The sequence below is a fragment of the Agromyces sp. Y182 genome, assembly GCF_059445385.1.
Map to the genome: position 1 here is coordinate 1,757,568 of NZ_JCAIUF010000001.1, position 114,020 is coordinate 1,871,587.

Annotated in this window: 110 protein-coding genes, 3 tRNA genes and 3 pseudogenes (1 of these 116 only partly in view); 58 read left to right on the top strand and 58 right to left on the bottom strand. The window is 65.2% G+C overall.

All coding sequences use genetic code 11. The features are described 5' to 3' along the window. The 3 genes and pseudogenes from AC1C2R_RS08005 to AC1C2R_RS08015 all read left to right on the top strand — a co-directional run. Positions 1 to 1,114, top strand: partial view of an MMPL family transporter gene (locus AC1C2R_RS08005; RefSeq protein ID WP_495379596.1) — the final stretch only. Its footprint begins 1,286 nt before the window's first position; 1,114 of the gene's 2,400 nt are visible here — the last part of the coding sequence; its start codon lies off the left edge, out of view; it ends in the stop codon at positions 1,112 to 1,114. 41 nt (positions 1,115 to 1,155) lie between these two features. Next, a pseudogene (locus AC1C2R_RS08010) lies at positions 1,156 to 1,622 on the top strand (aldo/keto reductase); the annotation flags it as partial. 21 nt (positions 1,623 to 1,643) lie between these two features. After that, a complete protein-coding gene (locus AC1C2R_RS08015; protein WP_495380387.1) occupies positions 1,644 to 2,669 on the top strand; it encodes a zinc-dependent alcohol dehydrogenase family protein in 1,026 nt (341 codons plus the stop codon). Positions 2,670 to 2,715: 46 nt separating this feature from the next. Here the strand turns inward: AC1C2R_RS08015 and AC1C2R_RS08020 are convergent, their stop codons facing one another. Continuing rightward, complete coding sequence (locus AC1C2R_RS08020) at positions 2,716 to 3,081, bottom strand: nucleoside triphosphate pyrophosphohydrolase family protein (RefSeq protein WP_495351988.1); 366 nt, start codon at positions 3,079 to 3,081, stop codon at positions 2,716 to 2,718. Between the two features lie 49 nt (positions 3,082 to 3,130). Beyond that, complete coding sequence (locus tag AC1C2R_RS08025; protein ID WP_495351989.1) at positions 3,131 to 3,904, bottom strand: alpha/beta fold hydrolase; 774 nt, start codon at positions 3,902 to 3,904, stop codon at positions 3,131 to 3,133. 211 nt (positions 3,905 to 4,115) lie between these two features. Between AC1C2R_RS08025 and AC1C2R_RS08030 the strand changes: the two genes are divergently transcribed. The 6 genes from AC1C2R_RS08030 to AC1C2R_RS08055 all read left to right on the top strand — a co-directional run bounded on the left by AC1C2R_RS08030 (position 4,116) and on the right by AC1C2R_RS08055 (position 8,744). Further along, complete coding sequence (locus tag AC1C2R_RS08030) at positions 4,116 to 4,715, top strand: acyl-CoA-like ligand-binding transcription factor (RefSeq protein ID WP_495351990.1); 600 nt, start codon at positions 4,116 to 4,118, stop codon at positions 4,713 to 4,715. Further along, the gene (locus AC1C2R_RS08035) at positions 4,712 to 5,092 is read left to right on the top strand and encodes a nuclear transport factor 2 family protein (protein WP_495351991.1); all 381 of its coding nucleotides are present in this window, start codon (positions 4,712 to 4,714) and stop codon (positions 5,090 to 5,092) included. The genes AC1C2R_RS08030 and AC1C2R_RS08035 overlap by 4 nt, the downstream gene beginning before the upstream one ends. A gap of 281 nt (positions 5,093 to 5,373) precedes the next feature. Beyond that, entirely contained in the window at positions 5,374 to 5,784 is a 411-nt protein-coding gene (locus tag AC1C2R_RS08040) for a group I truncated hemoglobin (protein ID WP_495351992.1), read from the top strand. A 4-nt stretch (positions 5,785 to 5,788) separates the two neighbouring features. Next, complete coding sequence (locus tag AC1C2R_RS08045; RefSeq protein ID WP_495379597.1) at positions 5,789 to 6,991, top strand: globin domain-containing protein; 1,203 nt, start codon at positions 5,789 to 5,791, stop codon at positions 6,989 to 6,991. Next, entirely contained in the window at positions 6,991 to 7,812 is an 822-nt protein-coding gene (locus AC1C2R_RS08050) for a hypothetical protein (protein WP_495351994.1), read from the top strand. The genes AC1C2R_RS08045 and AC1C2R_RS08050 overlap by 1 nt, the downstream gene beginning before the upstream one ends. A 218-nt stretch (positions 7,813 to 8,030) precedes the next feature. After that, entirely contained in the window at positions 8,031 to 8,744 is a 714-nt protein-coding gene (locus tag AC1C2R_RS08055) for a hypothetical protein (RefSeq protein WP_495379598.1), read from the top strand. A 153-nt stretch (positions 8,745 to 8,897) separates the two neighbouring features. Here the strand turns inward: AC1C2R_RS08055 and AC1C2R_RS08060 are convergent, their stop codons facing one another. After that, entirely contained in the window at positions 8,898 to 9,191 is a 294-nt protein-coding gene (locus AC1C2R_RS08060; RefSeq protein ID WP_495351996.1) for a hypothetical protein, read from the bottom strand. Positions 9,192 to 10,016: 825 nt separating this feature from the next. Here AC1C2R_RS08060 and AC1C2R_RS08065 point away from each other — a divergent pair. The 3 genes from AC1C2R_RS08065 (at position 10,017) to AC1C2R_RS08075 (ending at position 11,423) form a co-directional block, all read left to right on the top strand. After that, positions 10,017 to 10,259 carry a helix-turn-helix domain-containing protein gene (locus AC1C2R_RS08065; RefSeq protein WP_495379599.1) on the top strand — a complete coding sequence of 81 codons (243 nt, stop codon included), beginning with the start codon at positions 10,017 to 10,019 and terminating at the stop codon, positions 10,257 to 10,259. 36 nt (positions 10,260 to 10,295) lie between these two features. Beyond that, positions 10,296 to 10,826 (top strand): HAD domain-containing protein, encoded by a 531-nt coding sequence (locus tag AC1C2R_RS08070; RefSeq protein ID WP_495379600.1) that lies wholly within the window; start codon positions 10,296 to 10,298, stop codon positions 10,824 to 10,826. Between the two features lie 159 nt (positions 10,827 to 10,985). After that, positions 10,986 to 11,423, top strand: a complete 438-nt coding sequence (locus AC1C2R_RS08075) for a hypothetical protein (RefSeq protein WP_495379601.1) — start codon at positions 10,986 to 10,988, stop codon at positions 11,421 to 11,423. A 32-nt stretch (positions 11,424 to 11,455) separates the two neighbouring features. On the opposite strand, the gene AC1C2R_RS08080 is transcribed toward AC1C2R_RS08075, so the two are convergent. From AC1C2R_RS08080 to AC1C2R_RS08105, 6 genes are all read right to left on the bottom strand, one after another. After that, entirely contained in the window at positions 11,456 to 11,950 is a 495-nt protein-coding gene (locus AC1C2R_RS08080; RefSeq protein ID WP_495379602.1) for a hypothetical protein, read from the bottom strand. A gap of 100 nt (positions 11,951 to 12,050) precedes the next feature. Continuing rightward, a complete protein-coding gene (locus AC1C2R_RS08085) occupies positions 12,051 to 13,037 on the bottom strand; it encodes a hypothetical protein (protein WP_495379603.1) in 987 nt (328 codons plus the stop codon). Positions 13,038 to 13,085: 48 nt separating this feature from the next. Next, complete coding sequence (locus AC1C2R_RS08090; RefSeq protein ID WP_495379604.1) at positions 13,086 to 13,646, bottom strand: hypothetical protein; 561 nt, start codon at positions 13,644 to 13,646, stop codon at positions 13,086 to 13,088. Positions 13,647 to 14,328: 682 nt separating this feature from the next. Further along, on the bottom strand, positions 14,329 to 14,862 hold the full coding sequence (locus AC1C2R_RS08095) for a hypothetical protein (protein ID WP_495379605.1): 534 nt from the start codon (positions 14,860 to 14,862) through the stop codon (positions 14,329 to 14,331). Continuing rightward, positions 14,859 to 15,878, bottom strand: a complete 1,020-nt coding sequence (locus tag AC1C2R_RS08100; protein WP_495379606.1) for a hypothetical protein — start codon at positions 15,876 to 15,878, stop codon at positions 14,859 to 14,861. The genes AC1C2R_RS08095 and AC1C2R_RS08100 overlap by 4 nt, the downstream gene beginning before the upstream one ends. A gap of 4 nt (positions 15,879 to 15,882) precedes the next feature. Beyond that, complete coding sequence (locus AC1C2R_RS08105; RefSeq protein WP_495379607.1) at positions 15,883 to 16,557, bottom strand: MarR family transcriptional regulator; 675 nt, start codon at positions 16,555 to 16,557, stop codon at positions 15,883 to 15,885. Between the two features lie 927 nt (positions 16,558 to 17,484). On the opposite strand from AC1C2R_RS08105, the gene AC1C2R_RS08110 reads away from it, so the two are divergent. From AC1C2R_RS08110 to istB, 3 genes are all read left to right on the top strand, one after another. Then, positions 17,485 to 18,387 (top strand): site-specific integrase, encoded by a 903-nt coding sequence (locus tag AC1C2R_RS08110; RefSeq protein WP_495379608.1) that lies wholly within the window; start codon positions 17,485 to 17,487, stop codon positions 18,385 to 18,387. Between the two features lie 584 nt (positions 18,388 to 18,971). Further along, positions 18,972 to 20,645 carry an IS21 family transposase gene (gene istA, locus AC1C2R_RS08115; RefSeq protein ID WP_495354362.1) on the top strand — a complete coding sequence of 558 codons (1,674 nt, stop codon included), beginning with the start codon at positions 18,972 to 18,974 and terminating at the stop codon, positions 20,643 to 20,645. Then, positions 20,642 to 21,454 carry an IS21-like element helper ATPase IstB gene (istB, locus tag AC1C2R_RS08120; protein WP_495354363.1) on the top strand — a complete coding sequence of 271 codons (813 nt, stop codon included), beginning with the start codon at positions 20,642 to 20,644 and terminating at the stop codon, positions 21,452 to 21,454. The genes istA and istB overlap by 4 nt, the downstream gene beginning before the upstream one ends. A 127-nt stretch (positions 21,455 to 21,581) precedes the next feature. Here istB and AC1C2R_RS08125 read toward each other — a convergent pair whose 3' ends face one another. The 10 genes from AC1C2R_RS08125 to AC1C2R_RS08170 all read right to left on the bottom strand — a co-directional run bounded on the left by AC1C2R_RS08125 (position 21,582) and on the right by AC1C2R_RS08170 (position 31,332). Next, the gene (locus tag AC1C2R_RS08125) at positions 21,582 to 22,571 is read right to left on the bottom strand and encodes a hypothetical protein (RefSeq protein ID WP_495354364.1); all 990 of its coding nucleotides are present in this window, start codon (positions 22,569 to 22,571) and stop codon (positions 21,582 to 21,584) included. A gap of 74 nt (positions 22,572 to 22,645) precedes the next feature. Continuing rightward, positions 22,646 to 23,248 (bottom strand): ATP-binding cassette domain-containing protein, encoded by a 603-nt coding sequence (locus AC1C2R_RS08130; protein WP_495354365.1) that lies wholly within the window; start codon positions 23,246 to 23,248, stop codon positions 22,646 to 22,648. Further along, positions 23,239 to 24,138 (bottom strand): peptidoglycan-binding domain-containing protein, encoded by a 900-nt coding sequence (locus tag AC1C2R_RS08135; protein ID WP_495354366.1) that lies wholly within the window; start codon positions 24,136 to 24,138, stop codon positions 23,239 to 23,241. The genes AC1C2R_RS08130 and AC1C2R_RS08135 overlap by 10 nt, the downstream gene beginning before the upstream one ends. A gap of 118 nt (positions 24,139 to 24,256) precedes the next feature. Then, positions 24,257 to 24,811, bottom strand: a complete 555-nt coding sequence (locus AC1C2R_RS08140; protein WP_495354367.1) for a hypothetical protein — start codon at positions 24,809 to 24,811, stop codon at positions 24,257 to 24,259. Between the two features lie 3 nt (positions 24,812 to 24,814). Then, complete coding sequence (locus AC1C2R_RS08145) at positions 24,815 to 25,126, bottom strand: hypothetical protein (RefSeq protein ID WP_495354368.1); 312 nt, start codon at positions 25,124 to 25,126, stop codon at positions 24,815 to 24,817. Between the two features lie 877 nt (positions 25,127 to 26,003). Continuing rightward, complete coding sequence (locus AC1C2R_RS08150; RefSeq protein ID WP_495379609.1) at positions 26,004 to 27,419, bottom strand: Shedu immune nuclease family protein; 1,416 nt, start codon at positions 27,417 to 27,419, stop codon at positions 26,004 to 26,006. Between the two features lie 172 nt (positions 27,420 to 27,591). Then, entirely contained in the window at positions 27,592 to 28,809 is a 1,218-nt protein-coding gene (locus tag AC1C2R_RS08155; RefSeq protein ID WP_495379610.1) for a helix-turn-helix domain-containing protein, read from the bottom strand. Between the two features lie 3 nt (positions 28,810 to 28,812). Continuing rightward, the gene (locus AC1C2R_RS08160; protein ID WP_495379611.1) at positions 28,813 to 29,412 is read right to left on the bottom strand and encodes a hypothetical protein; all 600 of its coding nucleotides are present in this window, start codon (positions 29,410 to 29,412) and stop codon (positions 28,813 to 28,815) included. A 243-nt stretch (positions 29,413 to 29,655) separates the two neighbouring features. Further along, positions 29,656 to 31,140 carry a deoxyguanosinetriphosphate triphosphohydrolase family protein gene (locus tag AC1C2R_RS08165; protein WP_495379612.1) on the bottom strand — a complete coding sequence of 495 codons (1,485 nt, stop codon included), beginning with the start codon at positions 31,138 to 31,140 and terminating at the stop codon, positions 29,656 to 29,658. Between the two features lie 3 nt (positions 31,141 to 31,143). Further along, entirely contained in the window at positions 31,144 to 31,332 is a 189-nt protein-coding gene (locus AC1C2R_RS08170; RefSeq protein ID WP_495379613.1) for a hypothetical protein, read from the bottom strand. 183 nt (positions 31,333 to 31,515) lie between these two features. On the opposite strand from AC1C2R_RS08170, the gene AC1C2R_RS08175 reads away from it, so the two are divergent. Both AC1C2R_RS08175 and AC1C2R_RS08180 read left to right on the top strand, forming a co-directional pair. Next, positions 31,516 to 32,592 carry a protein kinase domain-containing protein gene (locus AC1C2R_RS08175; RefSeq protein WP_495379614.1) on the top strand — a complete coding sequence of 359 codons (1,077 nt, stop codon included), beginning with the start codon at positions 31,516 to 31,518 and terminating at the stop codon, positions 32,590 to 32,592. Positions 32,593 to 32,729: 137 nt separating this feature from the next. After that, complete coding sequence (locus AC1C2R_RS08180; protein WP_495379615.1) at positions 32,730 to 34,094, top strand: tetratricopeptide repeat protein; 1,365 nt, start codon at positions 32,730 to 32,732, stop codon at positions 34,092 to 34,094. Positions 34,095 to 34,542: 448 nt separating this feature from the next. On the opposite strand, the gene AC1C2R_RS08185 is transcribed toward AC1C2R_RS08180, so the two are convergent. After that, the gene (locus AC1C2R_RS08185) at positions 34,543 to 34,806 is read right to left on the bottom strand and encodes a hypothetical protein (RefSeq protein WP_495379616.1); all 264 of its coding nucleotides are present in this window, start codon (positions 34,804 to 34,806) and stop codon (positions 34,543 to 34,545) included. 47 nt (positions 34,807 to 34,853) lie between these two features. Here AC1C2R_RS08185 and AC1C2R_RS08190 point away from each other — a divergent pair, with 47 nt between their 5' ends. Then, a complete protein-coding gene (locus tag AC1C2R_RS08190) occupies positions 34,854 to 35,843 on the top strand; it encodes an HNH endonuclease (RefSeq protein ID WP_495379617.1) in 990 nt (329 codons plus the stop codon). A 1,100-nt stretch (positions 35,844 to 36,943) separates the two neighbouring features. Here AC1C2R_RS08190 and AC1C2R_RS08195 read toward each other — a convergent pair. Next, positions 36,944 to 37,219: a helix-turn-helix domain-containing protein gene (locus AC1C2R_RS08195; RefSeq protein WP_495379618.1), complete on the bottom strand. Its 276-nt coding sequence runs from the start codon at positions 37,217 to 37,219 to the stop codon at positions 36,944 to 36,946. A 376-nt stretch (positions 37,220 to 37,595) separates the two neighbouring features. Further along, on the bottom strand, positions 37,596 to 38,012 hold the full coding sequence (locus AC1C2R_RS08200) for a hypothetical protein (protein ID WP_495379619.1): 417 nt from the start codon (positions 38,010 to 38,012) through the stop codon (positions 37,596 to 37,598). Positions 38,013 to 38,785: 773 nt separating this feature from the next. On the opposite strand from AC1C2R_RS08200, the gene AC1C2R_RS08205 reads away from it, so the two are divergent. Next, positions 38,786 to 39,694, top strand: coding sequence for a tyrosine-type recombinase/integrase (locus AC1C2R_RS08205; protein ID WP_495379620.1), 909 nt, complete (start codon positions 38,786 to 38,788; stop codon positions 39,692 to 39,694). Between the two features lie 17 nt (positions 39,695 to 39,711). Continuing rightward, the gene (locus AC1C2R_RS08210) at positions 39,712 to 41,508 is read left to right on the top strand and encodes a hypothetical protein (protein ID WP_495379621.1); all 1,797 of its coding nucleotides are present in this window, start codon (positions 39,712 to 39,714) and stop codon (positions 41,506 to 41,508) included. 256 nt (positions 41,509 to 41,764) lie between these two features. Here the strand turns inward: AC1C2R_RS08210 and AC1C2R_RS08215 are convergent. Next, positions 41,765 to 41,851: transfer RNA gene (locus tag AC1C2R_RS08215), tRNA-Leu, on the bottom strand. 298 nt (positions 41,852 to 42,149) lie between these two features. Between AC1C2R_RS08215 and AC1C2R_RS08220 the strand changes: the two genes are divergently transcribed. The 9 genes from AC1C2R_RS08220 (at position 42,150) to pknB (ending at position 54,306) form a co-directional block, all read left to right on the top strand. Beyond that, positions 42,150 to 42,884 carry a beta-phosphoglucomutase family hydrolase gene (locus tag AC1C2R_RS08220; protein WP_495380388.1) on the top strand — a complete coding sequence of 245 codons (735 nt, stop codon included), beginning with the start codon at positions 42,150 to 42,152 and terminating at the stop codon, positions 42,882 to 42,884. Then, a complete protein-coding gene (locus tag AC1C2R_RS08225; protein WP_495351997.1) occupies positions 42,881 to 45,391 on the top strand; it encodes a glycoside hydrolase family 65 protein in 2,511 nt (836 codons plus the stop codon). Before AC1C2R_RS08220 ends, AC1C2R_RS08225 begins: the two co-directional genes overlap by 4 nt. A gap of 77 nt (positions 45,392 to 45,468) precedes the next feature. Next, positions 45,469 to 46,212, top strand: a complete 744-nt coding sequence (locus AC1C2R_RS08230; RefSeq protein ID WP_495351998.1) for an FHA domain-containing protein — start codon at positions 45,469 to 45,471, stop codon at positions 46,210 to 46,212. Then, the gene (locus AC1C2R_RS08235) at positions 46,209 to 46,769 is read left to right on the top strand and encodes an FHA domain-containing protein FhaB/FipA (protein ID WP_495379622.1); all 561 of its coding nucleotides are present in this window, start codon (positions 46,209 to 46,211) and stop codon (positions 46,767 to 46,769) included. The genes AC1C2R_RS08230 and AC1C2R_RS08235 overlap by 4 nt, the downstream gene beginning before the upstream one ends. A 3-nt stretch (positions 46,770 to 46,772) precedes the next feature. Further along, entirely contained in the window at positions 46,773 to 48,002 is a 1,230-nt protein-coding gene (locus tag AC1C2R_RS08240; protein WP_495352000.1) for a PP2C family protein-serine/threonine phosphatase, read from the top strand. A 70-nt stretch (positions 48,003 to 48,072) separates the two neighbouring features. After that, complete coding sequence (locus AC1C2R_RS08245) at positions 48,073 to 49,422, top strand: FtsW/RodA/SpoVE family cell cycle protein (RefSeq protein WP_495353218.1); 1,350 nt, start codon at positions 48,073 to 48,075, stop codon at positions 49,420 to 49,422. Continuing rightward, a complete protein-coding gene (locus AC1C2R_RS08250) occupies positions 49,419 to 50,873 on the top strand; it encodes a peptidoglycan D,D-transpeptidase FtsI family protein (RefSeq protein WP_495352001.1) in 1,455 nt (484 codons plus the stop codon). Before AC1C2R_RS08245 ends, AC1C2R_RS08250 begins: the two co-directional genes overlap by 4 nt. Further along, complete coding sequence (locus tag AC1C2R_RS08255; RefSeq protein ID WP_495379623.1) at positions 50,870 to 52,564, top strand: protein kinase domain-containing protein; 1,695 nt, start codon at positions 50,870 to 50,872, stop codon at positions 52,562 to 52,564. The genes AC1C2R_RS08250 and AC1C2R_RS08255 overlap by 4 nt, the downstream gene beginning before the upstream one ends. 47 nt (positions 52,565 to 52,611) lie before the next feature. Beyond that, on the top strand, positions 52,612 to 54,306 hold the full coding sequence (pknB, locus tag AC1C2R_RS08260) for a Stk1 family PASTA domain-containing Ser/Thr kinase (RefSeq protein WP_495379624.1): 1,695 nt from the start codon (positions 52,612 to 52,614) through the stop codon (positions 54,304 to 54,306). A 71-nt stretch (positions 54,307 to 54,377) separates the two neighbouring features. Here pknB and AC1C2R_RS08265 read toward each other — a convergent pair whose 3' ends face one another. Genes AC1C2R_RS08265 through AC1C2R_RS08275 form a run of 3 tightly spaced genes read right to left on the bottom strand, consistent with a single transcriptional unit; the run spans position 54,378 to position 55,973 of the window. Continuing rightward, positions 54,378 to 55,022: an anthranilate synthase component II gene (locus AC1C2R_RS08265; RefSeq protein ID WP_495352004.1), complete on the bottom strand. Its 645-nt coding sequence runs from the start codon at positions 55,020 to 55,022 to the stop codon at positions 54,378 to 54,380. Beyond that, positions 55,023 to 55,178: a hypothetical protein gene (locus tag AC1C2R_RS08270; protein WP_495352005.1), complete on the bottom strand. Its 156-nt coding sequence runs from the start codon at positions 55,176 to 55,178 to the stop codon at positions 55,023 to 55,025. It lies immediately after the preceding gene. A 3-nt stretch (positions 55,179 to 55,181) separates the two neighbouring features. Beyond that, positions 55,182 to 55,973, bottom strand: coding sequence for a class E sortase (locus tag AC1C2R_RS08275; protein ID WP_495379625.1), 792 nt, complete (start codon positions 55,971 to 55,973; stop codon positions 55,182 to 55,184). A gap of 70 nt (positions 55,974 to 56,043) precedes the next feature. On the opposite strand from AC1C2R_RS08275, the gene AC1C2R_RS08280 reads away from it, so the two are divergent. Then, positions 56,044 to 56,283, top strand: a complete 240-nt coding sequence (locus AC1C2R_RS08280) for a cell division protein CrgA (protein WP_495352007.1) — start codon at positions 56,044 to 56,046, stop codon at positions 56,281 to 56,283. A gap of 215 nt (positions 56,284 to 56,498) precedes the next feature. On the opposite strand, the gene AC1C2R_RS08285 is transcribed toward AC1C2R_RS08280, so the two are convergent. Both AC1C2R_RS08285 and AC1C2R_RS08290 read right to left on the bottom strand, forming a co-directional pair. After that, positions 56,499 to 57,356 (bottom strand): rhomboid family intramembrane serine protease, encoded by an 858-nt coding sequence (locus tag AC1C2R_RS08285; protein WP_495352008.1) that lies wholly within the window; start codon positions 57,354 to 57,356, stop codon positions 56,499 to 56,501. A 7-nt stretch (positions 57,357 to 57,363) separates the two neighbouring features. After that, positions 57,364 to 57,903, bottom strand: coding sequence for a peptidylprolyl isomerase (locus tag AC1C2R_RS08290; RefSeq protein ID WP_495352009.1), 540 nt, complete (start codon positions 57,901 to 57,903; stop codon positions 57,364 to 57,366). A 119-nt stretch (positions 57,904 to 58,022) separates the two neighbouring features. Between AC1C2R_RS08290 and AC1C2R_RS08295 the strand changes: the two genes are divergently transcribed. Next, on the top strand, positions 58,023 to 58,541 hold the full coding sequence (locus AC1C2R_RS08295) for a hypothetical protein (RefSeq protein WP_495352010.1): 519 nt from the start codon (positions 58,023 to 58,025) through the stop codon (positions 58,539 to 58,541). Positions 58,542 to 59,187: 646 nt separating this feature from the next. Further along, entirely contained in the window at positions 59,188 to 59,439 is a 252-nt protein-coding gene (locus tag AC1C2R_RS08300) for a hypothetical protein (RefSeq protein ID WP_495352011.1), read from the top strand. A 173-nt stretch (positions 59,440 to 59,612) separates the two neighbouring features. Here the strand turns inward: AC1C2R_RS08300 and AC1C2R_RS08305 are convergent, their stop codons facing one another. Next, entirely contained in the window at positions 59,613 to 60,062 is a 450-nt protein-coding gene (locus AC1C2R_RS08305; protein WP_495352012.1) for an NUDIX hydrolase, read from the bottom strand. Between the two features lie 82 nt (positions 60,063 to 60,144). On the opposite strand from AC1C2R_RS08305, the gene AC1C2R_RS08310 reads away from it, so the two are divergent. Further along, positions 60,145 to 60,543 carry a hypothetical protein gene (locus tag AC1C2R_RS08310; RefSeq protein WP_495379626.1) on the top strand — a complete coding sequence of 133 codons (399 nt, stop codon included), beginning with the start codon at positions 60,145 to 60,147 and terminating at the stop codon, positions 60,541 to 60,543. A 54-nt stretch (positions 60,544 to 60,597) separates the two neighbouring features. On the opposite strand, the gene AC1C2R_RS08315 is transcribed toward AC1C2R_RS08310, so the two are convergent. From AC1C2R_RS08315 to dnaA, 9 genes are all read right to left on the bottom strand, one after another. After that, positions 60,598 to 60,670, bottom strand: a tRNA-Ala gene (locus AC1C2R_RS08315). A gap of 97 nt (positions 60,671 to 60,767) precedes the next feature. Continuing rightward, a tRNA-Ile gene (locus tag AC1C2R_RS08320) sits at positions 60,768 to 60,841 on the bottom strand. 143 nt (positions 60,842 to 60,984) lie between these two features. After that, complete coding sequence (locus tag AC1C2R_RS08325; RefSeq protein ID WP_495352014.1) at positions 60,985 to 61,389, bottom strand: DUF3566 domain-containing protein; 405 nt, start codon at positions 61,387 to 61,389, stop codon at positions 60,985 to 60,987. Between the two features lie 6 nt (positions 61,390 to 61,395). After that, positions 61,396 to 64,008 (bottom strand): DNA gyrase subunit A, encoded by a 2,613-nt coding sequence (gyrA, locus tag AC1C2R_RS08330; RefSeq protein ID WP_495352015.1) that lies wholly within the window; start codon positions 64,006 to 64,008, stop codon positions 61,396 to 61,398. A gap of 93 nt (positions 64,009 to 64,101) precedes the next feature. Further along, complete coding sequence (gyrB, locus tag AC1C2R_RS08335; protein ID WP_495352016.1) at positions 64,102 to 66,120, bottom strand: DNA topoisomerase (ATP-hydrolyzing) subunit B; 2,019 nt, start codon at positions 66,118 to 66,120, stop codon at positions 64,102 to 64,104. A gap of 123 nt (positions 66,121 to 66,243) precedes the next feature. Further along, positions 66,244 to 66,723, bottom strand: coding sequence for a DciA family protein (locus AC1C2R_RS08340; protein WP_495352017.1), 480 nt, complete (start codon positions 66,721 to 66,723; stop codon positions 66,244 to 66,246). Further along, positions 66,716 to 67,900 (bottom strand): DNA replication/repair protein RecF, encoded by a 1,185-nt coding sequence (gene recF, locus AC1C2R_RS08345; protein ID WP_495379627.1) that lies wholly within the window; start codon positions 67,898 to 67,900, stop codon positions 66,716 to 66,718. Before recF ends, AC1C2R_RS08340 begins: the two co-directional genes overlap by 8 nt. A 162-nt stretch (positions 67,901 to 68,062) precedes the next feature. After that, positions 68,063 to 69,211, bottom strand: coding sequence for a DNA polymerase III subunit beta (gene dnaN / locus AC1C2R_RS08350; RefSeq protein ID WP_495379628.1), 1,149 nt, complete (start codon positions 69,209 to 69,211; stop codon positions 68,063 to 68,065). Between the two features lie 587 nt (positions 69,212 to 69,798). Next, complete coding sequence (gene dnaA, locus AC1C2R_RS08355) at positions 69,799 to 71,217, bottom strand: chromosomal replication initiator protein DnaA (RefSeq protein WP_495352020.1); 1,419 nt, start codon at positions 71,215 to 71,217, stop codon at positions 69,799 to 69,801. Between the two features lie 427 nt (positions 71,218 to 71,644). Here dnaA and rpmH point away from each other — a divergent pair, with 427 nt between their 5' ends. The 8 genes and pseudogenes from rpmH to AC1C2R_RS08395 form a co-directional block, all read left to right on the top strand. Further along, the gene (gene rpmH / locus AC1C2R_RS08360; RefSeq protein ID WP_022892375.1) at positions 71,645 to 71,782 is read left to right on the top strand and encodes a 50S ribosomal protein L34; all 138 of its coding nucleotides are present in this window, start codon (positions 71,645 to 71,647) and stop codon (positions 71,780 to 71,782) included. A 7-nt stretch (positions 71,783 to 71,789) separates the two neighbouring features. Next, positions 71,790 to 72,161, top strand: a complete 372-nt coding sequence (gene rnpA, locus AC1C2R_RS08365) for a ribonuclease P protein component (protein WP_495352021.1) — start codon at positions 71,790 to 71,792, stop codon at positions 72,159 to 72,161. A gap of 1 nt (position 72,162) precedes the next feature. Then, the gene (yidD, locus tag AC1C2R_RS08370; RefSeq protein ID WP_495379629.1) at positions 72,163 to 72,606 is read left to right on the top strand and encodes a membrane protein insertion efficiency factor YidD; all 444 of its coding nucleotides are present in this window, start codon (positions 72,163 to 72,165) and stop codon (positions 72,604 to 72,606) included. Positions 72,607 to 72,614: 8 nt separating this feature from the next. Continuing rightward, complete coding sequence (gene yidC / locus AC1C2R_RS08375) at positions 72,615 to 73,565, top strand: membrane protein insertase YidC (RefSeq protein WP_495352023.1); 951 nt, start codon at positions 72,615 to 72,617, stop codon at positions 73,563 to 73,565. 4 nt (positions 73,566 to 73,569) lie between these two features. After that, the gene (locus tag AC1C2R_RS08380; protein WP_495352024.1) at positions 73,570 to 74,067 is read left to right on the top strand and encodes a Jag family protein; all 498 of its coding nucleotides are present in this window, start codon (positions 73,570 to 73,572) and stop codon (positions 74,065 to 74,067) included. 16 nt (positions 74,068 to 74,083) lie between these two features. Further along, positions 74,084 to 74,713 carry a 16S rRNA (guanine(527)-N(7))-methyltransferase RsmG gene (gene rsmG, locus AC1C2R_RS08385; RefSeq protein ID WP_495379630.1) on the top strand — a complete coding sequence of 210 codons (630 nt, stop codon included), beginning with the start codon at positions 74,084 to 74,086 and terminating at the stop codon, positions 74,711 to 74,713. 38 nt (positions 74,714 to 74,751) lie between these two features. Next, positions 74,752 to 74,945: pseudogene (locus AC1C2R_RS08390) on the top strand (IS481 family transposase); the annotation flags it as partial. Between the two features lie 62 nt (positions 74,946 to 75,007). Further along, positions 75,008 to 75,437, top strand: a pseudogene (locus AC1C2R_RS08395) (integrase core domain-containing protein); the annotation flags it as partial. Between the two features lie 1,114 nt (positions 75,438 to 76,551). Here the strand turns inward: AC1C2R_RS08395 and AC1C2R_RS08400 are convergent. Next, positions 76,552 to 76,716, bottom strand: a complete 165-nt coding sequence (locus AC1C2R_RS08400; protein WP_495352026.1) for a hypothetical protein — start codon at positions 76,714 to 76,716, stop codon at positions 76,552 to 76,554. Positions 76,717 to 78,939: 2,223 nt separating this feature from the next. Here AC1C2R_RS08400 and AC1C2R_RS08405 point away from each other — a divergent pair. Next, complete coding sequence (locus tag AC1C2R_RS08405) at positions 78,940 to 79,926, top strand: ParA family protein (protein ID WP_495380389.1); 987 nt, start codon at positions 78,940 to 78,942, stop codon at positions 79,924 to 79,926. Further along, positions 79,926 to 80,906 (top strand): ParB/RepB/Spo0J family partition protein, encoded by a 981-nt coding sequence (locus AC1C2R_RS08410; protein WP_495379631.1) that lies wholly within the window; start codon positions 79,926 to 79,928, stop codon positions 80,904 to 80,906. Before AC1C2R_RS08405 ends, AC1C2R_RS08410 begins: the two co-directional genes overlap by 1 nt. Positions 80,907 to 81,007: 101 nt before the next feature. Here the strand turns inward: AC1C2R_RS08410 and AC1C2R_RS08415 are convergent, their stop codons facing one another. The 6 genes from AC1C2R_RS08415 to AC1C2R_RS08440 all read right to left on the bottom strand — a co-directional run bounded on the left by AC1C2R_RS08415 (position 81,008) and on the right by AC1C2R_RS08440 (position 89,137). Beyond that, on the bottom strand, positions 81,008 to 81,967 hold the full coding sequence (locus tag AC1C2R_RS08415; protein ID WP_495352028.1) for a D-alanine--D-alanine ligase family protein: 960 nt from the start codon (positions 81,965 to 81,967) through the stop codon (positions 81,008 to 81,010). 17 nt (positions 81,968 to 81,984) lie between these two features. After that, on the bottom strand, positions 81,985 to 83,307 hold the full coding sequence (locus AC1C2R_RS08420; protein WP_495379632.1) for an aminotransferase-like domain-containing protein: 1,323 nt from the start codon (positions 83,305 to 83,307) through the stop codon (positions 81,985 to 81,987). A gap of 170 nt (positions 83,308 to 83,477) precedes the next feature. After that, a complete protein-coding gene (gene trxA / locus AC1C2R_RS08425) occupies positions 83,478 to 83,801 on the bottom strand; it encodes a thioredoxin (protein WP_056007113.1) in 324 nt (107 codons plus the stop codon). Between the two features lie 87 nt (positions 83,802 to 83,888). After that, entirely contained in the window at positions 83,889 to 84,863 is a 975-nt protein-coding gene (gene trxB / locus AC1C2R_RS08430; protein ID WP_495352030.1) for a thioredoxin-disulfide reductase, read from the bottom strand. A gap of 187 nt (positions 84,864 to 85,050) precedes the next feature. Then, entirely contained in the window at positions 85,051 to 86,673 is a 1,623-nt protein-coding gene (murJ, locus tag AC1C2R_RS08435; protein ID WP_495379633.1) for a murein biosynthesis integral membrane protein MurJ, read from the bottom strand. Next, positions 86,666 to 89,137, bottom strand: coding sequence for a DUF6049 family protein (locus AC1C2R_RS08440; RefSeq protein ID WP_495379634.1), 2,472 nt, complete (start codon positions 89,135 to 89,137; stop codon positions 86,666 to 86,668). Before AC1C2R_RS08440 ends, murJ begins: the two co-directional genes overlap by 8 nt. A 106-nt stretch (positions 89,138 to 89,243) precedes the next feature. Between AC1C2R_RS08440 and AC1C2R_RS08445 the strand changes: the two genes are divergently transcribed. The 7 genes from AC1C2R_RS08445 (at position 89,244) to dnaB (ending at position 96,383) form a co-directional block, all read left to right on the top strand. Beyond that, complete coding sequence (locus AC1C2R_RS08445) at positions 89,244 to 90,680, top strand: CCA tRNA nucleotidyltransferase (protein ID WP_495379635.1); 1,437 nt, start codon at positions 89,244 to 89,246, stop codon at positions 90,678 to 90,680. A gap of 510 nt (positions 90,681 to 91,190) precedes the next feature. Continuing rightward, on the top strand, positions 91,191 to 92,177 hold the full coding sequence (locus AC1C2R_RS08450; RefSeq protein WP_495379636.1) for a hypothetical protein: 987 nt from the start codon (positions 91,191 to 91,193) through the stop codon (positions 92,175 to 92,177). A 573-nt stretch (positions 92,178 to 92,750) separates the two neighbouring features. After that, positions 92,751 to 93,191, top strand: a complete 441-nt coding sequence (rpsF, locus tag AC1C2R_RS08455; protein WP_495352035.1) for a 30S ribosomal protein S6 — start codon at positions 92,751 to 92,753, stop codon at positions 93,189 to 93,191. A 5-nt stretch (positions 93,192 to 93,196) separates the two neighbouring features. Continuing rightward, complete coding sequence (locus tag AC1C2R_RS08460) at positions 93,197 to 93,727, top strand: single-stranded DNA-binding protein (protein WP_495352036.1); 531 nt, start codon at positions 93,197 to 93,199, stop codon at positions 93,725 to 93,727. A 91-nt stretch (positions 93,728 to 93,818) separates the two neighbouring features. Next, positions 93,819 to 94,079: a 30S ribosomal protein S18 gene (gene rpsR, locus AC1C2R_RS08465; protein WP_022892391.1), complete on the top strand. Its 261-nt coding sequence runs from the start codon at positions 93,819 to 93,821 to the stop codon at positions 94,077 to 94,079. A gap of 11 nt (positions 94,080 to 94,090) precedes the next feature. Continuing rightward, positions 94,091 to 94,543 (top strand): 50S ribosomal protein L9, encoded by a 453-nt coding sequence (gene rplI / locus AC1C2R_RS08470; protein WP_495352037.1) that lies wholly within the window; start codon positions 94,091 to 94,093, stop codon positions 94,541 to 94,543. Positions 94,544 to 95,009: 466 nt separating this feature from the next. Continuing rightward, positions 95,010 to 96,383 carry a replicative DNA helicase gene (dnaB, locus tag AC1C2R_RS08475; protein ID WP_495353220.1) on the top strand — a complete coding sequence of 458 codons (1,374 nt, stop codon included), beginning with the start codon at positions 95,010 to 95,012 and terminating at the stop codon, positions 96,381 to 96,383. 432 nt (positions 96,384 to 96,815) lie between these two features. Here the strand turns inward: dnaB and AC1C2R_RS08480 are convergent, their stop codons facing one another. The 6 genes from AC1C2R_RS08480 to AC1C2R_RS08505 form a co-directional block, all read right to left on the bottom strand. Then, the gene (locus tag AC1C2R_RS08480; protein WP_495352038.1) at positions 96,816 to 98,057 is read right to left on the bottom strand and encodes an RNA polymerase sigma factor; all 1,242 of its coding nucleotides are present in this window, start codon (positions 98,055 to 98,057) and stop codon (positions 96,816 to 96,818) included. After that, positions 98,054 to 98,377 carry a YciI family protein gene (locus AC1C2R_RS08485; RefSeq protein ID WP_495379637.1) on the bottom strand — a complete coding sequence of 108 codons (324 nt, stop codon included), beginning with the start codon at positions 98,375 to 98,377 and terminating at the stop codon, positions 98,054 to 98,056. The genes AC1C2R_RS08480 and AC1C2R_RS08485 overlap by 4 nt, the downstream gene beginning before the upstream one ends. 281 nt (positions 98,378 to 98,658) lie before the next feature. Next, positions 98,659 to 99,018 (bottom strand): MmcQ/YjbR family DNA-binding protein, encoded by a 360-nt coding sequence (locus AC1C2R_RS08490; protein WP_495352040.1) that lies wholly within the window; start codon positions 99,016 to 99,018, stop codon positions 98,659 to 98,661. 490 nt (positions 99,019 to 99,508) lie between these two features. Continuing rightward, positions 99,509 to 100,165 carry an FMN-dependent NADH-azoreductase gene (locus tag AC1C2R_RS08495; protein ID WP_495379638.1) on the bottom strand — a complete coding sequence of 219 codons (657 nt, stop codon included), beginning with the start codon at positions 100,163 to 100,165 and terminating at the stop codon, positions 99,509 to 99,511. Between the two features lie 89 nt (positions 100,166 to 100,254). Continuing rightward, entirely contained in the window at positions 100,255 to 100,989 is a 735-nt protein-coding gene (locus tag AC1C2R_RS08500; RefSeq protein ID WP_495352042.1) for an SDR family NAD(P)-dependent oxidoreductase, read from the bottom strand. Between the two features lie 2 nt (positions 100,990 to 100,991). Further along, on the bottom strand, positions 100,992 to 101,618 hold the full coding sequence (locus tag AC1C2R_RS08505) for an NADPH-dependent F420 reductase (RefSeq protein ID WP_495352043.1): 627 nt from the start codon (positions 101,616 to 101,618) through the stop codon (positions 100,992 to 100,994). 231 nt (positions 101,619 to 101,849) lie between these two features. Here AC1C2R_RS08505 and AC1C2R_RS08510 point away from each other — a divergent pair, with 231 nt between their 5' ends. Next, complete coding sequence (locus AC1C2R_RS08510; RefSeq protein WP_495379639.1) at positions 101,850 to 102,512, top strand: TetR/AcrR family transcriptional regulator; 663 nt, start codon at positions 101,850 to 101,852, stop codon at positions 102,510 to 102,512. A gap of 126 nt (positions 102,513 to 102,638) precedes the next feature. On the opposite strand, the gene AC1C2R_RS08515 is transcribed toward AC1C2R_RS08510, so the two are convergent. After that, positions 102,639 to 103,262 (bottom strand): hypothetical protein, encoded by a 624-nt coding sequence (locus tag AC1C2R_RS08515; protein WP_495379640.1) that lies wholly within the window; start codon positions 103,260 to 103,262, stop codon positions 102,639 to 102,641. 70 nt (positions 103,263 to 103,332) lie between these two features. Then, positions 103,333 to 103,917: a small multidrug efflux protein gene (locus AC1C2R_RS08520; RefSeq protein WP_495379641.1), complete on the bottom strand. Its 585-nt coding sequence runs from the start codon at positions 103,915 to 103,917 to the stop codon at positions 103,333 to 103,335. Positions 103,918 to 104,170: 253 nt separating this feature from the next. Between AC1C2R_RS08520 and AC1C2R_RS08525 the strand changes: the two genes are divergently transcribed. After that, complete coding sequence (locus tag AC1C2R_RS08525; protein WP_495379642.1) at positions 104,171 to 105,124, top strand: CPBP family intramembrane glutamic endopeptidase; 954 nt, start codon at positions 104,171 to 104,173, stop codon at positions 105,122 to 105,124. Then, positions 105,105 to 105,428, top strand: a complete 324-nt coding sequence (locus tag AC1C2R_RS08530; RefSeq protein ID WP_495379643.1) for a helix-turn-helix domain-containing protein — start codon at positions 105,105 to 105,107, stop codon at positions 105,426 to 105,428. Before AC1C2R_RS08525 ends, AC1C2R_RS08530 begins: the two co-directional genes overlap by 20 nt. A 2-nt stretch (positions 105,429 to 105,430) precedes the next feature. On the opposite strand, the gene AC1C2R_RS08535 is transcribed toward AC1C2R_RS08530, so the two are convergent. Continuing rightward, positions 105,431 to 106,237, bottom strand: coding sequence for a MerR family transcriptional regulator (locus tag AC1C2R_RS08535; protein WP_495379644.1), 807 nt, complete (start codon positions 106,235 to 106,237; stop codon positions 105,431 to 105,433). A 340-nt stretch (positions 106,238 to 106,577) separates the two neighbouring features. Here AC1C2R_RS08535 and AC1C2R_RS08540 point away from each other — a divergent pair, with 340 nt between their 5' ends. Further along, on the top strand, positions 106,578 to 107,297 hold the full coding sequence (locus tag AC1C2R_RS08540) for an alpha/beta fold hydrolase (protein ID WP_495352050.1): 720 nt from the start codon (positions 106,578 to 106,580) through the stop codon (positions 107,295 to 107,297). A 328-nt stretch (positions 107,298 to 107,625) separates the two neighbouring features. Here the strand turns inward: AC1C2R_RS08540 and AC1C2R_RS08545 are convergent, their stop codons facing one another. Further along, positions 107,626 to 108,651 carry a LysR family transcriptional regulator gene (locus AC1C2R_RS08545; protein ID WP_495379645.1) on the bottom strand — a complete coding sequence of 342 codons (1,026 nt, stop codon included), beginning with the start codon at positions 108,649 to 108,651 and terminating at the stop codon, positions 107,626 to 107,628. A gap of 220 nt (positions 108,652 to 108,871) precedes the next feature. On the opposite strand from AC1C2R_RS08545, the gene AC1C2R_RS08550 reads away from it, so the two are divergent. The 4 genes from AC1C2R_RS08550 to AC1C2R_RS08565 are packed head-to-tail and all read left to right on the top strand — an operon-like array spanning position 108,872 to position 111,205. Continuing rightward, positions 108,872 to 109,237: a PadR family transcriptional regulator gene (locus AC1C2R_RS08550; RefSeq protein WP_495352052.1), complete on the top strand. Its 366-nt coding sequence runs from the start codon at positions 108,872 to 108,874 to the stop codon at positions 109,235 to 109,237. A 2-nt stretch (positions 109,238 to 109,239) separates the two neighbouring features. After that, the gene (locus AC1C2R_RS08555; RefSeq protein WP_495352053.1) at positions 109,240 to 109,614 is read left to right on the top strand and encodes a DUF1048 domain-containing protein; all 375 of its coding nucleotides are present in this window, start codon (positions 109,240 to 109,242) and stop codon (positions 109,612 to 109,614) included. Further along, positions 109,611 to 110,444: an ABC transporter ATP-binding protein gene (locus AC1C2R_RS08560; protein WP_495352054.1), complete on the top strand. Its 834-nt coding sequence runs from the start codon at positions 109,611 to 109,613 to the stop codon at positions 110,442 to 110,444. The genes AC1C2R_RS08555 and AC1C2R_RS08560 overlap by 4 nt, the downstream gene beginning before the upstream one ends. After that, positions 110,441 to 111,205 (top strand): ABC transporter permease, encoded by a 765-nt coding sequence (locus AC1C2R_RS08565; RefSeq protein ID WP_495352055.1) that lies wholly within the window; start codon positions 110,441 to 110,443, stop codon positions 111,203 to 111,205. The genes AC1C2R_RS08560 and AC1C2R_RS08565 overlap by 4 nt, the downstream gene beginning before the upstream one ends. A gap of 140 nt (positions 111,206 to 111,345) precedes the next feature. Here AC1C2R_RS08565 and AC1C2R_RS08570 read toward each other — a convergent pair whose 3' ends face one another. From AC1C2R_RS08570 to AC1C2R_RS08580, 3 genes are all read right to left on the bottom strand, one after another. Beyond that, a complete protein-coding gene (locus AC1C2R_RS08570) occupies positions 111,346 to 112,218 on the bottom strand; it encodes an alpha/beta hydrolase (RefSeq protein ID WP_495379646.1) in 873 nt (290 codons plus the stop codon). 96 nt (positions 112,219 to 112,314) lie between these two features. Continuing rightward, positions 112,315 to 113,109: an oxidoreductase gene (locus AC1C2R_RS08575; protein WP_495379647.1), complete on the bottom strand. Its 795-nt coding sequence runs from the start codon at positions 113,107 to 113,109 to the stop codon at positions 112,315 to 112,317. A gap of 46 nt (positions 113,110 to 113,155) precedes the next feature. Beyond that, entirely contained in the window at positions 113,156 to 113,968 is an 813-nt protein-coding gene (locus AC1C2R_RS08580) for a helix-turn-helix domain-containing protein (protein ID WP_495379648.1), read from the bottom strand. Positions 113,969 to 114,020: the final 52 nt, after the last annotated feature.

A 114,020-nucleotide genomic window follows, 5' to 3' on the forward strand; every position in this document is an offset into this window, starting at 1 on the left:
GCACCACGAGGACACGAAGGCGAAGCCCATGTCGACTTGGCGGGCCATCGTGACCGTCATCGCGACCGCCGCCGCCCTCCTCACGATCGCGATCCCGGCTCTCTCCATGCGCGTGGGCCTGCCCGACGGGTCATCCGAAGCCGCCGACTCCGCGTCGTACCGCGCGTTCATGACGACCGAAGCCGCGTTCGGCGCCGGCGCGAACGGCCCGCTCCTCGTGACCGCCGCCCTTCCCGCGGGCCTCGACGATGACGAGGTGCTCGGCGCCCAGCTCGAAGTCGCCCGTACCCTGGCCGATCAAGACGATGTCGTGGCCGTTGCCCCGATCGCGGTCTCCGACGACAGCCGGCTCGCCGCGTTCCAGGTCGTTCCCACCGAGGGGCCCAACAGCGCCTCCACCGAGCAGCTCGTGCGCGAGCTGCGTGAGCTGCCGCCGATCGACGGCGACATCACGCTCGGCGTGGCCGGCCAGGCGGCGATCAACATCGACATCTCCGAGAACCTCGCCGACGTGCTGCCGACCTACCTCGCGGTCGTCGTCGGGCTCTCGCTGCTCATCATGATCCTCGTGTTCCGCTCGATCCTCGTGCCGCTCATCGCGACCGGCGGGTTCATCCTGTCGCTGTTCGCCACCTACGGCGCGACCGTCGCGGTGTTCCAGTGGGGGTGGCTCGCCGAGCCGCTCGGCATCCACACCGGTCCGATCCTGAGCTTCCTGCCGGTGATCCTCGTGGGCATCCTGTTCGGGCTCGCGATGGACTACCAGCTCTTCCTGGCATCTGGCATGCGCGAGGCGTACGTGCACGGGGCATCCGCTCGCCTGGCCGTCGCCCGTGGATTCCGGGCCGGTCGGTCGGTCGTCATCGCCGCCGGCCTCATCATGGTGTCGGTCTTCGGCGGGTTCGTGTTCTCGGAATCGACCATGATCAGGTCGATCGGCTTCGGCCTCGCCTTCGGCGTGCTCGTCGACGCATTCGCGGTCCGGATGCTCCTCATGCCGGCGCTCATGCACCTGCTCGGCCGCTCGGCGTGGTGGATCCCGCGCTGGCTCGACCGCATCATGCCGAACGTCGACGTCGAGGGGGCGGCGCTCGAGCGCAGGCATCACGCCTGAGCACTCCGCGTTCGAACCGACACCGGCGTAACGTCGGGGTCATGACCGTTCCCACTTTCACGCTCAACAACGGCATCGAGATGCCCGTGCTCGGGTTCGGCGTCTTCCAGACCTCGCCCGAAGAGACCACGGCCGCGGTGGGCGAAGCGCTCGCGGTCGGGTACCGGCACGTCGACACCGCCGCTGCGTACGGCAACGAACGCGAGGTCGGGCGGGCTATCGCCGACTCCGGCATCCCTCGCGACGAGCTGTTCATCGAGACGAAGGTCTGGATCAGCGACTACGGGTTCGATGAGACGCTGCACGCCTTCGAGAAGTCCGCCGGCAAGCTCGGCGTCGACCAGATCGACCTGCTCATCCTGCACCAGCCGTTGCCGTCGGCCTGGCAGGAGACGCTCGGCGCCTACCGCGCCCTCGAGCAGCTCCACGCCGACGGCAGGGTGCGCGCCATCGGGGTGAGCACCTGACCGAGCTGATGATCGCGACCGAGATCGTGCCGGCCGTGAACCACGAAACGAAGGAGCACATTGTGCGCGGAGTGATGATGTACGGGCCGGGAGACGTTCGGCTCGAAGAGCGCGACGCCCCGACGATCATCGAACCCACTGATGCCATTATCCGCTTGTCCGCGACGTGTATTTGCGGGTCTGATCTGTGGCCGTACCGCGGGGCGGAGCCTCTCTACTCGACGCCGCAGGCGATGGGTCATGAGTACATCGGCGTGGTCGAAAAGATCGGCGCAGATGTGAGGAATGTGGAGATCGGCGATTTCGTAGTGGGATCGTTCGTCGCCTCGGACAATACCTGCGAGATCTGCCAGGCCGGCTACCAATCCCGTTGCATCCACAACGTGATGATGGGCGCGATCGGCACGCAGGCTGAGCTCGCACGTATTCCGCTGGCCGACGGCACTCTTGTCGCCACCCCTGGTCACCCGGATGCGGACCTGATCCCGTCGCTGATGGCGGCATCCGATGTGCTCGGCACCGGATGGTACGGGGCCGTCGCCGCCGAAGCAGGACCCGGGAAGACCATCGCTGTCGTCGGCGATGGTGCTGTGGGGCTTTCGGCGGTGCTCGCTGCCGAGCAGCTCGGTGCCGAACGGATCATCCTGTTCAGCCGCCACCCGGAACGGCAGAAGCTGGGGCGCGCGTTCGGCGCAACGGACATCATCGAAGAGCGCGGCGATGAGGGTGCAGCAAAGGTCAAGGAGCTCACGGGCGGCTACGGTACCCACGGCACCGTCGAGGCCGTCGGTACGCAGGAGTCGATGTGGCAGGCGATCAACTGCACTCGTCCCGGCGGTTACGTCGGATACGTCGGGGTCTCTCATGGCGTCGAATTGAGCGGCTTGAACCTCTTCTTCGCCAGCGTGCACCTGCACGGCGGGCCGGCCCCGGTGCGCCAGTACCTCCCCGACCTCATTCAGCTCATCTGGGACCGCAAGATCGACCCCGGAAAGGTGTTCGACCTGACTTTGCCGGTCGAGGAGGCCGCCGAAGGCTACAAGGCGATGGATGAGCGCCGCGCCACGAAGGTTCTGCTCACCTTCTGACTCCGCGCCCACGGGCGGCCTGTTTCGGCCGCCCACGAGATTGAACTCAAGACCTCCCCTCCGACGTCCTCGCCTCGTGCGGCCGGAGACCCGCTTCGATCCGGTCCATGGTGCCGGCGTAGGCGTCGGTGATGTCGATGCCGAGTCGTTCGGCGATGACGATCACCCACCACAGGGATTCCGAGAGCTTGTGCCGCAGCTGCGCATCGACGTCGCCGCCGATCTCCCACGTGCCGTCGTGGGCGAGAATCAGTCGCCCGACCGTGCCGACGTCATTGCTGAAGCCGAGCATGAGCTCGTGCAGTGTCCACACCCTTCCGTTGAGCCGCTGCTCGATCGTTTCGTATAACGCCCGCACCTCCATCGCGCGCTCGCGCGCGGCTTCGAGGCTGACCTGCTGTTCGGTGTTCACGGAGTCCTCCTTGAGTGTTGTCTTGCGATCGATCGGTCGGATGCCGCGGCTACTGCCCTGCGACCGCCTCCACTGTGATTGCCTCCGCTGTGATTGCCTCCGCGGTGCTCGCCGCCGCCGCTTCGATGACCGCCGCGACCTCGCGCGGGTGGCTCACCATCGACAGGTGTCCGGCTTCGAGTTCGGTCACGGTCGCGCCGGCCCGGTTCGCCATACGCAACTGCAGCGCGAGCGGGATGCTGCCATCGAGGGTGCCGGCCACGTACCACGACGGCAGGGTCTCCCACGCCTGGCCACCGGCCGCCGGTGCACCGACGGCGCCGAACGTGATGGGTCGCTGGCGTGCGAAGAACTCCGTCTGCAACTCCTCCGAGAGGCCGGTGGCGAACGCAGGCTCGAACGGGCCGCGCTTGATGTAGAGATCGACGTCACCCTCCGCGGCGCCCGGGTAGGGGACCATGTCGAACAGCTGGCTCGGGTCGACCGGTCCGGCGCTGTTGAGCAGATCGAGGAGACTCTCCCCCTCGATGGGCACGAACGCATCGACGTACACGATGCCGCGAACATCGGGCGCGCGGAGCGCCGCGGTGCCCACGAGTGCCCCGCCGTAGGAGTGCCCGACGAGGATGACGGGTCCGTTGGTGCGCGTCTGCAGGAACGTGGCGAGGTAGTCGGCGTCACCGCTGAGCGAACGCAGCGGGTTCGCGAACTCCAGTACGTCGAATCCGTCTGCCGACAGGATCCTCTGGACTTCCGCGAACGAGCTGGCGTCGGTCCACGCTCCGTGGACGATGACGATGGTGGGCTTGATCGAACCGGACATGTGAATACTTCCCTTTTCTCGAGGGCTCCTGGTCGGAGCCGCTTCCGCTTCTGATCGGCTGTCACCCGATCGCGGCGTACTGGCTACAACACGAAGGCTGGCAGATTATGCCCGATCTGCCAGATTGATCCGCAACTTGGCATAAACTGCCAATTGTGGACGGGCGACATATCGAAGCGTGCGCCACGGAAGGCAAAGGAGGATGAAGAGCATGAACACGGATGCATCCGACCGGGGCGATCTTCGTGAAATCGGCAAACAGGCGGTTCGCGCGGAAATCGCCCAACGCGCGCTCGCCCTTCTCGACGAACGCGGATTCGACGAGACGACCGTCGAGGAGATCTCCGCAGCGGTCGGAATCTCCCCGCGGAGCTTCTTCCGCTACTTCGCGACGAAAGAGGACCTCGTCATCGGCGACCTCATGCCGATGGGGCGTGTGATCGAGGAGGCACTTCTGTCGCGCCCAGACGAGGAGCCGCCGTGGGCGGCACTTCGGGCAGCGCTTGCGCCACTCGAACGCATCTCCGAGGGCGACCTCGAGAGCGTGCGACGAACCACGCGTGTGGCACTGAGCACCCCGGGCCTGAGAGCGAAGACGATCGAACGGCACACCGCATGGGCGGCCGTGCTCGCTCCGATCGTCGCCCGTCGCCTCACAGGGAAGAAGGAGCACCCGATCATCACAGCCGACGCCATCACGCAGTCCGCTCTCGCGTGCCTCTACGTCGCCACGGCGGCGTGGGCCACCGACGGTGGTCGATCGTATTCCAGCCTCCTCGACGAGGCCTTCGACGCGGTCGCGCAATTGTGAGCGCCGCCACCGAGTCCGCGCCCACCGCCGAGTCCGTCGCTCGCTGGGTCGACGGGTACCTGAAAGCGTGGGAGTCCAACGCCTCGCCCGATATCGCCGCGCTCTTCACGGAAGACGCCGAGTATCACGAGTCGCCGTACGAGACGGAATGGATCGGACGCGACGAGATCGTCGAAGGCTGGCGCGGCCGCTGGGACTGGCAGCAGGGCGGCTGGCAATTCGAATGGTCGCTCTCGTCGATCGACGGCCCGACCGTCGTGATCACCGGAATCGGGCACTACACGAAGCTCGGCGACTTCGACAACGTGTGGACCGTGACCTTCGACGAATCGGGCCGAGCCAGCCGCTTCGAGATGCTGAACACCGAACGGAACTGAACCTTCATTCCGTTTCGCTGCGGCATCGCTGACCCGTGAATGACGCAAGCGAGATGGTTTGCCAAGTCGGTGGGAAGATGGCTCGGACCCGTCGAATAGGATGGGTTCCTACCCGGAACTGGCGAGAGCTTCCCCCCGAGCTTGGCGCACGATCGATTCAGTCTCCTCGACGAGGAGACTCACGTTCACCGAGCACGCGGACCTTCGCGCTGAAGTGGCCCCTTGGGGTCGCGTTCTGCTAGGAAGAGAACCCAGGTGTTCCCCGAACGAACGGATGAAACGTGACAAGTCCCAGCGGCGACCAGCAGTCCGATGTACTCGAGCAGAGCGACTACGCGGCCGTGGGGGGCGCGCCGGCGATCACCGCGGTGGTCGGCAGGTTCTACGAACTGGTAGTGGCCGACGACCGGCTCGCCCCGTATTTCGAGGGGGTCGAGATGGTCCGGCTCAAGCGCCACCAGGTCGCGCTGGTCTCGCAGGTCATGGGCGGTCCGGTCGAGTACTCGGGGCGCGACCTGCGCGCGGCGCACCAGGGCATGGGCATCTCGACCGACGACTTCGCCGTCGTCGTCGACCACCTGGTGACGGCGCTGACCGAAGCCGGCGTCGAGCCCGCGATCATCGGCCGGGTGGGGGCTGCGCTCGGCGGTACGGAATCGGACATCGTCGAGGTGGCCTCGACGCGAGGCTGACTCGGTGAACACTGCCGCTCTGAAAGAGACGTGGGCGCTGGCCGAGGCTCTCGGCGACGAAGTCCCGCTCCACTTCTATTCCCACCTGTTCCTCTCCCATCCCGAGTTGCGGAGCATGTTCCCGGTCTCGATGGCGACCCAGCGCGACCGGTTGGTCGGAGCGCTGGGCCGCATCGTGTCGGGAGTCGATCAGCTCGACGAGGTCACCGGGCTGATCCAGCAGCTCGGCCGCGACCACCGGCGCTTCCAGGTCGTGGCGCAGCACTACGACGCGGTCGGTGCTTCCCTGCTCGCCACGCTGAAGCACTTCCTCGGAGATTTGTGGACCGAGGAGCTCGCCGCAGACTGGGCGGCGGCCTATGGACTCATCGCCACGGTGATGATCCAGGCGGCTGAGGAGTCCGAGCGCACGAGTCCAGCCTCATGGGCTGGGCAGGTGCTCTCAGTCGATCGGCGAAGCCTCGACATCGCGGTGGTCCAAGTGCTGCCCGAGCCCGCGTTGTCCTTCGAACCGGGCCAGTCGATGGCGATGGAGATCCCGGCCCGCCCTCGGCTCTGGCGCTATTTCAGTCCCGCCAACGCTCCGCGTGCCGACGGCACCCTCGAGTTCCACATCCAGTTGGTTCCCGGAGGTCAGGTGAGCGGCACGCTGATCAGCTCGCTCGCGGTCGGAGAGACCGTGCGCCTCGGTGCCCCGGTCGGTGAGGAGCTGACGCTCGGCGAGAACGATCGCGGACGCGACCTGCTGATGATCGCCGGCGGTGTCGGCCTGGCGCCGCTCCGCGCTCACCTGGAGCGCATCGACCAGCACTGGCAGAAGACCGGCGAGGCTCCTCAGGTGCACGTGTTCCATGGGGCGCGCGTGCCGTGGAACCTCTACGAGAACAAGCTGCTCCAAGATCTGCGCGTTCGCCCGTGGTTCACCTATACGCCGGTGGTCTCGGGCGACCCGAGCTACCCGGGCGCCAAGGGTCTGGTGGGGGATGTCGCTGCTGACGCCGCCCGGCCCGGTGACCTCGCACTCGTGTGCGGGTCGCCCAACATGGTGCGGCACGCGGTGTTGCGCGTGCGCGACGCCGGCCTGCCCTCGAGCGACATTCGCTTCGAGCAGTTCGCTACCCTCGACGAAGACAGCCACGCATTGCATCACCACACCCAGAACCCGCAGCCGGCGCAGGCTGCCGTAGAGCAAGTGGGAACCCGCTGATGACGCCCATGACGACCGACGACCCCGACTTTCCCGACGCTCCTCCCGCCGTGGAGCACGAGGGAACCCTGGCGAGCGCGGTGGGCCGCCTGCCCGAGGCGAGTGAGGTGCGCTTCGGCATCAAGCACATCGGCGGCGGGTACGACCGGGTTGAGGTCGACGCATTCGTACGCAAGACGTCGGAAGCCGTTGGCGCCGTCCGGGCCGCCGCGGACAGCGACCGCGAGGAGTTGACGAACCTGCGCACTGAGAACGCCAAGCTCCGTGCGGAGGCCGGCACCGATCTCCATCAGGAGATCGCTGCAGGGGCCGTCGGGTTGCTCTCTCAGGCGCAGCTGATCGCAGACCGCGCGGTGGCCGACGCTGAGCAGTACGCCCGCGATCTGGTGGTAACGGCCCGCGACCAGTATCGCGAGGTTCTGGAGCGCGCAGAACGCAGCGCGGTGCATGTGGTCGCGGGGCTGACCACATCAGAGAAGCCGGCCCTTCCCGAGATCGAGTACGTGCGTACCTACGCCAAGGTCGCGCAGATCCAGTTGCGCTCCGTGCTCGACGCCCTCACCGAACAGGTCGACCGTCTCGGAACCCTGCCTCTGGCCGAACACGAACCGGTCGCCGGTGCCTCGATCGGTGCCGACGCGCCGCCGGTCGATGACCCGGTCGTCGAGCCCGATTGGACACGACCGACCGTTCAGCGGGAATCGTTCGTCGAGCCGGAATCGTTCTCGATGCCGGGATCGTTCTCCGTGTCGGCATTCTCCGAGGATTCGCCCTCCGAGTCGCCGGCGCTGGCCGAGCCCCGAGCTCCTGTTCGAAACTGACGGTCGGCTGTCCTGTGGCGCAGGCGCGTCGCTGTTGACGTCGCCTGAATGAGCGGGTCCGCCGTGACGGCGGCCCCCGCGGTCTTCTCCGTTCTCAACAGCAGTGGAAAGCCGTCGCACAGGCGGCTGCGACCCCCTCCGTGCCCCCGAGGCCGTGAGGGGCAAGAGTTCCGAAAGTGTTCGCTTTCGTCGATCATCGCGTCCTTTAGCGTGAGCACATGACGACCGATCAGAAGCTCTCCCGTCTCGCCGGGTCGGTCCGTCCGGCGAGTTGGCGCCTGGTCGGAGGGGCGCTCGTCCTGGCGTCAGCGGCCCTCCAGTCCTTCGCTTCACTGCAGCGGTGGGTGTGGGCAGCCGGCAATTGGTCGCGGGAGGACCGGCTGGTCGAGGACAGCCGCTTCGACTACTCCTACCCCGCGGACCCCTGGGAGAATCTGGGCGCCGCGGCGCAGACGTTCGGCGCGGCCTACCTGCTCCTCGCGCTCGGGGTCCTCGCCATCGGTCGCGCGACGTTCGAACCCCGGCACCTGCAGATCGTGGCGGGGTACGTCGCTGCGGCGTGCTTCGGCATCACCGGATTGCACGCCCTCGTCTCGGGCCTGCTGGGGGTGCCGACCTTTCTGCAGAACCTGCCGTTCCAGATGGTGCACGGGCTGGCCGAAGTGCTCGCGCTGCTGTTCCTCGCCGCGAGCTGGGTGCGGACGTCGATCGCGACCTCGGTGGCCTGGCTCCTGCTGATCGGCGCGACGTTCTTCGGGTATTCGATCGCTGCGCTCGTCATCGCCCCCGCGATCCTCGGCTACCAATCGTTCGACATGACGCCCCACACCGAGACGGTCGTCGCTGCGTTCACCGGCGCCGCAGGCATCGCGCTGCTCGTCCCGCTCGTCCCGCTCCTGCCGCGCCCGAAGCGCCTGAAGCCGCGCAACTGACAGAACCCGGCTCCCGCACAACACGAGATTGCGGTTCGAACCGATTCGATATCGCGAACTGTCGCGGAAACTTGAACGACTCCGGCATCGTCACCACAACACGGCGGGACCGGTGTCGACCGGGAGCGAGCCGAGCTGCGACATCAGACCGGCTCAGCGCCTGCGGCGGGTGGAGATCTTGATGAGGACGGCGACGGATGCCGCGACGATGAGACCCAGGAACACCGGGTTCATGTCTTTGCTCAGGCTCGGCGCACGGTCCTGTGAGAGCGCCCAGATGAGGAAGGGCGTGAGGTAGAACGCGGTGAGCAGGCCCACCCACCAGCTGAGCGCCCGCGTTCGGGCGTCGACGAGGGTGACGACCATGGCGATGACGACGGGCACGACGGCCAGGAACGCGAACTGGCCGATGACGAGCACGGGGATCAACCATGCAGAGATCGTCACGGCAAGGTGTGCGCGACGTGGTCTCCGTGTTCCCGCCTGAAGTGTTGCGACTGCGATGTTGTCGGACATGTGAGCTCCATTTCCATGTGAGTTGTTAGTGAGTGACTCTACACTCACCCCACTCGCTCCGTCGCTCGAGCTCATTCGTGCTCTGATCGCGGCCCGGAATCGGCCATCGGCGCAAAAGAAAACGGCCCGAAACCTCAATAAGGCCCGGGCCGGTTCGATATCGCCGACTGATTCTTGGGAACTCGCTAATTCCCCGTGGTGGGGAGTTAGCGATATCGGTCATGCCCAGTAAGTGGGCGGCGGCGCAACAAGTCCTAACATCACGAATCCATAACGGCCAAGCATCGATTCCGCCCCATAGAGAAGAGCCGATCAGCAGCACATTCCCACGGACGTCCCGAATGGTCGCAACGGAACGGGATCGGAGGGGACCGACACCGTGAGCTGGACACCAGGTCGGCACGATCGACGTCGCGATCCCGAAGCTGCGGCGCTCGAGGAGCCATTCCGGGAAGTACGTGCCCTGCCGCACGGATGACCGCTGAGCTCAACGAGCACGTCGACAAGCCACGCGGCCACCGTCTTCGGGTTGCTGCTCGCCGATTGCTGAGGCGCATCCGTCGATCATGGTCGGCGTCGGATGTACATGAGGCACCGAACGAGCGTTGTGCTTGAGGATCTTCGCGAGCGACTAATAGAATAACCAAATGTATTGTCGTCTAGTGCGACGAGCGCGTACCAACGGTCACGCAGCATTTCGCCCTCTACGCTTGACCCATGCCCAGGACTTCACGGCCAAGGCCTCACGAGCTGACCGTGTCCTGGCCTGATGAAGCAGCGAGCGAACCCACCGGTGAGGTTGCCCGCCGCTTCGCCAACAACCTCCGCGAAGCGATCGGTGACCGAAGTATTCGCTCGGTGGCAAGCGCGTGTGAGATCAACCACGCCACACTCCTCGGAATCCTCGCCGGGAAAGTCTGGCCGGACCTCTACACGATCTCGAAACTGGAAACCGGGCTCGATGCCGACTTGTGGCCGGGACGGATCCGCAGAAGCTGACCGATGGTCATCGCAGGCGCGTCGTGACGAGGGCGGATGATGTTCACCCATGTTTTCCTCGACATCGACGGAGTTCTCAACAGCCCGGGCGCCGCTGACGTGTGGGGCGGCACACTCGAGAGAGCAACCGTCCCTGTGTTCCCGTACGTCGGGGCGAATGAGATAGAAGTCGAAGTTGAGTGGTCGCCGAACGCGGTCGACGCGGTCCGACGGATCGTGGAGATGCCGAACGTGGCTGCATCATGGTTCTCGACGTGGGGTGCCCAGGCGCACTCGGTCTTCGCCCCACTCGTCGGCCTCACCGAGATCCGATCCGCGGTTCTACCGCCGGACGGCCCTCTCGCGATGACGGGTGCCTGGAGATACTTGGAGTTGGCCGGAGAGATTTACCGAGGATCGCCTCCGTTGATCGTTGTAGACGATCGGCTCGAAGATTCGAAGCTCGCCGGCGTCCGAGCTCGAGCGCGCGAATACGGATCCCGATTCCACGTCTTGAAGCCAGACCCTGCGGTGGGCATCAGCCCGGACGGTCTGGAACGGGTGCGAGGGTGGATCGACAGAACCTGAACGTGCAATCTCTGATCCACCGTGCAACCGTGCAAGCGAGCGAGCGAGGGACGCCGGCGTCCACCACGGCACGCTGCGCGATTCGTGAGACAGAGATGCGGCACCCGCCACTTCGCACGGGTTAGTCTCGACCGCCCTCAGCAGGCCTCGCCGTTCCTGTTGTCGCTCAGCGATCCCAAGCATTTCACGCTCCTCCCGGGCATGGCGGCCGAGCTTGAGGGATTCGAGACTGCACGTCAGATCGAGCGCGGCCGGTTCATTCACCCAGGCGACCCATTTGGCACGATCATTTCGGCGGCGTGGCGAGTCGATCCTTTCCAGGCATCCATGGTGATGGCCGCATACATGCATGCTCTGCGTGAGGAGTGCGATCGCCTCGAGATCGAGCCGCCCTCATTCGCTGCCGTGCTCGCGTCGCTGCCCCTCGCAATCAACACGGCCCGCTATCCCGACATCGACCCGCAGAGGGTCATGGGTCATCTACGGCACGACATCCCCAAGATGTTCAGTGACCCGATCTATGCCGGCACCGCATCGGACGCGGCGGCCCACCCTGCCTTACGAATTACGTCTCAGGTCCCCGGCCGCATCCGATGACGATCGTGCCGACGCTTAGGAAGCGTCAGAAACTACCCGCGCTCGAAGCCGAAGGAGAGTTCGGCGCCTTCGAACTCGGCCAGCCTGAGCTGATCATGGAAGGGTTGGGGGATCACATTCCTTGGGTCGACAGTTGTCCCGTCATCCATCAGGATCGGGTAGCCCATGGCAACAGCACCCGAGTTGATCGACGCGAACGCAGCCTCCCGCGACAGAGGATAGATCGTCTTCAGTGCCGTCTCCCGCGGCACGATCCAGTAGAACGAATCTGGGAACCAGATCTGCGGCCGCTTCAGCAGCTTCAGAGCAAGCTTCTTGCTCCAGGCTGACCCTCCAGACAGAGCAACCTGGAAGAGCATTCCGCCAAGACCGAAGCTGACGTGAGCGACGTAGTCAGCGTCCGAATCCGTCGCGGTCGGTCCGTGATGAACGCCCGCCGCCCCCACGTAATACTGAGAGTAGCCCCAGTGCGCGAAGCATCCCTGCGGTGGCTGCATCGACTTAAAAGCGGTCTGGAATAGCGCCACTGGCGCTCGTCCCTCGGGCGAAATGTGAGTGCGGAGAAGAGCTCGAACCATTGCCCAGAATCCAAGTCGCTGCATCGCTTCGGGGCTGGTGTGCAGGCTGTCACCATCTCGACCTGCCGTGAGAAGCAACGGGAGAACTTCGTTCTCGAGGTCGTTCAGGCACCCCTGGTTGCATTCGCGGCAGACGGCGTTCAGTCGCATATGGGCGGAACTCCACGGGGTTCTTTAACGCCCGGAGCCGGGCACCGTCGGCCGTGGCGGCCTGCCGCGAGCCGGGTACGGCTCTCAGCAGGGTTTCGTGCCGCCCCATGCCGTTGTCAGTCAAGCAGTTCCCGTCCGGGTTGCCGCCGGGGCCGACCTGGCCGCCGCCGGTCGGTCCGCCACTGCCGTCGGTCGGTCCGCCGTCACCTCCGCCGGCGGGGAAGTCGGAGTCGTCCTCGTAGCTGTCTTCGGCGGCAGCCTGCTCGGCTGCGATCCGGGCAGCCTCGGCTGCAGCCACCTCAGCGGCGCGACGGACAGCTTCTGACTCAGCGGCGAGACGGGCGGCTTCGACCTCGGCTGCGATCCGGACGGTTTCATCGGTCTGGAACACGGTGAAATCATCGAGCAGCGCTTTTGTGGCGGTGTCAAGCTTCTTGGTATCGGCCCCGGTCTCTGCAGTGAGCGCGTCGATCACGTCTGCCGCGGCTCGATCGACGCACTCGGCGGGGATCATGGTCTTCGCGAGCTCAGTGCGAGCCTCGGTGACGTCGCCGGTGAGCTCGGCGCTGCTGGCCCGCCTGTCGGACTCAGGGCGGGATGCGTAGTCGGTGCTCGTTCCGGCGTCGCCCGGCAGGATGTTGCTCTTGACCGCCTCGAGCGCGGCGCCGGCCTTCTCGGTCGACAACTCCGCACTCTTCGCCGCGGTGTCCCCGTCTGCGAGAGCGACAGCACAGAGCTGTGCAGTCTCCTCAGCGTCGGCGCTGGCTGCGCTCACGAAGACGGAGGTGAGGCCGGCGGCAACCAAGAGGCCCGCCGCGATCGACGCAATCAGCGTCTTGCGTGACCAGAGAGTCTTCGTGGTCGGCGTTGGGATCTCGTCGGTCATGGTCGCCCTTCGGGTGGTAGGTCCGGATCGGTCGGATTGATGATGCTTCTATACGCCGAAGCCAGGGCAACTGGCCCAGAGGCCAGCCTGGCTGCCCTGAGCATCTTCCTGGGCGATGACGAGGCGGCCCTCGATGTTGGGGATGAAGGCGAATCCGGCCCGGATGATCGCCTCGTAGTACCCGTCGCTCGCGAAGTCTCCTTCGTGGACGAAGGCGTCCTCGGGGTTCCCGGCGAAGTACTGCGTCGCGAATGCGGACGTCTCGTCGAATCCGCATTCACCCTCGGCGGGGGTGACGAGTTCGGACTCCGCGCTGATCTGCGCGGTGATCTCTCCCGAGAGATCGTTCTGCTCCTGCTCGAACGTGTTGGGGCCGACGACGAAGGTTCTGGGGTCGATGACCTCGATGACGGTGACACCGATCTCGGACTTGGCCACCTTCTCGAAGGCTTCCTGTCCGCTGTCGGGTTCCGGCTGCTCGGTGGTCGAGCTCGACGCCGCTGGAACGTCAGGGGTGCCGTTCGTAGCAGGCCCGGCTGTGCAGCCGGCGAGCAGGACGGCGGTGATAGCTGCGACGGTTGCGACGCGAGCTGTCTGTGCGATGTTCATTCGATCTCCGGTGGTCGTGGATGTGCAGGGCGGGGTCGCCTAGGCAGGAGGTTCTCTCCCGCGTGCCATGCGCGGCACCGGCCGAAGGGGGAGAGGTGCTGGTGAAAGTGTCATGGCCGTTACCCTGTTACCCAGCCGATTCCGTCAACCCCAGTTGACAGCCCTTGTCAACTGGGGTTGCTTATTGTCTCGACGAGTGGTTCGGTGTCTCGACGAATCCTCAATACAGGTGGCAGTCGATTCGTGGTGTGGGCGTCTTGGGCAGCGCGCGCGCCGTGCCACCCGAACCCTCGGTGGGGCAGGTCGCAGCGATGGCTGATGGCGAGGTCAGCGAGTCGGAGTACCACGCGCCGTTCGACCGCTACTGAGAGTGCATGACCGCCGCTGGATACGCCGTACGCGGCGTCGACAAGTCCGGCACCATCATCACGTACCTCAACACGAACGCTGCTGTGGCCAAATGTCATCAGTTTGAGCGCTCGGATTCCGAGGAAGATGGCATCTTCCTACACACCCCGCGTCGCACCGAACGACGCCGCCTCGCCGGACGTCGCAGACGCGTAGCGCCCCAGATCCGTCGAAGTGGTGCCATTCTCGGAGCGCCAGGTTGACGCGGGCAGCCCACCGTCCGGCGTCGCGTAGGACTCCCACTGTGATGTACCGCACGCTGGACACAGCCGGGTCAGTCATGTCGTGGCCGCTTCGTCTGTGGTTTCGAGAGCCGGAGTATCAGCTTCTTCCGGCGGCGCTCGACGAACTTCGACTGGGTCCGTCCCAGCCACGCGCGCACTCGACCGCGCACCGTGTCGTCGTCGTATCCGTAATCCCAGTGCTCTGCTGCTTTCGACCAGGACGGTTGGACCATGCACATCGGACACACACGGCGAACCAGTTCTTCATGGTGACAGCGCGAGCAGCACTGGGCGTCAAGTGTGATCGACACGATCCTGGCCGAAAGACGCCACGTGTTCCCGTACAGGTAGCTGCCGTCACTCAGTTCCAGGTAGCCGCGGTTCCCAACCGTCCAGTTCTCGTCGAGCAGACGGATCGGGGCGGCAGCTGACGGAGCGCTTCCTGCCGGGAACCGTTGCCACGTGGGTCGCCAGGTCGACGTCACGAACCGGTGAACCGTCCCGGACAACGTCGTGACGAGATAGATGCCGTGGTTCAGTTTCGGCAACCGGTCGAACGAGCGTGCGTCGCCTGACCAATTCATACCGCCGCTCCCTCCTCCGGTTGGTTGTGGATTCCATCCGGAGACCAGAGGATCCGCGTAACGCGCGTGCTCGTGCGGATCGTGGCGACGTAGTCGGGTTGGTCGTCTCGGTCGCCGCGAAGGAAGACCATCACCGTAGGTTGGTCGAGGCGGACACGGCCGAGTTCGCAGGGGATGAGGAACTCGTCTCGGTACAGCGTGCGCTCGTCGCCGGTGGAATCTCTACTGCAGGATGGCGGACCATGCGGACACCAGACCCGGTGATCAGCAGTTCGTAGATGCTTCCCGAGGCTGTAGATACGAGCCACGTGCCGTGCCGTGCCGGATCGAGTTCCTTGTAGGGGATGGCGGCCGTCATTTTCGCCTCGCGGCACGACAAAGTGATGTCTTCTGACGCCGGCGCTCATCGTCGGAGTCCGTCGTCTCGTGGCGACCCGATTTCTGCCGTCGGCCGGGGTTGCCGCGCGGGTGATGGGTTGGCCGGCGATCTGAGTGCCTCGCTCGTAGATCTCGGTCTCCATGGGCGCGCCGTAGCTGAGCCCGTACCAGAACTCACTCTCCTTCCGGAGGCTCACCGTCATGTGCGGCCCGATGCGCGCTCGGACGGGTGCCTCGACGTCGCTGCGAATGACAACGAGCACGCGGTCCGCGAAGTTGTTCGGGGCGACGAGGAGGATGGTGCTGTTGCCGCCAAACGGCTCCCAGACGGCTGCGGCGCCCGCTCCGGGGTAGCAGTCGTCGATCACCAGTTTCATCTTGTGGATCGGGTCCTGCACGAGTTGGGCGACGTATTCGTACCGTGTGTGGTCCCGGTTCACCCGGAATCGTTGCTCGTCGGCCTTCCCTTCGGTTTGAACGAGGCCTGCCGATTCGAGAGGCTTGGTCTTCGTCCGGAGCCGGTCGATTAATATCGTCGCCCGCTTCGCGAGCTCGTGTGCTGGCAGGCCGTCGGGTGCGTCGATCAGCGCCCGGAGGATACGGGCGGCGGACGGTTTCAGCAGCGTCGGCTGCGACATGCGCTCACTCCGAACCGGCGGCCGGCGGGCGGCGGGCTTCATTGGCGTGCATTGTGCGGCGAGCCGCGAACGTCAACGTCGTCCGCAGCTGGCTTTGGAAAGCGTCGCGGGTGATCGGTTCGATGCCCACCAGCTGTGTGCCTTCAAGCCAGATCCGGTGGAGCGGTTGCCGTCGTCGACGGACCTCACTCAGGTACGTCGTCCATCGCAGTGCGTCGACGTTCGCGCTGTTTCCCAGTGTGCGCCGGATCGCGAGCTGGATGTCATCAGTCAAGGAGAGGCTGACGGCTTCGCTGGTGTCGTCGGGGAGCACGGCGACGACTTCGAGTTCGAGGGTGTCGTTGTCCCAGACGACGGCGACCGAGATGTCTTGGTCCTTGGGGAGTGCCGACTGGATGCTGATCGCGGCTCGTGGTCCACCGAGGAGGATCTCGGAGACGGTCTGAATGTACGGATGATCCCAGACGACTTGCACTGTCGGGCCGCCCGTTGTCTCGAAGACCGTGACCAGCCCCGACGCGCGCACACGTTCGATCAATTGGTGCACTCGCGCCTGTTTCAAGCCGGTCGTCGCGCACAACTGCGACACGGTGACCTGGGACGGTGCGGTGAGGAGTGCGGCGAGGAGGCGGGCGAACTTCGTGCCGAACAGCTCAGCGCCGGGCGTCTCGAGGTTCATGGCCGACCTCGAGGTTCGACGTCATCTTGCTGGGGTGGGTCGGCATCGCCGTTCGCAAGCTTCTCGAGGATGGAGCGGCCGCCAGGCGTCAAGTCCTGAGGGAACAACAGACGGATAGTTCCTCTGAGTCGTTCCGTCAGGTCGACGCAAGCCGCGACGAGTGGGCGTAGTTCTTCGATCGTGGCCTCGGCTGTCGCCGCATGCTGGTCGTATCGCTGGAGCACATGATTCACGCGATCGAGGCGATTCACCGGAGCCTCCCGAATCGAGGTGCTGTCTGGTTAAAGAAATAACCCTTTTGCCGCGTCTTGTCAAGGCGTTTTGGGGGGACGCGGGGCGTCGACTGACTTTGCTTAGCGCCGACGGACATTTGCTGCTCATGCGAAGTAGGCATCTGGCGCATCCGGGTGCATCGCTAATGCTGCTCCGTGGGGCTGACCGCATCCGCGGGCCTCTCCGGGGCGCTTGCATTTTGTTAGACCCGGCTCCGGGAATGGTGAAGGTCGCTTCGCGAGGGGCGGATTGCTGCACGGCTTTGGGCACCCCGCGCTGCTCCCGATCATGATCGTGAAGTTGATTCACCTCGAAGAACGAGATCAGGGGTCGGTAAAACCGAAGTCTTTGTCCTCCAGAGGAGGACGTTCGCGCCGGACGGTTGCTGGATGTTTTCCATGTCGCCGTCACCAATGTTCTCGATCGGAGGACGTTTTGAGCGTCCAAAAGAGCCAAAAAGCCCGAAACGCTCTTGAAGTTACCCGGGTTACCCAGGGTTACCAGCTCTGGGTAACCGCCAGACCCCAGTAAATACAAGGGCTCCCTCGACTTGACAGCCCGGCCCGGCGGCCCACACGACCAGCATCGTGACGTGGCGAACAGAAATTCCCAAGAATTCGCCCGAGACTCCGAATCCGCCGCACACACAAGGAGGTGACCTTTCAACCCCTCACGGATTGGGCCACCTCCTTGTCGATCACACTCCCCGCACCCGCGTCCGCAGCCACGGAATCGCCTTCGACGTTCGTCGCGGCATCCGTCGCTCAAGCACTCCGTCACGTCCCGTATCGGGAGGTGGATCTGCTGCGTGTGATGGAGAAGTTCGCGTTCTGGTGCGTGCAGAACGAACTTCTGCTCGAGAACGGAACCGTGTTCACCGACGCTGTGATCGCGGGCTTCGTGCGCGATGGGCTGGGCCGCCTCGCCGATGCTTCCCGCGCGAACGCGCGTGCACAGTTGCGAAGGATGGCTGAGGTTATCAACGGCCCTGCGCCACAGGCGGAGAAGCTGGCGCCGGCAGACCCGCAGCGCCCGTACCAAAAGGGTGAGATCAGCGGCCTTCGTGCGTGGGCGACGAGCCAGAAAGTGCACCATCGGCGCGACGCGCGGTTGATCCTCGCACTCGGGTTCGGTGCCGGGCTGTCCGCGGCGGAGATCGGCGACGTCCGCGAATCGGATGTCACAGCCGACGAAGACGGCGCTACGGTCGAGGTTCGGGCCGGCCGAATCCGCACCGTGCCCGTGCGCCGGGTATGGGCAGCGCACTTGCTGAAATCGGCGGCCTCGAGCAGCGACGAATACCTCATCAGGCCCGGGCGGGATGGCACGCCCAAGAACTTCATCAGCAACATCGTCGCCCGCGGGAAGCTCGAGCACTCCGGCCCCAACACCCAACGGATGCGCGCCACCTGGCTGCTGCACCACATGAACCAGGGCACCCCGCTGCTCTCACTGCTCGAAGCCTCCGGGCTCGACTCGCTCGAAGCACTCACTCGGTATGTGCGATTCCTTGATCCCGTCGACCGTGAGTTGAGCGAGCGGATGCTGCGGGGCTGACCTCGTCGTGCGAAGCCGTCAGCCGACGGCACGAACAACTGCCAACCTGCACCGCAGCGTTGTTATACATCGCCGATGTATAACAACGTGAAGCATCGAAGTTCATATCCTCGTGGCGGAGACGTATACATCCACCGATTTATAAAACTCGGCCACACTGCCCACGCGGTGTCCCTCGTCAGAGCTCCTGGGGGTGGTCTGAAAACTCGGAGCTGGGTGTCATCTCAGGACTCGCTCGGAGTCCCCGCCCAGACAATCCTCCGTCGGGGGCGAAATAATCCTCTGGCTGCCTGGTGAGCCGCCGTGAGCGGCCGCAACGCGCGGCCTCGACTGTGGGGCCCCCGGTTGGGGAATGTCATTTCGGCGCCACAGATCGACTGAGACGGGTATGGAAGCGCCCAACGCCACGTGCCACGCTGCGCCCGCTAACTGGATAATTGACTATGGCAGCGTAAGTCGGACCCACCGGGGCAATCTAGGCGGGACCCACTTGGTCGTTGCCGGGGTGCCTGCGGCAATCTAAGCCGGACCCACCTCCACCGTTATCGGAACTGTGATTTCCGATTGCTGAGGGTGGAGGACGGATGGAGTCTCGGGTGGATGTGTTTGCTCGGATCCGACGTGATGCGCGCGTTGAGGGGTTGGGGATTCGGGCGCTGGCCCGCCGGCACGCGGTCGGCCGGCAGACGGTTCGACAGGCGCTCGAGTCGCCTGAACCGCCGCCGAAGAAGACGCGGGTGCGGTCGGCACCACGGCTGGACAGGTTCAAGCCCCTCATCGACGAAATGCTCCGTCAGGACTTGGACGCACCGCGGAAGCAGAAGCACACCGCGACGCGCGTGTTCGACCGGCTGATTGCCGAGCACGGGGCGACGGAGCTTTCCTACTCGACGGTCCGGAACTATGTTCGGGCCAGGCGCCCGCAGATCGATGCGGCGGCAGGCAGACGGGCTGATGTGTTCGTCCCACAGGAGCACATGCCGGGTGCCGAGGCCGAGGTCGACTTCGGTGAGGTGTGGGTGGTTCTGGCCGGGGTGAAGACGAAGTGTCACATGTTCGTGTTCCGCCTCTCGCACTCGGGCAAGGCAGTCCACCGGGTATACTCGACGCAATCACAGGAGGCGTTCCTCGAGGGGCACATCGACTCGTTCGATGAGATCGGCGGAATCCCGACCCGGCACATCAAGTACGACAACCTCACCGCCGCCGTTCAATCGGTGCTCTACGGCCGCGGCCGGGACCGGATCGAGAACGAACGGTGGGTGCTGTTCCGCTCGCACTACGGGTTCGACTCGTTTTACTGCCAACCCGGGATCAAGGGTGCGCACGAGAAAGGCGGCGTCGAGGGTGAAGTCGGACGATTCCGCCGGAAACGACTCACGCCGATGCCGGTCGTGGGCTCGCTGGCCGAGCTCAACACGCGGATCCGGCAATGGGATGTGGAGGATGATGAACGCCGCATCGCGTCGCGGATCCGCACCGTCGGACAAGACTTCAGCGCTGAGCAAACGAAGCTGGCGCCGTTGCCGTTCGAGCGGTTCGACCCAGGGCTGACGTTGCACCCGAGGGTTGACCGGTCGGCGCTGATCACGGTGCGGATGGCGAAGTACTCAGTCCCCGCGCACCTGATCGGCCGCAACGTCCGAGTGTCGCTGCGGGCATCCGAGGTCGTTGTCTTCGACGGGCACGCCGAGATCGCCCGCCATGAACGCGTCGTCGCTCGCGGCGGCCACGCCGTGAATCTGGATCACTACCTCGAGGTGCTGCGGCACAAGCCCGGCGCGTTTCCCGGGTCCACGGCCCTTGCCCGTGCCCGCGAGTCGGGCGCGTTCACGGCCACGCACGATGCGTTCTGGCAAGCGGCCCGCAAGGTCGACGGCGACACCGCCGGCACCCGCGCCCTCATCGACGTGCTGCTCCTGCACCGGACCATGCACGCCGCCGACGTGATCGCGGGCATCCGTGCCGCTCTGACCGTCGGTGCTGTGTCCGCTGACGTGGTCGCGGTCGAAGCTCGCCTGCACGCGGCTGGGTCCGGCTTGGGCCGGCATCTCGTTGAACAGTCACCACCCGTCGAGCAGCGTGTTGTCAGTCTGACTCAACGCCGGCTTGCCGACCCCGCGGCGGTGATCGCCGGACTCCCGCCGGACACACGTCCGCTGCCGTCGGTCGCCGGCTACGACGAACTCCTACCGCGACGAGCACGACCCAACATCACTGGACCATCCGCCGATCGAGAAGGAAGCACCAGAACATGACCTCACGAGCTACTGCTGTCACCACTACCTTGCGCCGGCGGCGCGGGCTGACCGAGGAAGCTGCGTCCGCTGCCGTCGATCAAGCTTGCAGGCGGCTGCGGCTGCCGACCGTTCGTGCGGTGGTCGATGAAGCGCTCGAGACTGCCAATCGGGAGCAGCTGTCCTACCAGGGCTTCCTCGCTGAGTTACTCATGGCCGAATGTGACGACCGGGACCGGCGCTCCTCTATCCGTCGTGTCAGCGCGGCAGGCTTCCCTAGGAACAAGTGGCTCGGGGACTTCGATTTCGATGCGAACCAGAACATCAACGCTGCGACGATCCACCAACTCGCAGCTGGTGACTGGATTCGGAAGGGCGAGCCACTCTGCCTGATCGGTGACTCCGGCACAGGCAAGAGCCACCTTCTGATCGGGCTTGGCACTGCGGCCGCGGAGAAGGGATACCGAGTCAAGTACACGCTCGCGACGAAGCTGGTCAATGAGCTCGTCGAAGCCGCCGACGAGAGCCAGCTCGCCCGCACCATCGCGCGGTACGGACGCGTCGATCTTCTCTGCATTGACGAGCTCGGCTACATGGAGCTCGACCGTCGCGGCGCCGAACTACTGTTCCAGGTCCTCACCGAACGAGAGGAGAAGAACTCCGTCGCGATCGCATCAAACGAATCCTTCTCAGGTTGGACGAAGACGTTCACCGAACCGCGCCTATGTGCCGCAATCGTCGACCGGCTCACCTTCGGCGGCAGCATCATCGAGACCGGCACCGACTCCTACCGGCTCGCGCACACACGACGACTCACCGACGCCAGTTAACAAGCCCGACCTGTCGTATCAAGGCGAAGCCGATCTGCCGGCGGTTTGCGAAAGCAATCGGCCACGAGCAGCTGAGAAAGGCCTTTACCTGCATCAACAGTTCTTCCAATGCCAAATTGGTCCACTGCTAGCGGTCCTTGAAGTACCGAAAGAGGTTGCGGCGACGAATGAGCATGCCAGCAATGAGGCTGCCCAGGATCGCGCCGACGATCGTTGCCAACACGATCGGAATCGACGCCATCCTAATCACTTCCGCGTCCGATGGCGCTTGTTCAGCGGACGTTGCCAGTGCGACGGAGCCTGCCAAGAGGGCAACAGGCAGGGCGAGCCAAAGAGCCTCGACGGTGAGCATCAACAGAAGCGAAGCGCGTCTTACGCCCGAGTGCAAAGCCGACGCCAGTTCCACTCGTCGGCTGTAGACGACGCTGAGGAGCAGGAGCGCCGCGCCGATAAGTCCGACCAGGGGTCCGTAGCGAGTCAGCCGGCCCGCGAAAGCCTCCGGACCATTGAATGTTCGGCCCAGCGATGAGTTGAGCTGGGTCAGCTGTACTTCGGTCTCACGGGGCGCGTTCACAGAGACGACTGGTGCGGTGAATGAACTGGGGTCGGAAAGCGATGGCCAGATATCAACCCAGCATTCGTCAAAGGGACCGCTCGCCGTGACGGGCACTATGACTGCGTACTCTAGATCGCTGCGTCGACCGTCCGGCGGCCAGTCGTAGATGGCTGCCACGCGGGCTTCGCCAGTCGTTGTAGAAACTGAGTCACCGGGTGACAGCGCCAATTCGTCCGCTACCGCACGTGAGAGCACAAGCCCGTCGTTGGCTGGCCTGGCGTGGATCAGCCTGAGCAGGCCAGGAGAACCTTCAAAGCTGAGGATGCTGTTCGAGGGGAGTGCGTCGAACCGGATGCGCTGCTCGCTTTCTCGGAGGGCTCCGGCTTCGGCCACTGCTCTCGTACGTGGCATTCCATCGCAGGCGCGGGCGTCGATCTCCGCGGCCGCGTTGACGATATAGACCGATGCACCAGTCGTCCGAAAATTCTCGGCTTCGTCAACGAGCTGACCAATTGCACGAGTTTCTAAGACGACCAATCCAATGGTGATGAGAGAGAGCACGCACAAGACCGCGAAAGAGCGTAAGGGGCTCGCGAATGCATTTCGCCACGCCTCGGAGAATATTGAAGACGCTCTCATCCGAGACCGCCAAGCTCAATGCGACGGGAGCACTCATCGCGGACTCGCGGATCGTGCGTGGCAATCATTACAATATGGCCGGCTTCTGCGAGACCGTCCAAGATTGAAATAACTGCCTCGGCGCTGATGGCGTCCAACTGCGCCGTGGGCTCGTCCATAAGGATCAGATCAGGGTCGCAGGCGATCGCTCGTGCCATCATCAAGCGTTGTGCCTCGCCTCCGGATAGTTGTCCGAATGTGTGATCGCTGACGGCCTCAAGGCGCACACGCGACAGCAGTTCACGCGCACGCGTTTCAGCGTCCCGACGGCGTGCACCCTTCGCGAGCAAAGGAAGCACCACGTGGTCAACTGCCGTGCGACCAGGGACACCGTGCGGATTCTGGAAGACCCACTGGGTCGTGTTGATCCCGAGCGCCTCCAACGTCCCCGCGCGCGGATCGGCGAACCCACCGAGAATGCTCAATAGTGTGCTCTTTCCGCTCCCAGATGGCCCCGTGATCGCGACTAGGTCACCACCCTGAGCTTTGAAACTCAGCCCACTAAAGAGAGGGCGGTCGACGTCGAACCAGTGAGAGAGCCCACGCGCCGTCAGTTGCACGTCATCCTCGACGAGGAATCTACGATCGCTACGTTCGGGGGTAATGTATCGGCCAACGTACGAATGAGCACCCGACCCAATGTTGACGCCACAACCTCGACCGCGTACTTCCGGTCACCGTCAGACACGCATGAAGCGTCGGTGCCTGCGCCAATCAGGGCGCTAGCCGGGACTGCGCTGACCGCGATGGGGGCGGCAAGCTCGAATGCGGCCGTTAGTTTCACGTCTCCACCGCTTGAGACAACTGCCTCATATTCAGGTGTGGCGAGGATTCGGGCAATAGCGTCTGGAGCCGTCACCGTGGTACTGCCACTCGGAACAGAGACTTCAACATCGCCGACTCTCAAGACCCGCTCACCATCAATGGTGATCGCGTTGGCCCCTTTGATAGCAAAGCCACTGACGGTACCGCCGAGCTGAGCAACCGGAGCCCCCGGTGACACAGCCACACCAAGCTGCGATGGGCAGGCGTCGACCGTGACCGAACTCGTCGGTAGCCAGATGACATCAGCCAAAGGCAGAGTGCCTTCTGACTCGAGTCCATTCGCGATGCGAAGTGCACGCATTTGGGTCGAAGTGCTGGTGCCGAAATATTGGTCAACATCGACCGGGTAGCCGAGCCTGGTCAGCTCATTCTCAAGCGCCTGCACATCGGCGCCTTCATCTCCCGGCTGGAGGTCGCGCCACAGCGGAATACTGGTATGCAAGAGCATCACCGGCACTCCGTCTATGGCTATCGGTGCGGTGCCAGAGTTCCAAGACGCTCCAGGTGCGCAATCGACGGCAGTCAGAACGCCCGAGCGGTAGGGGGCAAGGCCACGACTGGGGGTCTGCTCGGCGACGAGCTCCACACTGATCGGGTCGCCATAATCAGAGGATTCGACCGGCACGATTACGGGCCCCGTGTGCGCTTCCAGCGTCGAGGGCGACGCGGCGGGGACAGCAACCACACCTATGCCGATACCGCAGGAAAGGGCTACGAGGCCGACAAGGATCGCGGTCCCGGCCTTATCCGTGCGGGTTGGTGAGGCACTCGAAGGCTTCGGGCTGGTCTGGGCGGAATTCTGGCGACTCACTGAGCTCTTTCTCGAGATCGTCTACATCGTAGTCGTCTTCCACAATGCCGTTCCGAATGAGGCAATCGACTGCGGGCGCTAGTGGATCGCCATTTGACGGATTCTGCAGCATGTTCACGTAGAGCGGCTCAATGAGGTTCTTGGTACCGAACAAGCATGTCTCCTCTGCCGATGAGACACTGGTGCCGTTCCCCGCTGGATACGAAATCGCGTACTGGTAGCTCCCCGAGGCCTGAAGCTCTGCCGACGCCTGTAAGCCGGATTCATTGAGGCAATCGACATAGCGCTGCGCGGCTTCGTCGTACTCCTGCCGAGATATCTTGCCGTCAGCAAGGACATCACGCTCGAAATCTGATGTCGCCTCTTCGCGCGCCTGTTGGATTTCCGCAGAGTACGGAGCGTCCGACTTTTCAGTGGCTTGAGCCGCGCAACCTGTGACGCTCAGAATGAACGCCACAGGCAGCACGAGCTGAATTGCTCTGGGCATGCTCTAGAACGATACCCAGCTACTACCGTCGCGGCGGAAGTCGTGGCCTGAATCCGAGCCGTTCGAGTTCGTGACGGACGACGACGAGGCCTGCGCGCCGGTGTAGTGCGTGGGCGCAGAAGAGATGTAGCGCCAGATGCCTGCCTGGACCCAGGCACATTGACCGCCACGATCGAAGACGTACGTCGATGTCGACGTCTTCGACGGAGTCGGCAAGCATCCGGCTTGTTGCCCTGCCTGTGCCGGTGCCGCGAGCCCCAACGTGGCCGCGAGAATCAACGCCCCGGTGAAACCAATGGAAAGTGCCTTGCGCATACAACCCCCCAAAATTATGCCTAGCGGCGTCGCTAGGCACTGAAAGGCTGACCAGTCCCGGCACGTTTGGCAAGTCCTCTCAAGAGCCGACTCGAACCAGCTCGGCTAGCACCACTATGCTGTCGCGGCATTTGCCAAGGGCTATGCCTCCCACCGTCTAGAAATTCACCACGAGGGCAACATGCTGCAGCGGCCTGACGGTCAAGCTTCAATGTGAACCAACTGTTCGGCAAGACAAAGGACGTCGCCGAACCCGGCGCCGCCGGTGCGGTGAACAACGACACCATCTAGGTGTACCCGGCCATCAGGTCTAAACGGTGGCCTCATCGAAGATGTCAGGCCCAACCCTGGCCGCGATGAGCGTCTGGGTGGTCTCCCCTTAGATTGCCAACCTGGTCCTGAACTCGGTTGACATTCTCAGATAATGCGCGTCCGGAGATTCGCCCCCTTGTAACAGCTTTCACAGTGCTCCCGCAGCCCACATTCGCACGCCATGTGCGTACTCGGCGCATAGCGCGCCCACCAGTGCCCGCGGATTAGTTCGCCGATGTGGAGTGCCGCGTGTCTACGAACAAGCCAACCGGTGGCCCTGTGCTGGGAAGATCATGCTCGACCAGCCGGCCTCCGATGTTCTCCCGTTCGCGAGCCATGGCATCGTCGAAGATCTTGGGCCCGGCCGGTGCAGTCTCGAAGGCGGGTCCTGGTCCTGGATCGCTCTCGCCCCTTCCTTGAACCGTTTCTACACCGACATCGAAGTCGTACGCCCGCCGGAACTCACTGAAGCGCTCGCACGACTCGCGACCCGCAACGCTGCGACAGCGGCCGCAGCTGATCGCATCCACGGCCCACCACACGGGACAGTTGGGGAGCGCGCCGACTAGTCGGCTCGGTGTGTGTTCGGTGTCTCGTCTGCGTTTGCTGCAGCGTCTGCGCGCGGTTCGTGAAGGAACGATTCGAGCTGCTTCAGCTTGCTGAGCAGTTCGTCGTAGGTGACGACGTCGACGTCACGCTGGTTGTGCCGAAAAAGTTCGAACGACTTGATCCGTTCAGGTTCCGAGGGTGAGGTCCCGACGATCAAGCAGCACCTCAGCGAGTATTGTTCGAGATCCCAGTCTCGGGATGAATCCTTGAGGCTGATCATGGACTTCTGGAGCTGATATCGCTGGTCGAGGAGTTGGTTCACGGCTCCGGCTAGTTCTGCTGAGGGGCCGAAAACCCCCTCGCGGTAGGACTTCCTCCGCAGCAGCTGGGTGCTGGGCTTCTTTATCTCGAAGATTCCCACGTTGTTCGTCAGCGGGTTCTTCACGAGGAAGTCTGCGATCTTGTCCCCACCCCCGGTAAGTTTTCTGCCGCCGATCGAAGCCTGATCCTGAACCTGCACGATGCTGTAGCCGAATACGAGGTGCAATGCGAACGGGTTCGTGTTGAAGAAGTCCTGCCAGTACGGCTCTGGCTTGGAACCCTTCATCGCCGTCTCATAGATCTCAATCAGCGCTTCGAGCGAGACGAGATCAATTTCGGACCGCAGTTGCGAGAGCACCTCCGGTCGAGAATCAGCGATTCGCCGGGATTCAGCCACGGTCGCGTTGAGAAGGGCGTCTTGTTCGGCGCTCTCAAGTTGGTGTGCCCCGTTCGCCTCACCGGTTAGAAACTGTGACAGAGGGTGTCGTCCCCTGCTGGGTGATACCGGCGCGAGTCCAAGGCGAGCTGCGAGGACGTTATGCACGTGAGCTGTCTTCACTCGCCGAATTGCGTCGCGGCCACGCCGTACTATCCGATCGAGCTCGGATCGTAGCTGCTCGAATTCATGAGCGGAGAGGGCGAACGCACTCGGCGGGTACTCCCACTCCTGCTCTTGGTCGATCACGAGGGTATCGAACGCGGTGTTGTCTTCGATCACGCGAACGATTGCCCGGTAGTCACTTACGAGACCCAGCCCGAACTGGAAGTCCTTTGTAAAGCCTCGAGGCAAGTCTTGGAGGAGGTCCTCCACTGCAATTTGATCTGACGGCAGTTCCCAGAACTCTACTGGGAGCTCAAGGCAATGCAATGATTCGTACTTGGGTCGCAGGAAGCTCGGTGTACCAACGAGGGTGTTGACGGGATAGACCCGAACCCTATGGCCCCCGCCAAAGAACTCCGCGATCTTCACACGTTCTGGCAGGTCGACGTGTCGGACATCGTCCCTCGCGTCCTGGGTGGGAACCAGATAGACCATTGCCACGTTTTCGGACGCGTCCACCACGACCTCGAGAGTCCCGGCGTTCGGTCGTTCGGCTCCGAAGTCTGCCAAATCCAAGCCTTCCTATTTCTGCTTCCGTCGGCCGGTCTCCCAGCGCACCGGCCCAACATCGGGCCCAGGCACTCCTCCAGACCCAGTCTCGTACGGCGAGGAATGGTGAATCCGGTGCATCGGAAGCTCGGGACGTCGTCGGACTATCGATCCGTGCGTTGCACGGCTGGCGTCAAGGCCGCCGCGGAAGTGCGTTCACCCTTCCCATGCTCGCACCGCGGGAGTGTGGGCTCGACTTGGCGGGACGTAGTTCAACCACTGGGGCGATGTCTCTAGGAGGACTGGAGGGCTCCCAGTTCATCCACCGAACGAAATATCGTTCGCTCAGCCCCGTGCTTTTCGCTGCGAGGTGTGGAGCGTCGGGGCCGGGGAAGCGCTCACCGAGTGCGCGGGCGAACCACATGGCCGATTCGGTGCCCACCCGGTACGGCTCTTCCGTGTTCCATCGGCGTGCTGAGATCTGCTTGTAGAGACTGCGTGCTTGCGCGTCATCGATGACACCGAGCTGCCGGAAGCGCATCACGAACGCTTTGATCGAGTATCCCCACTTGTTTTTCAGAGTTCCAAGCGTGCTCAGGGTCACTCGCCCGCCTGCGGCGTTCAGGTCTTCAAGGACCGCGTCGCCAGGGACAAGGAACGCGGCCGCGAACCGGTGTGCTTCGTTCTCCATCCGTGCTGCCGCCCCGGGAGACGCCGGTTGCTGGTCTCTTGTGTGCAAGACGAGGTGGCCGATTTCGTGCGCCGCGGTAAATCGCTGCCGGTCACCTGGAATGTCGAGCTCGGAGTCGTGCGATGACCGTGCGACTCGGATCACGGGGACGTTGTTGACACGGAAAGACAAACCCCAGTGCCGTCCGAGTTCCCCGTCCATCGGCAGCACCACGCATCCGAGACGTTCGGCAGCTCGGATCACGTTTGGTACTACCTCGGTGGCGTTGAGGCTGGCAGCCGTTCGGACGTCGGCTGCGATCTCGTCGATCGCGACCTCATCGTTGAGGTCCCCGTCAAACGCCGGAAGCGTGTCGGGGATCTGACGCAGCCCGTTCCGCTGGATCGTGTCGATCGCGGTGATGCTGTCGTTCGTCGTCCTGTCGACGGACCGTTGCGATGCATCCGCGTAGGCGCGCAGCTTTGGCCGCTCGGCCCACGGTTCAGCGACTGCTTTGGCCCCACTCAGGTACTCAGGATCACAGTCGAGGACGTCCGCGAGAGCCCTGATCGTCGCAACGTCGGGTTCCTGATGATTGTTCTCAATCATGGAGACTGCGCCGGCCGCTACCCTCGCGGCGGCCCCCAGCTCGCTCTGGCTGAGCCCAAGCCCGAGTCGCAGCCGCCGGATTCGAGCACCGCAGCCCGATGATGTTTGGTCAAGAATGTCGTGTACGGCCACTGACTATCCTTGCTTGTCGAGCCCGAAGAGGCTTGCGTCCCAGACCCCCAGATCGTCATCGGAACTGGGCTGGAATCCGGTGGCCGGAGGGGCAGGGGGGAACGCCAACTCGTGCACCCAGCCGAAGATGTAGTAGCCCGGGTTTCCGTCTTCGACGTCAACGATCTCGGCGGCAAACAACTCGAGCGGCTTGTCATCTTCGAGGATCCAGCCGAGCACGTAGTGCCGTTCTCGGAAGAAACCGTCCTCGGAGATTCCGTTGAGCGAGGTGGCCCTGTTCGCCTTCACACGAATCTCGTCGCCCACACGTTCTGCTCTCCTGAGCCGGATGATTGCTGCATCCTGATGGCCCAAGTACTCATAGAGCTCGACCGCGCCACCCTTCCCGGGCCGATCGTTCAGGCCAAGTCGCTGAGCAGTGCGTTGGAAGGCACCACCCATGATTCCTCCGGTGAGTGCCGACTTGGGTCGGTTGTTGCGGCGGAAGTCACGGTGTTTCGACAGCGCCTCGTCGATCGCGTACCCGTCTGCGTCGAGCGCCTCCCGGATGTCGATGGCGAGGTCACCGAGCTTGTCGACGAGATCAGGCGGCAACGAAGTCATGCTCTGAGGATATTCTTCGAAATGTCACATTGCAAGTTTATGCGCCGCGTGGCCCTGATCCGAGCAGTCTGCGTCGAACCTCGACAGACAGGCCGGAGGAGGCCCTTGCAGTGCGGCATGTTTGCTCCTGAGGCTTGTAGGTGGCGGCCGGGCCCTCCCGATCAGGAGTCGCGTCACAGAGCGAGTCCGGCGAGGCCGCAGCGGCAGCGGCAGCGGCAGCGAGTACCATCAGCCGGCGACCGACTATTCGACCAAACCGAGGTTGGCCATTCCGGGGATTTCCGTACCCGTGACCCATTGAGCCCTTAGGAATGCTTCGGAGTCAGACATGGTGCAGATGTAGTCGACGATCGCCCGATAGTGCGCCTCTTCAAGTTCCCCCACCGGTAGGCCGACGTTCTGGACCTCCATGAACACTCTGAGCGTCTCCGGGAGTGAGCGGTACTCCGTGGCTGTCTTGACCCACTCTTCCATACCAGTGAACAGTCGTTCGATCGTTTTCCGTTGGGCCCGCTGGATCTGCCCCATACGCGCGGTCGAGACGAGATAGTGCTTCGTCACCTGCTTGAGTATCTGCATGTCATGCCATTGCGGTCGCAGCAGCGAGACTGTGGGTGCGCCGTTCTCGGTGGAGATTGTGATGTTCTCGAAGAACTCAGCGACTTTGCCGCTCATCTCGGCACGAAGCTGCTCATCCTTCATGCTCTGCGAGTCATAGGCATTACTTACGAGCTCGAGAATCACTGATGCGCGCATTGCAGCTGCCCGGTAGTCCTCCGCGTCGTAGAGATCCGGATGGAACTCTTTGAGCTTCGCCCTGCCCGCGGCGAAAGGGTTCCCGGCCGATTCCGGATTGGCCATGTACTGCTCTAGATGCTCCACCGCTGACGACAAGTTGATGAAGCCTTGGGAGCAGAAGTCTTCCAGGTCGTGGATGGAGTACGCGATGTCATCAGCAAGGTCCATGACCGAAGCTTCAAGAGATTGCGGCGGGGGCCCGTTCTTCTTGCGCAGAAGCTTCTGATCGTTGAACTCCGGCAGGATCGCTTTGCGGGCTTTCTTGACGTCGACGGCCTCGGAGCGATAGGCCCCGAACTTCTGCTGCGCGGTGTCATGGGCGGGGTCCTTCTTCTCGATCCGGCACCACGGGTACTTCAGGATCGCCGCCCGCACCACGTTCGTGAGATCAAGTCCGTTTTCGTAGTTGTGGCGGTCCAGCACTGTGACGATTCGGAAGGACTGCGCGTTTCCTTCGAAGCCTTCGGTCACCTTTCGATTGCGCAAGAGCCGGTTCAGTTCGGATTCACCTGCGTGGCCGAACGGCGGATGCCCGAGGTCATGCGCAAGCCCCGCGGCTTCGCAAGCGGTGATGTCCAGCCCGCCGGCGGCGATGATCGCTGTCGCGATTTGCTCGTCGTCCTCTGCTCGGCGGGTCAGGTTCTCCGCGATCTCCCGCGAAATCATCGCAACCTTGTAGGTGTGCGACGCGCGGCTGTGAAGCTTCGCGCTTGTCAACTCGGGCGACACGATCTGAGTCACGCCAGCTAGCCGCCGCAGGTATGGCGAGTACTGCAGGCGACCGCGATCCTTCTCGGTCTCGGTTCGCAGGTCATTCGCTTGCGCGCGAGACAGCCCACTGCGCCGACTGTAGCGGCGCTCGTAGGCTCCGTCGACGCATAGAGACCCGTCGGCCAGAGGAAGAAGTTTCTGGCCGTCGTACTCGATCAAGCGTTAGTCCGTGGTCGCAGAAACGGTGGCGGTGTCGTAATCGATCGTCACGAGTTTCTTTACGCCCGCGAAACTCAGGGCGTACTTCATCTGTGCAGACGTGGTTCCGTACCGCTTGCCCGCAAGGCGTAACAATTCGCTGATGTCGGTGTTTGGCTGCTCGATGGCGACCTGCTTGAGGCACTCAGCCATCTCGCGAAGCTTCTGCGTGTGATCAAGACGAGTTGTGTTCGTTGCCGTAGCCGCCACTTTTCCCACGCTTTCCAGATCATCAGACTTTTCGACTTCGATGGGTACGCTAATAATAACGCGACACCGAGATGATTAATTCCATCCATGTCGATTCCCGTACCACTTCACTGTAGAGGAATCCGATTGAGTCCCATTGGCACTGCCGCTGATGACTTTGATCTCGACCGTGTTAACGCGGCTCTAAATCTCGAAGGCCACACTCTCCCTAACGGTTGGGTTGTCGGCCCGCTTCGCAGTCGTGGCGATGGTGAGTTCAGCGTGTCCTATCTTGTGACGAACGCATCCGGCCGACGCGGTTTCATGAAGGTTCTAGATCTGACCGCGGTGTTCGGGGAGCTTGAAGAACTCAACGCCGCCATCGGTGACTACTTGGCGGAACGAAACCTGCTGCTGTTGTGCGGCCAGCAACGATTGTCCCGGGTGGTAATGGCACTCGACCATGGTCAGCTCAAGCTCGACGACTTTTACCCGGGTCTATCGACCGTCTATTTCATCATTTTCGAGCGCGCTGATCGCGACATGAACGGCGTGCTGAACAATGCTCGCGCCATGGACGTCGAGGCTCGCCTCCAACTGATCCATCACGTTGCAGTCGGGCTCCACCAGCTCCATCGACGAAAGGTCGCACACCAAGATCTGAAGCCTGCAAACCTGCTGATCTTCGACGAGGAGCAAGCACATCAGGGGAAGGTAGCGGACCTCGGTCGCGCGTTCCAGGCCGCGATGTCCACACCGCATGACGAGGCTCTCGTACCCGGTGATCGCAGCTACGCACCGGTTGAGCTCCTGTACGGGCACGCCCACCCAGACATCACGGTTCGACGTTTCGGTGCCGACCTGTATCAGTTAGGCAGTCTGATCTGCTATGCCTTCGGCGGGGTGACCATGAACGGGCTTCTCGCCGCCCAGCTCGCCGAGGAACACCACTGGGCGAAGTTCACCGATGGGTACCATGCGGTGCTCCCCTACTTGGAGGATGCGTACTCGCATGTGATCGCCCGGTTGAACGCGAGCCTTCCTCCGTCGGTCGCCGACGAACTCACCGCTATCGTGCAGTATCTCTGCCAGCCCGACTGCAAACGACGAGGGCACCCTCGCTCCCGTGTCGGACACGGCTCCGTGTTCTCCCTCGAACGTGTGGTGTCGGAGCTGAACCTTGCCGCCATCCGGGCACGAAACGCGTCGGGAGTTGCGGCATGACAGCCCAGTCCGGCCGGCCGAGTGAGCGACAGGTGATCCCCCGTTGGCGCACGTTCGCACAGACGAACGCGCTCGGCGAGCTGAGTTCACTCGGGAAGAGCAGCACGGCTCACAGGTACTCCGAGATCGTTCGACTCATGGAGAGGTCGACCCGGAAGCGTGACGTCTACGCTCGTGCCGAGTTGGCGAGTGCGCTCCTTGCCTCGGGAGCGCGTGACGAAGCACGGGATGTGCTTGCGGGCTTCGCATCAACCGATGATCTTCCGCCATTGCTGCGCGGCGTGATCCGCCAGCTGGAAGACGACGACAGGTCGGGCGAGCGCGCATCTGACAGAGACGAGCTGAGCGCCCGGGTCCGGATGCAGGCCGCTGATGCGAGGCGCCGGCTTCGCACCAACCCGAACAACGCCATTGCATGGGTAGATCTGGCTCTGGCGCATGCAACGAACGGTGGGAACGCTCAAGCGCAACAGGAAATCCAGGTCGCTCTGTTCTTAGCGCCCGACAATCGGTTCGTGTTGCGTTCCGCCGCCCGTTTCCTTGTCCACATTGAGAAGCCTGACGAAGCCAACGCGATCCTCAACCGGAGTGATCGTGTGCAGCTCGACCCGTGGCTGCTCGCTGCCGAGATCTCCACAGCACAACTCGCCGACCTCGGCACCCGAGGCGTCCGACGCGCGCGCGAGTTGGTAGCTCGCTCTGGCTACAGTCCACGCGCTCTCAGCGAGCTCGCGAGTGAGCTGGCAACGACCGAACTTGGTTCAGGCAGAGACCGTACCGCACGCGAACTCTTCCGTGTGTCCTTTATCGACCCAACGGAGAACGCCCTTGCGCAAGGGGCATCTTTCTCTGAACGCGGGAATCTAAACATCGACCCGAAGTTGCTGATGTTGGAGCGCGGATACGAGGCCCGCGCTCTCGATTCGGCACGGACCGGAGAATGGGAAAAGGCAACTGATGAGGCGATCGGATGGCATCGCGACCAACCGTTCTCCTTGGAACCGTTCCATTTCGCCACCTACACGGCCTCGTTCGGGACGGGTGACTTCGCGGTGGCCGCGAAGCTCGCCGAGTTCGGGCTGAAGATCCACCCCCACGACAAAATGCTGCGAAACAATGCAGCCTATGCGCTCGCGAATCTTGGCCAGACCGATCAAGCCCGTCAGTACCTGTCGGAGCCCCGGTTCATGGCGACCGCTGAGGATTTCGTTGAAGTTGCGACGGCGGGGCTGATCCATTTCCGAGAGGGCGACGCAGAGGGCGGACGCACCAAGTACGAACTGGCGGCGAAAGGGCTGCATGAAGTTGGCCGTCACGACCTGCGCGCATTGGCTGTCGGCCACTGGGCGCTTGAGGAAGCCCGAGCCGCGACGCCGGCTGCCGCCCGAATGCTTCAGCTTGCATTGCGACTCCTTGCCGACCTCCCTCCCGCCGAACAACGGACCCTTGCGCGAAGGCTGGATGGGGCACAGCGACTGAGCGCGAACCCAGGGAGTGAGTGAACGCAACCTGAAAGTTGTTAGGTCATCAGCAGGTCGGTACGCCAGCACCCCACCGCATCGGTACGCGGTCAAGGCGTCGCCGTACGGAATATGCGCCTATCGGCTCGGTGCTCGCCCGCTGGGAACGCGCCTGCCACAACTGCTACCCACGGGCCTGGACGCGTGCGGCAAGACGAGGAGACGGCGACAAAGCTGCCCGTGTCGTAGATCCGGCTTCGAGCCCCGTCCTTGGCGAAGGGCGGCTTGCTTCTTAGTTCGCCGACTGAGTCTTCGTGACTACTTCGACGGTGGAGTCTACTTGTTTACTTTGCCCCGCAAGGTTTGCAGTGGCGCTGCTCCGTGAGTTCGCCAGGCGGAGCTATCGCCGTTCGCCAGAAGTACGTCGCGGAATATGGCTGCGACGCGCTGCCGCTGAGATCGAGCACACGGCCTCGGCATTCGACGCGCCCTAGCCCGAGCGCGCCGCACGGTTCGTCGCCGCGCGCGGGATATATCGGGCAGCCGGGGGCCTGGGCCCCGGCGAGCGCCGGGGACTGTTAAAGGCACCGTCGCGCCCGATCATGAAAGCTCGCACGATCTGGACCTTCGATGGTGAACTGCTCGCGTGCACGAGCGCGACCACGCCCTCGACGATCCAGGCGATCCAGGCGATCCAGGCGATCCAGGCGATCCAGGCGATCCAGGCGAAGATACCGAGGAGGACGCCGAGCACAACGGCGTCTCCGACGAATTCGTCAGCACGAGTGCGAGAATCTACCCATGCCTGACCAGGATTCGTACTTCCGGATCATGGAAGAGGCTCTGAAGCATCCCGATGGTCGCGCCAAGGGCGGTGAGCCTTGCGTGATCTGCGATGGTCCGATTCCTGCTTCGGCTCACTGGTCGCAGCGCGACAGACATGTTTGCTCCTCCCACTGCAACAGCCTGCTGAGGCGTCGCTACGGAAAGGGCAGCGGGACCATCCCAGCTAGCCGCATCGAGGCTGCAGTTGCTGCGGTGGGACCGAGACCAAACCCGCGTGCGAGCGGCGCTCGGCTGTTCCGAACGGTGCAGGGCCAGCCGCTCCCCATTGAATGGGAAGGCTACGGACCGCTTCCGGGCGACGTGGTGGAACGGTACGGCATACTCACCCAGTATTTTCTGCATAGTGCCCCTGCTGACTACTTCGCCTCGAAGGTCATCGTTGCCGTCGCTGAATCGGGCGACATGTTCGTGGCGGGTGCAACCCCAGAGGGCTACTACGGCTCGGTGATCATCGGACCGCACACGTCTGCTGGGGTACGGCTGGAAGGAGAGTTGTTCACAGCAACGTTCGAGGTCGGCGATGTTCTCTGCGAATGGCGACGCGAGCGCATCACAGACCTGCAGCCAGAGGGCATCGACCACTTCTCTTGGGACTGCTACGCCGCTGTTCCAGTCGGTGCCCCGACGTACCCGGATCCGATGCATTCATCGCGGTACAGAGTCGAGATGGACAGGCGCCGACGCGTATCGAGCAACACCGCAAGGAACGAGCGCAGAGCACGTAAGGAAGCCCGCATCGAGCGGTTTGACCCGCTAGAGATCTTCAACCGTGACGGTTGGATGTGTCAGCTGTGCGGATCAGAGGTGGACCGGACCGTTCTTTACCCCGAACCGATGAGCGCAAGCCTGGACCATGTGGTCCCGCTTTCAAAAGGCGGAGACCACACATCCCAGAACACCGTGCTCGCCCACCTTCGGTGCAACCTCATTAAGTCCGCCGGCTGATGCATGAGCGCCAGCTGGGGAGACGCTGGACACGGTTGATGAAGTCGTGCCTGAGTCAGACGAGCGGCGTGTCACACGCACGCCAAGAGCGTGAGGACCGCGCCGGCGACACCGACCGGCCCGCGCGCGGGCAACGTGACGCGGACGACGCTCGCGGCCAGCGCAGTCAACCCAACGATCAGGCCCAGACGGCGGCTGTGCCCGGTCGAAGTGAGAGCGGCGGGCACACCTGCACTCCGTTGCAGGCCTGTGGCCACTGTCCGATGAAGAGGATGAATAGGCACAGGGCAACCCCGACCAATAGGGGCAGCGTGGCTCTGCGGAGTGCGAGCGTTGGCGGAGTGGGCTCGAGGTCATAACGGGTCATGGCTGATCGTTGTCCAACAGCGCTGCACGCTTCTACGGCTGCGCGACGGTCGTTGTCCTGGACCGTCACCGTGATCGGGCGTCCATCCACCGAAGACGGGAGCTCGAATACGTGCGTCGTCGGGGAGATATCGGCTGTGCACGGATCGTGCGGGGACTGAGTGAACTCGATCGCGATGGCATCATCGGCGAGCACCTGCAGCTCGCCGGCGGCCGCAGGGCAGCTGCTGCTACCGAACGTGATCACGCCGACTCGTTGTCGCCCCCCCAGCCGACGATAGGGCGAAAGTCGGCAGGATCTGGGTCCGGGCCCTCCCAACTCTCCGGCGCGCCCTTGACCACCCGGACGGCCAGGGACCCGTCCCATCGAAGCCACCTGGAACGCCGGAGCAGCCAACCATCGCCAGCAGTCCGATGAGCCCCACCCCAGTCGCTGCGAGCCGCGTGCCCTCCCGGGCGACGACGGTCCAACCCTGAGGCCCTCATGACCTGAGTGTGTCTCCATGAGGCTCTCCCTCGACTGCGCGTTCCGGTTCGTTACTGACTCGATGCCGAACGCCACCAGAGTGGGCTGCGCGGAAGGGCAGGCTCGCCCTATGGGGTGGAGGCGACGATCGCGACAACCGCGCTACCGATGCCGCATACCAGCATCGCGATCACCCCCGTCGTGGCCACGCGCGCCGAGCGTTCGGGGCGGCGACTCTGTGTCTAGCTCCGACAGTTCCTCCGGCACGTCAGGCCTCGTCCGCGGCCGACCACTCATCCGTCTGAACTGCACAGGCCCCGCTCGGACGAGGCCACAGGGGGACGCCAAGCGCCTGCTCGAGCCGCGTCAATACAAAGAGATCGCCATTGATAGCGCCGTCGAGGAGGTCGGTCACCTCGTCAACTTCGATACCGGCTCGAAGCGCGACCTCCTGGGGGGAGACCTCGCCCATCGCGGCTCGGAGGTTCTCCCGCAGTCGCGCGAGAACCCAATCCGGTGAGTGGTCATATCTAATGCCATTCATGATGCCACTGTACCTGCAGCACGACGCGCGCGGGGGACCTAGTTGCCCGGTCTGACCCAGAGTGGTCGCCCAAGCGCCGCTTCCAGGCGGGCGATGGCATAGAGGTCCGGCCACGACGAGCCCTCCAGGTACTTCAGCAGCGAGCCGTGACTGAGCCCTGCGTCCCTAGCGGCTGCACGAATGCTTCGATCCCCGATAGCAGTTCGCAGTTCGATTGCGAATCGACGAGCCGCCTCGCCAGCGGTGTCTCCGGAGGGCACATCCGGCCATCCTGGCGCGAGTTCCGCCGGGTCTGGGCGCGATGTGCGAGACATGTGCCAAGGCTAACGCCATCGTTCCGGGATAACTCAGCATGCGGCCGCTGCCGCTATCGCCGCTACGACATAAGAGGTGCGGCTCCTTCAGGGCCGGGAGCGAGCTCGCTGACGCCGTCGGAGAGAATGCGGGCAATGGCCTTCGACAGCTCCGGGGACACCGACGCCCAATACGCCATGTCGGCAAGGGTCAGCATCGATTCACCGCGGAGGATCCGCTGATACCTGTCGGCGCTCCGGCCTTCCGAGTCGGGGAACTCGGGAACGTGGTCATGAACAGTCTCACCGCGATGCACCAGTTCCTCCCGCACGGCATGAGCGATCCGATGCTGCAGCTGAGTCGCCCTGAATCGCGGACCGTCCGGTCGTACACCGTCTGCAGGTGGAAGCGGTTGGTCGGTCTTGCCGAACTGGTGCTTCCGAGTCGTGAGATCGCGCGGAACGAACGAGAATCCTCCGTGTTTCGGCTGGCGTGGCACTGCTCGAGGCTACCGGCGGAACGGGGGCCAGAGTTCACCGTATGCTGCCTCGAGGCGGGCGACGGTCAGCATGTCGGGCCACGCGTCGCCCGCACTCAGGGTTGCCAACGTTGATCGATCCACGCCGCTTCGCTCTGCTGCTGCACGGAGTGACTCGCCACCGCGTGCCTCATTCAGTGCCAGCACGAATTCCCGGAGCCGCTCGGCCTGCGGGTCCGTGCACGGTGCCGTCGGCCAGGCCGCAGACGTCGCCCTCGGAGCGTCGCGACTCGTTCGCGGAGACATACGGGCAGGCTATCCCAACCCGACTCGCTGCCTGATTTTGCACCACTTAGTCCCGTTCGAAGTTTCTGCCGCACACTTACTCCTGCATGCCCCCCGTCTGCCGAGATTCACGCGCCCATTTCCGCTTTGCCCCAACGATCGTCGAACCCGCCTCTCTCGTGATCCGCGCAGCGCGAGACGCGTCACCGCGCCGAACGCCCGCACTGCAGGATGCGCGAGCCCGACGACGACAGCACCCACTCAGGCGCACGTACATCCCATGCGAGGTCGGCGAAGCGGTCGCCGGCGCGCTCGGGAATCTGGCTTGGGAACGCTCCGGTGGGAAATGCGAATCAGTCCTCTGCTTCGGCGACGGCAGTTGGGCGCAGGGTCATGCCGCACGGATCGGCGCGCTCTTGGGCACTATGCGGACCCTGCGCGCGGGCGGTACTCTCCTTGATGAGGCTGTCCGTATTTACGGACAGATTCCGCTTGAGTGTTTCCGCGTCATGGACTCGTACCAACCGTCGATTCCGGCGGCCCAATGGGAACGCATCCGCGAATTCGTCACGGACGCGGCGGCGACCGCTGCGCCGCAGTGTGCGTATACCGAACGGCGCCTCCTGTCGGTGCTCTCGCAATATGTCGATTGGGTCCACAACCAAGCCGGGTTCCCACTGACCGCCGCCGTAGTGTTTCGGCGGGAGCTGATCAACCGCTACTTCGATGACCGCAAGAACGAACGGGCCGCGGGAACGCTACGAAACTACCGCTCGATGGCTCTTCGGGTGGCGGAGATTCTGACTCCTGAGCTCAGTCCGAAGGCGATGCGCCCTCTCAACACGCGGGCGAGCTATCCACCGTATTCTTCGAGCGAACTCGACCGGCTGAAGGTCTGGGCAAGCGCACAGCCGACGGTGCTCTCCGAGCGCAAAGCGTTCCTCGTGTTGTCTCTCGCGGCCGGCGCTGGACTCAAGGCAACCGAGATCGGTGCACTCAGGTTTCGGGACATCACCACCGACGATGACGGGATCCTTATCCGGGTGAACGGACGGGCCGCCCGAGAAGTACCGCTACTCTCACGCTGGGAATCATCGCTCAAATGGGTGATCCACACGGCAACGTCGCGTTCACCGGAAAGCTTTGTCTTCGGCAAGCCCGACCGCACGAACTACCCCAACCTTATTAACGGGTTCGTCGCCGACACGCAGACGCTCCCTGGCCTCGCCCGCCCCCAAGCGAATCGCCTCCGGAACAGCTGGCTGGTTACCCACCTGGCCGCCAGAACTGACATGCGGGCACTCATGCAAGCCGCCGGAATCTCCAAGTTCGAGAATCTCGCCGCACTGCTCGCACACCTGCCGGACCTGGGCACCGACGAGTACCGGGCTTCCCTCCGTGGCGAGGCCTCCCGATGAGAGCGAGCGAACGGTACGTGCCTGCCCTGGAGGCCGCCGACGGCATGCTCCACACCTTCGGCAAGGCACATCACCAGTACCTGCGTTTGGAGCGGGCCCAAGACTTCGGCCTGTTTGTCGATGATGCAGTTCGTGTCATCACCGCGTCCAACGCGCAGGCACTGATCGACGGCTGGAACGAAGAGGACCACCCGTCCAAGAGACCCGGCAGGAAACCCCACGCGGCGGAACTCACCGTGATCGCACTGATGCTGATCCAGGCGCGGACAAACGGTGACATGCGTTGGAATGCGCTTGACCGCACCATGCAGCGACTGACTGGAGCGCAGCAGATCAAGATCTGGGCGCGGGATGCGTCGGATCGCGGCTGGTATCACGTGCTCCGACGTTCATACGCTCGCCTCGAGAAACTCATCGACGCCTACCCTGGGCCACGCCATCGCGTGCCGACCGCGGACGAGTACCGCAGGATCGTGGACAGCCGCGACCCAGACGTGATGGCTGTGCGAGCCGCGCGATTCCACCGCCTCCTCGAAGAGCTCATCGAGGCATCTGTTGGTCTGCAGCCGAGATGGCTTCGACGCCGCTACGCGGGAAATCTCGTTCAGGACGCAACCAAGTTCGGAATGCTCGGCGCCCGTGGCAACCCGATCGTGAAGGACCGTGAATCCGATCGGACCAGCATCAACTTCGATGCCGGCCCGTACAAGCGCGGCGGCTCCCACAATGGAGAGACCGAGAAGAAGAACAAGACCGAGTGGGCACTCGAGGCCGAGATCGCGGTGATGGCGAAGAACAAGCCCGGCGAGTCGGCAGACTTCCCGCTGCTCGTGATCGGATATGACTTCCATCGACCCGGCATGATCAAGCGCGCGGCGATCAAGATGATCGACAGCATCCAGCGACGAAACTACCCGGCAGGCCACTACATCGTCGACCGCGCCTACCTCCCATATGCGGACTCTGAACTCAGCAAACAGCTCTTCGAGGGTGGCTACATGCCCGTCTTCGACTACAAACGAATCGATCTGGGGAAGAAGGGCGCGACCCTTGCGTCGGGTCGCCCGGTGGGCACCGAAGATTCTGATCCGGCGAGTGGCGCCCTCGGGCACTGCATCATCGTCGGTGGCGGCCTCTACCTCTCCTTCATGCCCGACGAACTCATCGATGCCGAAGGCACATACCAACGAACGATCGAAGAACTCGAACGCGAACCGATCACGGAAACTGAACTCAAGAAGGCCAAGGCCGAAGCAAAGGGTCTCCGCGATCAGCGCCTGAGAGAACGTGAACCGTACCGCCTGCGCCGACGGGGCGCTCGACGACCGGACGGCAGCCAGCAGTACGCATTCCCACCGCCCGAAGCGTACGGCATCGGGTTCGACACGAACACCGGTGAAGTCATCGAGGCGCCAAAGCAGAAGACGGTCATCGTACCCTTCGAGATCGAAGCGAAGTGGCTACAGAAGTACCCTCACAAGAGTCCCGAATGGACCGCGTACTTCGGACTCCGCAATACCGTCGAGGGCGTCAACAACATGCTCAAGGGTGAGACGACGACCGACATCGGCAATGCCCGCAAGCGCGCACCCAGAGGCAACACCTTCTCCGCGCTGACGGTCGGGCTCTCGATCGTGGCACTCAACCTTCAGAAGGTCCTCGCGTTCTACCGTGAGCAGCTCGCGAAGAAGCCTCTGGGTACTGCCAACTTGCTCCTCGCGAGCACCTACTACTCCGAGGAAGAGCTCCGGATGATGCGCACACGCACGCCTCGGGACCGCTGGGCCGACAGCGATCCCCCCTTGCGCACCTAAACTCCACCGCGGCGCAACGCATCCGCGCCATGTGACACGAAGAACTCGCCCACCGTCGGCTTCGCCCTGCCCGAAAGCAGGGCGATTCGTCGTTAACCGGCCTACGATGACCGGTTCGCCACACGTCGCCACCCGAGAAGAGCGCGCAAAGCGAAACCACGGCCTGGATCCGCCGACGAAAACGGCCAGAAACCTCAATAAGGCCCGGGCCGTGTCTATATCGCTAACTGATTCTCGGGAACTCGCTAATTCCCCGTGGTGCGCGAGGGGGGACTTGAACCCCCACACCCTTGCGAGTACTGGCACCTGAAGCCAGCGCGTCTGCCAATTCCGCCACTCGCGCACGTATGGATGCACCGCAGTGCGTCCAACCACGAGAGACTAACATTTCCTGGGCGGCAAAGCCATTCGAGGCGACCTCCCGACGAGCCCGAAGTTCCCCTCTCAGACCCTTGGCGATTCCTCCGAGTATCCGCCTCGCCTCGCGTTGCCCCGCCACCCGGGAATAGCATCGAGCAGCGGGTTCCGGTGCCCCGACCGACGCGACGAAAGGACCGCCCGTGACCTCGCCCGGCGAGACCCCCCACTCCCCCACCAGCCACGACGAGCGCGCCACGCGCACGGCAACGGCGCTCCGCGACATCCGTGGATATCTCTTCGACCTCGACGGTGTGCTGACGCCGACCGCGACCGTGCACATGCACGCGTGGGCGCGCCTGTTCACCCCCTATCTCGAGCAGCACGGCGCCGCGCCGTATGAAGAGGCCGACTACTTCTCATACATCGACGGCAAGCCTCGCTACGACGGGGTTCGCAGCCTCCTCGAGAGCCGCGGCATCCGCGTGCCCGAAGGCGACGTGACCGATTCGCCCGCCGAAGAGACCGTGCACGGCCTCGGCAACCGCAAGAACGAGGCCTTCAACGAGACGCTCGCCGACGAGGGTGTCGCCGCCTACCCTGCGAGTGTCGCCTTCCTCGACGCGGTGCAGGCGAGCGGATGCCGCGTGGCCGTCGTCTCGAGCTCGAAGAACGCCCCCTCGGTGCTGGCGGCGGCGGGGCTCGCCGATCGCTTCGAGGTCGTCGTCGACGGCGCGGTCGCCGCGCACGACGGGATCCCCGGCAAGCCGGCCCCCGACACCTTCGAGCGCGCGGCCGAGCTGCTCGGCCTGCCGACGACGGCCTGCGCGGTCGTCGAAGACGCCGAGTCGGGGGTGAAGGCCGGTGCAGCCGGCGACTTCGGCGTCGTCATCGGCGTCGACCGCGGCGTCGGCCGCGAGGCCCTCGAAGCACTCGGCGCCGACATCGTGGTCGACGAACTCGACGAACTCATCCCCCTGCTGCCCGCGACCGACACTCCCCGAGAGGAACGCGAATGAGGTTCGCCGACCACGACCCGCTGAACCGCACCCGGTTTCCGATCGACGAGTGGGCGCTCGTCGAGACCGACTTCGGCGAGGCCGACATGGGCCGCACCGAGACGCTCTTCGCCGTCGGCAACGGCTACCTCGGCATGCGCGGCAATGTCGAGGAGGGCCGTGACGGCTTCGTGCACGGCACATTCGTGAACGGCTTCCACGAGACGTGGCCGATCCGGCACGCGGAAGAGGCGTTCGGGTTCGCGCGCGTGGGCCAGACGATCGTGAACGCACCCGATGCCAAAGTGATCCGCCTCTACGTCGACGACGAGCCCCTCGTGCTCACCGAGGCCGAGCTCCTCGCCTATGAGCGTCGGCTCGACTTCCGCCTCGGCGCACTGAGTCGCTCGATCGTCTGGCGCACCCCGTCGGGCAAGCGCGTGCTCATCACGAGCCGGCGCATGGTGAGCTTCACCGACCGTCACCTGGCCGTCATCGACTACGAGGTGGAACTGCTCGACTCGGATGCCGCGGTGACCATCTCGAGCCAGATCCTGAACCGTCAAGACGGCCGCGACGAGTACCGCTCGGGCGTGCTCGAGACCAGCGGCGGCTTCGATCCCCGCAAGGCCGAGCAGTTCAACGAACGCGTGCTGCAGCCCCGCGTGAAGCGTCGCACCGAGGGCCGCTACCTCCTCGGCTACCAGACGACGAACTCGGGCATGGCGATCGCGATCGCCGCCGAGCATTCGATCACCACCGACAACTCCTTCACCGAGTCGGGCTCCATCGAAGACGACCTCGCCAAGCACATCTACCGGGTGCGCGCCAAGCAGGGCCAGCCGATCCGCATCACCAAGATGGTCAGCTATCACACCGCCAGGAAGGTGCCGGCGCGCGAGCTCGCCGATCGCAGCGACCGCACCCTCGACCGCGCGGCAGAGGTGGGCGTGGGCGAGCTCTTCGCCCAGCAGCGCGCGTGGCTCGACGACTTCTGGACCCGCTCCGACGTCGAGATCACCGGCCAGGCGGCGATCCAGCAGGCGACCCGCTGGAACCTCTTCCAGCTCGCGCAGGCGACGGCGCGCACCGATGGCGGCGGCGTCGCCGCGAAGGGCGTCTCGGGCTCCGGCTACGGGGGCCACTACTTCTGGGACAGCGAGGTGTACGTCCTCCCCTACCTCACCTACACGGCGCCGATCGTCGCCCGCAACGTGTTGCGATTCCGGCAGCGGATGCTCGACCCCGCTCGAGCCCGCGCGCTGGAGCTGAACCAGATGGGGGCACTGTTCCCGTGGCGCACGATCAACGGGCAGGAGTCGAGCGCGTTCTACGCGGCCGGCACCGCCCAGTACCACATCGACGCCGACATCTCGTATGCGCTGTGCCAGTACGTCGCCGCGACGGGCGATCAAGACTTCTTGGGTCGCGGGGCGATCGACATCCTCGTCGAGACCGCCCGCATGTGGGAAGACCTCGGCTTCTGGCGGTCGAACGCCGACGACGTGTTCCACATCCACGGCGTCACCGGCCCCGACGAGTACACGACGGTCGTCAACGACAACCTGTACACGAACGTGATGGCGCGAGCGAACCTCGCCGCAGCGGCATCCGCAGTCGACAACCTGCAGGTGCTCGACCCGGTGGCCTACCACCGCCTCGTCGAGCGGCTCGAGGTGACGCCGGCCGAGGTCGCGAGCTGGCGTCGCGCGGCCGCGCACATGCACATCCCCTTCGACCAGCAGCTCGGCATCCACCCGCAAGACAGCGCGTTCCTGCAGAAGGAGCTGTGGGATCTCGAGAACACCCCCGAAGACCGTCGCCCGCTCCTCCTCCACTACCACCCGCTCGTCATCTACCGTTTCCAGGTGCTGAAGCAGGCCGACGTGGTGCTCGCGCTGTACCTGCAGGGCGACCGGTTCTCGACCGAGATGAAACGCGCCAACTTCGAGTACTACGACCCGCTGACGACCGGCGATTCGACGCTGTCGGCGATCGTGCAGTCGATCATCGCGGCCGAGGTCGGCTACCACGAGCTCGCGATGCGCTACTTCCGATCGGCGCTCTTCGTCGACCTCGCCGACCTGCACCACAATGCATCCGACGGAGTGCACGTCGCCTCGGCGGGCGGCGTGTGGGGCGCGCTCGTGTCGGGTTTCGGCGGGTTCCGCGACCACAACGGCGTCTTCACGTTCGACCCGCGCCTGCCCGACGGCTGGCAGGGCCTCACCTTCCGCATCACGCTCCGCGGCACGCGGTTGCGCGTGAGCCTCGACCCCGAGTCGATCTCGTTCGCGGTCGAAGACGGGGGCGAGGCACGCGTGCGGGTACGCGGTGTCGACGTGGTCGTCACGGCAGGCACGGATGTCTCGGTGCCGCTCGACGGGCAGGGTCCGCGCCTCTACGGAGCGCCGACGATGCGCGACGTCACCGGCTCGCGCCGCGCAGACGGCACCCTGCTGACGGCGTCGATCCCGACGCTCTCGCTCGACGTCGACGAAGCCGACTCGGCGATCCAGGTCGATTGATTCGCGAGACATACAGCCCTTCGGGCTACCATGTCACAGTCACGACAGCGTCGTAGCACATCTGGAACGGGAGACCTGTGGGCCTACTGGACAACTTCGAGAAAGGTCTCGAGCGAGCCGTCAACGGCGCGTTCGCGAAGACCTTTCGCTCGGGGCTGCAACCCGTCGAGATCACTTCCGCCCTGAAGCGGGAGATCGACACGAAGGCTGCGGTCGTCTCACGCGACCGCGTGCTCGTGCCGAACAGCTTCGTCGTGCGCATGGCATCCGCCGACTACGCGCGCATGACGGGCCTCGGCCCGGCGCTCATCGACGAACTCGTCGACCTCGTGCAGAAGCACGCCGCGAGCCAGCGCTTCCAGTTCGCGGGCGGCATCACGATCGCGCTGCACCCCGATGACAGCCTCGCCGAGGGCATGGTGCAGGTCGACTCGCAGAACGTGAAGGGCCAGGTCGCCTGGACCCCCGTGCTCGACGTGAACGGCAAGCGCTACCCGATCCTGAAGGGGCGCACGGTCATCGGCCGCGGCAGCGAGGCCGACATCACCCTCGACGACTCGGGTGCGTCACGCCGGCACGCCGAGGTGCAATGGGACGGCAGCCGTGCGCGCGTGCGCGACCTCGGCTCCACGAACGGCACCCAGCTCAACGGCGCTCCCCTGAAAGACGCGATCCTCGAACCCGACTCGGTCATCACCATCGGCCGCACCCGCATCGTGTTCCGGGTGCTCGCGCAAGCGTCCGCCGGCGACGCAGGCTCGCGCACCGACCCGGCCACCGAACGTCACGACATAGGCGGGTTCTGGGGGCCCGGCGAATGAGCGAACTGACCCTCCTCGTCCTCCAGCTCGGCTTCCTGCTGTTGCTCTGGGTGTTCATCTTCGCGATCGTCTACGCGCTGCGCAGCGACCTCTTCGGGCAGCGGGTGCGCAAGCTGCAGCCCGAGTCGGCCGGGGCAGGAGCAGCGACGGCATCCGGGTTCCCCAGCTCACCGGTATCGGCGGCACCGCTCGCCGCGGCCACTGCGCCGGTCGTGCATGCCACAGCACCGACCGGCGGCGCCAACGGCGAGCTCGCCTCGAACGAGAACGCGACCCGCCTCGTCATCACGAGCGGCGCGAAGACCGGCGCGGAGTTCCCGCTCGGCCACGACGAGATCACGATCGGCCGCTCGAGCGACTCGGCGATCATCATCCGCGACGACTACACCTCCACCCACCACGCCCGCATCATGCAGTGGAACGGCCGCTGGATGATCCAAGACCTCGATTCGACGAACGGCACCTTCCTCAACGGCTCCAGAGTGACCGTGCCGACCCCGATCCCGCTCGGAGCCACCGTCAAGGTCGGAGCGACGACGTTCGAGCTGCGGCGGTAGCCCATGGCGACGGTCAAGGCGAGCGCCGCGGTCTCGCATGTAGGGCGCATCCGCGCGAACAACCAGGACTCGGGTTACGCTGGGCGCCGCCTGTTCGTCGTCGCCGACGGCATGGGCGGGCACGCGGGCGGTGATGTCGCGAGCGCGATCGCCACGCGGCGCATCGCGGAGGCCGACGTCGACTACGACAACACGACCGAAGCCGCGGCATCCCTCGAGGGCGCCCTGATCGCCGCGAACCGCCAGCTCGCGGCCACCGTCGCCGAGCACTCCGAACTCACGGGCATGGGCACGACCGTGAGTGCCGTGCTGCTCGTCGGCGATCGCATCGTCATCTCGCACATCGGCGACTCACGCATCTACCTGCTGAGGTCGGGCGAACTCAGCCAGATCTCCACCGACCATACCTTCGTGCAGCGTCTCGTCGACGCCGGCCGCATCACCGCCGAAGAGGCGATGGTGCACCCACGGCGTTCGGTGCTGATGCGAGTGCTCGGCGACGTCGAGGCATCGCCCGAGATCGACGCGATGGTGCTCGACACGCGCGCAGGCGACCGTTGGATGCTGTGCTCCGACGGCCTCTCAGGCGTCGTCTCGTTCGACGAGATCCACGACCTGATGTCGGCTGAAGCGGGTGCCAAGCAAGTGGCCGACCGGCTCGTGAAGGCCTCCCTCGACGGCGGGGCACCCGACAACGTCACGGTCGTGATCCTCGACATCGGCGAGCCGCCGGCACCGGCGACCCCGCCCCTCGTGGTCGGCTCGGCCGCCGCCCCCCTCGCGTTCGGCCAGCCCGAGCCGGTACGCGCCCGCGGCATCCGTCTCACTCCGTTCCGTCCGCACCCCGTTCAAGAGACGCACTTCGAGCCCGACTCCGAAGACTTCTTCGACGAGATCATCGAAGAAGACGCCCGCCGCCGCCGCCGCCGGCGCTGGACGTGGAGCTTCTGGATCGTGCTGCTCGTCGCCGCCATCGCGGCGGCGTTCCTGCTCGGCTACCAGTGGACGCAGACGCGCTACTACGTGGGCGAGTCCGACGGGCGGGTCGCGATCTTCCAAGGCATCCAGCAAGACCTGGGGCCGATCTCGCTGCACGAATTGCACACCGAGATGGATCTCGACGTGGCAGAGCTTCGCACCTACGACCAGCAGCGTGTCGAGCAGACCATCAGCGCGGGCTCCTTCTCCGAGGCGTATCGCATCGTGCAGCGGCTGGAGGATTCCGTTGAGTGACCTCAACGTCGGTCGAGTAGCGCCCGGCGAAGCCGGCCGCGTATCGAGACCCACGACGCCCCCAGAGGGTGTGCGCCGCATCCGGATTCCGCAGAAGCTGCGCAACCTCGAGTTCTGGCTGCTCCTCATCGCATGCTTCATCAACGCCGCGGCGATCGTGCTCGTGCAGCTCGGGGCGCTCGGGCACATCGACACGCAGCTCGTGCTGCTCGGCGCAGGACTCTCGGTGCTCGTGTTCGGCCTGCACGTGGGCATGCGATTCGTCGCGCGCGACGCCGACCCGTTCCTGCTGCCGATCGCGACGGTGCTCAACGGCCTCGGCATCGCGATGATCTACCGCATCGACATCGCCAACAACGAGTCGGGCTGGGAGAGCGCAGCGGTGCGGCAGATCGCATGGAGCGGCATCGCGATCGTCTGCGCGATCGCGACCATCCTCGTCATCCGCAACCATCGGGTGCTGTTCCGGTACACCTATCTCGCAGGCCTCGCCGCGATCATCCTGCTGCTCCTACCGCTCGTGCCCGGACTCGGGCGCGAGGTCAGCGGTGCGCGGGTGTGGATCGGCATCGGCGACTTCGCCACCTTCCAGCCCGGCGAGATCGCGAAGATCGCCCTGGCGGTCTTCTTCGCCGGCTACCTCGTGCGCAACCGCGACTCACTGTCGATGGTGGGCAGGAAGTTCCTCGGCATGCAGTTCCCGCGGGCACGCGACCTCGGCCCGCTCCTCATCGTGTGGGCGCTGTCGATGGCCGTCATCGTCTTCCAGCGCGACCTCGGCACCGCGCTCCTCTACTTCGGCCTCTTCCTCGTGATGCTCTACGTCGCGACGAGCAGGCTGTCGTGGGTGGTGCTCGGGCTCAGCCTCTTCATCGGCGGTGCGATCATCGCCAGCCAGACCCTCGACTACGTCGGCAACCGCTTCGCGAACTGGCTCGACCCGTTCAATCCCGAGCGCTTCGATCAGGAGTACGGCGGCAGTTATCAGCTCGTGCAGGGCCTCTTCGGGTTGGGCAACGGCGGGTTGATCGGCACGGGTTGGGGTCAGGGCCGCCCTGACATCACGCCGGTTCCGCAGAGCGACTACATCATCGCGAGCCTCGGCGAGGAGCTCGGCCTCGCCGGCATCTTCGCGATCCTCGCGCTGTATCTGCTGTTCGTCGCCCGCGGGTTCCGCATCGGGTTCGCCGGTCAAGACGACTTCGGCAAGCTGCTCGGGGTGGGCCTCGCGTTCGTCATCGCCCTGCAGGTGTTCATCGTCGTCGGCGGCGTCACTCGAGTCATCCCGCTCACCGGGCTCACGACCCCGTTCCTCGCGGCGGGTGGTTCCTCGCTCGTGGCGAACTGGATCATCGTCGCCCTGCTCCTGCGCCTGTCCGATACGGTGCGCAACCACCCGAGGCTGGTGATCGACGGATGAACCGCGAGCTCAAGCGCGTCTCGATCGTCGCGCTCCTCATGTTCCTCACCCTGCTCGTCTCGACGACGATCATCCAGTACGCACAGGCCGAGACTCTCGCAGCCGACCCTCGCAACTCGCGCACCCTCTTCGAGAGCTACTCCGTCGAGCGCGGCCCGATCCTCGTCGACGGTGATCCGATCGCGTACTCGCAGCCCTCAGACGACAACTACAAGTTCCAGCGGGTCTACTCGAACGGGCCCTTGTACGCCGCAGTCACCGGGTACATCCCCGTCAACGGCGAGGCCACTGGCCTCGAGCGTTCGCTCAACGACTATCTCAGTGGGCAGTCCTCGAGCCAGTTCTTCGACTCCCTGAACCGCCTGATCTCGGGGCAAGATCCGATGGGGGCATCCGTCGAAGTTGCGATCGACCCGGTGGCGCAACAGGCCGCGTGGGACGCGCTCGGCGACTACACGGGCGCGATCTACGTCACCGAGCCGTCCACCGGGCGCATCCTCGCGATGGTCACCAAGCCGACATACGACCCGAACGCGTTGGTCGTGCACGACAGCGCCCAGGCGCTCGCGACCTACGAGGGGCTGCTCGCCGACCCGGCCGACCCGCTCTTCAATCGCGCGACCGGCGGCGACATGAACCCGCCTGGATCGGTGTTCAAGCTCGTCGTCACCGCGGCCGCACTCGAGTCGGGCAAGTACACGCCCGAGAGCCAGTTGCCGAACCCCGGCTCGCTCACCCTGCCCGGCACCGACTCCGTCGTGCGCAACACCGAAGGCGGCAACTGCGGCGGCGGCGACACCGTCAGCCTCGCAACCGCGTTGCGTCTCTCATGCAACATCCCGTTCGCTGAGCTCGGCATCCAACTCGGCGACGCCGCGATCCGCGAGCAGGCCCAGAAGTTCGGGTTCAACACCGAGTTCGAGATTCCGACGGTGACCGAGGCGAGCATCTACCCGCGAGCGCTCGACGACGCGCAGACGGGCCTCTCGGCATTCGGGCAGTACGAGGTGCGCGCAACGCCCATGCAGATGGCCATGGTGTCGGCTGCGATCGCGAACGGCGGCATCGTCATGAACCCGAATCTGGTCGATCAGATCACGGCGCCCGACTTCAACCCACTGCAGGAGTTCGAACCCCGAGAGTTCGGCCGTGCGATCAGCGAGGAGACGGCGAAGACGATGGTCGGCATGATGATCAATGGCGTCGAGAACGGGGCCGCGAGTAATGCAAGAATAGACGGCGTCAGTGTGGCTGGTAAGACAGGTACAGCAGAGAACGGCGAGAGTGACCCCTACACTCTCTGGTTCACCGGTTTTGCCCCCGCCGACAATCCTCAGTACGCGATCACAGTGCTCGTTGAGGATGGCGGGGGACTTGGTCAGGAAGGGTTCGGCAATGGCATTGCCGCACCCATCGCAAAGCAGGTACTAGAGGCGGTGCTGAACAAATGAGACCGAGCGCAGGGCTCACCTTCGGGGGGCGCTACGAACTGCAATCCCGCATCGCGATCGGCGGGATGGGCGAGGTGTGGCAAGCCACAGACCTCGTCATCGGCCGTCAGGTCGCGATCAAGATCTTGAAAGACGAGTACCTGGGCGACCCGGGCTTCCTCGAGCGCTTTCGCGCCGAGGCCCGCCATGCCGCACTCGTGAACCACGAAGGCATCGCCAATGTCTTCGACTACGGCGAGGAAGACGGCAGCGCGTACCTCGTCATGGAGCTCGTGCCGGGCGAGGCGCTCTCCACGATCCTCGAGCGCGAGCACGTGCTCTCCACCGACAAGGTGCTCGACATCGTCGCGCAGACTGCGGCGGCGTTGCAGGCTGCGCACGCGGCCGGTCTCGTGCACCGCGACATCAAGCCCGGAAACCTGCTCATCACGCCCGACGGGCGCGTGAAGATCACCGACTTCGGCATCGCGCGCATCGCCGACCAGGTGCCGCTCACGGCCACCGGCCAGGTCATGGGCACCGTGCAGTACCTCTCGCCCGAGCAGGCGTCGGGCCACCCGGCCTCGCCGACGACCGACATCTACTCGCTCGGCATCGTCGCCTACGAGGCCCTCGCGGGCCGTCGCCCCTTCACGGGCGAGTCGCAGGTCGCCATCGCGATGGCGCAGATCAACGAGACACCGCCCGACCTGCCGGTCACGGTCTCCGAGCCGGTGCGCAACCTGGTCTACGGATGCATCGCGAAGAACCCGGCCGATCGGCCGCAGTCGGCCGCGCATCTCGCACGCGCCGCAACGGCGCTTCGCCGGGGCGACGTGCAGGCCGCCGCCGCTGCGGTGCCCGCCGTGCTCGGCGCTGCCGGCGTCACGGCTGCCACGATGCTCATGCCGCAGTCAGGCGCCACCGCGGCGACGACGGTGATGCCGTCTGCCGCGGGTGTGCCGGGCGACGACGAAGAGCCCGTCGAAGAGAAGAAGAAGCGCAGCCCCTGGACCTGGCCGCTCATCGTCCTCATCGCCTTGCTCGCGATCGTGCTCATCGGCACGATCATCGCGCTCGCCCTGAACGGCGACGAGAAAGAGGCGCCGTCGACGGCGCCGTCCACGCCGGCGTCGTCGGCGAGCACGCCCTCGACGCCGCCTCCGCCGACCGAAGAGGCTCCGACGACCGCTCAAGTCAACCGTGAAGACTACCTGGGGCTCACGGTCGACGAGGCTCGGGCGAACCTCCAGGCCCTCGGCATGGTCGTGAACGCCGTCGAGGGCAACCCGGCGGCAACCGCTGAAGAGGCCGGCCGGGTCTACGACGTGAACCCCACGGGCAATATGCAGATCGGCTCCGAGGTCACGATCACGTTCTACGTCGATCCTGAGACGCCGAGCGCACCGACGGCGGCGCCTCGTGTGGCGCCGACGAGCCTGAAGGCCGGTGAGACGTTCACAGTCTCGTGGGACGCTCAATCGTGCCCTGCCGGCCAGACGCTGTCGGGCTATCAGGTGTCGGTACAGGGAACGGGGGCGCCGTCGGCGCAGCCGTCGGGTGCCGGCGCGACCGAAGCGCTTCTGCAGACGACCTCGGCGACGAGCGGCGACCTCACGGTCACCTACATCTACTACTGCGGTTCGGTGGCCTCCCCCTCGTCCCCGTCGGCGGCGGTAAAAGTGACAGCCGCGGCCAACAACAACAACTAGCACGCCGCAACTGACGGGACCTATCGCAGAAGGGACGGAGCCGCACGGTGAACGATGAAGGACGAGTGCTCGCGGGTCGATACCGCGTCGGCGCCCTCATCGGGCGCGGTGGCATGTCCGACGTGCACGTCGGCACCGACACTCGGCTCGGTCGCCAGGTCGCCATCAAGCTGCTGAAGCCCCAGCTGGCGACAGACCCGGCGTTCCGCATGCGTTTCCGGCAGGAGGCGCAATCTGCGGCGCGTATGGCGCACCCCACGATCGTGCGCGTGTTCGATGCGGGCGAAGAGACCGTCCTCGACTCCTCCGGTCAAGAGGTGCAGCTGCCCTTCATCGTGATGGAGTTCGTCGAGGGCCGGCTGCTGAAGGACATCATCCACGACGGCCCCGTCGAGGCGTCTGCAGCCGTACGAGTCATCGATGGCGTGCTGACGGCGCTCGAGTACTCGCACCGGGCGGGCGTCGTGCACCGCGACATCAAGCCCGGCAACATCATGATCACCACCACCGGCCAGGTGAAGGTCATGGACTTCGGCATCGCCCGTGCTGTCTCCGACTCGTCGACGACGGTCGCGCAGACGACGGCGATCCTCGGCACGGCGTCGTACTTCTCGCCCGAGCAGGCCAAGGGCGAGACGGTCGACGCGCGCACCGACCTGTACTCCACCGGTGTCGTGCTCTTCGAGATGCTCACGGGCCGGCCGCCGTTTCGCGGCGACACGCCCGTCGCGGTGGCGTACCAGCACGTGAGCGAGCGCCCGGTCAAGCCGAGCGTCATCAACCCGAAGGTCTCGCCCGCGCTCGATTCGGTCGTGCTGCACGCCCTCGCGAAGAACCGCGACCAGCGCTACCAGACGGCGGCGGAGTTCCGGGCCGACGTCGACGTCGCGGCATCCGGTCGCGTGCCGGTGCACCGTGAGCCCGACCAGTCCACGATGCTCTTCGGAGCCCCTACCGCCTCGCTGTCGAGCTCTGAACTGGCGCTCCGCCAGCTCGCGGAAGACGAGACGATGACCCGCACCCAGCGCCGCCCGCCGGCGATCTGGATCTGGTCGGGCATCATCGGCGTGATCGTGATCGTGATCGCCGTCATGTACTGGGCGTTCAATCTGCAACCCACCACCGAGCTGCCGACGAACTCTCGCGAGATCCCGGTGCTGACCGGTGGCACCTACGAAGAGGCTGTGGCCAAGCTCCAAGAGCTCGGGCTCCCGGCTACCCGCGTCAACGAGACGAGCGAGACGGTGCCCGCCGATCAGGTGACCCGCAGTGATCCGGCCGCGGGCGAGATCGTCGACGCCGACACGGCGGTCACGGTGTATGTCTCGACCGGGCGACAAGCCGTCGCCGTGCCCGACGTCCGCAACAAGGCCCTCGAACAGGCGAAGGCCGATGTGACTGCCGCCGGGCTCGTGCCCGGAACCGAGACGAGAGAGCCGTCACCGACCGTGCCCGGCGACACTGTGCTCGACACCACGCCCGAGGCCGGTGCATCGGTCGAGGCCGGTTCCACGGTCGACTTCCGCATCTCCAGCGGCATGGTCACGCTCCCCGACCTCACGGGGCAGACGCTCACAGCCGCCACGTCGTATCTCGCGGCCGAGAACCTGCAATTGACCGCCGAGCCCAAGCCCGACGCCTCGTGCAAGTCGCAGCCGGGCTCGCCGGTGACACAGCAGTCGGTGCCGCCCGGCGACGTTCCGCAACACTCCTCGGTCGAACTCACCTACTGCGCCGGCTGACCCGCCCTCGCCAGTCGAGCCGCGCCGCACCCTCGCCGGTCGAGTAGCGAGCGCAGCGAGCGTATCGAGACCTAAGCCGTCGCCGCGCGCATCAACGGGCTGAGGCCGACGGCGCGCTCTCGCGCCTCGGGCAGCCCTGCGACCGCGAGCCAGTTGCCGAGCATGCGGTAGCCGCCCTCGGTCAGCACCGACTCCGGGTGGAACTGCACGCCGAAGATCGGAGCGCTCTCGTGGCGCAGGCCCATGATCACGCCGCCCTGCGTTCGGCTCGTCACCACGAGCGACGCGGGCACGGTGCCATCGACGACGGCGAGCGAGTGGTACCTCGTCGCGGTGAAGGGCTGCGGCACCCCGTCGTAGAAGTCGCTCTCGTCATGCGTGATGCGCGAGGTCTTGCCGTGCATGAGCTCATCGGCGTTCGTCACGACCGCGCCGAAGGCCTCGGCAATCGCCTGGTGTCCGAGGCACACGCCGAGGATCGGCTGCCCCGAGGCGAGGGCTGCCTCGACGATGGGGATCGACACACCGGCATCCGACGGCTTGCCGGGCCCCGGCGAGATGAGCACCGCGTCGTAGTCGGCGATGCGCGTCGCCGCCTCAGCGACGCCGAACGAGTCGTTGCGCACGACCTCGGTCTCGGCGCCGAGCTCTTGCAGGTAGCCGTTGAGCGTGTAGACGAAGCTGTCGTAGTTGTCGATGACGAGGACGCGGGTCATTCACTCCACCGTGACGTTGATCGGATTCAGCACGCCGTCGACCCATGGGAACACCCACGTGAAGAGGGCGAACACCGCGGCCGCGACGAGGATCAGCATCAGAATGATGCGCAGCCACACGGGCCCGGGCAGGATGCGCCAGAGTGCGCCGTACATGTCTCAGCTCCCCCAGGTTGCGACGATCGGTGCGATCTCGGCGGGGGCGCCCGCCGAGATCGGTTGCCAGGACTCGAGCACGCCGTAGGCGATGATGCGCTCCGCGGTCGAGAACAGCGGGTTGCAGCTCGTGAGCGTGACGAGGCGATCGGTCGGCGCGAGGTCGGGGTGGTGCGGCACCGGGGCAAGCACGTCGACCGTCTCGGGGGTCACATACTCGAAGTCTCGGAACCGGTAGGTGAACCAGCCGTCTTTCGTCTGAATGTAGATCGCGTCGCCCAATTGCAGCTGTTCGATCTCGTGCATGCCGCCGCCGTAGGCACTGCGGTGCGACGCGATCGCGAAATTGCCGACCTCGCCGGGCATCTGCGTCTGCGGGTAGTGGCCGACGCCGAGGTCGAAGCTGTTGAGCACATCGAGCCCGTAGCCCTGGGCGATACTGCGCTGGGAGTCTTCGCCGAACCGCGGCACGTACATGACCGCGAACGCCTCGCCATTGCCGTACTCCGTCGTGTCGACGACGGGGTCGCCGTAGTCGGCCGGAGCAGGAGGCGGCGTTCCGCCCTGTGCAGCGAGGGCCTCTTTCAGCCATTCGGCGCTCTGAGCGGATGCCGCGGACGACTGTTGTCCGGCCATGATCGCGTCGTTCCACCACAGCTGCCAGCCGAGGAAGAGGAGGATCAGTACGCCGCCCGTGAGCAGCAGTTCGCCGAACACGCCGACGACGCTCACCCGGTGTCGCTGGCCGCCCGACGGGCGGCGCGCACGCCGGGCATCGGGTGGCGACTCGGACATAGGGCCGATTCTAGCCCGCGCGAACGTGAACCGAATGTGCGAGGGCCTCCGGCTCGGCTAGAATCACCCCATGGCACGTACGAAATCCCCGAAGCCCGCGCGCGCTGAACCGGCCAGCGGCGAAGAGGCTCCGAACCCGGTGTGGTTCAAGCCCGTCATGTTCGGCTTCATGCTCGTTGGGCTCGCGTGGATCATCGTGTTCTACGTGAGCCAGGGCCGCTTCCCCATCGCCGACCTCGGCTCGTGGAATATCCTCATCGGCTTCGGCATCGCCTTCGTCGGCTTCCTGATGACCACCCGCTGGCGCTAGCGGCGCACACACCACTTCAACGACCGAGAGAGGGGCGGATGCTGCGGCATCCGCCCCTCTGTCGTGCTCGGCGGACCTGATCGTCGAGCCTCGCCCCGCACAGTTATCCACAGGTGCGGATATCTCTCGATGCTCGCGTCCCCCGAAATGCCGACAATTACACGCGTGTAACTCTCCCCAGCTGTGGAGAGAGCTGTGGATAACTTCGCACGGTGTCAGACGATCGGCAAGACGAAGTACCGCAGGCTCAGCAGCACCAAAACCACGGCGACCGCGACGAGCAGCCAGACCTGCAGCGTCTGCTGCGATCGCTTGCGTGTCTCGAGGAGGATGAACCCGACGAGTGCTCCGCCGATGAGCCCGCCGAGGTGGGCCTGCCAGGCGATGTTGAAGCTCGGGACGAACCCGATGACGAGGTTGATGCCGAGCAGCACGAACAACTGGATCGTCTGGCCGCCGAGGCGACGCTGGATCACGAGGTACGCGCCCATCAACCCGAAGATGGCACCGGATGCCCCGACGACGCTCGTGTTCGGATCCGACAACCAGATCACGCCGACCGAACCCGCGAGTCCCGACAGCAGGTAGAGGGCGAGGAAGCGCCAGCGCCCGAGCAGCCCTTCGAGCAGCCGTCCGAAGATCCACAACGTGTACATGTTGAGCACCACGTGGAAGATCAGTGCGGTCGAGTGCACGAACACCGTCGTCAGCAGCCGCCACGGTTGGAACGCGATGTCGCTCATCGCAAGCGGCGTGAAGTAGAGCCAGTTCGTCACACCGAGACCCGGAATCAGCTGGAGGACGAACACCGCCAGCGTGATTCCGATGAGGGAATACGTCACGACGGGGGCGCCGCGGTCAGCCGCCGAACGCACGCGAGTGAGCATCGCCGGCTTCGTGCGCGGCGCCGTCGCGCGCTGCTCGCGCATGCACTCGGGGCAGATCACGCCGACGGCCGCCTGCGTCTGGCACTCGGGACAGATCGTGCGCCCGCACCGCTGGCACAGGATGTAGCTCTGGCGATCGGGATGCCGATAACAGAAGTTCGCCCGATCAGGCCCCGATTCGCTCACTCGAGTGTCAGACCTGCTCGACGGTGATGCTCTCGATGACGATGTCTTCGAGGGGCTTGTCGCGGCCATCGGTGGCGACGGCGCCGAGCCGGTCGATGACGGCCTGGCTCGCGGAATCGGTCACCTTGCCGAAGATGGAGTGCTTGCCCTGCAGCCATGTCGTGGGGCCGGTGGTGATGAAGAACTGCGAGCCGTTGGTGCCGTGCCCCATCTGGATGCCGGCGTTCGCCATGGCGAGCACGTAGGGCTCGGTGAAGTCGAGCTCCGAGTTGATCTCGTCATCGAACTGGTAACCCGGGCCGCCGACGCCCTGACCGAGCGGGTCGCCGCCCTGGATCATGAAGCCGGGGATGATGCGGTGGAAGATGACCCCGTCATAGAGGGGGGTAGTGGACTTCACACCGGTGGCGGGGTGCGTCCATTCGATCTCGCCCGTGGCGAGGCCGACGAAGTTCTTGACCGTCTTCGGGGCGTGGTCGCCGTAGAGGTCGACCTTGATCGGGCCGTGATTAGTGTTGAGTGTCGCGACTGCGGTGGGAATCGGCATCCTCTTATTCTGGCATGGGTGGATTCGTCAAGCGGTATGCCGTATTCGGACTCCCACCCCGCTTCCAGCTGTTTCGGTGGCAAGATGGAGTGGTTCGCTGCACAACGATGGAGGTCGACATGAGCCTGTCACGCAAGCGCCGGAAGGAACTCAAGCGACTGCAGAGCACCGCTGGGGATCTCTGGGAGAACCAGCAGCACGTGCTCGAGCATGCAAATGCCGTCGCGCGAGAGGCCAGCCGTCAACTCGGTCACCTCACGCGTGAAGAGGTCGTGCCGCGGGTCCGAACCGGGTACGAGAGTTACGTCCGACCTGGCGTCCAGCAGGCGGGTCGTGTCGCGCGTACTGCCAGCGACACCGTCGAGCGCAGCGTGGGCAACGCGCTCGGTTCCGTGCTCTCCATCGGCGACATCGCCAACGACGCACGCGTACGCCGCGCCATCGAGCGGGTGTCGCCTCGTGCCGCAGCCGTCGTGAAGCAGAAGAAAGGCCCCGGAGTGGGCACCTATCTCGCGATCGGAGCCGGCATCGTCGCCGCGGCCGGCGTCGCCTACGCCGTCTGGCAGACGTTCCGTGCCGACGACGAGCTCTGGGTCGCCGACGATGAGCCGACGCCCGGCGCCCCCGCCGACGACTGATCCCACACGCAAGACCACCGATGGCCCCGCCTGATCCAGGCGGGGCCATCGTCGTTCCAGGCGGGCCCGATCTCGGTGCTGACCCTGATTTCCGAAGTTTCTGGGAATTCATCTTGCGGTCGACGTGAATATCCCGCTAGTGTCCATAAGCGGTGCGCATCGCACCTGAGCAGCAGAGGAGTTGATACCCATGATGAAGCACATCTTCACGCCAGCATTTACTGCGGCCAACACGGGAGTCCTCCTCGCGCGTCGAGCGGGCTAACGGTTCGCTCCGGCGGCACGCGCAATAGCGCCTGACCGCCATCTGCGCCCCTCGCGCGTGACCACTGCGGCAAGCAGGGTCGTCCGACGGCGACATTGTCGTCTTCGTCACCTCACCGTGACGAGCGGATGCCCCGGAGTACGCCACCGTCAGATCGCGACCGCCGGCCATCGGAGACTTCGGCATCTCGACGCTCCGTGACGGCCAACCGCCCGATCACACCTCGCGACGAGCCGTCAGCCCTGCCCTCGACGCCCTGACGAGGATCCCATGCTCGGATGCTGCCGATCACGGGATCCGATCGTGGGCCGACGAGCCGCCCGTGAAACACACCAGCACCATCGCTCCACGCCCAACACCAACACACCAGAAGGAATCACTGTGAATACGAGTACTCTCACCGCCGGCCGAAGCCCCCAGGGCCAGACCGTCATCCTTCGTGCAGACGCACGGCAGCTCCGCGAACGGCTCGCACGCCGTTTGGGCCTCGCCCTCATCGCATGGGGTCGTCGCCAAGACGCGAAGCGGAGCTACACGGCGCTCTCCGAGCGTCGCCGCAACGAACAGATCGCGAACCGGCTTCGGGACGCCGAGTTCCAGCGGATCGCGCTCCTCGCGCTGCCGATGGTCTGATCATCATGGAGAGCTTCACCAGCACCAGCACGCATGCCTGGCCCCCACAGGTCGATGTCATCGCCAGCGCGACGGCATCGACCTCGGGGAGCTCGGCACCGCGCGTCCGTGTCGCGAACGGTTCGGCCAGTCACGGTCGGAAGGTCGGCGACACGGCCGCGCGGTCAGTGCATTCAGCCGCCGACGGGCGGCGGCACACCGTCGACCGGCTCGGCCGCATTCAAGCGAAGTGCGATGTCGAGCAGGCTCACTCGCTTGAGCTTCGGCACCTCGTCGAGCGGGAACCATCGGGCCTCGTCGCTCGAACCCCCCACCTCATTCCGCAACTCCCCGCCGACGACGCTCGCCCGGTACACGACGCGCATGGCATAGAGCGGCGAGGCGCCCGTGTGGCGCTTCGACGCCGGAACGACCATCGTGTCGATGCCGAGCAGTCGGTCGATGGATGCCTCGTAGCCGGTCTCTTCCCGGATTTCGCGCCGCGCGGCCACCACAGGATGCTCAGCGCCCTCGATTCCCCCGCCTGGAAGGGTCCATCCCGATCGCCCGTGCTCGTTCCAATGCGAAAGCAGGATTCGGTCGTCGTGAATGATGACCCCGTACGCAGCGATGCGGATGTCCATTCGGACACTGTAGCGGGAGCATCGACGGCCATGTCCGCCGAGGGCTATGGTCGAGGCATCCCGCGAGGCGAAGGAGCAGCACATGGCCGATGACACGAACGTGATCGCGGCTTCGGCCGAGGTCGAGCGGTTCCTCGCCCGGCTCCCACCAGATCAGGGCGGCCCGCTCGGGCGGCTGTGCGAGGGAATCCGTGGTGTCGCCCCCGCGGGCACCGTCGAGAACATCAAGTGGAACGGTCCCAATTACGCACTCGACGGCGCCGACCGCGTCACGCTCGGCATCGACCCGCGCGGCAAGTTGCGGGTGGTGATGCACCGCGGTGTGAAGCTCGTCGATGCCGACGGCTTCAGCTTCGATGACGACACCGGGCTCGTGCGCTGGGCTGCTGCCGATCGCGGCGTCATCACGCTCGATCCGGGCGAACTCGACGAGAGGCTCGAGGCGATCGTGGGATTGGTCGAGCGCTGGCTGCACTTGTGAAGCACAGGCGCGAACTCGAGGTGTCGAGTTCGCGAACCCGATGTGCGGAAACTGTGGAGCCTAGGAGAATCGAACTCCTGACATCCTGCTTGCAAAGCAGGCGCTCTACCAACTGAGCTAAGGCCCCGGGCCGAATGCCGAGGCATCCGGATGTTCATATGGAGTTGTTCACGGGCGTTGAATTGTTGCCGGTCTCAATTGTTGCCGGTGTCAATTGTTCACAGTGGGGATACGAGGACTTGAACCTCGGACCTCTTCGTTATCAGCGAAGCGCTCTAACCGCCTGAGCTATATCCCCGAATTTCGGCCGAAGGAAAGACTACCGGACGTTCTGGCAATCTCCGAATCGGTCGAATCTCGTCGGTGATATCTCGATTCGGCGGCCCGGAAGGGGCCGCCCCTCGATCTGACTCGGCCGAACGCTCACGCGTTCGGCGCGAGTCAGTTGTTCGTGAAACCGACGAGAATTCCGCCCGTGATCCTGACGCTCAGGTTGTAGAGCACCGCGAGGATCGCGCCGAGCGCGGTGGTCACCACGAGGTTCAGCAGCGCCGCCACGACGGCGAAGCCCATGACATTGCCGAGCGAGAGCACCGAGGTGAGATCGCCACCGGCACCGGCCACGTCTTTCACGAGTTCGTTGAGCTTCTCGAAGATGCCGGTCGAGCTCAGCACAGTGTGGATCAGGAACATGGCGACGATGCTGACCACCGCGAGACACACGGCGACGAGGAACGACAGCTTCACCGCCGACCAGAAGTCGATGTAGACGAGCCGAAGGCGCACCTGCTTGGCAGGGGTCTTACGGTTCGATTTGCGGGCCAGCTTCTCGGCGACGCTACTCATGTACGGCTACTCCTCTCGCGCGGGCTCGGCCGCTTCGGACTCTGCGGTCTCCTCCACGAGATTCCGTTCGGAATTCTTCGCGATGGCGATGATCTTGTCGTCGTCCGCGAACTTCGCGAACACGACGCCCATCGTGTCCCTGCCCTTGGCGGGAACCTCGGCGACGTCAGAGCGTACCACCTTGCCGCTGGCAAGAACCACAAGCACCTCGTCGTCGTCGCCGACCATCAGGGCGCCGGCGAGGTCGCCGCGATCGTCGTTCAACTTGGCCACCTTGATGCCGAGCCCCCCACGATTCTGCAGGCGGTACTGGTCGACGGCGGTGCGCTTCGCGTAACCGCCTTCGGTGACGACGAAGACGTACCTCGCCTCATGGTCGCCGTCGGCGCCTGAGCCTGTCGGGGCGGACTCGCCCCCTTCGACGAGCTCAGGGAGCACCGCGCCGGCGTGCTCTGAGCCGGCCACGACGGATGCCTCGAGCAACTGGTCGCCCGCGCGGAACGACATGCCCTTCACACCCGAGGTCGACCGCCCCATGGGCCGGAGCGCCTCATCCGTCGCCTCGAAGCGCAGGGACATGCCCTTCTTCGAGACGAGGAGGATCTCGTCGTGCTCGTCGGCGAGCATCGCCGAGACGAGCTCGTCATCGTCGCGCAGGTTGATCGCGATGACGCCACGCGAGCGATTGGTGTCGTACGCGGTGAGGTCGGTCTTCTTCACCAGGCCGTCGCGAGTGGCGAGCACGAGATATTGGGCCACCCCGTAGTCGCGGATGTCGAGAATCTCGGCGATCTGCTCGTCGGGTTGCATCTCGAGCAGGTTCGCGACGTGCTGGCCCTTCGCATCACGGCCGGCCTCTTGGATCTCGTACGCCTTTGCCCGGTACACCCGGCCCTTGTTCGTGAAGAACAACAACCAGTGGTGCGTCGTGGTCACGAAGAAGTGCTCGACGACGTCGTCTGCGCGGAGCTGCGCGCCCTTGACGCCCTTGCCACCGCGGTGCTGCGAGCGGTAGTTGTCGCTGCGCGTGCGCTTGACGTAGCCGCCGCGGGTGACGGTGACGACCATCTCCTCTTCGGGGATCAGGTCTTCGACCGACATGTCGCCGTCGAAGCCCGGCATGATGTGCGTGCGCCGGTCGTCGCCGTACTTCGCGACGATCTCTGCCAGCTCTTCCGAGATGATCGTGCGCTGACGTTCGGGCGACGCGAGGATCGACTCGTAGTCCGCGATCAGTTCGGCGAGCTCGGCTGCCTCGTCCATGATCTTCTGCCGCTCGAGTGCGGCCAGGCGGCGCAGCTGCATCTCGAGGATGGCACGCGCCTGGAGCTCGTCGATCTCGAGCAGCTCTATGAGACCGTCGCGGGCCTCTTCAACCGTCGGCGAGCGGCGGATGAGCGCGATGACCTCGTCGAGGGCATCAAGGGCCTTGAGGTACGCACGCAGGATGTGCATGCGAGCCTCGGCTTCACGCAGCAGGTACTGCGTGCGTCGCACGATGACCTCGATCTGGTGGTCGACCCAGTGCGCGATGAACCCGTCGATCGAGAGCGTGCGCGGTATGCCGTCGACGATCGCGAGCATGTTCGCGCCGAAATTCTCTTGCAGCGGCGTGTGCTTGTAGAGGTTGTTCAGCACGACCTTCGCGACCGCGTCGCGCTTCAGCACGATCACGAGTCGCTGGCCGGTGCGGCCTGAGGTCTCATCCCGGATGTCGGCGATGCCTCCGACCTTGCCGTCTTTCACGAGGTCGGCGATCTTGATCGCGAGGTTGTCGGGGTTCACCTGGTACGGCAGCTCGGTGATGACGAGGCAGGTGCGGCCCTGCAGTTCTTCGACCGAGACGACCGCGCGCATCGTGATCGAGCCGCGGCCCGTGCGGTAGGCGTCGTTGATGCCCTTGACGCCGAGGATCTGTGCGCCCGTCGGGAAGTCGGGGCCTTTGATGCGCTGGATCAGCGCCTCTTGCAGCTCTTCGCGCGATGCTTCGGGGTGCTCGAGGTACCACTGGGCACCGGATGCCACTTCGCGCAGGTTGTGCGGCGGGATGTTCGTGGCCATGCCGACCGCGATGCCGACCGAGCCGTTGACGAGGAGGTTCGGGAACCGGGCGGGCAGGATCGACGGCTCTTGCGTACGGCCGTCGTAGTTGTCTTGGAAGTCGACGGTGTCCTTCTCGATGTCTCGCACCATCTCGAGCGCGAGCGGAGCCATCTTCGTCTCGGTGTACCGGGGAGCGGCCGCGCCGTCGTTGCCGGGCGAACCGAAGTTGCCCTGCCCGAGTGCGAGCGGGTACCGCAGGCTCCACGGTTGCACGAGGCGCACGAGTGCGTCGTAGATCGCAGTGTCACCGTGGGGGTGGAACTGACCCATGACGTCGCCGACGACGCGCGCGCACTTCGAGAACGCCTTGTCGGGGCGGTAGCCGCCGTCGTACATCGCGTAGATGACGCGGCGGTGCACGGGCTTGAGCCCGTCGCGCACGTCGGGCAGCGCTCGTCCGACGATCACACTCATCGCATAGTCGAGGTAGGAACGCTGCATCTCGAGCTGCAGGTCGACCTGGTCGATCCTGCCGTGGATGCCGGGGCCGTCGGTATTCTCGTCTGCGTCTGTCATCTGCTTCTCTTCTTCGCCTGTCCGCTCCCTGAGCCTGTCGAAGGGAGTCTTGCCGTTGTCCGTTCCCTTCGACGAGCTCAGGGAACGAGACCACTAGATATCAAGGAACCTGACGTCTTTCGCGTTCTTCTGGATGAAGTTGCGCCGGCTCTCGACGTCTTCGCCCATCAGTGTGGAGAAGATCTCGTCAGCGGCAGCAGCGTCGTCCATGGTGACCTGCAGCAGAGTGCGGGTCTCGGGGTTCATCGTCGTCTCCCACAGCTCTTGGTGGTTCATCTCACCGAGACCCTTGTAGCGCTGCACCCCGTTGTCTTTGGGGATTCGCTTGCCGGCCGCTGCGCCCGCAGTGAGCAGGGCGTCGCGCTCCTTGTCGGAGTAGACGTACTCGTCATCGGAGTTCGTCCACTTGAGGCGGTAGAGCGGGGGTTGGGCGAGGTACACGTAGCCGAGCTCGATGAGCGGGCGCATGTACCGGAACAGCAGCGTGAGCAGCAGTGTGGTGATGTGCTGGCCATCGACGTCGGCGTCGGCCATGAGCACGATCTTGTGGTACCTGGCCTTCTCGGTGTTGAAGTCTTCACCGATACCGGCGCCGAACGCCGTGATCATGGCCTGCACCTCGTTGTTGGCGAGCGCCCGGTCGAGGCGTGCCTTCTCGACGTTCAGGATCTTGCCGCGCAACGGCAGGATCGCCTGCGTCTCGGGGTTGCGGCCCTGCACGGCGGAGCCGCCGGCCGAGTCGCCCTCGACGATGAAGATCTCGGAGACCGACGGGTCTTTCGACGAGCAGTCCTTCAACTTGCCCGGCATGCCACCCGACTCGAGCAGGCCCTTGCGACGAGTCGCCTCGCGCGCTTTGCGGGCAGCGAGGCGCGCAGTGGCCGCCTGAATCGCCTTGCGAATGATGTCGCGGGCTTGCGTTGGGTTGCGCTCGAACCAGTCGCCGAGCTGGTCTGAGGTGACCTTCTGCACGAACGACTTCACTTCGGTGTTGCCGAGCTTCGTCTTCGTCTGGCCCTCGAACTGCGGCTCCGCCAGCTTCACCGAGATGACCGCGGTGAGGCCTTCGCGCACATCGTCGCCGGAGAGGTTGTCGTCTTTCTCCTTGATGATGCCCTTCTCGCGGGCGTACTTGTTCACGAGCGTCGTGAGCGCCGCGCGGAAGCCCTCTTCATGGGTGCCGCCCTCGTGCGTGTTGATCGTGTTCGCGTACGTGTGCACCGATTCGGTATACGCGGTCGTCCACTGCATCGCGACTTCGAGTGCGATCTTGCGCTCGGTGTCCTCCGTTTCGAAGGAGATGATCTCGTCGTTCACGACGTCGGACTTCTTCGAGCGGTTCAGGTACTCGACGTAGTCGACGAGGCCTCGCTCGTAGAGGAAGGTGTCAGTGCGAGGGCCGGGAGCCGCGTCATCCGCTTCGCTCTCGGCCGTGTCTTCTGGATCGATCTCGACGTGCCCGCTGCGCTCGTCGGTGAGGGTGATTCGCAGGCCCTTGTTGAGAAAGGCCATCTGCTGGAATCGGGCGCGCAGCGTCTCGTAGTCGAACTCGACGGTCTCGAAGATGTCGGGGTTCGGCCAGAACGTCGTCGTCGTGCCGGTTTCGTCGCTCGGCTCGTCTTTCGAGAGCGGGGCGTCGGGTACGCCGATCGTGAACGACTGACGCCACACGTGTTCCTGGCGGCGCACCTCGACGTCGAACTTGGACGAGAGCGCATTGACCACGGATGCCCCGACGCCGTGCAGCCCGCCGGAGACGGCGTAACCGCCACCACCGAACTTGCCGCCGGCGTGCAGCACGGTGTGCACGACCTCGACCGTCGAACGGCCTTCGCTCTTGTGGATGTCGACCGGGATGCCTCGGCCGTCGTCGATGACACGCACGCCGCCGTCGGGCAGGATCGTCACGTCGATCGTGGTGGCATAGCCCGCAAGCGCTTCGTCGACCGAGTTGTCGACGATCTCGGAGACGAGATGGTGCAGGCCTCGTGGGCCCGTCGAGCCGATGTACATACCCGGCCGCTTGCGAACCGCTTCGAGGCCCTCGAGTACTTGGATCTCATCAGCACCGTATGCCGGTGTCTGCTGGGCCTTCGTCGGTTCCGCTGTCATGTGTGAATCGGGCTCCTGACCGTCATTCTGGCGACTCTCGATCCTATCAAACGGAGGGTCGACACAAGCCCTGAAGCGCCGATCTGGGGCGACATCAGGTCGGAAGTGACCGAATTTGCCTGCCTAACCGTAAGTATCGCGCGGACCGCGCCCTGGAACCGATCTGGGGCCCCTTTTCCAGGTGGGGGCATCCGGCCCTTGGAACCGGATCGTCTCGACGGCCGCTCCGGGGAATCTCGTCGTGATCTCGGTGATCAGTTGCGTGCGCATCATGCGCAACTGCGTCGCCCACGCGGTCGATTCGCAGCGCACCTGGAGAACTCCGCCCTCGATCGCGATGGGCTCGGAGTGACGTGCCGTCTCTTCGCCGGCGATCTCGGCCCAAGAGGCGAGCACGTCGTGCTGCGAGAGCGGTCCGTTCCAACCGAGCTGGGTGCTCAGCGAGTCGATCGTGTCGGCGAGCGGCTTCGGGTCGCGGCCGGGGGTGAACGGCTCGCTCCCGGAGGTCTCGCGAGTGCGCACCTTGCCCGCGCGACCGCTGCGGGTTCGTTCGCCGCCGAAGATCTCGCGGAAATGCTGGTAGACGCGTGCGGCCTCAGACATCGGCGGCCTCGCTCTCGCTCTCGCTCTCGCTCTCGACGATGCGGCCCGCCTCGATGTGCACGACGCGGGCGGTGAGCGGCGCCGGCACGTCTTCGAGCACCGCTGCCGTCACGAGCACTTGTTCGAAGCCCGAGATGGCGGTGGCGAGACGTTCGCGCCGCAAGCGGTCGAGCTCGGCGAAGACGTCGTCGAGCACGAGCACCGGGTCGCCCGTCATGGAGTCGCGGCGTAAGAGCTCGGCCGAGGCGAGTCGCAGGGCGAGCGCGAACGACCACGACTCGCCGTGGCTGGCGTACCCCTTCGCGGGCAGGCCGTTGAGAAGAAGCACGATGTCATCGCGGTGCGGACCGACGAGGGTGACGCCTCGCTCGAGCTCTTTCGGTCGAAGCACGCGCAGTGCCTCGGCGAATCGCTCGCTCGTGCCCGATGTCGAATCGAGAGGCGCAGCGGATGCATCGTGCTCATCGTCGGGGTCGGCACCGTCGATCGAGAGCGATGGGGTCATGCCCGGCGCGTGGTCGGCGTCGACGATCGCGCGGTAGGACGCTGCGAGCGGTTCGCGGAGCTCGGCGACGAGCGCGAGCCGCTGGTCGATGAGCTCCGAACCAAGTGTGACGAGACGTTCATCCCAGATGTCGAGTGTCGTCAGCTTGTCGACGGCGAGCCCTCTGGCCCGCGCGCTCTTCAACAAGGAATTGCGTTGCTTCAGCACTCGCTCGTAGTCGGCCATCACGCCGGCGAGCCGCGGTGTGCGCTGTACGAGCAGCTCGTCGAGCAAGCGCCGGCGAACGGAAGGCTCGCCCCGAACGATGGCCAGGTCTTCGGGAGCGAAGAGCACGCTGTGCACATAGCGCGGCAACTCACGCGTCTTCACCGGGGAACGATTCAATTGGGCGCGGTTGGCGCCCTGGCGATTCAGTTGCAGCTCGATGAGCAACTCGCGATCGCCGTGCGTGAGCAACGCGCGCACGATCGCGGCGTCGGCGCCCGCCCTGATCAGCGCCTGGTCGCCGGATACGCGGTGCGAGGTGAGCGTGGCGAGGTAGCCGATCGCTTCGACGAGGTTGGTCTTGCCCTGTCCGTTGCGCCCGACGAGCACTGTCGCACCCGGGCCGAGATCGAGTTCTGCACGCTCGTAGTTGCGATAGTCGGTCAGGGAGAGCCGGGCGACGTGCACGCTGGCTCCCTTCGACTGCGCGGCATCCGAATGCCTCATGGCCTCGGAATCGCAATTCACCACGCTACCCCGCACCGCCGACGTGGAGCACTTCGGTCGAGTAGCGAGCGAAGCGACCGTCTCGAGACCCCGCTTCGTCGCTATTCGACCAGCGTCGGTGTATCAGCGCAGCAGCAGGTTCGGCTGCAGCAGGTAGCGGTAGCTGTCGGCGCCGGCCTGCTCGCGCGAGGACTGGCTCGTGATGAGCACCGGGCCCGGCTTGTTCGGGTTCTCGGTCTTCGTGAACGAGACGCGGACGAACTCGGAATGCACAGCGCCGAGGCCGTCGAGCAGGAACTGGGGCTTCAGCGAGACCACGGTGTCGTCACCGGTGAGAATCGCGTCGATCGACTCCGAAGCCTGGGCCTGCTCGCTGCCGATCGCCTCGAGTGTGAGCCCGTCGGCCGTGAAGCTGTACCGCAAGGCGGCCTCGCGTTCGAGTACCAATGCCACACGGCGGGTCGCCTCGATGAGCTCGGCCGTGTTCACGACCGCGTAGTTGTCGACCGTCTCGGGGAACAGTCGTCGCACCGGCGGGAAGTTGCCCTTGATGAGCAATGACGTGACCGTCTTCCTGTCGGCACTGAAGGCGATGAGTTCGCGATCGTCGCGGCTCGTGATCGAGACCGAGATCGTGCCGGAGTGGCCGAACGTCTTGCCCACCTCTTGCAGGGTGCGGGCGGGCACCAGCGCGGTGACCGTCTCTTCACTGGCGACGGAACCGCCGTCCCAGTCGAGTTGACGAACTGCAACGCGGTAGCGGTCGGTCGCGACGAGGCTGAGATTGTTCTCGCGCACCTCGAGCTGCACGCCCGTGATCACGGGCGTGACGTCGTCGCGCGAAGCGGCGACCGCCACCTGTGCGACGGCCGCGGCGAACTCCTCTGCCGGTACGACACCCGACGGGGGCCCGATCTCGGGAATCGAAGGATATTCCTCGACCGGCATCGATAGCAGTGTGAAGCTCGCGGAGCCGCAGCTGACCGAGATTCGACTCTCTTCTGTTGCGACACGCACGGGAGCGTTCGGGAGGCGGCCGGCTATCTCGGCGAGCAGGCGCCCCGAGACGAGCACTGTGCCGGGCTCTTCGACGTCTGCCTGGATCTCCGTCTGAGAGGAAACCTCGTAGTCGAAGGACGAGAGCACGAGGCCGTCGGCATTCGCCTGGATCAGCACGCCCGACAGGATCGGCAACGTGGTGCGCTGGGGCAGCAGTTTGACGGCGAAGGAAACGGCCTCACTGAAGACGTCGCGGTTGACCTGGAACTTCACGGTTCTCCCGTCGTGGATGTCGCTGGGTGGCTCCCATGTTATCCGCAGAATTCAGCTCTCCGCGGGCGAATCGATGCCGACTGTGCGCTGCCCCGCCGATGCTCGACGCTCGCCGATTTCGAAGGTTGTGGGAATCCCCCCTTAAACACTTAACTCTTAACAGTGTTAACCGCTGTGGAAACTGTGGATGGTGTGCAGAGACCTGCGGAACGACGCCGATCGCGCGGCATCCGATCTGTGCACAGTGTGTGGGTTCGTGAGCGGATGCCTCGTCATGACGTCGATCGCATGACACTGTTCTGCACAGGCAGGCACCCTGTCTCAACAGGCTTCATGCGGTTCTTCGCGAACAATCCACAGGTTCTCCACAACTGTGGGAATCGCCTGGAATGGTCGTGCACGGTCGCTGCAGACCCGCCCGCGTTGGTCGAGAAGGCGCGCCAATGACGTATCGAGACCCGCCTCCGGTGTTGGTCGAGAAGGCGCGCAAATGACGTATCGAGACTTTGCGACAGGTCTCGATACGCTCCTTCGTCGCTACTCGACCAACGCTCCTTCGTCGCTACTCGACCAACGGTTGCTGACGCTCAGCGGTAGCGGCTGACCTGCTTGATGCGGGCGGTGAGCTCGGTCACCTGGTTGTAGATGGAGCGGCGCTCCTTCATGAGTTCCGAGATCTTCTTGTTCGCGTACATGACCGTCGTGTGATCGCGATTGCCGAACAACTGGCCGATCTTCGGCAGCGACAGGCTCGTGAGCTCACGGCAGAGGTACATCGCGATCTGGCGTGCGGTCGCCACGGCCTGCGACCGGCTCGAACCGTAGAGGTCGTCGACGGTCAACTTGAAGTAGTCGGCGGTCGCCGTGATGATGTCGACCGGGGAGACGACGTTGTCCGAGTCATCCGTGATGAGGTCTTTCAAGACCGTCTGCACGAGGGGCATGTCGACCGCCGTGCGATTGAGGCTCGCGAACGCTGTGACGCGAATGAGGGTGCCCTCGAGCTCACGGATGTTACTCGAGACCTTCGACGCCATGTACTCGAGGATGTCGTCGGGCACCTGGAGTCGTTCGGACTGCGCCTTCTTGCGGAGAATGGCGATGCGGGTCTCGAGGTCGGGCGCCTGCACGTCGGTGATCAGGCCCCACTCGAAGCGGCTCCGCATGCGGTCTTCGAAGCCCGTCAGGTGTTTCGGCGGCACATCACTCGTGATCACGACCTGCTTGTTGTGATCGTGCAGGGTGTTGAAGGTGTGGAAGAACGCCTCCTGCGTCTCCGCCTTGCCCTGCAGGAACTGGATGTCGTCGATCAGCAGGATGTCGATGTTGCGATAGCGCTGCTGGAAGAGCGATCCGCGGTTGTTGGCGATCGAGTTGATGAAGTCGTTCGTGAACTCCTCGGAACTCACATACCGCACGCGAATGCCCGGGTACAGGCTCATCGCATAGTGCCCGATGGCATGCAGGAGGTGGGTCTTGCCCAGGCCGGAGTCGCCGTAGATGAACAGCGGATTGTACGCCTTGGCCGGGGCTTCCGCGACCGCGACCGCGGCGGCGTGGGCGAAGCGATTGGACTGCCCGATGACGAAACTTTCGAAGGCGTACTTCGGGTTCAGGCGAGTGTCTCGTGACGAGACCGGGCTGGTGTTCTCGAAGACCGACTGGGGGGAGGCGGGCATCTCGACCGGATCGAGCTCGTCGATGAACGGAGACTGGGGCTCTGGAGCCCGCGCCTCCTCGAGCTCGGGGTTCACGACGACGTAGAACGAGGTCACCGGCGACGGCGCCTCGACCACGCTCATCGCGGAGAGCAACGACACCCGCATGCGCTGGTTCAGCATTGTCGCCGTGAAGTCGTTCGGAACTTCCAGATAGAAGGTGCCGGCCGCGATGCCCTTCGGCTCGACGAGATTGAGGAAGCCCTGCAGCATCGGAGTGATCGCGTCGTCGTCTGACAGCCGATCGAGGATCGTCGCCCAAGTATCCGTGATGGGCTGTTCTGTCATGGTTCCCCGCAATCAGTCCGGTGCCGTCGTCTGCCGCTCATCGATCCCCCGATCGACGGAGCAAGCGGCGCGAGGCGAAGTGTTCACTGGGTTATCCACGCCCTGTGGGGAGAATTCGGAAGAAGCCCGAGATTCCGCGCACCAAGCTGGGGATAACTGGTGTCAAACGCTATCCAATGAACCCGTTCCCGACAAATGCCGATTGGGGGATTCGACGTCGTGGGCGTGTCATTCCACAGGCGATCCTGAGGTTCGGGCGATACTGTCTCTTTTGCACTATGCCGGGTTGAACTCTGTTCGGTTTGACCCCGAGGCCTCGAGGCCGTAGTTTTAATCAGTTGACCCCAGCCCATCAGGGCACCTATTTTTCCCGCCTTCGCGCTGTTCAGCGGTCCCGGCGAGGAGATCCGAACGCCGGAGAAGAAGAATGAGCAAGCGTACTTTCCAGCCGAACAACCGTCGTCGCGCCAAGAAGCACGGCTTCCGCCTTCGCATGCGCACCCGCGCCGGCCGCGCCATCCTGTCGGCTCGCCGCGGCAAGGGTCGCACCGAACTCTCGGCCTAGTACTTCGGTGCTTGCCAAAGCCAATCGCATCACGAGCGCCGACGACTATCGAGTCATCGTGCGCCGGGGTGCGAAGGTGGCCGGTGCCCACACCGTGAGTTATGTGCGCTCACGGGAGTCGGGCGCTGATGCACGGTTCGGCTTCATCGTCTCGAAGAAGGTGGGCTCCGCCGTTCGACGCAATCTCGTGCGTCGGCGCTTGAAGGCCGTGTGCCATGAGGCGCTCGGCGATGGTATCTACGACGTCGATGTGGTCGTACGAGCGCTGCCGTCGGCCGCCGCCGCCGACTGGAATGAGATCCGCGCCGAGGTGCTGAGTGCACTTCAACGCCGGCGCACGCGCGCCTCAGCAACCCCATCGCAGGAGAAGGGCGAATAGCGTGAAGAACGCCGCCCTGTTCGTCGGGCTCATCCCCCGCAATCTCGGGGTGCTCGTCATTCGCGGCTATCGCGCAGCCATTTCCCCGCTGTACGGCGATGTCTGCCGCTACTATCCGTCTTGCTCGTCCTACGGACTCGGTTCCGTGCAACAGCGCGGCCTTCTCCTCGGCTCGGCGCTGACGGCCTGGCGCATCCTCCGCTGCAACCCGTGGACTGCCGGCGGCATCGACGACGTCAAGGCCGCACGCCACTCGCGCTACCGGGTGACCCCGTTCGGTTGGGTGGTTCCGGCCGGCATGGGGCAGACGGACGCATCTCTGCCGATGCGTACTGGCTCGGTTCACCACGATCACCCGAACCACGATCACTCTCATCGCGACGACTTGCACCGCGACGACGCGGAGCTCTTGCTCTCCTCCCCCACCTTGTCCCGGAAGGACTGACTCACTACATGGACATCATCAGCATTGTCCTCTGGCCCATCAAATGGGTCATCGAGCTGATCCTCGTCGCGTTCCACTCGATGTGGGACTTCCTCGGCCTCGATCCCAACGCAGGTGGCACCTGGATCCTCTCGATCGTCGGCCTGGTGATCGTCGTTCGTGCGGCGTTGATCCCGATCTTCGTCCGGCAGATCAAGAGCCAGCGCCGCATGCTCGAGGTCGCGCCGCAACTCAAGAAGATCCAAGACAAGTACAAGGGCAAGAAGGACCAGTTCTCCCGCGAGGCCATGTCGCGCGAGACCATGGAACTCTACAAGAAGACGGGCACCAACCCGCTCTCATCGTGCCTGCCGCTCCTGCTGCAGATGCCGATCTTCTTCGGACTCTTCTCGGTGCTGAACGACGCCCAGCATGACAAGGCCGGCGTCGGCGTGTTCACCCAGCAACTCGCGAACTCGTTCGCGAACTCAGAGTTCCTCGGTGCCCCGTTGAAAGGCACGTTCATCGGCGCGATGAACGGAGAGTACCCCTGGCAGGTCATGGCCATCGCGGCCACGATGATCGTGCTGATGACGGCTTCGCAGTTCATCACCCAGCTGCAGATCGTCTCGAAGAACATGTCGCCCGAGACCAAGGCGAGCCCGATGTTCCGCCAGCAGCGCATCATGCTGTACCTGCTCCCCCTCGTGTTCGCGTTCTCCGGTGTCGCCTTCCCCATCGGCGTCATGTTCTACTGGCTCGTCTCGAACTTCTGGACCATGGGTCAGCAGTTCGTGGTCATCAGGAACATGCCGACGCCGGGCAGTGAAGCCGCGAAGGCCCGTGAAGAGCGGCTCGCTCGCAAGGGCAAGCTCGTCGTCGATGAGAAGACCGAGACCGCGATCGAGTTGCAGGAACCGAAGAAGACACAGCGCCAGCAGCCCGTGAGCAAGTCTCGCTCGAAGAAGCAGGGGAAGTAGACCCATGACCGACGTACAGCACGAGACCGAAGACCGCTCGACCGCTCAGCTCGAGGAAGAGGGCGAGATCGCGGCGGACTATATCGAGGAACTCCTCGACATCATGGATCTCGACGGCGACATCGACATCGACGCCCGCAACGGGCGCGCGTATGTGTCAGTGAACGCCGGTGCAGGTGAGAACCTCAACCTCCTCTCCAAGCCCGAGACGGTGAGCGCGTTCCAAGAGCTCACTCGACTCGCCGTGCAGACGAAGACCGGTGCGTTCTCGCGACTGATCCTCGACATCGGTGGTTCACGCGACGCTCGTCGCGACGAGCTCGCGAATCTCGTGACTCGGGCTGCCGAACGTATCGATGGAGGCGCGGCAGAAGCCTCGCTCCCCCCGATGTCTTCGTACGAGCGCAAACTGGTGCACGATCTCGTGGCCGAGCGCGGTCTGCACTCCGAGTCACGCGGCGAGGGCAGTGACCGTCACACGGTCATCACGCGCGGTGCCTGACGTTTCACGTGAAACGGTGATCGACGGACTGGAGCCGGAACCGGCCGCCGCAGCCGAGATCTTCGGCGAGCACATCGACGCCGGCCGCGCATTCACGATGGCGCTGGCGCGGCACGGCGAAGAGCTCGGCCTCATCGGGCCACTGGAACTCCCCCGGCTCTGGACCCGTCACGTCTTGAACAGCGCGCTGGTGGCGCCGCTCCTGACACCGGGGCGCGTGGGTGATGTCGGTTCGGGCGCCGGGCTCCCCGGAATCGTTCTCGCCATCTTGCGACCGGATGTCTCGTTCACCCTCATCGAGCCGATGGAGCGTCGCGTCGCCTGGCTCGAGCGGCAAGCGAGTGAACTCGCGCTCACGAACGTCACGGTCGTGAGAGCCCGAGCCGAAGAAGCGAAGCTCTTCGGCTCACTCGACCAGGTCACGGCTCGCGCAGTGAGCGCCTTGCGCACACTGATTCCAGTGACCGCACCGCTGTTGCGAGCAGGCGGCGAGCTGGTGCTCATGAAGGGCGCCGGCGTCGACGCCGAGATCGGCGCAGCCGAGAAGGTCATTCGCAAGTACCACCTCCGCGACGTCGAGGTTCTCGTGCTCGGCGAGGGTGTCGTCTCCGAGGTCACCCGGGTGTTCCGCGCAACTGCGGGCTGACTCCTCTCCTCGGCGGGCAGAACTGGATCGGCCCGGAACTGGGGCTGCGCGAGCGAACGGTGTCGCGGATCCTGCGCCGGCACAACGTGGTGTACCTGGCGAAGCTGGACCCGGATGACGGGCCAGGAGATCCGTTCGGAGAAGACGACCGCGACCCGCTACGAGAAGGACCGCCCGGGCGTGCTGGTGCACATGGACGTGAAGAAAATAGGCAAGATCCCCGACGGGGCGGCGCGCGTCTATAGCCGGGCTGCGACGCACGCGGCCGAGAAGCGGCTGAGGAAGGTCGCCTACGCCTACGTTCATTCCTGTGTCGACGACCACTCCCGCTTGGTGTACTCCGAGGTCCTCCCTGACGAGATTGAGGTCACCTGTGCGGGCCCGTGACCTGCACCGCCACGTACTTCGCCGGTCACGACATCACCCGTATCGAACGCGTGATGACCGACAACGCGTGCGCGTACAAGCACTCGATCGGCGCCGTGGTCACAGCCCTGGGCGCCACGCAGAAGGTCATCAACCCTCACTGCCGAGAGCAGAACGGCACGGTCGAACGCTTCAACCGACCCTCGCAACCGGGTGGGCCTACCGGCAGCCCTTCACCAGCAACGACGAACCCGAAGCCGCCCTTGCGCCCTGGATCGAGAGGTACAACACGCAACGGAGTCACACAGCACTTGGAGGCGAACCCCCCCCGGCCAGCCGACTGACACCAACGCCCTGACCGGGTACACCTCGACCGTTCTGAACCTGGTTCGTACCTGCATGGGCATCTGGCTCCGGATCCGGGGTCGGCTCGGATCTCGAGTCGGATCGCGAGTCGGATCTCGAGTCGGATCGGAAGCGGCACGGCGGACACAGCCGTGTTCGATCAGCGTGTCCCGGATGTTCCTACGATCCATGCGTGGTGCGGCAATCTACGTGTTTCGACTCGTTCGTCGGCACAACAGCGCCTTCTCGAGATCGCCCGCGCCATGATCATGGACAAGTGGCCTGCAGCAGGGCGTTCAGGCAGGTATGAGATTCAGAGAATCGATCGTGTGCCTCACACGCAGACGGTTGAACATCTTGCCACTGTCTCCGCCGTGGCGGATCGTACGTTTCACGTGAAATATGGTCGATGCACTGCTGCTTGCCGGTCTGAAGGTGGCCGGCTTCAGGATGGTCGGATATTCGGCATATCGTGCCGTCGTCTGCATCGTGGCAGATCGTGCGTTTCACGTGAAACATGGATGAGGCCACAACGAGGAGTGGACGTGCGGAGAGGCACATTGGAGCGCCGGCTCTAGGGCGTGTCGCGTGATTGCGTCGGCCGGGGCACTCGCTGACTCGCGCTGGCCAGTGGTGGGGGCGCATGCACGGTTGCCGGTCACGCGCGTTCGGCTGCTGCAGCTGCCGTCGAGTCGTCAGCGACGCTTTGTGCGATGCCGACCATCACCAGGACGACGTCGAACGAACTACACCCAGTGGCGGGTGACACGAATGCGCGACGGGATCGAGAGGATGCCGAGGCGAACTGGCAGAACCCTGACGCACCGGTTGGGGCAAGCAAGACATCGACCGCACGGAACCTGTCGACTCTCGCGGTCGGATCGGAGTATCCGAGATGCTGTTCCTGCCAAGGTCGGGGCACACACGAATCCGGACTTCGGAAGCGAACCGCGGTTCAGGGACGCAGGGGATGTTGTTCAAAGTCCCGATCCAGTGCGGACGGCGCGCGACCGCCACGCAGATTCACGTTCGGTGCTCGTGCCACCGAGGTTCCCGCACGCCTGTTGTGCAGCGTTGTGCTGGGTGGTGTTTGCTGGGTGGTGTTGTGACGCATGGTCGCCTCGCGATCAGATCTCGAATTGCCATGCAATGTTCAATCGGAGCTTGCGCACCACGATGTGGATGCCGCCCAAGGCCAGATCGCCGCGCGATCGGTGCGTTCCCGCGACCCGAACTTCTCGGCGCTCCGACGTGTCGGAGTAGGTGACGAGTCCGAGCGATGTGTTCGCCATGGTCACTACGAGTAGTGCGAGATTGCCGTCCACAAGGTGTGGACCCAGCTTGCCGCCGCGCAAGCCCGCGCCATGTCGCTCGCGCGGAGTAGGGGTGTGCGGCCTCATTCGCCCGCTCCCCTGGGCGTGTGCGACATGTAGCTCTCCTCCCCCAGCGTCGCGCGCCGCACGCTCGGCCAACCGGGCGGACGCGCGAGCGTCGAGCCCGCGGGCCGACGAGTGCGGAGCACTCACTAGACGTCCAGTGGCCAGTGTCAAGCGATGACGTTCAACTGTCGATGATGTGCATCGGGTGGTGAGCCGGTGCGCGTTCCATGCCGCCGTCGACGATCCGGGGCGGACGGGCGCACTGGCAGGCCGTGAAGCCGCTGCGGACTGCACAGTGAACAAGCCATCAAGCGCGCACCGCTGGTTGGATTTTGCATCGCATGCGCCGATATCGCGAAGTCTGCCCTGACGTTTCACGTGAAACGCCGTGAGTCTGGGCGCATGCCAATCGATCCGCACCGAGCTCGTGGGCGGCAGGTGCGGGAGAACGCCCTCTTGTCGGCATTGCAAGGACCGGCTCGCATCCCAGGGCATCTCGCCGAGTGGCGCGACCCCGCATCACTCAACATCGACGCCGTTTCACGTGAAACACCCCCTGGTTCATCGAATCACGCTCGTGCGTTCTTCCACGAGGGGTCGCGGCCTCGGGGGCCCGCGGCATCATCGTGTGCTGATCCTGCTCCAGGGTGATCGAACTTTCGACCACTACGTGGACGACGCACAGCCGTGATTGATGGGTCGCCGCGTCGACGAGGAAGATCCAGCGCGGAGGAAACCCGCCTCAATGCGCGCATCGCTCAAAGACTCTTGATCGCCGACCCACTCTGACCGTCCGGACGCCTGCCGGTACACTCGCCAGCACCCAGCACCCAGCACCCAGCACCCAGCACCCAGCACCCAGCACCCAGCACCCAGCACCCAGCACCCAGCACCCAGCACCCAGCACCCAGCACCCAGCACCCAGCACCCAGCACCCAGCACGAATGATCCTTCGGGTGGCCGGACTCGCTATCCCGCCGTGGCGACCGGTCCCGTGCACGTCTCTTTTCGAATCGATCAACTGACTCGGGCGTGCAAGCTTGTGAAGGCGCCTTCAAGTGATCATGGCCGGCCTCATGTTTCACGTGAAACGCGGGGAGCTCACCCTTCGGCGCACGGATTCAACCGGCATCCGTCCGCTCAGTCAGCTGCACCGGTGCCCGCCACCGGAGGACACCATCTCTGAGATGCCGACCACTCCTCCCCCGAGGACGATTGGTATGGATACTCCCGACTTCGCCCGTCGTCAACTTGAGAGTCGGTCGCGACGGTTAGGCTTATCTCTCAGGTCGGGCCGCTGCAGAATGTGTCGAATCGACCGCACACCAACGATTTGGAGCAGTCGGGATGGCACAGGGCGGGGGACGTGGATGGTTTCATCGCAAGCGCTCTCAGCCTGACCACGAAGAACTCGCTGAGGGCACCGCTCACTCGAGGTCCGCGTCGCCGTTGGTCTCGGAAGCATCCGTGCCTGAAGAACCCCAGTCTGACCCCGCCGAAGTCTCGTCGCAGCAACAGTTCTCTGACTGGAGCCCGGGGTCTCATTCGGCGGCCGCCGCGCGCCCGCTTGTCGGTGTCGCGGCAGAAGCCGGTCGACCCGACGGCACATCGGAGCAATCCGGTATCGACGCCGCGAACACGCCCATCGGCGACGAACGCGCGGCATCCGCTCTCGAGCAGACCGAATCGCCCAGCGCGCCGCTTGGATCTGCGACCGTGAACGATGCCGACGACCCTTCGATCGAGATCCCGTCGGACCGTGGCATCGACTGGGACGCGGTGACTGCTGCGGCGCTGACTGCCGACGCAGAACCCATTGATGAGGTGGCGGTGCATCACACGGCAGACCCCGATCGCCTCTTGGAAGACCTCATACGAGAGATCGTCGGGGATGCGACTGCCGACACGGCTTCGGCGCTGCACCCCATTCGAACCCCAGCTGAGGCTGACTCGTCCACACCAACCTCCAACGGTGTGCCGCCCGCGTCGCAGGCAGCACCGGACGAGCCCGATGATGCGACCAACTCGGCGGTTGAACCGCAGGTTGCACCGACACCCGACGGCGGCGTGCGAGTCAGCGAGCAACCGCACTCAACGGCGGCCGTGGTCGACCATGAACATGTGGCGAGCTCGCCGATGATCGTCGCTCCTGCCGCTCCTGTCGCTGCGGTGGTGCAGGCTACAACCCTGAGACAAACCGAAGCCCTTGATGTTTCACGTGAAACATCGCCTGATCACGGAGGAACTCCCCTGGCTTACGAACTCGCCGACGAGACCCGTCGGCGCATCGCCCTCGATGAAGCAGTGCTCCCCCTGCCGCCAGCGACGCGCGTGCTGACGATCTCCAACCAGAAGGGCGGCGTCGGAAAGACGACGACTGCGGTCAATCTCGCGGCCGGCCTCGCACGTTCGGGTGCCAGAGTGCTCGTGATCGACCTCGATCCGCAGGGCAATGCATCGACTGCTCTCGGCGTCGATCACCGTTCCGAGCGCAAGAGCGTTTACGAAGTGCTCGTCTCCGATGTCACCCTGGCCGAAGTCGTCCAACCGTCGACCGAGCACGAGCTACTCGATTGCGTGCCCGCGACCATTCATCTCGCCGGCGCAGAGATCGAACTCGTCTCCCTCGTCGCTCGAGAGCAACGGCTGCGACGAGCGCTCGACGCGCACCTCGCCTCGATGGACCGGCCCTACGATTACGTCTTCATCGACTGCCCGCCGTCACTCGGCCTGCTCACGATCAACGCATTCGTCGCGGCCCGCGAGGTATTGATTCCGATTCAGTGCGAGTACTACGCGCTCGAGGGCCTCTCGCAACTCCTGAGCAACATCGAACTCATCGAGAAGCACCTCAATCCTGAACTTCGGCTATCGACGATCCTTCTGACGATGTACGACTCCCGCACGAACTTGGCGCAGCAGGTGGCTCAAGAGGTGCGTGAGCACTTTCCCGTCCAAACGCTCGAGACGATCATTCCCCGTTCAGTTCGGGTGTCTGAAGCACCCAGTTACGGGCAGAGCGTGATCAGCTACGACTATGCGTCGAGCGGATCTCTGTCGTATCGAGAGGCAGCAGCCGAGATCGCCCGGCGCGGAGCTGCGAGACCCGAGGAGTCGAACTGATGGCAACAAAACGGACCGGACTCGGTCGCGGGATCGGTGCACTGATCCCGAGTGGGGATGACCACTCCCGCACTCGCCCCGTCGACGTGTTCTTCCCGGATTCAGAGACCCAGCCCACCGCTGCCGTCGCTGTTGTCGAACAAGCAGCGTCGATCGACAACCTCGTCACAGTTCCGGGTGCGCACCTCGCGCGTCTTGATCCCGATGACATTGTTCCGAACGCCCAGCAGCCGCGAAGCGTCTTCGACCCCGATGACCTGGCAGAGCTTGTACACAGTGTGCGCGAGTTCGGAGTTCTGCAGCCCATCGTGGTTCGTCGGCACCCCGAGTTGCCGGGCAAGTACGAGCTCGTCATGGGTGAACGACGACTTCGTGCGACCAAGGCGGCGGGACTCGACTCCATTCCGGCTGTCGTCAAAGACACTGCGAACGAAGACATGCTTCGCGACGCACTGCTCGAGAACCTGCACCGCTCTCAACTCAATCCGCTCGAAGAGGCCTCGGCCTATCAGCAACTCCTCGCCGACTTCGGTATCACTCAAGAGGAACTCGCTTCACGTATCGGTCGGTCGCGGCCCCAAATCTCGAACACACTCAGACTGCTCAAGCTTCCCGAGGCGGTGCAGCTTCGTGTTGCGGCCGGCGTGCTTACGGCTGGGCATGCCCGGGCGATCCTCTCCGTCGGCGATGACGCCGCCGGCATGCAGCGATTCGCCGACAAGATCGTGAACGAAGAGTTGTCGGTTCGGGCCGCGGAAGCGGTCGCCACGAAGGAGCCGAAGGCGTCCCGTCCGAAGCCCGCGGCAGGCAAACGACAGGACTTCCTCGAAGACCTGGCGACTCGCCTCGGTGACCGGCTGAACACTCGGGTCAAGATCGCTCTCGGCGCGAGAAAAGGCCAGATCAGCGTTGATTTCGCGACGGTTCAAGACCTTCGGCGCATCCTGACGGAACTTGGCGAGAATCTCGACGGGGTCTGAGCACAAGAGGCGCTCAGGATCGCTCCTGACGAACTGAAATCACGTGAAATCCGCGCCGGGAACGCCGCTCGAACGCCTCTTCCGCTTCGGAGCGGACTGACTCAGTTCGCTCGCAACCTGGCTGCTTCGACGAGCGCGCCGTAGAGCGTCGCAGCATCCGTACCGGACGCCTCGATCGCGAGCGGAACGAGCGACGTTTCAGTGAGGCCGGGAATCACATTCGCTTCCAGGAACCAGGGTGTTCCGTCGGCATCGACGATGAAGTCGACGCGAGAGAGATCCCGAAGTCCGAGTGTGCGATGCGCGAGCACCGCGGCATCCGACACCGCAGTGACCGCTACCTCATCGAGACGAGACGGAGCGTAGAACGTGGTCTCCCCCGCGTTGTATCGGGCCTGAAAACTGTAGACCCCGGCAGTCGGTTCGATCTCAACCGCTGGGAGCGCACGTGGCCCATCACCTGTATCGACGACCGCAACCGCGACTTCGGTGCCGAAGATGCGACGCTCGACCACCGCCACCTCTGCGTAGGTGAACGCCTCAACCATCGCGCGCGGCAGGTCGTTGGCGTCTTCGACGATCGTGACTCCTTGCGCGGAACCACCGGAGGCCGGCTTGACGACGAGGTCGCCTTCGAGCGCCGAGCGCACGACTCTGAGTACGCTCGATGCGCCGAGCTCGCGGAACGACTCATGAGAGAGCACGATCGATTCGGGTACGGCCACGCCGGCTTCAGCCAGCAACGAGCTTGCGACGGGCTTCGACCACGCTCGCCGCGCGGCCGCGCCTGACGACCCGACCGTGGGCACATCGATCGCAGCCAGCAACTCGAGGAGGGATCCGTCTTCACCACTCGAACCATGAAGCGCGGGGAAGACCACGTCGGGGCGTTCGCTCGACAGGAATGGCAGCAGCCCGGCGTCGGGATCGCGCAGCACCACTCGATGCCCCGCCGCGATGAGCGCGTCGGCGACTCGGCGACCCGACCGCAGCGACACGTCGCGTTCGTGGGAGATGCCGCCCGCGAGCACGACGACGTATGGGGCGGAAGAATCGCTCATGATCAGGTGTTTCTCCACTACTTCAGATCGGATGGCGGCGCGGAATCGTATCCCGTGCTCGGTGGGAGCTGCAGCGGCCCGGTGCCCGCAAAGGTGTCGAGGAGGTCGAGTTCACCGTTGATGACCGTCGCGAGTCGCCGGACGCCGAGCCTGATCGCTTCGGGCGTGGGATAGCAATACGAAAGCCGCATCGCGTGCCGCCCGCGGCCGTCGGCGAAGAATGCGGTACCGGGGGTGTACGCGACGAGCTCCTTCACTGCACGCGGCAGCATCTGCTTCGAGTCGAGAACGTCGGGCATCGTGACCCAGACGTAGAAGCCGCCGTTGGGATTCGTCCAATTCAGATGGGGCAGGTATTCCCCCAATGCCTCGATCAGCGCGTCTTTCCGCTCCCGATACACGCCCCGGAACGTGTCGATCTGCCCGCGCCAGTCGGTCGTCGCCAGGTACTCCGACACGACCAACTGGCTGAATGAACTCGGTGAGAGGATCGCCGACTCGGCGGCGAGGATGAGCTTCTCACGGATCGCGTGCGGCGCGAGCGCCCATCCGACCCGGAATCCGGGGGCGAGGGTCTTCGAGAACGAGCCGAGATAGATGACGCCCTCGGGATCGAGCGATCGGAGTGCATTCGGCGCAGGCTCATCGAAATGCAACAAGCCGTACGGATTGTCTTCGAGGATCAGTATCTCGTTGGTGCGACAGATCTCGAGGATCTCGGGCCGACGCTCTGCCGAAAGGGTGACACCCGCCGGGTTGTGGAAGTTCGGAATCGTGTACAGGAACTTGATGCGCCGACCCTGACCGCGAAGCGCGGCGATCGTCTGACGGAGTGCCTCGGGGATGAGTCCGTGCTCGTCCATGGCCACGTGCACGACGTTCGCCTGATACGACCGGAATATGCCGAGCGCCCCGACATAACTGGGCGACTCGGCGAGGATCACATCGCCCGGATCGATGAACAGCTTCGCGACGAGGTCGAGTGCTTGCTGAGATCCCGTCGCGGTCACGACGTTGTCGACGGTGCCACGGATGCCCTCGATCGACATCACCTCGAGAATCTGCTCGCGCAGCTCTGGAATTCCCTGACCAGAGCCATATTGCAGAGCAACTGCTCCGCGCTCGCGCATGACCTTCTCCATCGACGAGACGATGAGGTCGTGTGGCAATGCAGAGACGAACGGCATGCCGCCGGCAAGCGAGACCACCTCGGGCCGCGATGCGACGGCGAAGAGTGCTCGGACTTCGGAGGCGGCCAGCCCGGCGGCTCGCTCGGCGTAATTCGCGTACCAAGGGTCGAGATTATTGCCGGTCCGCTGGGGGACGCCGTCAGAAGTCACTGCACTCTTCCGTTCTGTTCAGGGTTTCCATGGTAGTTGCTGGGTACGGGGCGCTTGGTCGGGGGCCGCGTGCCGCCGCGGCATCCGTAGCTCGTGAACGCGCAGCCCGGTGGAGACACGAAAAAGACCCGCCCGGCTTTCGCCGGACGGGTCTGAAGTTCGACCGCCGACTACGAGATGTAGGCGGCGAGGTCGGCCTCGAGTGCGGGCTTCGGCTTGGCGCCGATGACGGTCTTGACGACCTCGCCCTTCTCGAACACCTTGAACGCGGGAATCGCGGTGATCTGGTACTTCATCGCGAGACCGGGGTTCTCATCGACATTGAGCTTGACGATGTCGAGCTTGTCGGCGTGCTCGGTCGCGATCTGGTCGAGAATCGGACTGACGGCGCGACACGGGCCGCACCATTCGGCCCAGAAGTCCACGAGGACGGCCTTTTCGTTGTTGAGGACCTCCTGCTCGAAGGTGGCCTCGGTCACTGCACGTGCAGTCATTGCGTTCTCCTTTTGGTGAAATCGGATGTCGCGAGGCGAAGCCCGCGGCGAGGGCGCGTGTCACCCGAGCGAACGGGTGACACCAGGTCAGTTGACGGCGGCGAACTCCGTCTCGAGTACGGCTTCGGCGGCATTCTCGTTGCCGAGCGCCGCGAGGTAATGTTCGGCGTCGAGTGCGGCGGCCGCACCGGATCCGGCCGCCGTGATGGCCTGGCGGTAGTGGGGATCGACGACGTCGCCGGCCGCGAAGACGCCGGGGATGGAGGTCTTCGAGCTGCGACCCTCGACCGCGATGGTGCCTTCTGCGGTGAGGTCGAGCTTGCCGTGCACGAGGTGAGTGCGCGGATCGTTGCCGATGGCGATGAAGAGCCCGTCGAGGTCGAGGCCGCGCTCGTCACCGGTGGCGGTGTCGCGCAACGTGACACCCGTGACCGCGCTGGTGCCGTGGATCGCAGCGATCTCGGCGTTCCAGATGAACTCGATCTTCTCGTTGTCGAACGCGCGCTGCTGCATGATCTTCGACGCTTTGAGCGTGTCACGACGGTGGATCACGTAGACCTTGTCGGCGAAGCGCGTCAGGAACGTCGCTTCCTCCATGGCGGAGTCGCCGCCGCCGGCCACGGCGATCGTCTTCTGACGGAAGAAGAAGCCGTCGCACGTGGCGCACCAGGAGAGACCATGCCCGGAGAGCACCTCTTCTTCGGAGAGGCCGAGCTTGCGGTACGCCGAACCGGTCGCGTAGATGACCGTCGCTGCCTCATGCTCATCGCCGTTGCCGAGCTTCACTCGCTTGACCGGGCCGTCGAGGTCGAGCTCGACGACGTCGTCGTAGACGACCTCGGTGCCGAATCGCTCGGCCTGCTCCTGCAGCTTCGTCATGAGGTCGGGGCCCATGATGCCCTCTGGGAAGCCGGGGAAGTTCTCGACTTCCGTCGTCTTCACCAGCTCGCCGCCGATCTCGACAGAACTCGCGATGAGCAGGGGTTTCAGCTGCGCGCGGGCGGCGTAGATCGCGGCCGTGAATCCGGCCGGGCCCGAACCGATGATGATGATGTCGCGCAAAGCCGCTCCCGTCGTTGCTGGTGATTCGTAGCATTCAACGAATCGGATGCCACGAGATGCTCAACACAGTCTAAGCGGCGACTATTCCGCGGCCGGTCGGCGAGCCAGGGTGTTTGGATGCTGCGGGGCGGGTGCTGTGCCCGTGTCCGCGTCGCCGCGGCTCAGCGCCGGTGCTCAACGTCTCGGCTCAGCGCCGGCGAAGGCGCGCGACGAGCGGGGCGGCGAATCCGCGCAGCTCGGGTGACCGCAGCATCCAGAGCACCGCGAAGTACAGCGCGCTCATCACTGCGCCGATGATCGCCATCGACACGATCGCGGCGAACACGCTCGAGAGCGCGAAACCGGCGAAGGTGGTTCCACCGAGCGCCCAGAGCAATGCGAGACCGGCGATCACGGGCAGCACGAGCGCGGCAGCGGACCGTCCGTAGGCGACGAAGATGCGTCGGCCGTCGAGTGGACCGATGCGTCGCCGGAGCAGCACGATGGCGAGGATCGCCTGGATGGTGCCTGCGACGGTGATGACCACGGCGATGCCGAACGCCACCCACGCACTCGGGAGGGCGATGCAGGCCAGGGTGCCGGCGATGATCAGCACGACCTGCACGAGGGTGATGAAGAACGGGGTCTTCGTGTCGTGGAGCGAGTAGAAGGTGCGTTGCACGATGAAGAGAATGCTGAACGGAATGAGGCCGACGAGGTAGGCGAGCACCACCGCACCGGTCGACCACACGAGGGGCTCGACGGAGGAGAACACTCGAGCGAAGAGGAACGCACACACCATGAGCACCGCGGTCGCGACCATCAGGATGACGCCGACGCCGCGCACCGCGCTGGAGAGGTCGTCGCGCACCTTTCGGAGTTCGCCGGTGGCGGCGTGCTCGCTCATCCGCGTGAAGTAGGCGGTGGCGATCGACACCGTGATCACCGAGTGCGGCAGCATGAAGATCAACCAGGCGTTCTGCTGCGCGGCGATCGAGGCTTCGTCGTGAGATGCCGCGGGGGCACCCACGACGGACGTCTCGACGAATCCGGCGATCGTCGTGAGCAGCAGCATTCCGAAGGTCCAGCTCGCGATGCCCGCGGTCGACCTCAGGCCGACGCCGCGCCAGGCGAAATCGGGTCGGTAGCGCAGGCCCGCACGACGCCAGAACCAGAACAGCACGAGCGCCTGGACTGCGACGCCGAGCGTCGCGCTTCCGGCGAGGAGGGCGATCATGCCGGGCGACCACTCGCCTGCGGTGCGCAAGCCATCGGGGTCTGAGGCGAAGACCAGCACGAATACGGCGAGCCCCGCGAGAGCGACGATGTTGTTCAGTACCGGCACCCACGTGAAGGGGCCGAACACGCGCTTGGCGTTCAACACCTCGCCCAGCAGCGAGTACATGCCGTAGAAGAAGATCTGCGGTAGGCACCAATAGCCGAAGGCGACGGCCAGACCGAACACGCCGTCGCTCATGCGGCTGCCGATCAGTGCCGTGAGCAGCGGTGTGAGCAGCGTCGCGATGAGCGCGGCAGCACTGAGGATCACCAACCCCAGGGTCATGACCTTGTTGATGTAGGCGACGCCACCGTCGCGATGCGCGGCCGACCGCACGATCAACGGCACGAGCACGGCGCTCAACACGCCGCCGGCAACGACCGCGTAGATGGTGTTCGGCAGCTGGTTCGCTGCGGCGAACGCGTTGGCACCGGCACCGCTGCCGCCGATGACGGCTGCGAGGAGGGCCGCCTTCACGAAACCGAGGATGCGGGACACGATCGTTCCCGAGGCGAGGAAGACGCTCGCGCGACCGATGCGATCTTCAGCCATCGCGGCGCTCGTCACCGGGTTCCCGGGGCGTTGCCGCGGCATCGGGTTCGGTGGCATCCGGCTCCTCCGTAGGCGTCGCGGTTTCGGTCGCTTCTGCGGTTTCGGTCGTGTCCGCGTCCGCGGCATCCGATTCCTCCGCTGCTACCTCTGCATCGTCGGGGGCTTCCGCAGCAGCTTCGGCGCGCTGTCGGCGGAGGCGACGGATGTTGCGCCACACGCCGATGCCGAAGAACACGACGACCACGAGGCCGAGCAGGGCTGCGCCGAGACCTTCCCAGTCGGCCTGCACGTTCGCGGGGATCATCGCGGGGGTGCCGATCGGCACACCTTCTGGCGAGGTCAGCGTCACCGTGAGGGTGACCTCGCCGTTGCCGATGCCGGCGGCGACCGGCACCCGCACGAGGCTGCGCGATTCGGGGTCGACCGTGACCGTCTTCTGGTCTTCGACGATCAGGCGACCGTTCGATGGCTCGACATCGACGATCACCGTGACCTGGTACGGCAGTGCGTTGAGGATCGTCGTGGGCACGCCGGTTTCACTCGAGACCACGTTGATCGGGCTGCTGGGCACGACCGACACTGCGCCGAGCGTGTTGCGCTGGTCGAGAAGCCACTGGCCGACGGCCGTCTCCCAGCCCGCATTGTCTTCCAGCCAGGCGACGTCGAGTAGGGCGAGCACATCGCGCCGCGCTGGTGCGGAGATCAGGCGGGGGTCTTCGAGCACGGTCGCGAACGCGGTGACATCCACTTCGGCGCGTACGAGCCGATCGACATTCGCGCGGCGCTGCTCGGTCTCGAGAAGGTCGACCAGCGCACGCTCGACCGGGGGCGCGCCGATGGCATCCGAGAGCGTCGCAGGTCGGGCCCAGGGGCTCGCGGCCAATTCGTCGAGCGTCGCCGAGACGCGCGACGACTGCGTTCCCGCGCCACGGTCGAACGTCGTGAGCAGTGTGAGCTGCTGCCCGGGGTTCGCTTCGCCGCCGAGCACCAACTCGGCGCCGAGCAATCCGGTTGCGGAACGCCATTCCGTGTCGGTGAGCGCTTCGGATGCCTCGCGCAACGGCGCCGTCAGTCGCGAGTCGGCCACGACCGCGGTCGAGCCGTCGACGTTCGATGCCGCGTTCGACCACGATTCAGTCGCACCGACGTTGCCGGGGGCGAGGAGCGCCGTCGTCAGCCCGGCATCGCTCAGGAAGGCGAGGTTGCCCGCGGCGACCGTGTCGTCGGCCGGCCAAGCGATGTCGGTCCGCGTGTAGGGCCACGCGAGCAGCTCTTCGGTGGTGGGCAACTCGCCCGAAGCGGGCGGTGTCGGATCCGCCGACGGGGTGGCTGCGGTATCGCCCGTGGCGGCGCCATCGGTGTCGGCATCGGGATCCGCGCCCCCATCGGCCGCGGCATCCGCGAAGTTCGCGGCATCGAGTGCGTCGGCGAACGACGTGGGGGTGAGCGGCGCGGTCAGGCCGACCTGCGCCTGCACCGCGAGATCTGCATCTGCATACGCGAGCGGGAATATCTCGTTGGGCAGTAAGGCGAGGCGTTCGAGCCAGGCGGTGGCCGTGGCCGGCGCCGCAGTGCCGAGCACCCTGATCGACGCGATGATGCGGGGATCGATGCCGATCGCGACCTGCCGGCCTGCGACGGCGTCGAGCTGGCGGGTGAGCAGCCCGAATGGCGCGGTCCACGTCGACAGATCGTCGGAACTCAGGAGTCCCGACGACGATGCGGGCACCGTGAGCGGATACGCGAGGGCGAGCGACACTGCGTCGGTCGCGGGAGCCGAGCTGTTGGCGTAGGCGTCGGTCGCGGATGCCGCGATGACACCGTCGACGAGGAGCTCGACGCCGAAACCGAACACCGGTGACTCGGCGAGTCCGTCGAGCGTGTCGGGCGGAAGCGTGAACGAGACGACGTCGACCGCACCCGCGGCGAGGGCACGGGACTCACCCGCCGCGATCACCATGCCGTCAAGGGAATGTATTTCAGGGGCGTCGGAATCGGTATCGGCCGCGGCATCCGGTTCGGCAACTGCCTGATCGAGCCAGGCATCGAGCTCGCTCGTGTCGTCGATGGCGCCGTTCGCACGAACCAGGCGCAGGGATCCCGCTGAGATCGACTCGGCGGTGGCGTTCTCGACCTCGACCTCGAAGGTGAGCGCCATGTCCGGAGCGATCGTCGTCGAAACGGTCGGGGCGATGCGCACAAGAACGCCGTCGACGTTGCGGGCCGCGGAGCGCGCCGTATGCCCGGCCTTCGTCGCGGTCGCACTCTCAGCCGAGGCATCGAAGACCGACGCGTTCGCGGCAAGAGGTGCGGTGACGAGCGAGGCGACCACTGCGGTGGTCAGACCGAAACCGGCGATCGCTCGTCGAGTCGCGGCGACCGCGCGTGGGGGGCGTCGCACGGCGGCATCCGTCGATTCGCCCCTCGGACGCCGACGGCGCGCAGGGAACGACTCGGGCAGCATGCTGGCGATTCTACGGCGTGCCCGCCGAGTATCCGTTCGGCATCCACAGGCGGTCGGGCCCTTCACGAAACCAGACTCGGGCCGATGCCCGCTTAATATAGGAGCCATGCAGAGTGTCGCGACGGCCCTCGACCGGCTGGGCGAGCTGGCGGCTTCGCCGACCGTCGCGCGGCTCGCGAGCGCCTTCGAGGCTGCCGGTCACGAGCTCGCACTCGTCGGCGGCCCGGTGCGCGACGCCTTCCTCGACCGGCCGATCAACGACCTCGATTTCACGACGGATGCGACGCCCGACGAGATCCTCGCGATCGTCAAGCCGATCGCCGAGGCCCATTGGGACATCGGTCGTGCATTCGGCACGATCGGTGCGAAGATCGCCGGCGAGACGGTCGAGATCACGACGTATCGCGCTGACGCCTACGACGGCGCATCGCGCAAGCCCGAGGTCGTGTTCGGTACGAGCCTCGACGAAGATCTCACCCGACGCGACTTCACCGTCAACGCGCTCGCCCTCCGGCTGCCGAAGCTCGAACTGGTCGACCCGTCGGGCGGTGTCGAAGACCTCATCGCCCGAGTGCTGCGCACCCCCGCGGCGCCCGAACAGTCGTTCGGCGACGACCCGCTGCGGATGCTTCGTGCCGCCCGTTTCTCGGCCCAGCTCGGCTTCACCGTCGATCCCGCCACCGAGCAGGCCATGAGCGACCTCGCACAGGAGATCGACCGCATCTCGGCCGAACGCGTCAGGGACGAGCTGACGAAGCTGCTGCTGACGGGAACTCCGCGCGGCGGCATCCGCTTGCTCGTGGAATCGGGGCTCGCCGAACGCGTGCTGCCCGAACTGCCGGCCCTCTCACTCGAACGCGACGAGCATCACCGCCATAAAGACGTCTACGAGCACAGCCTCACGGTGCTCGATCAGGCCATCGCGTACGAGGTCGCACGCGGGGTGCTCGACTCCCCCGATCTCATCTTGCGGCTCGCCGCACTGCTTCACGACATCGGCAAGCCGGCGACGCGGCGGTTCGAGCCGGGCGGCGCAGTGAGCTTCTACCATCACGACGTCGTCGGCGCGAAGCTCGCCCGTAAGCGCCTTCGCGCGCTGCGGTTCGACAACGACACGATCGCGGCGGTCTCTCGGCTCATCGAGTTGCACCTGCGATTCTTCGGCTACACCGATGGGGCTTGGACCGACTCGGCCGTTCGCCGTTACGTGCGCGACGCGGGCGACCAGCTCGAGCGATTGCACATCCTCGCGCGGGCCGACGTGACGACGCGCAATCGCCGCAAGGCCGACCAGCTCGCCTTCGCGTACGACGACCTCGAAGAGCGCATCGCCGTGCTCGCGGGGGAGGAGGAGCTCGCCGCGGTGCGCCCCGAGCTCGACGGCGCCGAGATCATGCGGCTGCTCGACGTGAAACCCGGCCCGGTGGTCGGCGAGGCATACCGTTACCTGCTCGAGGTGCGCCTCGACGAGGGGCCCATCGGCCCGGATGCCGCGGCCGAGCGGCTGCTCGCCTGGTGGGCGTCGCGCGACGCGGGTGCCTGACCCCGTACCTGACCCGCAGGTTGCCCCTCGGCCAATGTTCCGTTCGCTCCCGGTGTTTCCTGTCAGGCGGAAACCGGGGCCCGAACGGAAACACCGACCGCGTGGTCGGAGACGCCGACTCCTCCTCGACACCTGACGCCTGATGGCTGATGCCCGCGCTGGCGCCTCATGCCGGCGCTTGACGGCGGCGCCGCACGCGGGTGCCTGGATGGCGGTGCCGCGCGCTGGCGCGTGAAGCCCGCGTGGGCCTGACCCGCGCGCGCGGGGCATCCGTTGTGGGGGTGACTTCCCGTCAAATGCGGGCCGAAACGGCGGGTTTCTGACGGAGATGCACCCCCGCAACGGTAGGGGTGGGCGCGGGGTGGGAGTGCGCGCGGGGTGGGAGTGGGCGTGCGGTGGGGGTGGGCGTGCGGTGGGAGTGGTCCTCCACAGGGCGGGGTGGGCGAGGCATGTGCACAGTTGAGGTGCTGAGGACGGTGCGAGTGCAACGTGGGGGTGCAGCCTCGGTGAATGAGCGATCCGCACGATGAGCTGCCGCTGCCGCTGCCGCTGCCGCTGCGGTTCCGTGCGCGGCCAGGAGACCTCGCAGTATCGGAGCGCACTCTGCAGCGTCGTGCTCGTGCAGGTGAACTGACGCGCCTTCGCGCCGGGGTGTTCGTCGAAGCCGCCGAGCTCGAGGCGGCGAAGGCCCGACGCCGTGAGCTTGCGTTCATCTCCGCGGTGGTCGGTACCCGCAGAAGTCGAGTCGTGCTCTCGCACGAATCTGCAGCGACCGTGTGGGGGCTGCCGCGGATCGGCCCAGCACCCGTCGCGGTCGAGCTGGCCGACGCCCGGGGTACTCGACCGAGATCGATGAACGGGGTCGCGTGGCGGCGCACGCCGTTCGATTGCACCGAGGTCGTCGAACGCAACGGATTTCTGGTGACCGGGCTCCTGCAGACCCTCGCCGATCTGGCATGCGAGCGCGAGTTCCTGAGTGCGGTCGCCGCGCTCGATGCCGCCGTCGGCACGTTTCTCCGCTCGGACGCCCTCATCACCGTGCCCGGCGTCCCCGCCGAATCGATCGCCGGCCGACTGCGCGAATTCGGGCGCCGACGAGGCGTGCGTACGGCGGATCGGGCGATCGTCTTCGCCGACGCGCGCGCGGAGTCGGTCGGCGAATCACTGAGCCGCGGGCAAATGCATCTGCTGGGGTTCCCCGCCCCCGAGCTGCAGGTGAACTTCGATCGCGCAGACGGCGGGGCGGATCGGGTCGATTTCGACTGGCCCGAGTTCGGGGTGTACGGCGAGTTCGATGGAGATCTCAAGTACCTCGATCCGCGGTACCGCGGCGGGCGCACGGCCGAGGAGGTCGTGCTCGATGAGAAGAAGCGCGATCAACGCATTGGCCTGCGACACCGCAGACGCGGCGCTCACTGGGACTGGACGATCGCGCTCAGGCCCCGCCGGCTTGACGCGGTGCTCGCCGACCTCGGCCTCCCGCGCACCCCGCGCTGAGCTGCGCCGAACGCATGCGTGCCGGGCTCCCGCCGCGCATTGCGGGGGTGGGAGAGGTGCGGGTGCGTGCGGGGTGCGGGGATGGGAGAGGTGTAGGTACGTACGGGGGTGCACTCCCGTCAGATCAGGCCCCGTGGTTGCGGATTCCGGCGGGAATGCACCCCCAACGGAACGAGAGGGAGCGGGATGCGTGCGGGTGCGGGGGTGGGAGAGGTGTGTAGGTGCATTGCGGGGGTGCGTTCCCGCCAGATCGAGCCCTGTATTCGCGGATTCCGGCGGGAATGCACCCCCGCAACGGAAGGAGAGGGGAGAGGGGTGCGGGAGTGGGAGGGGTGCGAGGGAGAGGGGAGAGGGGTGCGAGGGAGAGGGGAGAGGGGTGCGATGGCGGGGTGCGGGAGTGGGAGGGGCGCGGGCGGGAGCGGGGGCGGGCGAATGGCGTGGGTGCGGGGCATCCGCTATGCTGTCTAGGTTGCCCGTGTGCCGCGTTCTGCGGCCTCCATGGTGTGACGTATGCACAACCCTCCTGCTGCAGAGATCCTGTAGCCGTTTGAGTCCGAAGGAGGTGGGTTAGTCATGCACCAATACGAGCTGATGGTTATCCTCGATCCCGAGATCGATGAGCGCACCGTTGCTCCCAGCCTCGACAAGTTCCTCAACGTCATCCGAAACGATGGCGGCACCGTCGACAAGGTCGACATCTGGGGACGCCGTCGTCTGGCGTACGAGATCAACAAGAAGAACGAAGGCATCTACGCCGTCGTCGACTTCACCGCCGAGTCCAAGACCACCGATGAGCTCGACCGCCAGCTGAACCTCAGCGAGGCCGTCATGCGCACCAAGGTCCTGCGTGCAGAAGAGGCGATCGCACAGGTCGCCGCGCACCAGAAGGCTCAGGAGGCGAAGGCCGCGAAGAAGGCCGCCGCTTCGGCGAAGGCCGGCGCGAAGGCAGCTGCTGCCGCAGCTCCCGCTGCTGCCGTTGCCGCCGCTCCCGCCACGGCCAAGAAAGACGCCTAGTCCTCATGGCCGGCGAGACCATCATCACCGTGGTGGGCAACCTCACTGCAGATCCCGAGCTGCGTTACACGCAGAACGGCCTCGCGGTTGCCAACTTCACCATCGCGTCCACTCCCCGCACGTTCGACCGTCAGGCGAACGAGTGGAAGGACGGTGAAGCGCTGTTCCTGCGCGCGAGCGTCTGGCGTGAATTCGCCGAGCACGTCGCCGGTTCACTCACCAAGGGTTCCCGGGTCATCGCTTCCGGGCGTCTCAAGCAGCGTTCCTACGAGACGAAGGAAGGCGAGAAGCGCACCACCATCGAGCTCGAGGTCGACGAGATCGGCCCGAGCCTGCGCTACGCCACCGCGTCCGTGACGCGCGCCCAGTCCAACCGTGGCGCCGGCGGCGCCGGTGGTGGCTCCTTCGGGGGCAACACCGGAACCGACGAGCCGTGGGCACCCAGCACCCCCGCAGCAGCCCCTCAGGGTGGCGGCAGCGGCGGAGATGTCTGGAACACCCCCGGCACGAGCTACGGCGACGAGACCCCCTTCTAGGCCCAGCCTTCTCAACAGGCACAGAGGCCGGTGAGCGGATGCCACGAGGCATCCTCTCGCTCGAATCGTTTTCAATCAGACAGGAAAGACAATGGCTGGAAAGTCGAGCGGCGATCGCCGCAAGCCGACCCGCGGGAAGGGCGCGAAGAACGCCGCCCCGGCGAAGTCCATCAAGGTCGGTGTCATCGATTACAAAGATGTCGCGACGCTTCGCAAGTTCATCTCGGAGCGTGGAAAGATCCGCGCCCGTCGTATCACCGGTGTCTCCGTGCAGGAGCAGCGCCTCATCGCCCGCGCCGTGAAGAACGCGCGCGAGATGGCCCTTCTGCCCTACTCGGGCTCCGGCCGTTAAGGAGCACGACAATGGCTAAGGTAATTCTGACGCACGAGGTCACTGGCCTCGGCACGGCCGGCGACGTTGTCGAGGTCAAGAGCGGTTACGCTCGCAACTACCTCGTTCCGCAGGGCTTCGCAGTGGCGTGGTCGCGCGGTGGCGAGAAGCAGATCGAGCAGATCAAGGCGGCTCGCGTCGCACGTGAGCTGCACTCGCTCGAAGACGCGCAGGCGCTCAAGGCCAAGCTCGAGTCGACCAAGGTCCGGCTGGCTGTGAAGGCGGGCCAGGGCGGTCGTCTCTTCGGTTCGGTCAAGACGGCGGATGTCGCGGCTGCGGTTTCGACCGCCGGCCTCGGCGAGCTCGATAAGCGCAAGATCGAGATCACGGCCCCCATCAAGGCGGTCGGTGAGCACGAGGCGACGGTTCGTCTGCACGACGAGCTTTCGGCGACGATCACCCTTCAGGTGGTCGCGGCGAAGTAACTCGCTTCACAGGTTGACCGGCGGCGGTCTGGGCTTCGGCCCGGGCCGCCGTTTCGTTGTTTTGCGTACACCCGGAGCGGGTGCGCGCGCAAGTCGAGATCGGTGTTTCCTGTGATGGTTGTACACAGGTCGGCTCACGCGAGCCGTGGACTTTCAAAGAAGTTTTCCCCCACAGGTGTGAGTAGATAAAAAACCAGGTCGGGACTGAATTCAACTCGTGTAATTCACCGAATTTCCACAGTTCTCCACAGGCTGAGTGCACACCTTCCACGGCGTTTCGCCCAGTTTGTCCCCAGAGTTATCCACAGGCCAGGTTGTGCTGTGCACAGGGCTTGCCTATCGTGAAGCAGCGACCATTCCACCTCATGTGCAACTCCCGTGTTCCCGCCGATGTCGGCGGCTCCCGAGACACTGAAGTGCGGGCGCGGGGCGCTCGCCCGTTCGAGCCGAACCGGAGGTCATGAACTTGTCGATCGCGCACATCGGGCTCGCTGAACCGGCAGACGACGGTGACGCCCGACGGGGCGAACGCGTTCCTCCCCACGACCTCCTCGCCGAGCAGAGCGCGCTCGGCGGCATGATGCTCTCGAAAGACGCCGTCGCCGACGTCATCGAGACCGTGCGCGGGGTCGACTTCTACGTGCCGAAGCACGAGGTCGTCTTCAATGCGATCCTCACGTTGTACTCGCACGGTGAGCCGACCGACGTCATCGCCGTCACCGACGAGCTCACGAAGATCGGCGACCTGCAACGTGCCGGCGGCGTGGAGTACCTGCACACCCTCACGAGCATCGTGCCGACCGCGGCGAACGCCGGCTTCTACTCGTCGATCGTGGCCGAGCGGGCACTGCTCCGCCGCCTCGTCGAGGCCGGCACCCGCATCGTGCAGATGGGCTACCAGGGTGAGGGCGAGGTCACCGACCTCGTCAACAACGCCCAGGCCGAGATCTACTCGGTCACGGGTTCCGTCGAAACCGAAGACTACGTGCCGTTGTCTGACGCCGTGACCGTGGCGATCGATGAGATCGAGGCGGCCAAGCACACCGACGGCAAGTTCACGGGCGTTCCCACCGGGTTCGCCGACCTCGACGACCTGACCAACGGGTTCCACCCCGGGCAGATGATCATCGTGGCCGCCCGCCCCGCCATGGGTAAGTCGACGCTCGCGCTCGACTTCGCGCGTGCCGCCTCGATCACCAACGGCCTGCCGTCCGTGTTCTTCTCGCTCGAGATGGGCAAGAGCGAGATCGCCATGCGTCTGCTCTCCGCCGAGGCATCCGTGCCCCTGCAGATGATGCGCAAGGGCACCGTCGACTCCCGTGACTGGACCACCATCGCGGCGACGCGTGGCCGCATCAACGACGCGCCGCTGTACCTCGACGACTCCCCCAACATGACGCTCGTCGAGATCCGCGCGAAGTGCAGGCGCCTCAAGCAGCGCGTCGGGCTCAAGATGGTCGTCATCGACTACCTGCAGCTCATGACGAGCGGCAAGCGGGTCGAGAGCCGCCAGCAAGAGGTGTCGGAGTTCTCACGTGCGCTCAAGCTGCTCGCGAAAGAGTTGCAGGTGCCCGTCATCGCTCTCTCGCAGCTGAACCGTGGCCCCGAGCAGCGCGCCGACAAGATGCCGGCCCTCAGCGACCTGCGCGAGTCGGGCTCGATCGAGCAGGATGCCGACATGGTGATCCTGCTGCACCGCGAGAGCGCCTACGAGCGCGACAGCCCGCGCGCCGGCGAGGCCGACCTGATCGTCGCCAAGCACCGTAACGGCCCGACCCGCACGATCACGGTCGCGTTCCACGGGCACTTCTCGCGGTTCACCGACATGGTGCAGGGGTAGGCGGCGCGATTGTAGGTTCTCGCGCAACCTGTCATTTTCTCGATGACTTGTCACGCACTTGGCAAATTGACAAGCGGATGAGAATCGACGGCTCTGAGCAGGGTGGCCGCCCGCGCCTTTGGTTCCGTTGCAGTGGGCGCCGCGCCCCGGCGGGCGTTCTCATCGGGCAGGGTGAACGGGCACCCCGTTCGCCGGCCCTGCGAGCTCACTCGGCGGCCGACTGGCACCCGCTGCCCGAACGGCTTGCGGGCTGCTCACCAATTTCCCTGACAAGCCCAACTAACGGCGACTGGAGCCACGTCTCCTGCATTTCTTGCAGATCGGAGAGGTGCATGCACCTGCTACGCCCGAAATCCGACCAAGGTCGTATCCGGCGCAGGCTGGAGGCGTCGCCTTTCATCGCTCTCTCAAGTGGCTCTTCAAGCGCGGGGGCTACTGCAGTTGGTCGCGGCGGCGGGTGAGGTAGGCGGTCTCGCCGGTGTTGCCCGCGAGCTCGATGGCCCGGTCATAGGCCGCGCGTGCCTGCTGATTTCGGCCCAGCCGGCGAAGCAGGTCGGCGCGGGTGGCATGGTAGGCGTGATAGCCGGCCAACGCCTCGGCGAGGCGGTCGACGATGGCCAGTGCCACCTCCGGCCCATCGAGCTCGGCCACAGCGATGGCCCGGTTGAGGGCGACGATCGGCGAGGGGTCGACGCGGATGAGCTGGTCGTAGAGTGCGAGGACTTGCGACCAGTCGGTGTCGCGGATGTCGCGGACGGAGGTGTGCACGGCGTTGATTGCCGCGAGGATCTGGTAGCGACCCGGAGCGACCCCGACCCCGGCCGCGGCAGCGGCGAGGCGCTCGCGCACCAGTCGATGACCTTCGGTGATCAGTTCCGCGTCCCAGGCCCCACGGTCCTGCTCGTCGAGCGCGACCAGTTCCCCGTTCGCCGAGATCCGTGCCGTACGGCGGGCCTCGGTGAGCAGCATCAGCGCCAGCAGCCCGGCCACTTCGCCGTCCGCCGGCAGGAGGGCACGGATCAGGCGGGTGAGTCGGATCGCTTCGGCGGTCAGGTCGTGACGTACCGGATCGGTGTCAGGACCGCTGGCCAGGTACCCCTCGTTGAAGACGAGGAAGAGGACTGCGAGTACACCGGTGACGCGAGCCGGCAGATCGTCGGCGGCCGGCATCCGATAGGGGATGCGAGCCGCCTTGATCTTGACCTTCGCGCGGGTGATCCGCTGTTCCATGGTCGTCCCTTGCACGAGGAAGGCACGGGCGATCTCGGGCACGGTCAGCCCGCCGACCATGCGCAGCGTCAGCGCCACCCGGGTCTGCATCGCCAGCGCCGGATGACAGCAGGTGAAGATGAGCCGGAGCCGGTCGTCGTCGATGGCGCCCAGCGGCTCGGGTGGGGTGTTGTCGTGCAGCATCTGAGCCTCCTTGTGCCTGTCGACGCGTTTGTTCTCACGCCGGATCCGATCGATGGCCTTGCGAACGGCCGTGGTGGTCAGCCAGGCGCCGGGGTTGGGCGGCACCCCGTCCGCCCGCCACCGCTCGACGGCGGTCGCGAACGCCTCGGCCGCTGCCTCCTCGGCGACGTCGAGGTCACCGAAGCGCCTGGTCAGAACGGCGACCAACCGGGCCCACTCCTCGCGATGGGCCCGGGTGATCGCCTCCGCGACGTCGCTCACTGGAACGGCCGCACCTCAATCTTCCGATCGCAGACCTTCGACGCCTCGGTGGCGAGATTGAGCGCCACATCCAGATCGGGGGCCTCCCACACCCAGAAGCCGGCGAGGTACTCCTTCGACTCCACGAAAGGCCCGTCGCTGAACACCGCCTGCTCGCCCCGGTTGTCGATGACCGTGGCCGCGTCCGTGTCCGCCAGTCCGCCCGCGAAAACCCAGTAGCCCTCGGCGATCAGTCGTTCGTTGAAGACGCTGATGGCAGGCTGCCTGTCGATGCTGCCGGGATTGCTCTTGTCATCGATTACGGAAACTAGGTACTGCATCTGAAGATCATCTTCTGTTGTCAGGGCGTCGCGGTCGGTGGTCAGCGACTCGCCGTTCCTTTGCCTTGGCGCCGCCTCTTGTGGGCGGCCTCACTCGTACTACGAACGCCACCGAGCAGATCCGACACCTCCTCCCGGATTTCTTTGGAGAATCTTCCGGGGACGCCGCTTGTCGCGTGCCTCCTCGGCCGGTTGGCGCTACCGGATGCTGCGGTGACAGACATGGCGGCGGATCAGCCCGGCATCGAATACCGATCGGGCAGGTCAACCTTCGTTGTGCCTTAGCCCGGGCCGTTGGGATGCGCGAGATCATAGGCGCGAGAGAGCTTGTTGGGGACAACCATGCGCCAAGCGTCGACGACGAGCTCGCGAGCCTCGGTGGGGTCCAGTGTCTCGAGATCTGCGTGGACCCAGTTGAAGCGCAGGTCCGACGCCGATGGCATCTGAAACTTGCGTGGATCGCCCCCGACCAGCGCCGCCCGCTCCTCCTTCGGGAAGGCGAAACCCATCACGTTCTCGTCGAGGGAGAACGCCACGTAGACGATCTGACCGACGCGGAACTTCAACCTCCCGCGCACATGCACAGGGTAGGAGCGTTCCAACCCTGCGCCCAGCGCTTCAACGTCGTCGATCACCGCCATGCTGAGAGTCCGTCGGTCATGGCGCGGGGTAGCCCGCCTGGCCGCACGTGGCGCCGCTACGGTGCGTTGGAGGGATCCTGTCGCAGAATCTGAGCGGCGAGATCCGCCGCGATCCGCGCTGGTCTGGCTTCGCGGCGATACCCACACTCGCCCCCTCGCGAGAGGTAAGGCGCTCGGCAGCCTCGAGGAGGCGCTCCCTGGGGCCTTGGTGCGTGGGTGAGCTCACCAGCCCAGCATGCCGGATCTTGCGCGAGGAGATCAAACGGTCTACCCCCTCGATAGTCCAACTGGTCTCTCGAGGGGGACTCCAGCCCGCCCGGTGGCCCTATGTCTCCGCTCAAGGTTCGCTCAGGGCCACTCGAGCGCCGAGCCGACAAGACCAGCATTGGGCTCCGCCATCTCGTAAGGGAACCTCTCGGTCAAGGTCCTGCGTGCCGCCGCCAGCGACGAAAGCGCACCCCCCCGGCTCCTCTGGGCTCGCCTTCCTCTCCTAGGCGGCCTTGCGGGCGCCCCGTTCGGCAAGCTTGCGTCCCTCGACCTCGGCTGCGCGCACTGCGTCGACGCGCATCGCGTCAGCCACGTCCTGGAACTGGTCGAGAGCCGGGTTGACGCCGACCAAGGTGAATCGGCGGTCGACGGTGGTGAGGTCGAGCCCGAAGATGTCAACGAGGATGCGTTGCAGCCAGGAGGTGGAGTGGTCCCATCCCTCCTTCGGTGATCCCGGCCCGTAGTTGCCGCCGGAGACGGTGACCAGGAGGGCGGGGCGGTCGCGCAGCTCGGGACCGCCCTCGTTGATGCGAGGGTCCGTATAGAGGACGTCGAACCAGGTCTTGATGTGCTGTGAGACGCCGTAGTTGTAGAGCGGCACCGCGAAGAGGAGGGTGTCAGCTGCGATCAGTTCGTCGGCCAGCGTGGTTGCGAGCTCGACGGCGGCCTGTTGCGCAGGGGTGCGGGCGTCCGGCGGGAGCTGCTGCCCCACGACGGCGTCCGCCCACGCGGTGGACGGGAGCGGGCTTGTGCCGATGTGGCGGCGGATCACCTGCTCGTCAGGGTGTGCGGTGGTCCATTCGGCTTCGACGATGTCGGCGAGCTCCCGGCTCACGGATCGGTCGGGAAAAATGCTCGCGTCAAGGCGAAAGAGGGTCACTGGGTTTCCTTATCTGCTCAGGTGTTCTTCGGAACTCATTCGAAAGCTGCACGCCCGCATGCGGGCGATGATGCCCACCGGCGACGCGCTCAGATGACCGTGGTGCCGCCGTCGACGACCAGCTCATGGCCGTTGATGTAGCTCGAGTCGTCCGAGGCGAGGAACAACGCGGCCGACGCGATCTCTTCAGGGAGGCCCATCGCCCGCCGGGGGATCACGGATTCGAACTGCGCCTTCATCTCCGCGTCCATGACCTGCTCCATCATCGGCGAGGAGACCTGGCCGGGGGTCAGCACGTTCACCCGGATCTTCCTGTCCCTCAGCTCGGACACCCACACCCGTGCGTACGCGGGCAGCACAGCCTTGCTCGCTGCATACACGCCCCAATCGGGGAAGCCCCGGAGCGAAGCGTTCGACCCGGTCATGAAGATCGAGCCTCCATCGTTGAACAGTGGCAGCGCCTTCTGGATCGTGAACAGCGTGCCGCGCGCGTTCAGCGAGAAGGCGGCATCGAACTGCTCCTCGGTGATTTCGCCGAGCCTGCCCTGCTCTCCCACCCCAGCACTTGCCCACAGCACGTCGATCGTGCCCTTTTCCTGCTTGACCGTCTCGAACAGACGGTCCAGATCATCGAGATCGGCCGAATCGGCCTGCACGCCGGTCACGTTCCGTCCGATCAGCTCGACGGCTTCGTCCACCGCATCCTTCCGCCGGCCCGAAATGAAGACGTGAGCTCCTTCATCAACGAACAACTTGGCACCGGCCAGCGCCATGCCACTTGTCGCGCCTGTGATCACCGCGACCTTGCCATCGAGCTTTCCCATGATTACTCCGTTCTTCCGAGGTTGATGCCGAGGGAGATGTTGAAGCCCAGTCCGGTACGGGCCACGCCCATCTCCAGCAGGCTTGCGCTCTCCAGCCAGTGCGCCATGCTCAGGTCGCCGGCGTCCCGAGGGCGAAGTCCGAGGCTCGTGATGAACGCAGAGACGCTCGCCTTGGCCTGCGTGTCATCGCCGGCCATGAACACATCCACCGGGTCGCCCGCGGCCAGGACGGAGCTGAAGAGGGTGTTGAACGCCTTCACGACGTGGGTGCTTGCGGGGGCGACGTCGGCGACCATCTGCGCGACGGAGGTGTCATGAGGGACGGCCAGCCCGGTGGCGTCGGCGTTGAAGGGGTTCGTGATGTCGATGACGATCTTGTCGGCCAGCGCCTCCCCATACTCGCTGACGACCGGCACGGCGCCGGCGAACAGCACGGCGAGGATGACGATGTCCCCGGTCGGCGTGGCGCCCCACGTTCCGGCCGTGGCGCCGTTGCCGAGCGCGCGGGCCAGGGCCCCGGCCTTGTCCGCATCCCGGCCGATGACCTCGACGGTGTTGCCTCCCTTGAGGGCCAGGGAGCCGATGGCTCTGGCCATGTTCCCCGAGCCGATGATGCTGATGCTGGTCATTTGTGCTCCTCCGTAGTGTCTGTATCGGTTGGCCGTGGGTTCTCGCTGAGTGATCGATTGGAGCACCAACGTGAGGTACCCCTCCGGTTACTGGGTTGAACCGGAGGGGTACCTCATGTATTCCAGACAACGGGGAGGAATTTCGCTGAAGGCCTTCTGCCCTCGACGTTGGTACGGCGCCACCGAGGCAGAACCGGAGGGCACCCTCGGATTCGGAGGTAAATTGGTTACGTGAGCATCAGCGACGTTGAGCGGGCGCGGGCACCCTTGCGCCGCGACGCCCAGGAGCGCCATGACAGGCTGCTCGTCGCGGCACGGCGCGAGTTCGCCGCCCGAGGCGTGGATGCCTCCTTGGAAAGGATCGCTCGCGACGCCGACGTCGCCATCGGGACCTTGTATCGCCACTTCCCGACCCGCATGGACCTGCTCCTGGCCGCCCTTGAGCCTCGACTTCAGGAGTTCACCAACGGGTCCGAGAAGGCCCTGGAGATCGACGATCCGTGGGAGGGGTTCGTCTACTACCTGGAGAACCTGTTTCGCGTGCAGGCTGGGGACCGAGGTTTCAACGACTTCCTCTCCCGCCGCTTCCCCGGCAACGCTGACACCGAGCGCATCCACGACCAGATGTGCCGACAAATCGAAGACGTGCTCACCCGAGCCCAAGAAGCCGGCGACGCGCGCCCCGACATCACGCTGGCCGACATCGTCAACCTCATCTGGTTCAACGGCCGGATGATCGACGCCACCAGCACCACCGCGCCCAATGCGTGGCGGCGTCACCTCTACCTCATGCTCGACGCCTACCGGGCTGAGCGGGCACATCCGATCCCCGAGCCGCCGATGACGGAAACGCAGCTCTACGACGCCATGGTCCATCTCAACACGGTGGACTAGAGAGCGACCGCTCCCCCTCCAGTACGCACCTGGCCGGTGCGGCTGTCGCGCGTGGTCGCCCAAGTGTCGCATCACTCGAGATCACGCCGGGCGGCACAATCGAGCCGACTCCCCGCCGTCGATGCTCTAGTCACCACCGTCGAAGAATCCGCCGTCGAGGATCCAGTTGTAGCGCAGCCGGAGTGCTCGCTCGGTGCTCGCCGCGAGCGTTGCCACCAGGAGCGAGATGTTCGCCCACGCCGCGAGGCGGAAGGGGCTGGAGAACGTGCCGACACTCTCCGCGATGGGCGGGACCTGCGTGATCTGCTCGATGATCTGCGGTACGCCGAGCACGAGGGCGACCACGAGCACGCTCACCGATGCGATGCCGACCGCACGGCTCAGCGCCGGGTTGGTCCGCTCAAGGCGGGCACGCCGTCCCTCGGCCGAGGCGGGATCGGGCACAAGCTGCCGCTCCGACCCGTCGTGGGTCACATAGTGGCAGCGCCTGAGCCCGAAGCCGCTGACCACGACCTCGATGGTGCCACCTGGCACCGCAAACGCCGCAGGGAGCTTCGATATGGCTTCGTTGACACCGTCGCGGTAGAGCTGCGCGTGCACCACGCCGTCCGAATCACCCCCGTGCCGGACGTCGACGGACCAGGTCTCCGGCGCGCCGCCCGCACCAGCGAGGTGCAGATGAAAGAGGGAGCGCGAGAACATCTGCCACCAGCGAAAGCGCGGCAGGGCATGGCCGTCTCCGGGCTTCACCGTTGCGTTGCGTGCCATTTGTTCCTCTCAGATCCGGGGGGCCGGAGGTCGGCGATTCCCCCTATTTGGCTCAGGCCCCGACGACGTACGTGAGAGCGGCCCAGATCGACACGGTGGTCACGGTCGTCCAGAGGACGATCGCCACCGCCTGCCAGAGCAGTACCCAGCCTCGGGGGGTTCCGCCGGCGACGAGGATCGCGGAGGTGAATTGCGTCGGGATCGCGAGGGGGCCGAGGATGCTCGCGCCGGGGACGCCGAAGCGGACGAGCCACATCTTGAAGCGCCGGCGGCCTTTCGACTCAGGCTTGGCGGATGCCGTCTCCTCGAACGCAGTGGCCCGCTCGTCAACCAGGGATTCCGGGACCGTTGTGCTGCCCACAGTCGCCTCAACGCGCACCCTACTGCGGTTCACGACGGCCGTGCGAGCCCGCGACGTGAGAAGCACCACGAGGACCACGCAGAAGAAGTTGCCGGCTGCGGCGGCGATGGCGGCGACGACGGGGTTGAGTCCGCCGGCGATGCCGATCGTGGCCGCGAGTTCGCCCTCGATGAACGGGATGGTCCCGGCGAGCATCACGATGAAGGGCTGGATGATCTCGGGCACCTGGGCCACGAGATCCTGGAAGTTGCTGATGAGTTCCTGCAGAGGGTCCACTTCGCGATTCCTTTGCTGCGTAGGGTCGTACGTCGAGCGGTTTCGGATTCTGTTCCCAGTAGAAACCGTGTTCTCAGCACACGGTCAAGTCGTGAGCCCTCAGTTGCGATGAGCCCCTTGACTGTGTGCTTGGAACAGGGTGTGAGCTGCATCTGCACCCGAAGTCGGCAATCGGCCGCAAGCTCCGTTTCGAACGAGATCACCTTGCGCCTGCCGCCGATCGCATCGGGCGATTCGAAAGGAACCAATACCTGTGATCCACCGCACGAACATCATTCCGCCCGAGGTCGAGTACCACCGCGTGCTCGCCGGGGAGAAGCGCCGGATCGGTCGCGGCATCCTCGCGATCGTCCTCCTGATCGGCGGAATGTTCTTCTTCAACATCCTCTTCACCGCCGCTGCGACGCTGCTGAATGGGCCGATCCCCGCCGACGGTAGCGTGGCCTATACCCCCCTGTTCCACGCGGCAGGCCTAGCCGCCGTCGCGATGCTCATCCCGTGGAGCATGCTCATCCAGCGCTGGCTCTACGGAGTGAAGGGCGCATCGTTGCACTCGGTGATCTCGCGCTTCCGGTTCGACATCTTCGGACGGGCGCTGCTCTTCATCGTTCCCGCGTGGACCGTTGTCACGGCTGTCCTGTACTGGGCGCCGCTGCCGGAGACCACCTTGAGCCAAACGGATGTGGTCTGGTTCCTCGTTGCCACACTGCTGCTCACACCGCTCCAGGGTGCCGGCGAAGAGTACGGATTCCGTGGGCTGATCCTCCGCGTCGCTGGCGGGTGGGCGCGTGGCGCACGGGCCGGCATCGTCGTCGCCATCGTCGTTTCGAGCGTACTGTTCGCTTTCGTTCACTTCTCGACCGACCTGTTGCTGAACGTCCACTACCTCTTCTTCGCCGTCGGGACGGCGTTGGTCACCTGGCGCACCGGCGGCATCGAGATCGCGGTGGTGCTGCATGCGGGGTTCAACACCTTGGGCTTCCTGTTCGACGCTGCGCTTCACGTCGACGTCATCGCCGCGTACGATCGCTCGGCGGGCGTCGGGACGTGGACGACGCTGCTGCCCGCCGTGGTGATCGTCCTCACGACCGTGGTGGTGTGGGTGCGCACCCGGCGCACCGGACCTGCACGGACCCCGAACAACGCCGGGTCGAGCGTCGAGGCAGGGGGAGCAGGAGGCCGGTCGGATGCCGTGGAGTACTCGTGAACTGGCGGACCTTGCTGGGACCACTGTCAACACGGTGCGGCACTATCACCGGCTCGGCGTTCTCGACGAACCCGAGAGGGCGCCCAACGGGTACAAGCAGTACGGAAGAAGTCACCTGCTGCAGTTGCTCCATGTTCGTCGGATGCGGGACGGTGGCGTCCCTGCCGCGGCGCTCCGCCGAGAAGATGATCTTCACAGCGAGCAGGAGATGCTTCGTTTGATCGATGCGGACTTGTCGGCGAGCATCACGAGGCTTCAGCTCGCCCGGGCCGAGATCAGGGTGATGCTTTCCGTCTTCGAGTAGGGTCAACCCGCGTTGATGATCTCGTTCGCGTCGTGCGTCGCCCGCGCAACGTCGCGCGCGACGTTGTATGCACGATGGAGAACGTCCAGCTGCGCGGGGTTGTACAGCTCTTCGGCAACTTCGACCGAGCTCTGCGAGGTCGTGTGGTGGCTGTTCGGCAGGTGTGTGACCGGGGGTTCCAACCGCCGATGGTCGACAAGATGCTGCGCGAGCTTCGTCGCAAGCCAATTCACCAGGTGGCGCCGAGTTTCTTCATCCGCGTTGTGTCGCAAGCGATCGAGTTCAGCACCGAGGTTGTCAGCGTCGGCTTCGGCGATCTTCCTGATGTCGGCCAACGCGGCCGGATCGTACAGCTGCGTGTGGGTGTGGGCTTGCAAACTGTCGGTCTTCGACGATCGGGATGCGACGGACTCGAAGCCGGCGGAGACACCCGCAGAGACGTTGTCTCGCAGGATGCCTGCGATGTCGGCTCGGGCATTCCCCAAACGTTCGATGATCTCTTGCAGTTCGGAGTCGAGATCCTGAAACGTCTTCGACGTGCCTTCCGTGCAGACGCCCACGTCATCGATCTGCGACAAGGGAACGCCGAGATCTGCGAGACGCCGGATTCGAAGAAGACTCACGAGGTGCTGATGCTCGTACTGCTTGTACCCGTTGTACCGGCGCTCCGGCTCTTCAAGGAGTCCGATTCGATGGTAGTGACGGATAGTGTTCACTGTCGTACCCGCCAGTTCGGCTACTTCGCGTGTACTCCACGGCATGTCACACGTCCTCTCAGCGTTTCGGAGCGCATGCCAGCCCCAACGCACGTCCGACTGCGCGTATTCCGCCTCCCTACGGACGGCGAGGCAAGGCGGCGTAGCACGTCGTCCAGTGCCGTGATAGCGCATTCAGCGGTTCGGTGGTAGCGCATTAAGTGCCGACTTGTGTGGCGCGATCGAGGTGCGGGACGCTTCAGCTCAAACACCAGCCCGCACGGATGGAGTCACGTTGCCGAAATCACACGCAGTCCCTCGATCAGGCGTCAGCCGCAGAGCTCTACTTGCCGGCGCTGTTGCGGCACCGGTCGCCGCCATGGCCGGCCAGGGCGAGCTTCCCGCGTCTGCGGAGTCGACCGATGCCGCAACGCCCGGAGCAGCGTCGCGATACGTGCTCGTTCACGGTTCCTGGCACGACGGCTCGATGTGGAAACCAGTCGCCGATGAACTGCGCAAGGCCGGGCACCGGGTTCTCACACCGACGGTCGCCGGCCATGGGAAGGACGGAGACAAGACCGCCTCTCACGCGGACGCAGTCAACTCGGTCGTCGATCAGATCGTCGCGGCCGGTCTTTCGGACATCGTGCTCCTCGGCCACAGCTACGGCGGCACGGTCATCGCTCGCGTCTATGAGGAGATTCCGGACCGCATCCGCCGCCTGGTCTTCTGGAATGCGTTCGTGTCGGCGCCGGGCAGCTCTCTGCTGGACGAGGCGCCGCCGCACTATCGAGAGCTGTTCGCGCAACTCGCTGCGGCCTCACCTGACAACACGGTCAGTCTGCCCTTCTCGATCTGGCGCGAGAACTTCATTCAGGACGCGACACTCGAATTCGCCCAGTCGACGTTCGCGCTGTTGTCCTCGGAGCCCTACGGGCCTCTGGCCGAGAAGCTGCCGCTCGATCGCTTCTACGCCACGCTGTCGCAGGTGGGTCGCAGCTTCATCAACGGCACGGAAGACACGGCCCTTCCTCCGGGTGAGTGGGGGTGGCATCCTCGCATGTCCGATCGGCTCATGGGCCCGCGCTTCGTCCAGCTCCCGGGCAGCCATGAAGTGATGCTCACCAACCCCGCCCTGCTGGCTCGGAAGATCATCGAAGCCGGGCGGGACTGAAGGCGCCGCGGTCGAGGCGTACCTGACCGGCCACTGGCCCGACGTCGATTGAAGGCCGGCCGACCGGCTTCGTCGTTCCTCTAGCCGCGCGCCGACATCGCGCGTACCGTCGAGCCATGGCGAAGCTCATCGAGAACCTGGCGGAATCGGTGCCCGCGTGGGGCGCGAAGGTGGCATACGGCGAGAAGTCCACGATCGACGGTCGGGAGTTCGTGCCGGTCGCACTCGTGGCCTTCGGCTTCGGCGGGGGCGAGGGCTCCGGCGACATGCCGGCATCCGAGAAGACCCCGGCCGGACGGGGCGAGGGAAGCGGTGGCGGTGGCGGTGGCTACTCGGTGCCGATCGGGGCGTACATCGGCGGCCCCGACGGTCTGAAGTTCCGTCCCAATACGATCGCCCTCGCCGTGGTCGCAGTGCCGTTGGTGTCCGCGCTCGGCGCGGCGCTGGCCGTCATCATCGGCGCGGCCCGGTTCGTCAACCGTCGCTGACTGCGCAGCGTTGCGTCGACGAACTCCCGCATGATCTGCGTGACTCGTTCGCGCTGCCGGATGAGGGCCCAACGCACGGGGTCCGCGTCGCTGAACGGCACGTAGGCGACACCGGGTCGCGGGTAGTAGCGGCGCCCCTCGTCGGGAACCGGGCAGACCACCTCACCTGCCGCGACGAGCGCCAGGACTTCCTGGAACGTTGACACCTGGTGCGCACGCCTGACGTCACGGCCCGACGGCGTCGTGAAGGGCACGACCGCCGAGAGCCATGCCGCAGGCCCCACGACATCGGGCACGACGAGGTCGCCGAGTGCTTCGAGCTCGATCGATGAGCGACGGGCCAGTGGATGCCGCGACGACACCATCAGGTTGAGCGGCTCTTCACGCAGCACGCACGCCACGGCGAGGTCGGGCTCATCGACCGGAAGCCACGCGGTCACCAAATCGACCTCACCGCGGCGGAGCAAGTCGAATGGGTCGGTGAAGTACACCTCCCGATACCGCACATCGGCGAGCGGGTGCGACGCACGGAACGCCTCCAACACGGGTTCGAGGTCGTGCGCCTGCGCTCCCTGGACTCCGATCGTCAAGGTCTCGGCCGATTGCCGGGCGGCCGTCGTGGCATCCGCAATGGAGCGTCGGATGCCGTCGTAGGCCGGTTTCAAGCCCGCCCGGAGCACCTCGCCCACGTGGGTGAGCTCGACGCGGCGGCTCGAGCGCGCGAACAGCGGCGCACCGATCGCGATCTCCTGCGAACGGATCGCGTGGCTCACGCGTGATACCGAGACGTGCAGGCGCTCGGCGGTGCGGCCGAAGTGCAGTTCGTCGGCGAGGGTGAGGAAGATCTCGACGTCCCGCAGCTCCATTGCTCTTCCTCCGACGTGAACGCACAGGTCAACGATCGTATCCCGATCGAGCGTTGATCCGGACTCCCCGCGGCTTCAGGCTGGGAACCGGTGGAAGAACCGGACTCTTCTTTTGCTACCTAGTGTTGCTATTTACCGGTACTCATGGTTACTATCTACCAGTAGTCATCATCACCGAGTACTAGTACTCACCAACACCGAGTAGAGAGAGGGGGGTTCCATGGGCAAGCAGATGACCGAGATGCTCAAGGGCACGCTCGAGGGCATCGTTCTCGCGATCCTGACGGTACAACCGGCACACGGTGCCGAGATCACCACCCGGCTGCGAGAACAGGGCTTCTCCGACATCGTCGAGGGCACCGTCTACGCCCTGCTGATCAGGATCGAGCAGCGAGGCTTCGTCGACGTCGAGAAGGTCCCGTCGGAGAAGGGACCGCCGCGCAAGGTCTACACGCTCAACGCACTGGGCGGCGAGTACCTCGAAGAATTCTGGGGAACCTGGAGCTTCCTCGCAGAACGTATCGAACAGCTCCGCCACCGCATCGAATCGCAGCAGCACGAAGCAGACGAAGAAGGAGTGAAGTGACCATGGCGAGCAAATGGATCGAGACCCTCACGGGATCACTGGAGCAGAAGAAGCAGTACCGGCAGTACAAGGCCCGCATCGCGGCCCTGCCGGAGCCGTACCTCACGGCCGCGAATGCCTTCGAACGGTACCTCATGTACAACGGCGGCATCACCGACGGCGACGCCACGGTCATGATGACGATGCTCGGCGACTTCGCCGATCTGTGGGAACGTGCCGCCGCCGATGAGACGCCCGTCAGCGCGATCGTCGGCGACGATCCGGTCGGCTTCGCCGAGGCATTCAGCGAGGCCTATGTCGGCAAGCGCTGGGTCGACAAGGAGCGCAATCGCCTCACGGGGACGATCGAGAGCATCGAACGAGAGGAGCAGAAATGACCACCCAACAGGTCCAGGCACCCGCGATCCGGGTGCAGGGCATCGAGAAATCATTCAAAGACCTGCACGTGCTGCGGGGCGTCGACTTCGACGTGAAGGCGGGCAGCATCTTCGCGCTGCTCGGCTCCAACGGTGCGGGCAAGACCACCCTGGTGCGCATCCTGTCGACGCTCTTGAAGGCCGATGCGGGTACCGCGACGGTATACGGCTTCGATGTCGCGACGAACGCCGGCGACGTGCGCGAGTCGATCAGCCTGACCGGCCAGTTCGCCGCGATCGACGAAGTACTCACCGGCCGGGAGAACCTCGTGCTGATCGCGAAGCTTCGTCACATGAAGAACCCGGGTGGCATCGCCGACGAGCTGCTCGCCCGCTTCTCTCTCACGGAAGCCGCCGGCCGCAAGGCGGGTACCTACTCGGGTGGCATGCGCCGCCGGCTCGACATCTCGATGAGCCTGATCGGCAACCCGCCGATCATCTTCCTCGATGAGCCCACCACCGGTCTCGATCCGCAGGCGCGCATCGAGGTGTGGCAGACGATCAAGCAACTCGCCAAGAGCGGCACGACCGTGCTGCTGACCACGCAGTACCTCGACGAGGCCGAGCAGCTCGCCGACCGCATCGCGATCCTGCACAAGGGCACGATCATCCAGAACGGCACCCTCGCCGAACTCAAGCAACTCCTCCCGGCCGCCCAGGTCGAGTACGTCGAGAAGCAGCCCTCCCTCGAGGACGTGTTCCTCGCACTCGTCGGCGAAACCGGCGAGATCGACAGCGCCGACGACGGCCGCACCGACGGTGCAGTCGCGGCAGGAAAGGAACAACGATGACCAGCCACGTCCTCAGCGACACCCGGGTGCTCACCGGCCGCTCGCTGACGCACATCCTCCGCAGCCCAGACACGATCATCACCACCGCGGTCACTCCGATCGCGTTGATGCTCCTCTTCGTGTACGTGCTCGGCGGCGCGATCAACACCGGGTCCGACGAGTCCTACATCAACTACATGCTCCCCGGCATCCTGCTGATCACGGTCGCGTCGGGCATCGCGTATACCGCGTACCGGCTGTTCCTCGACATGCAGGGCGGCATCTTCGAACGCTTCCAGTCCATGCCGATCTCGAGGTCCAGCGTGCTCTGGGGGCACGTCCTCACGTCCCTGATCTCGAACCTCATCTCGGTCGCGATCGTCATCGGCGTCGCGTTCATCATGGGGTTCCGCACCGGGGCATCCGTGGGCGCCTGGCTCGCGGTCGTCGGCATCCTGGTTCTGTTCACCCTCGCCCTGACCTGGCTCGCCGTGATCGCCGGGCTCTCGGCGAAGACCGTCGACGGTGCGAGCGCGTTCAGCTACCCGCTGATCTTCCTGCCGTTCATCAGCTCGGCGTTCGTGCCCACCGACACGATGCCCGGCCCCGTGGCCTGGTTCGCCGAGAACCAGCCCGTGACCTCCATCGTGAACACCATCCGGGCACTGTTCGCCCAAGAGCCCGTCGGCAGCGAGATCTGGATCGCCCTCGCGTGGCTCGTCGGCATCCTCGCCGTCGCCTACGCGTTCGCGGTCGCCATCTACCGGCGCAAGCTGAGCTGAGGGCCGAGCGCGACCTGCAGAATGCACGACCCGCGCACCGCACAACGAACGCCGCCCGCTCCCCCACAGGGGGCGGGCGGCGTTCGTGTCAGTCGTAGTAGCCGTCGAAGACGGCGCTCACGATCGTCATCTCCCCCTTGTCACCCTCCTTGGCGAGCCGATGACTCCGCACTCGCGGCCGCCGCCGGCTCGTCGGACGCGCCGGCGGCGCCTGCGTCGAGCTGCTTCGAGGCGAGCCATTCGAGCGTGACGTCCGCGACATCCCGCCAGCCCTGGTCGATCGTGAGCGAGTGCCCGCGGCCCTCGAATTCGCGATACTCGGTCGTGGACGACGCGTTGTCGGCGTACATGCCGAGCACCTCGAGAGTCACCGCTTTCGGAACGGTGTGATCCTCGGTGCCCGAGACCAGGAGCAACGGGCCGCGCACGGCGGTGTGGGTGTCGACGGCGGCGGGCGAGTTGCGGCTGAAGTTGGCCGTCGCGTCCTCGAACAGCGGGCGACCGGGGCCGGGAATCGTCCATGCCTCGTGGAGCGCGTCGGACTCATCGGCCGTGAGCGCGTTGCCGAAACCGTAGCGGAACTGCTTCGCGGTGAGCGAGACCGTGCGTCGCTTGTTCCCGGGATTGCCGAGCACTGGGAATCCAGAGCGCAGCTGAGAGAACGGCAGCGTCTTCACTCCCTTGATGGGAGCCGGGTCGATGGCGACTCCTGCGATCGCCAGATCGTTCGCGAGCAGTTCCTGTGCGATGAGTCCGCCGAACGAGTGCCCGATGACGATCGGCTTCGACTCGAGCGTGTCGATGTAGTCGGCGTAGTGGTGGCAGATCTGCTCGATGCCGACGTCATCGAGGTCGTCGGCGTTGGCGCGGGTCGCTTCGACGGTGTCTGCGTCGCCCGGCCATCCCGGAGCGCTCGGTTCGTATCCGTTTGCGGCGAACAGTTCCAACCATGGCGCCCAGGCCGCGGAGTGGATCCAGAGACCGTGGATGAAGACGACGGGTGTTTTCGACATGATGAGACTCCTTGTTCTCGGGGGTTCGGCGGTTCGGGTGCTTGGTCTGGTCGGAGCCGGCTCGGTCTGGTCGGAGCCAGCTTGGTCTGGTCAGTGCTAGAGGTCTTTGCTGAGCCCGCCGTCGATGAGGAAGTCGGCACCGGTGACGTTGCCCGCTCGATTGCTGGCGAGGAGGAGCACGAGGTCGGCCACCTCTTCGGGTTCGGTGAAGCGTCCGGTCGAGAACCCGCCGCCCTCCGCGATGATGCGCTCTCTCGCCTCGCTCGATGAGACGCCGAGGCTCTTCGCGATGGTCGCTGCGACGCCGCTCTCTCCCAGCCAGAGCGGCGTCGAGACGGGTCCGGGGCTGATGGTGTTGAACCGCAGCCCGCGAGGGCCGTACTCCTTGGAGAGGGATTTGGAGAGGTTCCACACGGCGGCCTTCGTTGCCGAGTAGTCGATCACCCCGGGATCGGGTAGGAACGCATTGACCGACGCGATCGTGACCACGTTGCCCGCGCCGCGGTCGAGCAGGTACGGGATGGCGGCGCGGGTGGTTCGCACCGCGGCCATGAGCGTGAGGTTGAGCGTGCCCAGCCAGTCTTCGTCCGAGACGGCGAGGAAGCCGTCGGTGCGTGGCGTGACCGCTCCGACATTGTTGACGACGATGTCGAGGCCCCCGAAGTGTTCGCAGCGGGCGACGAGTTCAGCCGGTCCCCCTGCGGTGGAGAGGTCCACCGGCACGGCCATGACTTGGCCGCTGTCTGCGAGGGCGACGAGCTCGTCGGTGATCGTGCGGGCTCCCGCGATCACTCGTGCCCCTTCGGCGACGAGCGCCTGCGTGATCGCAATGCCGATTCCCTTGCTCGCGCCGGTCACGACGGCGACCTTGTCGGTCAGATCGAGGTCCATGGCCGCGACGCTAGTCCGATCGTCGCGGGACTGCCTGTCCCCGCTACTACCCCCGAGCGGCCAGCGCAGCCATCGCTCGCGCCGTCGCAGTGCCCGGCTCGGCCTGGTACAGGAAGATCGTGTGCCCGTCGGTGCCGGCCACCGGCAATCGTGCGTAGTGCACGATGAGCCGGCCGACTTCCGGATGCCGCAGCACATGGATGCCGTTGGTCGCGCGCACCACGTCGTTGCGTTCCCAGACCTCGCGGAAGAGATCGCTGCGCGTCGACAGTTCGGCGACGAATGCGTGCAGTCGCTCGTCATCACCGCGTTGGCCGAACATCGAGCGGAGCACGCCGATCGAGCGCGCGGTCAGCGCGTCCCAATCCTCATGCAGCGCTCGATCCGCGGGATCGGTGAGGAGGGACAGCAGATTGTTCGCGCCGACCCGATAGTTGGCGCTGATCGCGCGTGCGAGGGAGTTGCTCGCGAGAACGTCGATGTAGCGATTGTGCACGACGGCTGCGGTGAGCGGCCATGAATCGATGAGCCATTGCACCCACTCACCCACCACGTCCGCGCTGTGCGTCGGCTCCTGCAGGGGGCGCTGCGCGAGTTCATGCAGATAGGTGCTCGCGACGTCGTCGAGCAGGAGCGCGCGCGAGAGCGCATCGAGAACCTGGACGGACGGGTGCGCCTCCCGGCCCTGCTCGAGACGCACGTAGTACTCGGCGCTGATGCCGGCCAGGATCGCCACCTCTTCACGGCGCAAGCCGGCGACCCTTCGCCGCTCGTCGCCGACCGGAATCCCGACATCCTGGGGGCGCACGCGCGCTCGTCGCGCGCGGAGATAGTCCCCGAGACGGCTGCGACTTGCCATGGCCGAGTGTATCGGGATGGCGCAGTCAAAACGCGGTCACCTGGATGTCGCG

Bases quoted from the DNA above. Each gene is read 5' to 3' on its own strand.
- AC1C2R_RS08025 (WP_495351989.1), bottom strand. From the start codon at position 3,904: ATGTCCGGTTCGATCAAGCCCACCATCGTCATCGTCCACGGAGCGTGG.
- AC1C2R_RS08030 (WP_495351990.1), top strand. From the start codon at position 4,116: ATGAACACGGATGCATCCGACCGGGGCGATCTTCGTGAAATCGGCAAA.
- AC1C2R_RS08050 (WP_495351994.1), top strand. From the start codon at position 6,991: ATGACGCCCATGACGACCGACGACCCCGACTTTCCCGACGCTCCTCCC.
- AC1C2R_RS08055 (WP_495379598.1), top strand. From the start codon at position 8,031: ATGACGACCGATCAGAAGCTCTCCCGTCTCGCCGGGTCGGTCCGTCCG.
- AC1C2R_RS08070 (WP_495379600.1), top strand. From the start codon at position 10,296: ATGATGTTCACCCATGTTTTCCTCGACATCGACGGAGTTCTCAACAGC.
- AC1C2R_RS08085 (WP_495379603.1), bottom strand. From the start codon at position 13,037: ATGACCGACGAGATCCCAACGCCGACCACGAAGACTCTCTGGTCACGC.
- AC1C2R_RS08090 (WP_495379604.1), bottom strand. From the start codon at position 13,646: ATGAACATCGCACAGACAGCTCGCGTCGCAACCGTCGCAGCTATCACC.
- AC1C2R_RS08095 (WP_495379605.1), bottom strand. From the start codon at position 14,862: ATGAATTGGTCAGGCGACGCACGCTCGTTCGACCGGTTGCCGAAACTG.
- AC1C2R_RS08100 (WP_495379606.1), bottom strand. From the start codon at position 15,878: ATGTCGCAGCCGACGCTGCTGAAACCGTCCGCCGCCCGTATCCTCCGG.
- AC1C2R_RS08105 (WP_495379607.1), bottom strand. From the start codon at position 16,557: ATGAACCTCGAGACGCCCGGCGCTGAGCTGTTCGGCACGAAGTTCGCC.
- istA (WP_495354362.1), top strand. From the start codon at position 18,972: ATGGAGTCTCGGGTGGATGTGTTTGCTCGGATCCGACGTGATGCGCGC.
- istB (WP_495354363.1), top strand. From the start codon at position 20,642: ATGACCTCACGAGCTACTGCTGTCACCACTACCTTGCGCCGGCGGCGC.
- AC1C2R_RS08140 (WP_495354367.1), bottom strand. From the start codon at position 24,811: ATGCCCAGAGCAATTCAGCTCGTGCTGCCTGTGGCGTTCATTCTGAGC.
- AC1C2R_RS08145 (WP_495354368.1), bottom strand. From the start codon at position 25,126: ATGCGCAAGGCACTTTCCATTGGTTTCACCGGGGCGTTGATTCTCGCG.
- AC1C2R_RS08160 (WP_495379611.1), bottom strand. From the start codon at position 29,412: ATGACTTCGTTGCCGCCTGATCTCGTCGACAAGCTCGGTGACCTCGCC.
- AC1C2R_RS08170 (WP_495379613.1), bottom strand. From the start codon at position 31,332: ATGGCTGAGTGCCTCAAGCAGGTCGCCATCGAGCAGCCAAACACCGAC.
- AC1C2R_RS08180 (WP_495379615.1), top strand. From the start codon at position 32,730: ATGGAGAGGTCGACCCGGAAGCGTGACGTCTACGCTCGTGCCGAGTTG.
- AC1C2R_RS08190 (WP_495379617.1), top strand. From the start codon at position 34,854: ATGCCTGACCAGGATTCGTACTTCCGGATCATGGAAGAGGCTCTGAAG.
- AC1C2R_RS08195 (WP_495379618.1), bottom strand. From the start codon at position 37,219: ATGAATGGCATTAGATATGACCACTCACCGGATTGGGTTCTCGCGCGA.
- AC1C2R_RS08205 (WP_495379620.1), top strand. From the start codon at position 38,786: ATGGACTCGTACCAACCGTCGATTCCGGCGGCCCAATGGGAACGCATC.
- AC1C2R_RS08225 (WP_495351997.1), top strand. From the start codon at position 42,881: ATGAGGTTCGCCGACCACGACCCGCTGAACCGCACCCGGTTTCCGATC.
- AC1C2R_RS08235 (WP_495379622.1), top strand. From the start codon at position 46,209: ATGAGCGAACTGACCCTCCTCGTCCTCCAGCTCGGCTTCCTGCTGTTG.
- AC1C2R_RS08240 (WP_495352000.1), top strand. From the start codon at position 46,773: ATGGCGACGGTCAAGGCGAGCGCCGCGGTCTCGCATGTAGGGCGCATC.
- AC1C2R_RS08250 (WP_495352001.1), top strand. From the start codon at position 49,419: ATGAACCGCGAGCTCAAGCGCGTCTCGATCGTCGCGCTCCTCATGTTC.
- AC1C2R_RS08255 (WP_495379623.1), top strand. From the start codon at position 50,870: ATGAGACCGAGCGCAGGGCTCACCTTCGGGGGGCGCTACGAACTGCAA.
- AC1C2R_RS08265 (WP_495352004.1), bottom strand. From the start codon at position 55,022: ATGACCCGCGTCCTCGTCATCGACAACTACGACAGCTTCGTCTACACG.
- AC1C2R_RS08270 (WP_495352005.1), bottom strand. From the start codon at position 55,178: ATGTACGGCGCACTCTGGCGCATCCTGCCCGGGCCCGTGTGGCTGCGC.
- AC1C2R_RS08275 (WP_495379625.1), bottom strand. From the start codon at position 55,973: ATGTCCGAGTCGCCACCCGATGCCCGGCGTGCGCGCCGCCCGTCGGGC.
- AC1C2R_RS08280 (WP_495352007.1), top strand. From the start codon at position 56,044: ATGGCACGTACGAAATCCCCGAAGCCCGCGCGCGCTGAACCGGCCAGC.
- AC1C2R_RS08290 (WP_495352009.1), bottom strand. From the start codon at position 57,903: ATGCCGATTCCCACCGCAGTCGCGACACTCAACACTAATCACGGCCCG.
- AC1C2R_RS08295 (WP_495352010.1), top strand. From the start codon at position 58,023: ATGAGCCTGTCACGCAAGCGCCGGAAGGAACTCAAGCGACTGCAGAGC.
- AC1C2R_RS08305 (WP_495352012.1), bottom strand. From the start codon at position 60,062: ATGGACATCCGCATCGCTGCGTACGGGGTCATCATTCACGACGACCGA.
- AC1C2R_RS08310 (WP_495379626.1), top strand. From the start codon at position 60,145: ATGGCCGATGACACGAACGTGATCGCGGCTTCGGCCGAGGTCGAGCGG.
- AC1C2R_RS08325 (WP_495352014.1), bottom strand. From the start codon at position 61,389: ATGAGTAGCGTCGCCGAGAAGCTGGCCCGCAAATCGAACCGTAAGACC.
- gyrA (WP_495352015.1), bottom strand. From the start codon at position 64,008: ATGACAGACGCAGACGAGAATACCGACGGCCCCGGCATCCACGGCAGG.
- gyrB (WP_495352016.1), bottom strand. From the start codon at position 66,120: ATGACAGCGGAACCGACGAAGGCCCAGCAGACACCGGCATACGGTGCT.
- AC1C2R_RS08340 (WP_495352017.1), bottom strand. From the start codon at position 66,723: ATGTCTGAGGCCGCACGCGTCTACCAGCATTTCCGCGAGATCTTCGGC.
- dnaA (WP_495352020.1), bottom strand. From the start codon at position 71,217: ATGACAGAACAGCCCATCACGGATACTTGGGCGACGATCCTCGATCGG.
- rpmH (WP_022892375.1), top strand. From the start codon at position 71,645: ATGAGCAAGCGTACTTTCCAGCCGAACAACCGTCGTCGCGCCAAGAAG.
- yidC (WP_495352023.1), top strand. From the start codon at position 72,615: ATGGACATCATCAGCATTGTCCTCTGGCCCATCAAATGGGTCATCGAG.
- AC1C2R_RS08380 (WP_495352024.1), top strand. From the start codon at position 73,570: ATGACCGACGTACAGCACGAGACCGAAGACCGCTCGACCGCTCAGCTC.
- AC1C2R_RS08400 (WP_495352026.1), bottom strand. From the start codon at position 76,716: ATGGCGAACACATCGCTCGGACTCGTCACCTACTCCGACACGTCGGAG.
- AC1C2R_RS08405 (WP_495380389.1), top strand. From the start codon at position 78,940: ATGATCGTCGCTCCTGCCGCTCCTGTCGCTGCGGTGGTGCAGGCTACA.
- AC1C2R_RS08410 (WP_495379631.1), top strand. From the start codon at position 79,926: ATGGCAACAAAACGGACCGGACTCGGTCGCGGGATCGGTGCACTGATC.
- AC1C2R_RS08415 (WP_495352028.1), bottom strand. From the start codon at position 81,967: ATGAGCGATTCTTCCGCCCCATACGTCGTCGTGCTCGCGGGCGGCATC.
- trxA (WP_056007113.1), bottom strand. From the start codon at position 83,801: ATGACTGCACGTGCAGTGACCGAGGCCACCTTCGAGCAGGAGGTCCTC.
- murJ (WP_495379633.1), bottom strand. From the start codon at position 86,673: ATGGCTGAAGATCGCATCGGTCGCGCGAGCGTCTTCCTCGCCTCGGGA.
- AC1C2R_RS08440 (WP_495379634.1), bottom strand. From the start codon at position 89,137: ATGCTGCCCGAGTCGTTCCCTGCGCGCCGTCGGCGTCCGAGGGGCGAA.
- AC1C2R_RS08445 (WP_495379635.1), top strand. From the start codon at position 89,244: ATGCAGAGTGTCGCGACGGCCCTCGACCGGCTGGGCGAGCTGGCGGCT.
- AC1C2R_RS08450 (WP_495379636.1), top strand. From the start codon at position 91,191: ATGAGCGATCCGCACGATGAGCTGCCGCTGCCGCTGCCGCTGCCGCTG.
- rpsF (WP_495352035.1), top strand. From the start codon at position 92,751: ATGCACCAATACGAGCTGATGGTTATCCTCGATCCCGAGATCGATGAG.
- AC1C2R_RS08460 (WP_495352036.1), top strand. From the start codon at position 93,197: ATGGCCGGCGAGACCATCATCACCGTGGTGGGCAACCTCACTGCAGAT.
- rpsR (WP_022892391.1), top strand. From the start codon at position 93,819: ATGGCTGGAAAGTCGAGCGGCGATCGCCGCAAGCCGACCCGCGGGAAG.
- rplI (WP_495352037.1), top strand. From the start codon at position 94,091: ATGGCTAAGGTAATTCTGACGCACGAGGTCACTGGCCTCGGCACGGCC.
- AC1C2R_RS08485 (WP_495379637.1), bottom strand. From the start codon at position 98,377: ATGCAGTACCTAGTTTCCGTAATCGATGACAAGAGCAATCCCGGCAGC.
- AC1C2R_RS08490 (WP_495352040.1), bottom strand. From the start codon at position 99,018: ATGGCGGTGATCGACGACGTTGAAGCGCTGGGCGCAGGGTTGGAACGC.
- AC1C2R_RS08500 (WP_495352042.1), bottom strand. From the start codon at position 100,989: ATGGGAAAGCTCGATGGCAAGGTCGCGGTGATCACAGGCGCGACAAGT.
- AC1C2R_RS08505 (WP_495352043.1), bottom strand. From the start codon at position 101,618: ATGACCAGCATCAGCATCATCGGCTCGGGGAACATGGCCAGAGCCATC.
- AC1C2R_RS08530 (WP_495379643.1), top strand. From the start codon at position 105,105: ATGCCGTGGAGTACTCGTGAACTGGCGGACCTTGCTGGGACCACTGTC.
- AC1C2R_RS08545 (WP_495379645.1), bottom strand. From the start codon at position 108,651: ATGGAGCTGCGGGACGTCGAGATCTTCCTCACCCTCGCCGACGAACTG.
- AC1C2R_RS08550 (WP_495352052.1), top strand. From the start codon at position 108,872: ATGGGCAAGCAGATGACCGAGATGCTCAAGGGCACGCTCGAGGGCATC.
- AC1C2R_RS08555 (WP_495352053.1), top strand. From the start codon at position 109,240: ATGGCGAGCAAATGGATCGAGACCCTCACGGGATCACTGGAGCAGAAG.
- AC1C2R_RS08560 (WP_495352054.1), top strand. From the start codon at position 109,611: ATGACCACCCAACAGGTCCAGGCACCCGCGATCCGGGTGCAGGGCATC.
- AC1C2R_RS08565 (WP_495352055.1), top strand. From the start codon at position 110,441: ATGACCAGCCACGTCCTCAGCGACACCCGGGTGCTCACCGGCCGCTCG.
- AC1C2R_RS08570 (WP_495379646.1), bottom strand. From the start codon at position 112,218: ATGTCGAAAACACCCGTCGTCTTCATCCACGGTCTCTGGATCCACTCC.
- AC1C2R_RS08575 (WP_495379647.1), bottom strand. From the start codon at position 113,109: ATGGACCTCGATCTGACCGACAAGGTCGCCGTCGTGACCGGCGCGAGC.
- AC1C2R_RS08580 (WP_495379648.1), bottom strand. From the start codon at position 113,968: ATGGCAAGTCGCAGCCGTCTCGGGGACTATCTCCGCGCGCGACGAGCG.